This window comes from Burkholderia stagnalis, assembly GCF_902830275.1.
Taxonomy (GTDB): domain Bacteria; phylum Pseudomonadota; class Gammaproteobacteria; order Burkholderiales; family Burkholderiaceae; genus Burkholderia; species Burkholderia stagnalis.
In genome coordinates, this window is sequence record NZ_CADESW010000011.1 from 110,067 (window position 1) to 224,690 (window position 114,624).

Genomic DNA, 114,624 nt, shown 5'->3' on the forward strand with positions numbered 1-114,624 from the left:
ACGGCATTCCCGTGTGCGAACGGGTGGCGCTGGCGGTGCCGGTGCGCGAGGAAAACGAGCGCTATATCCGCACCAAGCAGACGAAGTTCGGGCATTACTTCGAGGAAAACGAGTGACGCGTGTCGATGCGCGTGCATCGAAGCCCGTCCGCCGGCCTCAGCCATGGCGCATCGGCAGGATGATTGCGCGCGCAGCGTTCTGTTGCCGGCGGTGCGGCGGACGACCCGACCCGGCTGACGGATGAGTGCTGCAATGAAGATCGTGACGGAGCGCCTGACGCTGCGCCGCTGGCGGCTGGACGATGCCGCGTCGTTCGCGGCGCTGCATGCCGATGCAGGGATGACGGCGTGGCTCGCGCGCGGCCCGATGACGGCGGCCGAGGCCCGCAGCGATATCGAGCGGTTCGACGCGCATTTCGACGAGCACGGTTTTGGCCCGTGGGCGGTCGAGCGCCGCGTCGACCGCGCATTGATCGGCCTCTGCGGGCTGCGTCAGGTGAGCGGCGTCGAGCATCCGATGGCGCCTTGCGTGGAAATCGCGTGGCGGCAAGCGCATGCCGCGTGGGGGCAGGGGTATATGGCCGAAGCGGCGTCGGCGGCGCTTGCCGACGGGTTCCAGCGGATCGGGCTGGCCGAGGTCTTCGCGTGGACCGCCGACAGCAATCTCCGCTCGCAGCGTGTGATGCAGCGTATCGGCATGCAGCCGCAACCCGTGCGGGACTTCGATCATCCGGCGCTTGCGGCGGGGCATCCGTTGCGCCGGCATGTGGTGTACGTCGCCCGGCGGCGTACGACGTCAGGCTGAGCGGCCGGCGAGCCGCTCACCGAGGCCACGCGGCAGCGCCGCGCACCGCTCACGCCACCGCTTGATCGGCGATCGCGTTCGCCGTGCCGGGATCGCGCACAGGCGGCGCGGACTGCGCGCCGGCGAGACGCCGATAGCGCGCCAGCGCCCACAGCGGGAAATACGCGGTGTAGCCGTGATACTTCAGGTAGAAGATGCGCGGAAAACCCGGGGCGTTGTGCGAGCGATGCCACCAGAAGCCGTCGTCCTGCTGGACCGACAGCAGGTACGCGATGCCTCGGCGCACGGAATCGGATTGCCAGTCGCCGAACGCCATTTGCGCAAGCAGCGCCCACGCGGTGTAGTTCGACGTGCTCTCGCCGTAGTTGGTCCCGCCGAGGCGCGGATCGGCGTAGCTGTCGTTCGTCTCGCCCCAGCCGCCGTCCGCGTGCTGCTGCGCACGAAGCCAGTCGAGCGCACGCACGATGTACGGCTGCGACTTGTCCTCGCCCGACAGCGCGAGGCCGGCGAGCACGCTCCACGTGCCGTACAGATAGTTCGTGCCCCAGCGGCCCCACCAGCTTCCGTCCGGTTGCTGCGTACGCTTCACGTACTCGATGCAGCGGGCGCGCGCCGCCTTGTCTTCCTCGCGCCGCGTGACGCCGAAACATAGCAGCACGCGGCCCGACACATCCTCGGTCGGCGGGTCGAGCAGCGCGCCATGGTCGGCGAACGGGATCGCATTGAGATACATGCGATCGCAATCCGCATCGAACGCGCCGAAGCCGCCGTTGCGCGACTGCAGCCCGCGCATCCAGTCGAGCGCGCGCGAGACGCGTTCCGCGTACGGATCCTTGCCCGATACACGCGCTTGCGCGCGACCTCGGCGATCGAGCATCGCCGTGACGACCGCGGTGTCGTCGATATCCGGATAGTGCGGATTCGCGTACTGAAACGCCCAGCCGCCCGGTGGCGTGCCGCGTCGTGCGTTCTCGCGCCAGTCGCCCTCCAGGTCGTTCACCTGGCGCGTTGCCAGCCAGTCGTATGCACGCGCGATGCGCGCATCGAGTTCGCGATCGGGAACCTGGGCATCCTGCGTCGCGCCGCGCGCCTGCTCGAGCGCCATCGTGCTCCAGGCTGTGTCCCATACCGGGGAGAGGCAGGGCTGGCAATACATGCTGCCGTCCGCGCGCGTGACCAGCAGCTTCTCCAGCGCGTTTTCGCAATCACGCCGCAGCGGATGGTCTTCCGGGTAGCCGAGGACTTCCATCATCTGATAGCTGTACACGATCGGCGGAAAGATCCCGCCCAGCCCGTCTTCGCCGTTCATGCGCTCCGCGCACCATGCTTCGGCGTGCCGGATCGCGCGTTGCCGCAGGCGCTTCGGCAGCAGGGGCTCGACGTGCCGGACGACGCGGTCCATCGCCAGAAAGAGCTTGCGCATCCCGGTGGCGGGCGGGAAGTAGCGACGCTCCTCGTCGGGCGGCGTGACGAACAGTTCGCGGATCGACACGTTGCGCGGATTGCGCGCGCGCGCCTTGAGCGAGCACAGCACCAGCAGTGGCACCATCGTCGTGCGCGCCCAGTAGGCGACCTTGTACATCGAGATCGGCACCCACTTCGGAAACAGTACGAACTCGATCGGCATGAACGGCGCTGCGCGCCACGGCACCTGGCCGAACGTCGCGAGCAGGATGCGGGTGAACACGTTCGAGCGGGCCGCGCCACCGAGCTTCAGGATGGTTTCCCGCGCCCGCACCATGTGCGGCGCATGCTCGGAATCGCCCGCCGCCTTCAGCGCGAAGTACGCCTTCACGCTGCACGAGATGTCCGGCGCCCCATCCACGTACAGATCCCACGCGCCATGCGAGTCGAGCCGCTGGATCGCGCGCAGGTAGCGCGCCATCTGCGCCTGCCGGACCTCGTCGATCTTGTCCATGAAATGCATCATCAGGATGTATTCCGCGGTGATCGTCGCGTCGGATTCGAGTTCGAAACACCAGCTGCCGTCGGGCTGCTGAAGATGGGCGAGGGCGTCGCGCCCGCGGACGATCGCCGCGTCGAGCGCGGCGGAGGAGAAAACGGGGATCGGATTCATGCGCGAAATAATACCATCCAGATGGAATGTTTGAGTGGAAGCTGGAGGCGGTGATAAGATCCGCGCATGAACAGACATGTCGACATGGCGCCGTACGGCGCGCCCGCGCAGACCGATTCTGCCGGGGCCGCCGGCGCGCCCGCAGCAGAGCAGGCCGCAGCCCCCACACCCGCCGCGACGGTAGCGCTCGCCGGCGTGCGGCGCAAGAAGGCGCCCGAGCAGGTGCGGGCGCGGCTTCTCGTCGCCGCATCGGAGATCGTGACGGAGCATGGCGTGCAGGCGCTGACGCTGGAGGCCGTGGCCAAGCGCGCCAACGTGACGAAAGGGGCGCTGCAATATCATTTCGAGAACAAGCAGGGTTTGCTCGATGCCCTTTTCGAGCAGACGACGACGCGGTTCGGCGCGCAGATGGACGCGCGGATCGCTGCCGATCCGCAGCCTGCCGGCGCCGCCGCACGCGCATACGTGCACACGACGCTCGACGAGACGAACCCCGCGGCCAGCATCGATCTGCTGCGCGCCCTCGTGGCATCGATGGTGAGCGAGCCGCGCACGCGTGCACGCTGGGCCGTGCCGCTGCGCGAATGGACGCGCCCCGATCCGGTGCCGCTCGAGCAGGCGGCGACGCTGATGATCTGCCGGCTTGCGGCCGACGGGCTGTGGTTTGCGAATATTCTCGGTTTCCAGGACGACATGCCGGACGACCTGCGCGCGGAAATCGTTCGTCAGCTCGAGCGCCTGACACGCGTGGGTGCTGCGTGAACGGCCGAGCGTTGGGCGTGAAAGTTTGAACGATCGTCAGCCGGATCTTCGGCGACCCGTCACTGGGCCATACCGTCAGTCGCGATGGGCGGCCGCGCTGGAATACGTGTTCGGGCTCGTTGCCAAGGGGACGATGGTGCTGGCCGTGCTGATCATGGTGGCCATATCGATCATCACGGGCGACGCGGGTGGAACAGGCTCAATGCCGTGGCCGAGGACGAGAAAAGGTCGGTGGCGTTTGCTGCTTGTGCCGGCGCTATCGGTCGCGATCGTCGCCGCCACGCTCTACTTCATGAAGCGAGGCGGTGGGCATCTCGCTGGCAGCTAGCCGGATCGACTGCGTATCGGGGCCGACGCAGGCAATAAAAAAGCCCGCTGCTTGAGCGGGCCGAATCCATGTTGGAGACATGGAGGAGACAGATGCAAATTTAAGGGAAAACCCTAGCAATGGCAAGAGCCCGTTGTATTTCTGCAACTTGCTGGGCCTGTCACCATCGCTTCACGGTGCCGGGCGTTCAAGCGCCCCTGCGCGCCCGATGTTCGCCGAACCGCTCCTGGGCGATCGGCAGCGCGAACTTGTCGCGCATTTCCGTTTCGATCCAGGCGCACGCTTCACGCGCGCAGTCGTTCAGCTCATGCCGGGAGGCATGCCCGTCGATGTCGTAGACGAAGCGCACGCCGACTTCGTCGTCGGCGAGTTGCCGCTCGAGCTGGTTGAGGTGCAATTGCGGCGTATGCCGTTGTGCGAGCGCGCGCAGTTCGTCGAAGTGATATTCGAGCCAGTCGGCCAGGAACAGCGCGTCGCTGCGGCAAGGCAGGCGGAACGCCGCTCGGCGCGACAGGCGCGCGCCGTCGGTCGACGCCATGGCGGGGTTGCGCGACGTGCCGGCCGGCGCGGCTGCCGGATCGGAAACGGGCGCGAGCGGGTGCTGGATATGCCGGTACGGCTCCCGGTCGCGCAGCGCATGCCACAACAGTTCGTCGCTGGCCGCGCCCGACGGCTGCATCGTCAGGTCGTGGTGGCCGTCGCCGGCCGCGGCGACTTCGCGGATCACGAGGCGCAGCGAGCAGAGAGGCTCGTCCCCGGCCAGCAGCGTGGCCGCGCGCGGCAGCCCGCAGACGAGCGGAGCAGGGCCCGCGGCACGGAACACCAGCCCGCGGCGGTCGAGCCGGACCAGCGGCAGCGGCTCGGGGAACGACGGATACGCGACGGCGATGCGCGCGCCGTCGGCACTCGTCAATGCCGGCATCATCGAGCGAAAGACCGTTGAATGGTCCACGTTGACTCTCCTTCGAATACTGTGCCGCCCGAGCGAAGGGATGCGCTCAGGCGGCGATGGCTTGCCCGGTGCCGGACCCCGGGGTGATTCCAAGCGCTGCAAACGTTTGTGGATCGATATCGATCCAGCAGGCGACGACCATCCGACCGTCGATCATCTTCGGCGGGCCGGCGCGGTGCGCATGCACGCCGATGCGGCGGAACAGGCGCTCCATGCTGGCGAACGTCACGCCGATCAGCCGCTGCGCGCCGAGCTGCGCCGCGCACTCGACCACCGCCGCCAGCATCGGCCGCACCGCCCAGGCCGCGTTTTCCGCGGTGCCTTCGTCGCCGGTTGCCGCGAAGCGCGACAGCTCCCACACCGCGGCCGATTGCGGCAGCGGCATGTCCTCGGCGATCAGGTCCGCGAACAACGACTTCAGCAGGTACGGGCGCGTGGTCGGCAGCAGACGCGCGCATCCGCACATCTCGCCGTGGCCGTTCCGCGCGAATACGTATACGGTATCGTCGCGATCGAACTGGTCGCGCTCGAAGCACTCGTTCGCCGACGGGAGCGACCACCCGAGCTGTTCGACGAACACTCGATGCCGGTAACGCCCGATATCCGCCGCGAGTTCGTGTGGTAACCGCCCTTCTTCGTGAACGAAGGTCCGCATGGTGTCCTCGGATGTTTGCTTGGTATGCACGCATTACAGCGCGCGTCCCGAGGGGGCGGTAACTGGTAACTCTTACAGGGTGGCCGGTGAAAATAACCGGCGTGGGCGTGGTAACGGTTTCTTGATCGCCGGGATTGAAAACTGGCGCGGATTTGCTTATAAAGAGCGCCAACGCTGCTGAATCATCGGATGAATGCGCGGCTGGCCGGTTGTCACTGGAGCGTCGGCCCGGCATGATAGGCGTCGCGATGCGCGAACACGGCGAACGCGACGGCCGTCGGCCAGTCGAGGCGGGCGAGGCGGGCCACGAGCGCGGCGGCGGTGCGGAACATGCCGATGTCGGCGCCGCTGGCGTCGGTGGCCATGACATTGCTGCGGACGTCGCCGCCGGCGATCACGAACGTGCCTGACGCACGTTCGAGATACCAGTCCCAGCCGAGCGTGACGTAGGCGATGCCGGGGCGGGCGGGCCGTTGCCACTCGGTGTAGCCGGCCAGGCGGGCGTCGATCGCGCTGCTGCGCAGCTCGACCAGCAGCGACGCATCGATGCCGCTGGAAACATGGTCGAGCGCAAGCTCGGCCAGTGCGCTTTCGGACAGGCGCACGTAGCCGTCCGGAGACGGGCCGTGGAAGGGGTACAGCAAAGGTGAGGTCATGCGCGGAATGTATCAGCCCCACCTGGGGCTGAAACCTGATAAGTATGACAGCGTGACGTGTCGGAGAACGAATGGAACTGCGCTGGCAGGATGCCTACCAACAATTCAGCGCCGCTGAAGACGAGCACCAGCTCTTTCAGCGGATTGCCGCGTATTCGAAGCGCCTGGGCTTCGAGTACTGCTGTTATGGGATCCGGGTGCCGCTGCCGGTGTCGAAGCCGACCGTCGCGATCTTCGACACCTACCCGGACGGCTGGATGGCCCATTACCAGGCGAACAACTACATCGAGATCGACTCGACGGTCCGCGACGGCGCGCTCAGCACCAACATGATCGTATGGCCGGACGTCGACAAGATCGGGCCGTCGCCGTTGTGGCAGGACGCGCGCGACTACGGCCTGTCGGTCGGCGTCGCGCAGTCGAGCTGGGCGGCGCGCGGAGCGTTCGGCCTGCTGAGCATCGCGCGCCACGCCGATCCGCTCACGCCCGCCGAAATCAACATGCTGACGCTGCAGACCAACTGGCTCGCGAACCTGTCGCATTCGCTGATGAGCCGCTTCATGGTGGCGAAGCTGTCGCCCGAAGCGAGCGTCGCGCTGACCGCGCGCGAGCGCGAAGTGCTGTGCTGGACCGCCGAGGGCAAGACGGCGTGCGAGATCGGCCAGATCCTCAGCATCTCCGAGCGAACGGTCAACTTCCACGTGAACAACGTCCTCGAGAAGCTCGGCGCGACCAACAAGGTGCAGGCGGTCGTCAAGGCGATCTCGGCCGGGCTCATCGATACGCCGTAACGCGCGGCGCGCCCGGCCCGCGCGCCGCTCACTCCATCAGCGGTTCCGCTTCCTTCGCGGTCCAGCTCACGCTGGAAATGCTTTTCTCCATGCTGATCCGGCTCGCGATCTGCTCGAGCTTCGGCTGGTCCTTCGGATGCAGCTTCAGCGTCGCGGTGACCTTCAGCCGGTTGGGCTGATCGGGCACGTCCTCGCTCGTCAGGCTCTGGAACGACAACGGTTTCGCATACATCGAATTCGACAGCAGCGTGCGGATGTGCACCTCGTCCGCCTCGAGGCAGATCACCGTGATCTGGTACTCGCGCACGAGGTCGGCATTCGACACGGGCGTCGCGTTGATTGCCTGGCTGACGCCGCGCAGCACCGTGTTGGTGAGCAGCACGACGCCCGTACCGGCCAGCGCGGGCACGTAATGGCCGGAGCCCGACAGCACGCCGACGGCGGCCGAACACCACAGCGTCGCGGCCGTGTTGATGCCCTGGATCGAGCCCTTGTCGCGCATGATCACGCCGCCGCCGAGGAAGCCGACGCCGGACACGACATACGCGGCGATCTGCGTGACGCCCGCGACGCCGTTGCCGGTCAGCACGCCGAGCGTCACGAACAGGCAGGCGCCGCTCGCGACCAGCGTGATCGTGCGTAGCCCCGCGGTGCGCTGGCGCATCTGGCGTTCAAGGCCGATCGCGACGCCGCAGGCGAACGCGGTAAAAAGTCGAAGTGCGAAATCGAAAGTCATGAGTTGTCCTGCCGTACGGGGCGCGCATGCGGGCTCGCATCGTGCCGGCGTCGAAACGGGCGGCAATGCGGCAGCCGTCATCGCCCGGTACTCTACCCGGCGAATGCGTCATGCAATGTGAAACGGAGCGAAGCGGCGTGCTGACTCGCGGGAACGCGAGCCGGGGCAGGAGAACTGCGGCGGGCAGGCGTTCAGGCGGCGAGAAGCGCACGCAATGTGCTGCAACTGTCCACGTTGATTCCTGAAAGTTGAATGGGCGGCATTCTAGTGGGCGGCGCACGGGTGCGTCAACTCATGGGGTTCATTCGCACCGTTCGTTCGTGCCGCGGGTGGCGGGCCGCCGCCCGCACCCGCGTCACTGCGCCGCGCCGATCGTGCCGGTCGCGAGCGCCAGCGCGGCGGCGGCCGATAGCGCGCCGCAGTAGCTGTCGACATCCGCGTTGCGGGCCGCGAGCAGCTGGCTCTGCGCGAGCGTCGCGTCGGTCACCGAGCCGACGCCATTGCGGTACGCGGTCAGCGCCGCGTCGTAGCTCGTCTGCGCGGCATCGACGAGGGCCTTGGCGGCCTCGTTCGACGCGAGGCTCGTCTGCAGCGCGTTCTGCGCGGCGACGACTTGCCGCACCGCTTCCTCCTTCGTGCGCGTGAGCCGCGCCGAGGCGCTCTCGGCATCGTTGCGCGCCTGCATCAGCACCGCCGAGCGCAGGCCGCCGTCGTACAGCGGGATCGTCACGCCGACGAACACGCCGCCGCCGTAGCGGCTGCCGTTCAGGTTGACGGTCGGCGCCTGCTGGCCGATCGCCGGCAGCGCGGTGATCGCCGTGCGGCCGCTGCTGTATGACGTCGACGCGGACATGAACACCTTCGGCATGAACTCCGCCTCGGCCGCCTTCACCTTCGCGCGATCGGTCTTTTCGAGCGCATACGCGCTTTGCAGATCGGGGCGCCGCGCGATCGCATCCGCGACGATCGCGTCGACCGACGTGCGCAGCGCCGGCGGCAGCGGCCGCGCGGGCAGCGCCGCGATCGTCGGCTTCGACAGCGGCGAAATGCCGAGCGCCGACACCAGGCCGAGGTAACCGTCGCTCTCCGCGCCGCGCGCCTCGACGAGCGCGAGGTTGGCCTGCGCGCGGTTCTGTGTCGCCTGCGCGGTCTCGACGACCGTGCCGACGCCCTGCTTGAGCCGGGCGCGCGCAGCCGCGACGATCGCGTCGGCGTTGGCGAGGCTCTGCTCGGCGCTGCGTGCGCGCGAGCGCGATGCTTCGTACCGGTAGTACGCCACCGTCACGTCGTGGATCACCTGCTGGTGGACGGCCGTGAACGCGACGTTCGACACGATCGACGCCTGCTCGGCCGCTTCGACGCGCGCCGCCCGGCCGCCGAAATCGAACAGCAGCCACTGCAGCGACAGCGCCGAGATCGTGCCGCGCACGCTCGTGTCGGTGGACGCGCTGCCGAGCTGCGTCGACGTCGAACCGTGGCCGGCCTGGTAGCCGCCCATCGCCGTCGCGGACAAATGCGGCAGGTAGGCGGTCTTCGCGATGCCGACCGCGAGCGCCGCGTTGCGCGCGTCGTTCCATGCGATACGCGTCAGCGGGTTCGTCGATTCGGCGAGGTCGATCAGTTCCGGCAGCGTGTACGCATGCGCGGGATCGAGTGCGGCCGGCGGCGGCACCGCGGCGAGCGCGGGGTTGGCGGGCAGCGTGTAGTCGTGGCCGGCGGCATTTGCCGATACCTTCGCTGCGCCCGGCACGATCTCGCCGGAGGGCGCGGTTTGCGGCTGCCACGGATGGTCCGACGCCTGCGGCGCCAATTCGAGCGACGAGGTCGCGCAGCCGGCCAGCGCGGCGGCGGCCGCGACGGCGACGATGAGCGGGGCGGCCGGCGATTCAGGTCGGCGCATGACGGGCGGGCTCCTTCGGTGAGGCTTGACGGGCGGCGTCGGCGATGTGCGCGAGCCTCGTGTCGATCAGGTTGAGCAAAGCGTCGCGCGCGGGGTCGGCAACGGTCGGCGAGGGCGCGGGCGGCAGGGTGTCGGCGCCCGCGCCGCTGTCGCCCGACCCGGCGTCATGCGACACGCGCGCGAGCCGCTCGCCGATCGCGGCGTCGCCCGGCGTGCGCTCGGCGAGCAGGAACAGCGGCGCTTCGAGCGCATCGAGTTCCGCGAGCGTGCGCCGCCGCGTGGCGACCCACGCCGGCGCGGGCCGCACCCAAGACGGTTCGTAATGGATCAGGCCGAGATCCTGCGCGATCGCGCGATGGCGCGCGAACGCGTCGGCTGCCTTCGCGCGCCGCTCGGCCGGCTGCGCGACCTGCGCGAGCCGCCGCCACTGGTCGAGCAGCGCGGCCAGCGCCGCGTCGACCTGCTTGCCGATGCTGACCGGCCACACGCGCGTGAACACGAGATACACGACGACGTTGCCGAGCAGGATGCCGATCGTGCGATCGCGCGCGAGCGTCAGGTCGAAGCCGGGGCTCGGGCCCTGCAGCACGCACAGGAAGAACGCGAACGCGATCTGGAAGCCGGCGTACGCGATGCGCGGCGACCCGAACGCGACCCACGCGGCGATCGACGCGCCGGCGAACGTGAGCGCCATCAGCTGGCCGATCGACGACAGCGACGGCACGACGAACACGATCGCGGCGGTGCCGATCAGTGCACCGGCGATGCACCCGGCGATCCGCAGCGTGAGTTTCTCGACCGTCTCGGCCGTCGTGCCGAGCGACACCATGTAGCACGTGATGAAACACGTATGGATGCCTGACCAGTCGAGCTGCAGGTACAGCAGATAGCAGAACATCGCGGCGGCGGTGGTCTTCAGCGCGTAGCGGATGTGATCGGGGTTGGTGCGCGCGTCCGGCAGGAAGAAGCCGCCGCGCGGCGCGGCGGGGGGCGGCGAGGCGGGTGGCGCGGCGGATGTGGCCGGTGCGGCACGGGCCGGGTCGGCGGGTTCCGCGAAATGCATGATCGCGTCGCGCAGGTCGGCCGCGGCGACGCGCGCGAGCGGCGGCAGCGCATCGTCCGGCGGCAGCGCGAGCGCGATGTCGACCGGATAGCCGCCTTGCTCGAGCATGCCGGCCATCTCGTCGAGCGTGGCCGCGACGGGCATGGCAAACGCGTCCGGCAGCCGCGCGCCGGGTTCGCGCGTCGCGAGCGCGGCCGCGACGAGAATCGCGGTGCTCGATGCGATCGCCTGCCGCAGCGCGACGACGTCGGCCGCCGACGACGAGCCTTCGAGCTTCGACAGCTTGAGCCAGGTCAGGAGCTGCTGGTCGCCTTCGCGCAGGCTCGCGTCGAACGCGGCGCGCGTGGCCTCGTCGTCGCCGCCGCGCAGGCGCTGCGCGGCGAGCCGCAGCCGCTGCGCGAGCCGCGCGCACGCGAGCCGGCGCGGCGACGGCGCGATCAAGATATTGACGACGATCGCGACGCCGACCGGGATCGCGACCATCAGCCACGCATACATCAGCCCGCGCGTCGCGGCCTCGCCGAACGGCACGAGGCCGAGCTGGTCGAGCCCGAAGCCGACGATCATCGCGAGAATCGCGCCGACCGGGCGCAGCTTGCTGGCCGACGTCAGGTAGAGCAGCCCGATCGACAGCACGACCATGCACGCGACGCGCAGGATCGAATAGTCGACGCTGAACATCGCGACGCCGAGCACGAGCCCGATCACGATCGTCACGAGCAGCAGCATCGCGACGGCCAGCACGACGCTCGTCACGCGGTCCGGCCGGATCAGGAAGAACACGACGTACGCGGAAATCGCGGCTTCGGGCGTGCCGTACGCGCTCGTGACGAGCACGGTCAGCGTGCAGATCAGCGCGACGCGCGCGACCATCGCGGCGCGGCCCGGAAACGGCGCGAGCAGGCGCAGGATCTCGCGCGGGCCCGGCGCGACGACGTCAGCGGCAGGCCGAACCATGCCGCACCTCGACGATCGCACTCGCGCCGACGCGCACGAGCCTGGCGTCGGGCTCGTCGAGTTTCACGCGCACCGGGAAGCGTTGCGCGACGCGCACCCAATTCACCGAGCGCTGGACGAGCGGCAGCGAGCGCGGCAGGTTCACGCGGTCGGTATCCGCGATGCCGGCGCCGATCCCGACCACCTTGCCGGCCAGCGGCCGGCCGCGGTCGATCATCGAATAGACGGTCGCGCAGTCGCCGACGGCGATCTGCTTGAGCGACGTCTCGCGGAAGTTGCCGACCGCGAACCATTCGCTCGCGTCGATCAGCGTGAAGATCGACTGGTTCGGCGCGACCGTCTCGCCCGCGAGGATCGACAGGCCCGTCACGAGCCCGTCGTGCGGCGCGCGCACGACGGTGTCGTCGAGCGCATGCTGCGCGCGGGCGAGCGCGGCTTCGCGCGCATGCAGCGTGGCGATCGCGTCGGCGTCGTCGCCGATCGTCTGTGCGGACGATCGCTGCTGCTCCTGCGCCTGGGCCAGCGACACGGCCGCGTCGCGCTGAGCGACCTGCGCCTGGTCGAATGCCTGCGCGCTCACGTAGCCTTGCGCGGCGAGCGGCGCGAGCCGCTTCACGTTGCGCGTCGCGAGATCGTAGTTGTGCGACGCGCGCTTCACCTGTTCGGCGGCGACCGACGCGCCCGACCGTTCGCCGATCAGCGTCCTGCGCCGCGTGTCGAGCGACGCGCGGGCGAGCTCGAGATCGGCCTGCGCCTGCGCGACGGTCAGCCGGTACGGCACCGGATCGATCTCGTACAGCAGCGCGCCTTTCGCGACGCGCTGGTTCTCGTGCACCGCGAGCCGCACGATCCGCCCCCCGACGGGCGACGCGACGTGCACGACGTCCGCGTCGATTGTCGCGTCGTCGGTCGACGGATAGGCGCTCGTGCGGAGATACGCATAGGCAAGGGCGGCGACGCCGAGCGCGACGATCGCGAGCGCGATCGCGCGGCCCTTGACGGAGGGGCGGGAGAGGCCGGCGAGCTTCATGCGAAGGGCCCCGTGCCGGTGAGCCAGACGAGCACGGCGATCACGAGCCCGATCGCGGTGCAGACGGCAAGTTGATAAGGCACCGTGGCCGCCCAGCCGGTCGCGACGAACACGCGGTGCGCGACGATCGCGCCGATCACGCCGATCACGGCGCTCGCGAGCCACAGCGGGAAATAGGCGCCGAACAGCACGTAGGAAGGCGCGCCGCGCGATGCGCAGCCCGCGAGCGGCAGGGCGGGCGCCACGGCGGCGGCGACGCGCACGGGCGCGCGCGACGTTGTTTTTCTCATGGTGTGACGGGCTCGACGGATGAGGGTGGGGCCGGGCGCGGCGCGATGCGGCCGCCGCGCTTGCGTGACGGTGCCGATGATAAATCACGGCGACGCCGGCGGCCAGCCGTCGCACGGCCGGCGCGCCCGGTCATGCGTAGGGTCGCTAAGGATCGAAAGGAACCGTCGACGAAAGAATCGGCGCGCGACGCGCGCATTGCGTGGCGAACGGGCGCGAATCGGTACGAACGCGGTCAGTCCTGCCGGCCGAGCCCGTCCTCGACGAGCAGGTCGACGAGCTTGCGCGCGAACAGCGGCAGCGCGTCGAGATCCGCGACGCAGATCTGCAGCCGGCGTTCGGCCCAGTCGTCGTCGAGCCGGATGATGCGCAGCGCCATCGTCTTCGCGTGCCGGCGCGCGGTGCCTTCGGGCAGCACGCCGACGCCGACGTTCGCCTCGATCATCCGGCACGCGGTCTCGAAGTTGCTGACCTGGATGCGCCAGCGCAGCGTGCGCTGCACGTCCGCGGCCGCGCGCTTCAGGAAGTTCTGGATCGCGCTCGCTTCCGGCAGCCCGATGAAGTCGTAGCCGAGCGTGTCGACGAACGGCGTGGACTTCAGGCTCGCGAGCGGATGGCCGGGCGCGACCGCGAGCACGAGCCGGTCGCGCCGGTACGGCATCGCCTGCAGCCCTTCGGTGCGCACGTTGCCGGCGACGATGCCGATGTCGACGACGCCTTCCTGCACCGCGCGCACGATGTCCGGGCTCAGCCGCTCCTGCATGTCGACGGTCACGTCCGGATGGTCGACGAGGTAGCTGCGCAGCACCGCGGGCAGGAACTCGCTCATCGCGGTGGTGTTCGCGAACACGCGCACGTGCCCCTTCACGCCGGACGAATATTCCTGCAGGTCGCCGCTCAGCTGCTCGAGCTGCCGCAGCACGCGGCGCGCATGCGCGAGCAGCGTCTCGCCGGGCGGCGTGACCTTCACGCCCTGGCTCGTGCGGCTCAGCAGCTTCACGCCGACCTGTTCCTCGAGATTCTTGATGCGCATGCTGGCCGCGGGCACCGACAGGTGCGCGCGTTCCGCGCCGCGCGTCAGGTTGCTCGCCTCGGCGATGTGCGTGAAGAGATTGAGGTCGACCAGATCGAAGCGCATGGCGGTGTGGGCGGATGAATGTGCCGATTATCGCGCGAAGCCGCGAAACGGCGCGCGGACGCCACTACGGGTTATGCCGGATGGAAGCGCGTGGCATGGCGCGACGGCAGGTGCGTCCGGGCCCGCCGCCGTCGCGTTCGGCGCGATATGTGTACCATCGTGCGTACGGTGCGGGGCACGCGGCACGGGGCGCAACGTCCCGCTTCGACGCGCGCCTCGCTGGCTTGTATCGCAACGTGGTGGGTGAGCGCTCCATGCGAAGTTTCTTTGTCCGGTTCATTGCGATCGGCGTGTCGTTTCATCTGTACGTCGGGATGCGGATCATTCCCGACGCATTCGCGTCGACCGGCGCGCGCGTCGTCGCGGCGCTGGTGCTGGCCAGCTTCTGCGTGCTGATTCCGCTCGGAATGTTCTCGCGGCGCTTCGACGAGGGCTGGGCGGCGACCGCGTTCGGCTGGGCGGGCGCGATCGCGATGGGGTTCTTTTCGTCGCTGCTTGCGCTGACGTTCCTGCGCGAGTTCGTGCTGCTCGGCGTGGCCGCATGGCGGGCGCTGGTGCAGGCCGGCGCGTGGAGCGGGGCGGCGGCGGACAGCGCGCTGGCCGTGCTGGCCGGCGCGCTGCTGGTCACCGCGATCGGCTTCGCGGGCGCGCGGCGCACCGCGGCCGTGAAGCGCGTGTCGATTCCGGTGGCAGGCCTGCCCGCCGCGCTCGACGGGCTGACGATCGTGCAGCTGTCCGACATCCACGTCGGGCCCACGATCAAGCGCCCGTACGTCGAGCGCATCGTCGGCGCGGTCAACGCGCTCGATGCGGACATCGTGGCCGTGACGGGCGACGTGGTCGACGGGTCCGTCGAACGGCTGCGCGAGCATACGGCGCCGCTCGGCCGCATGAAATCCCGCTATGGCAGCTTCCTCGTCACGGGCAACCACGAGTACTACGCGGGCGCACATGCATGGATCGCGGAATTCCGCCGCATCGGGCTGACGGTGCTGCTGAACGAGCACGTCGTCGTGGAGCACGGCGGCGCGCGCGCGGTGGTTGCGGGCGTCACCGACTTCACGGCCGGCGCGTTCGACCCGGCGCACCGGAGCGACCCGGCGCGCGCGCTCGCGGGCGCGCCGCGCGACGTCGGCACGCGGATCCTGCTCGCGCACCAGCCGAGGAGCGCGGAGCAGGCCAGCAAGGCCGGGTTCTCGGTGCAGATCTCGGGCCATACGCACGGCGGGCAGTTCCTGCCGTGGCCGCCGTTCGTGCGCTTGCAGCAGCCGTTCATCGCGGGGCTGCGGAAATTCGGCGATCTGTGGGTCTACACGAGCCGCGGCACCGGGTACTGGGGGCCGCCGAACCGCTTCGGCGTGCCGTCCGAGATCACGCTGATCCGGCTGACGCGCGGCGCGTAGGCGGCAGCGGAAGGGGGCGGCGCGGCCGCCCGTGCGGGCGTGCGCAACGTGCCCCGCGTGACTGTTACGCGATGCGCGCGATGTCGTCGAAGTCGAAGCGCGGGCCGCGCGGGTGCAGGCCGGCCGGGTCGCCGTAGCCGAGATTGACGAGGAAGTTGCTCTTCACCGTGGTGCCGGCGAAGAACGCGGCGTCGACCGCCGCATTGTCGAAGCCGGACATCGGGCCGGCGTCGAGGCCGAGCGCGCGGGCCGCCATGATCAGGTATGCGCCTTGCAGCGACGAATTGCGGAACGCGGTGGCCTGGATCAGCGCGTCGTTGCCGGCGAACCAGCTGCGCGCGTCCGCGTGCGGGAACAGCCGCGGCAGGTGGTCGTAGAACGCCATGTCCATGCCGACGATCACCGTGACGGGCGCGGCCAGCGTCTTCGCGAGATTGCCTTCGGACAGCGCCGGCTTCAGGCGCGCCTTCGCTTCCGGCGACTTCACGAACACGAAGCGCGCGGGGCTCGAATTCGCCGACGTCGGGCCGAATTTCGCCAGGTCGATCAGGCGGTGGAGCAGCGCGTCGTCGACCGGTTTGTCCTGCCAGGCGTTGTGCGTGCGCGCGGTGAGGAACAGCTGGTCGAGGGCGGAATCGGAAAGCGTCATGATGAGTACGGTAAAGAAGCGCGGCCGGGTCGCGCCGGCCGCAGGGTGACGAAAAAGCCGCGCCGCGGCGGCCGGCATGGCCGGAACGCGGGGGGCAGCATGCCGCGATGATAGCGTGACACGCCCGCGCCCGGCCGGCGCGACGGGCGACGCCGCACGAATGAGCGAGCATGGCGGCCGCGCGCGCCGTTCGCTAACATGCAATCATGCATCGCCCGTCGATGTTTGCTGCCTGAATTTCCATCCCTTCGACATGTCCTCCACGCCCGATCTCTTCGATGACACCCCCGCGCTCGACGTCGACTGGTATCCGGACTGGCTCGCGCCGCCGGACGCCGATCGCCTGCTGGCCGCGCTGATCGACGAGGTCGCGTGGCGCCAGGACGCGATCCGCACGCCGCGCGGGCGCATTCCGCTGCCGCGCCTGACCGCATGGCAGGGCGAGCCCGAAGCCGTCTACGTGTATTCCGGCATCCGCAACGTACCCGCGCCATGGACGCCGGCCGTGCTCGCGCTGAAGCGCGCGGTCGAGGCGACCTGCCGCGCGCGCTTCAACAGCGTGCTGCTGAACCGCTACCGCAACGGGCTCGACAGCATGGGCTGGCACGCGGACAACGAGCCCGAGCTCGGCGCCGCGCCGGTGATCGCGTCGGTGAGCCTCGGCGCGATGCGCGTGTTCGACCTGCGGCACCGCGCGAGCGGCGTCACGCACGCGTACCGCCTGACGCACGGCAGCCTGCTCGTGATGCGCGGCCGGACCCAGGCCGAATGGCAGCATCGCGTGCCGAAAGCGCCGGCCGTGCAGGGCGAGCGCGTGAACCTGACGTTCCGGCTGGTTGACGCGTCGTGACTCGAAATTGAATCAATGAATCGATTTATGTCGCTCGATAGCTGAGTAGAACCGCTAATGGTGCGTTGCAACAATCCTCGACTACACTGCGTGATGGACCGGCGTGCGTCGACTACTGAGAGAGCATCGACAGCCGCCGGAATGATTGCATCGCATGCCCGGACCTCGGCAGGCGCCGAACGGCGGGCAGCGGGAGAACAGCGCGTGACCGGACTGCATGAATCCCTCGAACCCTTGCTGCACGTCTTCGAACAGGACGGCGAATGGCAATGGGCGTTGACGGTGAAGCGGGCGGCTGGCGTCGGCGTGAAGGTGGTCGCGTTCAGCCGTGACGGCTTTTATCGGGAAGCGGACGCCCAGGCGGCCGGCGAGCGTGCGCTCGCATCGTTCGACGGCCCCGTGATGGCGTGAAAGCGCCGGCCGGCGTCGACGCCCGTGACGGGCGGACGGTGCGCGCTGCCGGCGTGTGATCGCAGTGCGGTTTCGTCGCAATCGCCATTCGAATTGCTTGCGGTTCATACCGGCGGGGGATGACGCCCGTTGCCGGTTTCCCATCCCGCCAGTCGTATCTCCCTTCCTCGCACGGCCGAAATGGTCCGTATCTTTCGACACGCCCCTGCCACAGGTTTCGCTTAACGTTGGCCGCGCATCCGGCCGGCGAGCCGGACAACCGACCGACGTGGGCCATGCGCGACGACCAGACTGAACACGACAACCGCCCCGTGCGCGGCGCGCCGCTTGCGGCACGGGGGCAGCAAGCGGGCTTCACGCTGATCGAGGTGCTGATCGCGCTCGCGATCGTCGCGGTTGCGCTGGGCGCGGTGATGCGCGCGATCGGCGCGCTCGCGTCGGACACCGACACGGCCCGCATGCGCCTGCTCGCGCTGTGGAGCGCGGACAACGCGCTCGGCGCGATCCGCATCGCCGCCGCCTGGCCGCCGGTCGGCACCAGCACGTTCGCGTGCCCGCAGGGGCCGTACCGGTTCGTGTGCCGCCAGCGCGTGACGGCGCTGCCGAGCCCGCTCGTGCGCCAGGTGACGGTGAGCGTGCACCCGTCGGCGTCGAGCCGGAACGTGCTCGCCGAAGTCGTCACCGTCGTCCAGAATGAAGCGCGCCGCTGACCGTCGCGCGCGGCGGCGCGCCCGCGGCTTCACACTGATCGAGATGCTGGTTGCGATCGCGCTGCTGGCCGTGATCGCGCTGCTGTCGTGGCGCGGCCTCGACGCGACGATTCGCGGGCGCGACGGTATCGCGTCGAACCTGACGCAAACGCGGCTGCTCGGCCGCTATTTCTCGCAACTCCAGTTCGACCTGCTGAACCTCGTGACGGCCGACGAGGTGTTCGGGCCGCCGCTGCGGATCCGCCCGAACGAACTGGTGCTCGTGCGGCACGTCGGCGTCGGCGCCGGGCCGACGCACGTGCAGGTCGTGCGCTATCAGCTGAAAGGGCGCGAACTTGCGCGCAGCGCGTCGCAGCCGCTGGCGTCGCTCGCCGAACTCGAAGGCGCGCTGCAGCAGATGGACAGCTTCGCGCGCGTGGTCGTGAGCCGCGACGCGCGTGCATTGCAGTTGTCGGTATGGATCGCGCCGGACGGGTGGACGGCCAGCCAGCCGCTCGTCGAACAGACCTACGCGCAGTTCCTCGCGCAGCACGGCATCAGCAGCACCACGTCGCTCGGGATGCCGCTGCCGCGCGGCATCCGCTTCGCGGTCGCGCTCGGCACGCCGCCGGTCGAATACGTGCGCACGATCCCGATCGGCCAGTGAGCGGCACGCCCGCCGCGCATGCGCGGCGGCGCATCCCGCGCGCCCGGCAAAATGGTCCGTAACATTCGTCATACGCGTGTTACCGCCCGTCCCTAGTCTCGCGTCGAGAGCGATTGCCGCGACCCGCCGCTTCCGGCGGGCGATCGGCGACGGATTCCGCAAGACGGCAAGGGGGCCAACGTGGCGGGCGAGTACTCACATGGTGCACCGGTGCGCGCATCCGCGCATCACGCATCCGGAACACACGCGTCGGCGGCGATCCTGACCCGCGCGAGGAACCGGCACAGCGCGGGGCAGTTCGACGACGCCGCGCGCGACTATCTCGCCGTGCTCGCGAACGAGCCGGACCATCCGCAGGCGCTGCACCTGTACGGCGTGCTGCAATACCAGCGCGGCGCGGCCGCCGACGCGGAGGCGCTGCTGCGGCAGTCGATCGCGATCGAGGCGGGTGCGCGGGCGCTGTCGGATCTCGGCGCGATCCTCGGGGAAAGCGGCCGGATCGACGAAGCGCTCGCGCAGTTCGACGCGGCGCTGCGCGTCGAGCCGAACGACGTGCAGACGCTGGTGCGGCTCGGCAATACGCTGATCGGGCTGCACCGCCACGAACAGGCGCTGGCCGCGTTCGACCGGGCGCTCGCCGTGTCGCCGCTCGTGCTCGATGCGCTGTGCAATCGCGGCAGCGCGCTGCGCGCGCTCGGGCGTCATCAGGATGCGCTCGACACCTATGACCGCGCGCTGATGGTCGACCCGCGCTCGTTCGAATCGTGGTTCAACCGCGGGCTCGCGCTGCGCGCGCTGCAGCGTCCGGCCGACGCGCTGCAGTGTTTCGACCGCGCGATCGGGCTCCGGCCGGGCATCGCGGCGATGCTGTCGGCGCGCGGCGAGACGCTCGTCGCGCTCGGGCGCCTGAACGAAGCGCTGGGCGCGTTCAACGAGGCCATCGCCGCCGATCCCGCGCTGATCGACGCGCTCTACAACAGCGCGGTCGCGCTCGAACGGCTGAACCGCGCCGACGAGGCGCTCGCGCGCTGCGAACGCATGCTCGCGCTCGCGCCGCACGATGCGCGCGCGTTCGCGTGCCGCGGCAACGCGCTGCTGCAGCTCGCGCGCTACGACGACGCGCTCGACAGCTACGCCCGCGCGCTCGACCTCGCGCCCGGCGCGCCCGACATCGAATGCAATCGCGGCACCGCGCTGCGTTTCCTGAAGCGCTTCGACGAGGCGCTGCGCTGCTACGACACGGCGCTGGCAAGCGACGACCGCTTCGCCGAGGCCTGGGCCAACCGCAGCAGCGTGCTGCAGGACCTGCACCGCTACGACGAAGCGATGCACTCGCTCGATCGCGCGCTGGCGCTGCGGCCGGACCATGCGACGAGCTGGCTCGACCGCGGCAACCTTCACTCCGCGACCGGGCGCGCGGACGATGCGCTGGCTGCCTACGATCGCGCAATCGCACTGGATGCCGACGACGTGGAAGCGCGCGTCGCGCGCGCGTCGCTCCACCTCGTCGAAGGCGATTTCGCGCGCGGCTGGGCGGAGTACGAATGGCGCTTGCGCGATCCGGCGATCGCGCGGCACGCGCGCCCGTTCACGCAGCCGCCGTGGCGCGGTGACGGCGCGCTCGACGGCAGGACGATCCTGGTGCATGCCGAGCAGGGTTTCGGCGATACGTTGCAGTTCTGCCGCTATGTGCCGCAGCTCGCCGCCCAGGGCGCGCGCGTCGTGCTCGAAGTGCCGCCGCCGCTGCGCGCGCTCGTCGCCTCGCTGGAAGGGCCGGCACAGGTGATCGCGCGCGGCGAGCCGCTGCCGCCGTTCGACTGCCACTGCCCGTTGCCGAGCCTGCCGTTCGCGCTGCGCGCGCTGCTGCCCGGGATACCGCAACCCGTGCCTTATCTCCATGCGGATCCGCAACGGGTTCGCCAGTGGGCCGCGCTGCTCGGCAACCGGCGCCGCCCGCGCGTCGGGCTCGCGTGGGCCGGCAATCCGGAACACCGGAACGACCACCGCCGCTCGATCGATTTCGCGCGGCTCGCGCCGCTGTTCGACCTCGACGTCGACTGGATCAGCCTGCAGAAGAACGTGACGACACGCGAGCGCGCGTTGCTGGAGAACGCGCCGGTGCTGCGCGTGGACGACGAGCTCGGCGATTTCGCGGAGACGGCCGCGCTGATCGCATCGCTGGACCTCGTGATTTCCGTCGATTCGGCGGTCGCGCACCTGGCCGGCGCGCTCGGCCATCCGGTGTGGGTGCTGCTGCCGGACCCGCCGGAATGGCGCTGGATGCGCGAGCGGCTCGACAGCCCGTGGTATCCGGGCGCGCGCCTGTTCCGCCAGTCCGTTCCGGGCGAATGGGCGGGCGTGATCGACGCGGTGCGGGCCGCGCTCGGCCGGCTGACACATTAGACGACACATGCGACAACCCGGGGGCCACACAATGACATCGAACGGTGCAGGCACGCCGCTCGCGACATCGACGATCGCGCAGCCGTCGCCCGAGATCCGTCCATCCGACGCCGCGCAGCTCGACCGGCTGCTGGAGCGGGCACGCAACGCGCATCGCGAGGGCGCGCTGCAGCATGCCGAGCAGGCGTATGCGCAACTGCTGACGCTCGCGCCCGATCATCCGGAGGCGCTGCATCTGCTCGGCGCGGTGCGATTCCAGCAAGGGCAGCTGCCCGAAGCCGACACGCTGATGCGGCGCTCGATCGAGCGGCAGCCGGCGCCGCTCGCGCTCGCGAACCACGCGGCGGTGCTCGCGGGCCTCGGGCGCGAGCCGGAAGCGCTGGCGCGTCTCGACGAAGCGCTGGCGATCAATCCCGCGCACCCGCGCGCGCTGTTCCAGCGCGCGGGCCTGCTCGCGCAGCTCGCGCGCCACGGCGACGCGTGCGCGGCCTACGACCGCCTGCTCGAACTCGCGCCGGGCTTCGCCGACGGCTTCGTGAAGCGCGGCGAGACGCTGCTGGCGCTCGGCCGCTTCGACGCGGCGCTGGCCGATTGCGAGCGCGCGATCGCGCTCGCCGGGCGCACGTTCGACGCGCTGCGCGCGCGCGGGCTGGCGCTGCGCGGGCTCGGCCGGTTCCGCGACGCGGCGCAAAGCTACGATCATGCGCTGGCGCTCGTGCCGGGCAGCGCCGAAGTGCTGTTCCTGCGCGGCGTCGCGTACCTGGACCTCGGCGAACCGGAACGCGCGCTCGCCGACTTCAACACCGCGATGGCCGCGAGCCCCGGTTTCGTCGATGCGATCTTCAACAGCTCGGTCGCGCTCGAACAGCTCGGGCGGCACGACGAGGCGCTGGTCCGCTGCGACCGGGTGCTCGCGATCGATCCGCGTCATGCGCGGGCGCTCGCCAACCGCGGTAATGCGGCGAGCCACCTCGCGCGCTATCGCGACGCGATCGACAGCTATGCGCGCGCGCTCGACGCCGAACCCGACAACCCGGGCGTGCTGTGCAACTACGCGAGCGCGCTGATCGCCGTCGACCGCCACGACGACGCGCACGACGCGTGCGACCGCGCGCTGGCGGCCGATCCGGGCTACGCGCACGCGTGGTTCACGCGCGGCCGGGTGCGGCTGGAGACCCATCGTTACGACGATGCGCTGGCCGACTTCACGCGCGTGATCGCGGCGTCGCCGCGCGACAAGCTCGCGCATTTCCACCGCGGCAATGCGCTGCGCGCGCTGCGCCGCCACGACGAGGCGCGGCAGGCGTACGCGGACGCGATCGACATCGATCCCGATTACGTGCAGGCGCACTGCATGCGTGCGTTCCTGTGCCTGTCGATCGGCGATTTCGAAGCAGGCTGGGCCGAATACGAATGGCGCTGGCGCGACCGCCAGCTCGACGCGAGCCGGCGCGCGTTCGCGCAGCCGCGCTGGACGCGGGATCTGCCGCTCGACGGGCAGACGATCCTGCTGTACGCGGAGCAGGGGCTCGGCGACACGCTGCAATTCTGCCGCTACGTGCCGCTCGTGAAGGCGCTGGGCGCGCGGGTGGTGCTCGAATCGCCGGTCGAGCTGACGGCGCTGTTCGCGACGCTCGACGGCGTCGACGCGCTGGTGCCGCGCGGCGCGCCGCTGCCGCCGTTCGACCTGCATTGCCCGCTGCTGAGCCTGCCGCACGAATTCCGCACCGACCTCGCGTCGATTCCGGCCGGCGTGCCGTATCTGCGGGCGGACCCGGCGCGCATCGCGCGCTGGCGCGAACGGCTCGGCGAACCCGCGCGGCCGCGCATCGGGCTCGTGTGGTCCGGCAACCCGCTGCACGTGAACGACCGCAACCGCTCGATGGCGCTGGCCGACCTGCTGCCGCTGCTCGATGATCGCTACGAATGCGTGTGCCTGCAGAAGGTGCTGCGCGACGAGGATCGCCCGCTGCTCGATGCTGCGCCGGTCCGCTTCGTCGGCGACGCGCTCGAGGATTTCGCGGATACGGCCGCGCTCACCGCGCTGATGGATGGCGTGGTCAGCGTCGACACGTCGGTCGCACACCTGGCCGGCGCGCTCGGGCGGCCGCTCGCGCTGATGATCCCGTACACGCCCGATTTCCGCTGGCTGCTCGATCGCGACGACAGTCCGTGGTATCCGGGCGCGCGGCTGTTCCGCCAGCCGGAAGGCGGACAGTGGGCGCCGGTCGTCGAGCGGATCCGCGCTGCGTTGCCGGCGATGGTGGACGGAGGCGCGCGATGAGCACGCGCGACGCGGCGCAGGCGCTCGCGCCCGGCGCGGGCATCGGCACGCTGCGCGCGGCGCTCGACGACGCGCTGCGCAACGCGCGCACGCGGCTCGAACAGCGCGACTTCGGCGGCGCCGCACGGCTGTACGAGGGCGTGCTGACGATGGCGCCCGATCACGTCGAGGCGCTGCACCTGCTCGGCGTCGCGTACCTGCGGCTCGGCGACCCGGCGCGCGCGGAGCCGCTGATCGCCCGCTCGATGCGGGGCGGCTTGAGTCAACCGTGGAATCTCGCGAACCATGCGGCGGCGCTGGCCGGCGTCGGCCGCCATCAGGATGCGCTCGCCGCGAGCGATCGCGCGCTGGCGCAGGACTCCGGCCACGCGGCGTCGCACTTCGCGCGCGGCGACGCGCTGCGCGCGCTCGGGCGCTACGACGACGCGCTCGCCGCATACGATCGCGTGCTCGGCCGCGAACCGGGCTACGCGAGCGCATGGTGCCGGCGCGGCGAGACGCTGCGGCTGCTCGGCCGGCCCGCCGATGCGCTGATCAGCGTCGAACACGCGCTGCGGATCGATCCGAACGACCCGGCCGCGCACGTCGAGCACGGCCATGCATTGCGCGCGCTGGGCCGGCGCGACGAAGCGCTGCACGCCTACCAGCTCGCGATGGTCGTGCGCGGCAAGACGCCTGAACTCGTGCATGCGTGCGGCGTCGTGCTGACCGAACTCGGCCGTCCGGCCGAAGCGCTCGCCTGCCTCGACGAAGGGCTCGCGGGCGCGCCGGACGATGCGCAGCTGCTGTTCGCGAGCTGCGTCGCGCTCGACCTGCTGCACGCGCGCGACGAGCTGCTGAAGCGCTGCGACCGGCTGATCGCGCTGGATCGCGGCAACCCGGCCGCGTGGATCGGCCGCGGCAATGCGCTGCTCGGCCTCGACCGGCATGCGGACGCGGCACACGCGTATGGCGAAGCGCTGGCGCGCACGCCGGACGACGTCGATGCGCTGCGCAACCGCGCGGCCGCGCTGCGTGCGCTCGGCGCGTTCGACGACGCGCTCGCGCACTACGACCGCGCGCTCGCGACGACGGGGCCGCATGCGGAACTGCTGTATCACCGCGCGCTGGCACTGCAGCAGCTCGGCCGCTATGACGACGCGTACGCGAGCCATGCGGCGGCGGCCCGCGCGCCCGCGATGCGCGCGCAGCACCTGTTCACGCGCGCGGTCGCGCGCCAGCAGCTCGGCGAACACGACGCGGCGCTGGCCGATTTCCAGCTGGCGTGCGAACGCGATCCGCACCACGGCGCGGCGCGCCGCTCCGAGGCGTTCTGCCACCTGCTGATGGGGGATTTCGACACGGGCTGGAAGCGGCATGAAGCGCGCTGGAGCGCCGCCGACACGATGCTGCACCGGCGCCATGCGGACCGGCCGATGTGGGACGGCGCCGCACCCGTCGCCGGGCGGACCGTGCTGCTGCATGCGGAGCAGGGCTATGGCGACACGCTGCAGTTCTGCCGCTACGCGAGCCTCGTCCACGACCGCGGCGCGACCGTGATCGTCGAAGCGCCGGCCGCGCTCGGCGCGCTGCTCGGCACGCTGCGCGGCGTGAGCCGCGTCGTCACCGAAGGGGCGCCGCTACCGGCGTTCGACCTGCATTGCCCGCTGATGAGCCTGCCTTACGCGTTTCGCACGACGCTCGACACGGTGCCGGCCGACGCGCGCTACCTGCACGCCGACCCGCCGCGCCGCGATGCGTGGGCGGCGCGGCTCGCCGGGATCGCGCCGCCGCACCGCCTGAAGGTCGGCATCGCGTGGTCCGGCAACCCGCGTCACGCGAACGACGAGAACCGCTCGATGCCGTTCGCCGCGCTTGCGCCGCTGCTGACGCTCGACGCGACCTTCGTGAGCCTGCAACCGCAAGTGCGGCCGCGCGATGCCGAAGCGTTCGCGGCGAGCGGCGTCGCGTCGTTCGAGGATGCCTTGACGGATTTCGCGGAGACGGCCGCGCTCGTCGACGCGCTGGATCTGGTGATCAGCGTCGACACGTCGGTTGCGCACCTGGCCGGCGCGCTCGGGCGGCCGGTGTGGGTGCTGCTGCCGCGCGTGCCGGACTGGCGCTGGCTCCTCGAGCGCGACGACAGCCCGTGGTACCCGGGCGCGACGCTGTTCCGGCAGGCGCGGCCCGGCGACTGGCCGGCCGTCGTCGCGCGCGTCGGCGCGGCGCTGGCCGCGCGCGCGAGCGCGCGCCCATGACAAAAGTTACGGACCTTTCGACGGCGGCCGGAATGGTCCGTAGCACCCGCCACGTCGCTGCCACGCGGGCTTCGTATGGTCTTCGGATTCCGGCAGCCTGCTCAAGGCGCAACGACATGCGCGGCAGCGGATCGGCGTCGACGTCGGCGCGACCGTGGCCGCGCGCAATCTTCTAGGGTTCGGGGTGGAGAATGGCAGCACGCGCACGCACAGCACGACAACATGACCCGATTCGTTCGCGGTCGATCCTGAGATCGGACCTGCGTCCGCTATGCCGGGCCGTCGCCCTCGTGCTGGCGGCCGGCGTCACCGCGCATGCGCAGGCGGCGGGCATCGTGAACCTCGGGCAGGCGGCGGCGCGCGCGCCGGGCGGCGGTGCGGGCGGCGGGGCCGGCGGCATGCCGGGCGTGCCGAATCTCGGCGTGTCGCCGCAGCAGGCGCTGCAGGCGAGCCAGCCGTCGATCCGCAACCTCGGCTACGCGGCGCATGCGATCGCCGCGCAGATCGCGGCGCAGCAGAATGCGGCCGCGGCCGCCGCGAAGCTGCCGTCGACCGTGCCGAACGGGCTCGCGCCGGGCGGCCTGCAGGTCGCGGCGGGCGCGAGCAGCGATTCGAACAACCCCGTGCTCTGGTTCAATGCGAACGCGCCGCGGCAGAGCGTCGACGCGAACGGGCACGTGAACGTCGACGTCAAGCAGACCGGGCAGAACGCGGTGCTGACGTGGGAGACGATGAACGTCGGCCGGCAGACCACGCTCAACTTCGACCAGTCGGCCGGCACGCAGACCAACGGCGCGAACAACTGGGCGGTGCTGAACCGCGTGAACGACCCGAGCGGGCGGCCGAGCCAGATCCTCGGCAACATCACCGCGCAGGGCGCCGTGTACGTGATCAACCGCAACGGCGTGCTGTTCGGGGCCGGGTCGCAGGTCAACGTGCATTCGCTGGTGGCGTCGTCGCTGCACCTGCTGGACACGAAGAACCAGCTGATGCCGACGCCGGACGGCATCGTCGCGAGCAACAGGCAGTTCCTCAGCCTGCCGGCCGGCACGACCGGCGGCCTCGCGTATCCGCAGTCGGGCAGCTCGACCGGCGTGGTCGGGTCGAACCGGCCGAACGAAGTGCTGGGCCTCGGCACCCAGGCGGCGCTCGCCGGCGCGTACCAGGCGCCGGGCGACATCACGATCGAGCCGGGCGCGTCGATCACGACGCACGCCAACGGCACGGTGAGCGACGGCGGGTTCGTGCTGGTGGCCGCGCCGAACGTGACGAACGGCGGCAGCATCACCGCGACGGCCGGGCAGGTCGTGCTCGCGGCCGGCGTGGGCGTGAGCCTGCGCCCCAACGGGCTGGCCGGGAAGAACAATCCGCAGGTGCTGCTGCCGGAGCTGAGCGGGCAGATCGTCACGAGCGACCCGCAGACCGGCGCGACGATCGACGTGACGCCCGCGGGCACGCTGACCAACACGGGCATCATCCAGGCCGCGCGCGGCAACGTGAACCTGCTGGGCAGCCGCGTCGCGCAGAACGGCGTGGTGGGCGTGACGACGAGCGTGAACACGCCCGGCACGATCACGATCTCGACCGCCGACGAATACGCGTCGAACGATCCGCTGGGCCGGGCGTACCCGGGCCAGGCCGGCGCGGTCGTGGGCGGGCCCGGCGGCGGCGCCGACGACGTGCACCGCGCGGGCCTGCTGAGCTTCGGCCCCGGATCGGTGACGGCGGTGCTGCCGGACAGCAACGGGCAGACCGCGACGTCCACGCCGGGCACGACCTTCACGCCGGGCGGCATCGCGATGACGGCCGGATCGGTATGGTTCCAGGGCGGCTCGCTGATCGAGGCGCCGGGCTCGAACGTGTCGGTGACGGCGTACGTGCCGCAGGTGGCCGGCGCGGCGCCGCCGCCGGGGCAGACCGCGGTGCCCGGCCGGATCTACGTGGACAGCGGCGCGACGATCGACGTGTCGGGCCTCGCGAACGTCGGCGCGCCGATCGCGCAGACGCTGCTCACGATCGACCGGATCGGGCAGAACGAGCTGGCCGATTCGCCGCTGCTGCGCAACAGCTTCCTGTACGGGCTGAAGGGCATGGTGGTCGACAGCACGCTGACGGGCACGCGCAGCGACGGCGTGCAGTGGGTCGGCAGCCCGATCCTGAACCTGTCGGGCTATGCGAACCTGATTCCGCGCACCGTCGACCAGCTGCTGACCAACGGCGGCACGATCACGCTTTCGGGCGGGGACGTGATGACGGCCGCCGGGTCGTCGATGAACCTGAACGGCGGCTATGTGCATTACGCCGGCGGGATGGTGAACACGACGCGCCTCGTCGATGCGAACGGCGCGATCGTGCCGATCGGGCAGGCGAGCCCGTACGAGCGATACGTGGGGATCGCCGGGCAGTACGTCGAGAGCCACCCGCGCTGGGGCGTGACGAAGTCCTGGTTCAACCCGCTGCAGACGGCGGGCGCGTACCAGGCCGACACCATCGTCGGCGGCAACGCGGGCACGGTCGACCTCTATGCGTCGCGCGCGCTGGTGCTCGACGGCGACATCAGCGCGCAGGCGTTCGGCGGCGCGAAGCAGATGCAGGGCAACAGCCTGCCGTCGGGCGGCACGTTCAATCTCGGCGCCGATCCGAAGCTCGGCGGCGGCGCGCTGGCCGCGCTCGCGTGGAACAACAGCACCGCCGCGCCGTCGGGCATCACGGGGTTCACGATCCTGCAGGATCGGGCACCGCAGCTGAACGACCTGGCGCCGGCTTTTTCGATCGATACGCCGCTCGACAAGCATGCGTTGCAAACGCTGCCCGACACCGATCCGCGCAATGTCCTGACGACGATGGTGGTGCCGGCCGCGACCCTGAACCAGGGCGGCTTCGCGAACCTGAACGTGACCCAGGACAAGGCGGGCGGCAAGGGCATCGCGGTCGAGCAGCATGCGCAACTGAACCTGCAGCCGGGCGGCTCCGTCACGCTCAACAGTTCGACGGGCGGCATGGACGTCAACGTCGAGGGCCGCTTGTCCGCGCCGGGCGGCTCGATCTCGATCACGAGCGGCGGCAATGTCGTCGTGGGCCCGCAGGCGGTGCTCAGTACCGCGGGTCAATGGGTGAACAACAATGTGCGGGCAGCGCCGGGCACGACGCCCGGCAACAGCCAGTTCATCAACGGCGGCAGCATTTCGCTGTCGGCCACCGAGAGTGTGATCGCGAATAACGGCGTCACCGCCGATACGACCGGCTCGATCCTGCTTCGGCCCGGCAGCGTGCTCGACGTCTCGAGCGGCGGGCAGATGCTGGCGAACGGTCAACTGCTGATGCAGGACGGCATCCCGGCCGGGCGGGCCGGCAATGTGTCGCTGCGCACGTATGTGGCGCCTCTCGCCCAGCAGTTCGGGCATACCGGCGACGGGGGGGCCAACCTTCCCGACAGGCAGCCGACGGCCGGCACGCTCGCGCTGGGCGGCACGATCCTCAGCGAGGGTTTCTCCGGCGGCGGCACGCTGTCGCTGCAGGCGCTCGGCTTCCGGATCGGCGGCGATCCGGCGGCGGCCGCGCCGTGGGACGTGTATCTGCCCGAGAGCTTCTTTGCGCAGCAGGGCTTCGGCAAGTACGTGCTGAACGCGTACTACGACTCGGTCGTCGCACCCGGCGCGACGATCGCGCTGACGCAGCGGAACCTCGTGCCGGACCTGCCGGCGCTGCGGCAGGCGGGCACGGGCGCGAACCTGTCGGCCGGCGGCCTGACGACGATCGGCCGGCTCGACGCCTATCACCGGCAGGCAACGAATCTCGTGCTGACCGGCGGCAACTACGTGTCGTGGCTCACGCCGTCGGTCGCGACGCCGTCGTATCCGGGCGTGACCGGCGCGGTTACGGTGTCGGCCGGCGCGTCGATCCTTGCGGATGCCGGCGCGAGCATCGGCTTCGGCTCGCCGACGCAAGTCACCGTGCTCGGTTCGGTGCGTGCGCCGGGCGGCGCGATCACGCTGAGCGCGGACACGGGCGGCGCGTTCGCGCAGCCGGGGCAGTTCGGCGTCTACGTTCCGAGCGACAGCCGGTCGGTCTGGCTCGGCGCCGATGCGACGCTCGACGTGGCGGGCGTCGCGCTGGCCAATCCGCTCGCGACGCCGGTCAAGGTCGGCGGACAAGCCGTCGTGCCGAACGTCGGCAAGGTCCTGCCGGGCGGTTCGGTCACGCTGTCGAGCGACACCGGCTACGTGGTCGCGCAGGCCGGCTCGAAGATCGACGCGTCGGGCGCGTCGGCGAACTTCGACCAGTTGCAGGCGAACGGCGCGTATGCATCGCAGCCGGTGTGGAGCGACGCGGGGTCGATCACGCTGTCCGCCGCGTATGGCCTCTTTGCCGATGCGACGCTGGCAGCCCGCGCGGGCGCCGAGCCGGCGCGGGGCGGCACGCTGTCGATCCTGCCGCATCAGAACCCGAGCAGCGCCGGGGCGACCGCGCTGGTCGTGCGGCAGAGCGGGACGCTCGTGCCGGCCGGGCTGGCGCCGGGGCAAGCCTTCTCGACGGCGATCGACCCGACCACCGGGCTGCCGGTCGGGCAACCGACCGGCGTGATCCAGTTCGTCGCCGACAGCCTGAACGGCTCGGGCATCGCGAATCTCGTGCTGGGCGACAGTGCGTCGTCGCACCTCAGGTCGCCGGTGCCGCCGATCGCATTCGCCGGCAACGTCAATCTGACGTTGCCGGAGTCGGTGACGCTGAATACCGGCCGGATCGCGGCGCTTGGGCTGGATCAGCTGACGACGCTGCTGTCGAAGCCCGCGAGCCAGCCGGACATCAATTCGACTCCGCCGACGGTGCTCTCGACGTTGCTCGCGCAGCCGCAGCCGCCGCTCGGCACGCGTGTGTCGATCGATGCGCCGTATGTTGCGGTGGCCGGCCCGGTGAACACGACGCAGTCGCCCGGGTTGGCGCCGGTCGCCGCGCTGTCGGATGCGACGCTGAACGTCAACGCGTCGTTCATCGATCTGCGCAATCAGTTCCAGCTGAACAATTTCGGCCAGGCGAACTTCAACAGCCGCGGCGACATCCGGCTCAGTTCGACGAACGTGACGACGGCGGGCACGGTCGCGCCGCTGGCCGGCGTGCTGTACACGCCCGGCAACCTGACGTTCAGCGCGGCGAGCCTGTATCCGGCCACCGGCAGCACGTTCATCGTCGATGCGGTCGGCCCGGCCGATCCGGTCACGGGCAAGCCTGCGCCGACGACGGTCACGTTCGCGTCGAACGGCGCGTCGGGCGCGCCGCTGTCGGCCGGCGGCACGCTGCTGGTGGACGCGACGAACATCGTGCAGGGCGGCGCGGTGCGCGCGCCGTCGGGCACCCTCGTGTTCGGCGTCGGCGACCCGGCGAACGCGGCGGCGCAGGCGCAGTTCAACAACCTGCCGCTGGTCGCGACCGATTCGGTGACGTTCGCGAAAGGCAGCGTGACCTCGGTGTCGAACGGCGACGCGATCATTCCGTACGGCACGACCGTCGACGGCGTGCAGTGGCAGTACAACCCGTTCGCGGGGACGACGGCGGCCGACCTGGGCGCGCCGCCGGCGAAGTTCATCGGCGTGAACGGCAGCCGCGTGGCGCTCGACAAGGGCGCGACGATCGACCTGTCGGGCGGCGGCGACCTGCAGGCCGCCGAATGGGTGCCGGGCACGGGCGGCACGCGCGACGTGCTGTCGCAATACAACGTGAGCTACGCGAACGGCAAGGGCGCGACGGCCGTGCCGGTCAACGCCGGCGGCGGGAACGTGTATGCGATCCTGCCGGGCGCGCAGTCGCCCGTTGCCGCATACGACCCGGTGTTCGCGCAAACCGTGCAGCCGCAGCTCAACGACAACGGCACGGCGTCCACCACGACCGCCACGCTCGGCGTCGGCCGGGCCGGGATGAACGACGCGATCGGCAAGGCGGTGTACCTGTCCGGCGTGCCGGGGCTGGCCGCCGGCTACTACACGCTGCTGCCGGGCAAGTACGCGACGGTGCCGGGCGCGTATCGCGTGACGGTGTCGGGCACGCCGGGCAACGTCGCGCCGGGCGCGAGCAAGGTGCTGCCGGACGGCACGGTGGTCACGGCCGGCTACTTCGCCGACGCGGTGACGGGCGGCCGCAGCGCGACGCCGACGCTGTTCAGCGTGCAGTCGGGGCCGGTGTGGCAGCAGTATTCGCAATACACGCTGAAGGGCGCTAACACGTTCTTCACCGAGCAAGCGGCAAAGAAGGGCAACGTCACGCCGCCGCTGCCGGTGGACGGCGGGCAACTGGTGCTGGCGGCGACCCGCGCGCTCGCGCTCGGCGCGACGCTGAACACCGCCGCCGGCGCGGGCGGCGCGCCGGCCGAGGTCGATATCGCGTCGCGCGACATCCAGGTGACCGGCAACGGCAGCGCGGCGCTGGCGGGCTATCTGCAGATCGGCGCGAACGAGCTCGGCTCGCTGAACGCGGGCAGCCTGCTGATCGGCGGCACGCGCACGGCGACGACGAAAGGCGTGACGATCGCGCCGATCGCGAACAGCGTGGTCGTGTCGAACGACGCGAACTCCGCGCTGAAGGGGCCCGAGATCCTGCTCGTGACGAAGGCCGATGCGAGCGGCACGGATTCGAACGCGGCCAACGGCTTGCGCGTCGATGCGGGCGCGTCGATCGCGGCGGCGGGCGACTATCCGGCCGCGAAGGACCAGCCGATCGCGATCGCCGGCGACGGCGCGCTGCTGCGCGTGTCGAACGGCGCGATGGCGCCGCTCGCGCGCACGGGCGGCACGGGCACCGGCCTGCTGACGGTCGGCGCGGGCGCGGCGCTGGCCGGCGGGCAGGCGCTGCTGCTCGACTCGTCCGGCAACCTGAAGGTCGACCCGAGCGCGGTGCTGTCGGCGAAGGCGATCACGGCGGACGGCTCGGCCATCACGTTCACGAACGCGAAGGGCGCGGCGGCGGCGAACCTGCCGGGGTTCGTGATCGATCCGGCGGGGCTCGCGCAGTTCGCGAACGCGCAACTGGTGACGCTGCGCAGTTACGGGGCGATCGGCTTCGTCGGCGACGTCAACGCGACGTTCGGCAACAGCGTCGACCTGAGCGCGGGCACTTTCACGAGCGACGGCGGCCGCGTGACGCTGAATGCGCCGCAGCTCGCGTTCACGAACGAGATGGGCGCGCCGGTCGGCACGGCGGCGCCGGGCGGCGGTACGCTGACGGTCAACGCGAAGGAGATCGATTTCGGCACGGGCGCGAAGACCGTGAGCGGATTCGGCGCGGCCACCCTGAACGCGACCGGCGGCATCGTCGGGCAAGGCACGGGCACGTTCGACTTCGGCGCGCTGCCGGTGACGCTCAATGCACCGGTGTACCTCGCCGATACGCGTTCGGCGTCGACGGTGAAGACGACTGGTGCGCTGACATTGAACGCGGCGCCCGGCACGGCGTTGACGAAAACGCCGGTGGGCGGCGCGTGGAGCTTCATCGGCGGAACGATCCTCGACAACGGCGCGACGATCGCCGCGCCGGCGGGCAACGTGAACCTGCAGGCGACGAGCGGGAACCTGACGATCGGCAGCGGCGCGACGGTGAGTGCGGCGGGCGTGTCGAAGCAGTTCTTCGACGTGACGCAGTACGCGCCGGCCGGGTCGATCCAGCTGACCGCCGATGCGGGCACGGTCGACGTGCAGCCCGGCGCGACCCTCGACTTCTCGGGCGCGAAGGGCGGCGGCGCGGCGGGCAGCCTGACGCTGGCGGCGCCGAAGCAAGGGGTGAACCTGAACGGCGCAATCAAGGGCGGCGCGGCGAACGGCTACGCGGGCGGCTCGCTGTCGCTCGACACCGCGGGCGCGGCGGATCTCGACGCGCTCGCGAAGACGCTCGCGTCGAGCGGCGTGAACCAGTCGATCACGGTGCACACGAAGACGGGCAACCTGACGCTGTCGCCGGGCAATGCGCTGACCGCGCATGCGGTGTCGCTGACGGCCGATGGTGGGGCGGGGAATGCGTCGGATACGGCGAACGGCAATGTGAACGTGCTGGGGACGATCGATGCGTCCGGGCAAGCAGGCGGGAAGATCGCGTTGTTCGGCCGCAGCGGGGTGGATGTCGAAGGCACGCTGCTCGCGCGCAGCACCGATCCGGCCCAGCGCGGCGGCACGGTGAACATCGGCACCAGCGCGGTGTTCGATCCGGGCGTCGCGAATCCGTACAACGGGACGTATGGCTATGAGAATTTCGATCCGTCGCGCGCGGGGTTGATCCGGGTCGGCGAAAACGCGCTGATCGACGTGTCGGGCGGTACGGCAGGCGGGCTGTCGGGCGGCACGGTGACGTTCCGCGCGCCGCTGCTCGCCGACGGCAGTGTCAACGTGCAGTTGCCGGCAGCGTTCAAGAACGCCAAGGGCGTCACCGGCTCGCGTGCGACGTCGCTCGAGGCGTATGGCGTGTGGAGTACGACCGACGCGTCGACGGGCGCGCAGCACTTCGACGGCATCGTCGATCCGGCCGGCTGGTTCGACAGCAAGGGGCACCTGCTGGCCGGCACGTTTACCGCGCAGGGCGCGGGCGGCGCAACGTTTACGTTCGCGCCCGATCCGAACGGCAGCGGCCTCGGCACGGTGACGAACACCGCGACGGGCGCGCAATTCACGCTGACCGATCCGGCGCAGCTTTACGCGGGGGTGAAGTCGGACGCGTTCGCCGGCTTCAACGGGCTGAACGGCATGTATTTCTCGCCGACGAGCGCGAATACCGATCACCAGAACTATTACGGCGGGCAGATCGTGAAGGCCGCCGACGGAACGCTGACGATGCAGCCCGGCACGCTGATGGCCTTCATTCAGCGCGGCCTCGGTGCGAGCGGGCCCGCGCTCGTCGGGCAGACGTCGAATATCGCGAACTTCCGCGTGGTGCCGGGCATCGAGCTGGACAATCCGGGCGCGACGATCAACAACGGCAACATCTCGATCCTGTCGAACTGGAATCTCGGCGCCGGGCTGCCGAACGACAACGGCTCGATCACGCCGGCGTACCGCTACCACGACACGATCGCGCCGATGCTGACGTTCCGCGCGGCAGGCAATGTCGACGCGCAGGCCAGCATCACCGACGGGTTCTTCCAGAGTCAGGTGGCGACGATCCTCGGGGCGGCGGGGGATGCGTCGGCCACCGGCACGTATGCGGATGCGTTGAAGCTGTACAACGGGCTGATGGCCGTGAACGATCCGGCGTCGATTACGGTGCAGTTCTTCGGCGGGGCGAGCCAGTCGCTCGCTTCGTTCGCCAGCGATTCGCAAAACCCGCTGTACGACCCCAATGTTTCGTTGCGCGCACCGCTCACGAGCCAGGCGTCCGAGTACTATTCCGACTACCTTCAATACGCGAATGCGTGGGGAACGTACTATGGCGACTGGGCAAGCGGCCGGTACACGTCGCACATCCTGCCCTACAGTCCGCTGAATACGCCGGCGCCGGTTCCGTCGAGTTTCCCGACCTATCAGGATTACGCGCTCGCGTATTACGACGTGAATGGACAGAGCTGGCTGAAAGGCTATACCAATTTCACCATTGTCGGCTTCGTGCGGAATGGCACGACGGTCATTCCGAAATTCGGCACACCGACGCCACCGGTTTCTTCGTCGAATCCGAAGGATTACGGACAGTACATTTCCGTCTATAACGGCTATCTGAACCAAGTCACGAGCATTACGACGGCCACTCCGCCCGTGCTGCAGCCGAAGGGCGTATACAGCTTCTTCTTCGCGCCGACCGCGCCGTTGTCGATCCCGTTCACGGGCGTGAACATCGGCGCGTTGCCGGGAAATGCGCCGGCCAACGTCGCGACCGCCAACAACCCGTTGCCGATCAGTTTCGCGGCGCTCCTCGGTGGGCAGAGTGCGTCGTACCGGATCGTCGCGGGCGCGGATACCGCCAGCGCCAATCCGCTTGCGCTGCAGGCCGTTGCGGCATTCGGCTCCGGCGGCGCGTCGACGGGCAACGTGACGCTGAACCAGCATACCGCGTATGTCGATTCGAACGGGCGGACGCTGCTGCAGCCGACGACGATTCGTACCGGCACCGGGTCGATCGACATCGCCGCGGGCAATGACTTCGCGCTGTCCGATACGACTGCGCCGGGCGTGGTGTACACGGCCGGTGCACCCGCGCAGGGTGCGCCCGCGCTGGGTCTGGCCAGCGCACTGATGAGCGGCGCACCGGGGAGCCCCGACATTCTGGTCACGCCGGCCGTGAACCCGGATTCGGCCGGCGATATCACGATTCATGCGCAGCGCAACGTCGATGGCGTGCAGAACGTCACCGATACGACAGGCGAGGTGACGGGGCAGGCCGGCAACAGCATCAGCCAGTACTGGTGGCAGTGGATGCAGATCTCGCCGGACAAGACGGTCACGAAGAAGACCGACGGTACGATGGTCTATACGCCGCTGGCCCGCAGTTCGATCGACTTCGGCGCGTTTGGCCAGGGGGTGATGAGCGTCGGCGGCAATGTGTCGATCAGCGCGGGCGGCAATATTTCCGACCTTGCCGTATCGCTGCCGACGACCTGGTACAAGGATGCCAGCGACACCCCGGTGACCGTCGGCGGCGGCAACCTGACCGTGAGGGCGGGTGGCGATATCCTGAGCGGCAGCTACTTCGTCGCGAAGGGAACGGGAGCGATCGCGGCCGGTGGAAGCATCGGCGCGGATATCGCCCTGCCGTGGCGAATGCTCGGCGCTGAGCCGATTGCCGTATCGACGGTGCTTGCCGCGCAGGATGGCGTGTTGAACGTGACCGCGCGGCAGGGCGTCGATATAGGCGCGATGCTCAATCCGTCTTATTCAAGCACGTTCCAGCAAGCCAACAACAGCGAACAGCCAAACATTAGTCTCTCGGATTATTCGCAGTATGCCGACAGCCAAGGCTATTCCTCGTATTCCGCGGTGAACGTGTTGTCCACGACGGGCGATGTTCGGTTCGGTACGCTCGGCGCAACGCTGACCGGCACGAACGGTGTATTGCCAGCCAGCCTGAATCTGACCGCGTTCAACGGCGGCATCGGCATCGATTCGGGCGGCACGTTGTATCCGTCCGCCACCGGGCAGATGAATTTGATTGCCACCCAGTCCGTGAGTCTCTCCAACGTCGCGACGAAATACACCGCGGCCTACCTGCCCGGCGTACTGGGCATGTCGGATGCGGATCAGGCGCAGATGCCGTCACCGACGAACCCGCTGGCGAAGGTCCCGCTTCCGACCGATGTGACGCTTGCTGCACATGCACTCAATGCGCTGCACGGCGGCGATTCGACGCCTGCGCGCATCTACAGCCTGAACGGGAGCATCGTCAACGGCGTGGCCAGTACGCCAGATATTCCAGGCGCAGGTGACGGCCTCTACGGGAGTCTCGTCACGCTTTCGATCGACAAGCCGGCGCTCATCCAGGCGGGGCAGGATATCGTCAACCTCGCGTTCCTGGGCCAGAACCTGCGCAGCTCGGACATGACCCGCATCGTAGCGGGCCGCGACATCTACGATACGCCGATACCTAATGGCGGCGGCGGTGCAGTGCCTGTGCTGGCGGTCGGCGGTCCAGGCTGGCTCGACGTGCAAGCCGGGCGCAATATCGGTCCGCTGACGAGCCGGGCCGAACTGTTCAACGCGCATGCCGACACCGCGTCGGTTACGCAGGTTTTCACGGGCATCAACGCGGTCGGCAACGCGAACAACCCGAACCTTCCGCATGAAAGCGCGAACGTCAACGTGCGGTTCGGCGTCGGGCCGGGTGTCGATCTGCAGGGGTTCATCTCGGCCTACATCGCGCCGGGCAGCGCCGTGGCAGGCATACCGAGCGCGACGCCGGCCCTGATCGCGTTCATGGAGCAGTACGACGCGGGGCTTGGCGTCGACACGGGATTGCTGGTCGACAAGCAGGCGGCACAGGCCAGGGTGGGCCGCCTGACGGCCGACGAAGCGTGGAAGCAGTTCCAGGCATTGCCGTCGCATGTGCAGCAGCTTTTTGCCGAGAAGGTGCTGTTTGGCGTACTGACGCGCGTCGGCGAGGATTTCAACGATGCGTCGAGTCCGTACCACGATCAGTATGCGAGAGGCTATCAGGCGATCAATACGCTGTTCCCGGCTTCGTACGGCTATACCGCCAACAATCTGGGCGGCGGCTCCAACGGCGCGAACAAAACCGCCAATACGGGCAATCTCGACATCCGCAGCACGACGATCCAGACCCAGCAGGGTGGCGACATCACGATCCTCGGGCCGGGCGGGCAGGCGCTCGTCGGCAGCGCCTCGGCGCCGCCGCAGGTCGTCGATGGCACGGGGACGGTCGTCGCCGGTCCCGGCACGATGGGGATCCTCGCGCTCGAAAAAGGTGACGTCAACATCTTCACCGACCAGAGCGTGCTGCTTGCGCAGAGCCGGATCTTCACCGAGCAGGGCGGCGACATGACGATCTGGAGTTCAAATGGCGACATCAACGCGGGCAAGGGCTCCAAGTCGTCGGCCGACACGCCGGCGCCGCAGTATGTGTGCGACGCGAACCACTACTGCACGGTCGACGCGCGCGGCCAGGTGACGGGGGCAGGCATCGCGACGCTGCAGAGCGTGCCGGGCGCGCCGAACGGCACGATCAACCTGATCGCGCCGCGCGGAACGGTCGATGCGGGCGATGCGGGCATTCGCGCGGGCAACCTGAACGTCGCGGCGCTGCATGTCGTGAATGCGGACAACATTCAGGTGACGGGCAAGTCGACCGGCATTCCGCTCGTGCAGGCCGTGAATACGGGCGCATTGACTGCCGCGAGTGCGGCGGCGTCGGCGGCGAGCCAGGTCGCGCAGGACCTCGCGAAGAACAACGCGGCGGGCGGCAGCCAGCGTCGCTGGACGATCACCGTGCAGGTCGAGGGCTTCGGCGATAGCGGCGCGGATGGCGGCGCGAAGCGGCGCAAGTCGGAACAGGTCGGCTACGATCCGTCGAACGCCGTTTCGCTGCTGGGATTCGGCTCCGCCGGGCCGACGCAGCGGACGTTGCTCAGCAAGGACGAGCTCGGGAAGTTGAACAGGTTCTGAGTGCAGTGCGGGAGAGAGTCCGGGGAGCAAGTCGCGATCGGTCGAAGATGCCGAGCGGTGGCGACTTGCAAGCTGAAAGCGTCGGTATGTCTTGTCGATGCAAATCCTGGGTGGGTTGTTCGGCGAAGGGTTCGCATGTCGACGTGAACGAAATCACGCGATGACGGAATTGCAGGGAAACCCCCCGCATGGAATGCCCGACGCGGGGGCAGTCAGAGGAATCAGACCTGTTTTCGGTTATCGACCAGGATAGAGGCCACATATCGACGTATTGCCGATATCGAGCCCGTTACCGGTGGTATTGCTCAGGAAATTCGAAAATATCGCCGACCTGAAGTTTGACGGCACGATATCGAAGCCGTTTGCATGCGCAATTGATGCGAAGGCTGCATTTGTGTAGTGGAGGTTCAGGAAATCGTGCACGGCCGTCGCCACTGCGGGGTTGGCATAACACTGGCTCAAGATGATCTGGCTCGTGCCCGAAACCGGATAGCCGGCGGACGGGTTGCCGACGTACGGCACCCACTGCGTCGGATCAAATGCGCTGGCGCCCGACGGCGGCGTGACCGTGCCGAGAGCCGTCGTCGCGTTCGCGTACGTCGGCGCGTAGTAGGCGCCATTCTTCGCGTTCACGAGGCTGGCCACCGGCAGTTGCAGCGCGCCCGCAGTCGTCACGACCGAGCTTGACGGCGCAAGGAACGTGTTCGTGTAGGCCGGGCTCAGATAGGCCACCGCTGCGGTCATCGACGACGACAGCGCGCTGCGCACACCACCGCTGCCGTTCGCACCGACGAAGTTTGAAGGCACGCCGTTCGGGAAAGCCCACGTACTGGCGAACGTCAGTGAGTCGTAGAACGTGACGCCGCTCTTCGTGTTGGCTGTCGTACAAACGGCAGCCAGATGACGGGTAAGGAGTTCGGTCGCACCGCTGGCGTTCGCTTGGTAGATCACCTTGATCGGAGCGTTTAGCGGGTAGGTCCAGAGGGTTTCAGGATTGGTCACCTGATTCCAGTTTGTGAGCTTGCCCGAGAAGATGCCGCACAGGTCGTTGTCATTCAGCGCGATGCTGTGTGCCTGACCCGGCATCGTTTGCGGGGTTGTCGTGCTCGTCACGGCCGGGGCGTTGACGACCGGGATCGTGATTGGCGTGACGACGTATGGAATCTGGATCAGCGAGCCGTCGGTTTGGCCGCGGCCTGTGTAGTTGTACGACGTGACTTGGTTCGTCGTGAGTGTCGCGTCGCTGATGGCAAAATGAACCGTGCCCGTCACGCCCGGGCCAAGGAATGTAGGCTGATTGTTGAAAAATGCATACTGACCTGCTCCGGCGTCAACCGGGTAGTACGTGAACGTGCCGTTGGCCGTACCGAACAGCCCGATTTCCGTGACTGGGTTGCCGGCGCTACCAATCATCGGTGCGACGAGCGACGATCCACCACCTTGAATCATGGGGCGGCGGCCATCGCGAGCGATGTACCCATGCCCGAAACGACGAGAGCGAGGACCTGGCAGATCTTGCGCTTGCTGGTTTTCATGAGGGTTTCCTTGAGGAACCATCGAGTGCGACGTATCCGTGCGATACGACGTGACGTGAGACGGCTCTGCCGGATGCGTCGTCACGTGTGGCCGTGACGCGTAAAAAAAACCGGCCTTGAATATTCAAGGCCGGGGTGCGGTCATACCCGATATGACGGGATCAGCTTTCGATTAGCGACCCGTGTACAGCGAGCAGGTCGATGCGTCGCCGATGTCGAGGCCGTTCCCGCTCGTGTTGCTCAGGAAGTTCGCCGAGATCGCCGACCGGAAGTTCGACGGCACCGTATCGAAGCCGTTGCCATGCACGATCGATGCGAAGCTGGCGTTCGTGTAGTGGCTGTTCAGGAAGTTTTGCACGGCGCTCGTGACCGTCGCGTTCGCATAGCACTGGCTCAGGATGATCTGGCTCGTGCCCGAAACCGGATAGCCGGTGGACGGGTTACCCGCGTTCGGCACCCATTGCGTCGGATCTGCTGCGGCAGCACCCGACGGCGCCGCAACCGTACCGAGTGCCGCCGTCGCGTTTGCGTACGTCGGCGCGTAGTACGTGTTCCCGTTCCGGAGGCTGGCCACCTGCAGTTGCAGCGCGCCGGCTGCCGTCACGACCGAGCTCGACGGCGCGAGGAACGTGTTTGTGTAGTCCGGGCTCAGGTAGGCGACTGCGGCGGTCGTCGACGATGACAGCGCATTGCGCACACCGCCGCTGCCGGACACGCCGACAAACGACGCGGTGGTCGGGAAGCCGCTCGGGAACGACGCAGTGAACGTCAGCGAGTCGACGAACTTCACACCTGTGGCCGTGTTGGCAGTCGTACAAACGGCGGCCAGGTGGCGGGTCAGCAGTTCCGTCGTGCCGCTGCCATCCGAGCGATAGATCACCTTGATCGGAGCGTTCGTCGTGTAGGTCGCGTTGGTTTCGGGATTGGTGACCTGATTCCAGTTCGTGAGCTTGCCCGAGAAGATGCCGCACAGATCGTTGTCGTTCAGCGCGATGCTGTGTGCCTGACCCGGCGTCGTTTGCGGGGTCGTCGTGCTCGTCACGGCCGGGCCGTTGACGACCGGGATCGTGATCGGCGTCACGATGTACGGGATCTGGATCAGCGGGCCGTCGGTCGTGCCGCGGCCGGTGTTGTTGTAGTTCGTGACCTGCGCGTTGCTCAGCGCGGCATCGCTGTTCGCGAAGTGAGCCGTGCCCGTCACGCCCGCGCCGAAGAACGTCGGCTGGTTGTTCAGGAATGCATTCTGGCCGGCGCCCGAGCCGACCGAGAAGTACGTGAACGTGGCTTGCGAGGTACCGAACAGGCCGATTTCCGTGGCCGGGTTGCTGACCGAACCGATGGTCGGCGCGACGAGCGACGAGCCGCCACCTTGAATCACGGGGCCGGCGGCCATCGCGACGGAGGCGCCCATGCCCGAAACGACGAGAGCGAGGACCTGACAGATCTTGCGCTTGCTGGATTTCATGAGAATGTCCTTGGACGAAGATAAACGGGAAGCCTGCTGCTGCGGCCGGAATGCCGTGTCGACCGCCGGATGAACTGTAGGAGGAAACGCGCCGTGCGCGTGTGAACTTTTCATAAAGAATGCTACGGAACATTTTTAACGGAATGACTGAATGCCTTATTCGATCGGGTCGCGCATCGGAATAAACAGGATTCGGGGCGATTCGCGATTCCCGGGCTGCATGCCGACCCGTGCTAGCGCGGCGCCGAGTCAATTTCGTGGCAGATGCTACGGAACATTCGTGCCGCCCACGCTTTCGAATTCGAGTAATCGAGAAGAGAGCGGATTCGAAACGGATACTCATTTAATCCATTTAGGGTGAGTCGAAAGTTTCAAAAAGACGATAAGTCGATAACCGGAACGATTAATCACCGCCGCCCCGAAAGGTAGCCCAACATCCGTCACAAATTTGCGCCGGTTCATTCATTAGTCTTTGCGCTGCACACGATAAGTGCGGGCACTCGGGCTATACGGGCCGGTGCGGAAATTCCCGCGGCGGGCGCGACGTCGCTCGACGAAGTGTTGCGCGTCACCGGAGGCCACTGACATGTCCGCATTCCGCTATGAAGCGATCGATGGAGCCGGCAAGGCCCGCAAGGGCGTGCTCGAAGCCGACAGCGCACGCGCCGGGCGCAGCCAGTTGCGCACGCAAGGATTGACGCCGCTCGTCGTCGAGCTTGCCGCGTCGCGGCTGCACGGCGAACGCAGCCAGCGTCTCGCACTCGGCCGCAAGCTGTCGCAGCGCGAACAGGCGATCCTCACGCGCCAGCTCGCGAGCCTGCTGATCGCCGGGCTGCCGCTCGACGAATCGCTGTCGGTGCTGAGCGAGCAGGCCGAACGCGAATACGTGCGCGAGCTGATGGCGTCGATCCGCGCGGAAGTGGTCGGCGGCCATACGTTCGCGAACGCGCTCACGCAGCATCCGCGCGATTTCCCGGAGATCTATCGTGCGCTCGTCGCGGCCGGCGAGCACACGGGCAAGCTCGGCGTCGTGCTGTCGCGTCTCGCCGACTACATCGAGCAAAGCAACGCGCTGAAGCAGAAGATCCTGCTCGCGTTCACGTACCCGGGCATCGTCACGCTGATCGCGTTCGGCATCGTCACGTTCCTGCTGAGCTACGTGGTGCCGCAGGTCGCGAACGTGTTCACGAGCACCAAGCAGCAGTTGCCGTTCCTGACGGTTGCAATGATGGCGCTGTCGGATTTCGTGCGGCACTGGTGGTGGGCGTCGCTCGTCGCGTTCGCGGCGGCCGTGCTCGCGATTCGCAAGGTGCTGTCGCAAGCGCGCCCGCGGCTCGCGTTCGACCGGTGGACGCTCACCGCGCCACTCGCCGGCAAGCTCGTGCGCGGCTACAACACGGTGCGCTTCGCGAGCACGCTGGGGATTCTCACCGCGGCCGGCGTACCGATCCTGCGCGCGCTGCAGGCCGCTGGCGAGACGCTTTCCAACCGCGCGATGCGCGCGAACATCGACGATGCGATCGTGCGGGTGCGCGAAGGCTCCGCGCTGTCGCGCGCGCTGAACCATGTGAAGACGTTCCCGCCGGTGCTCGTGCACCTGATCCGCTCGGGCGAGGCCACCGGCGACGTGACGACGATGCTCGACCGCGCGGCCGAAGGCGAGGCGCGCGAGCTCGAACGGCGCACGATGTTCCTGACGAGCCTGCTCGAACCGTTGCTGATTCTCGCGATGGGCGGCGTGGTGCTCGTGATCGTGCTGGCGGTGATGATGCCGATCATCGAACTGAACAACATGGTGCAGTGATGCGCCGCTCAGCGCACGAACGCATGCGGGTTCCGCACGGCGGGCAGCGCGATTTGACGCGAGAGTGAATGCATGATGATGCGAGACGAGCATCCAGCACCCAAGCGCGGCCGTGCGCAACGGGGTTTCACCCTGATCGAGATCATGGTGGTGGTCGCGATCCTCGGCATCCTCGCCGCGTTGATCGTGCCGAAGATCATGAGCCGGCCCGACGAGGCGCGGCGCATCGCCGCGAAGCAGGACATCGGCACGATCATGCAGTCGCTGAATCTCTATCGGCTCGACAACGGCCGCTATCCGGCGCAGGAGCAGGGGCTGCATGCACTGGTCCAGAAACCGACCGTCGACCCGATGCCGAGCAACTGGAAGGACGGCGGCTACCTGGAGCGCCTGCCGAACGATCCATGGGGCAATGCATACCAGTACCTGAGCCCCGGCACGCACGGTGCGATCGACGTGTTCAGCTACGGTGCGGACGGCAAGGCGGGCGGAGAGGGGAACGATGCGGACATCGGCTCGTGGCAATAAGCGCATGGCCGAGCGGCGCGCGGCGGGCTTCACGCTGCTCGAGATGCTCGTCGTGCTGATGATCGTCGGGCTGCTCGTCGCGGTTGTGACGCTCGCGCCGTCGCGCAACCGGCGCACCGATCTCGCCGAGGAGGCGCAGCGGCTCGCGAGCCTGCTCGAATCGGCGGGCGACGAGGCGCAGGTGCGCTCGACGCCGATCGCATGGCAGCCGATCGGCGGCGGCTACCGGTTCGTGCAACGCACCGAGGGCGGCGCGTGGTCGCCGATGACGGACGACCTGTTTCGCGCGCGCCGCTGGGGCACGGCGGTGACCGCCGTGACGGTGCGCTACACGGGCGGCGGCGAGCCGATCGCGCGCGTCGTGCTCGGCGACGAAAGCATCGACGTGCCGGTGACGATCACGCTGACGTCGGGCGACGTGCGGTTGCTCGTCGTCGGCACCGGGATCGGCAATTTCGTCGTGCAGCGGCCTTGAGCGGCGGCGCGATCACCATGAAGGCCATCACGCGGCCCGCGCGAGGTGCGCGATGTCCAGCCTGATCGTGCCGCTGCCTTCGCCCGGCGCGTTCGACGCCGCGCAATGACAGGACGTGCCGACGCCGTACGCGCCGTTCGCCCGGCGCGGGCAATGGGTAAACACGGGCGATGCGCCCCGCAATGCGTGGCCGAACGCGGCGCAGACCGTGCTCGATCGATGCACGGTGCAGGATGCACACGGCCGCCTTACGCGCGGCTTGCCGTCGCGCCGGCCCGCTGCACAATTCACCTGACTGTCATGGACGGCGCGCACAATCTGTCATTCGCTTGCCACGGGGCGCTCACGGGGGTGCGGGGAATCCGGTGGCAGCATGCAACCTCAATTCCATCCAGGCATTCATGACGCGTTCACGGGCGCCGGCCGGTGTCCTGGCGATCGTCGCGTGGTTCACCTTTGCCGCGTTGTTCATGCGTGTCGTGCAGGCGCAGGAGACCGGAACCGCAGGACGTCAGCCGGGCGCCACGGCGCACTTCGATTTGCCCGCGCAGCCGCTCGCGAAGGCCTTGCAGGATTTCGCGCGGATCACCGAGCTGATCGTGCTGGCGCCCGCGCCGCTGCTCGACGGGCGGACGAGCGCGCCGGTCAGCGGCGAATTCCTGCCGCGCGACGCACTGGAGAGGGTGCTGGCGGGAACGGGGTTGCGCGCGGAATTCGCGCGGCCGGACGAGGCGATCATCGTCGCGCGGCCCGCCGGCGATGCGGCGTCCGCCGCGCTCGACACGCCGGCGGATGCCGCGCTGCCGATCGACGGCGTCGGCGATTCGCCGGAGCGGCGCGCGTTCGCGGGCCTGCTGCAGGCGCATCTGATCGATGCGCTGTGCGCGCAGCCGGCGGCGGTGCCGGGCGGCTATCGGCTCGTCGCGCAGCTGCGCATCGATAACAAGGGGGCGGTGGTGGCGGTCAACATGGTGGCATCGAGTGGTCTGGCCTCGCGCGACGCGGCGATCGTGCGCGCGCTGCGCGCGCTGAAGCTCGACGCGGCGCCGCCCGCGGCGCTGCCGCAGCCGGTCACGATCCTGTTGCGGCGGGTCGGCAACGGCGTGCATTTCCGCTGTCCGCAGACAGCCGAACGGAACTAGGCGGCCATGTCCGACACCACTCGCGCCGGGCTCCGGAAGCTGCTGGCGTCGCGCTACGCGTATCTGGTCAGGCGGCTCGAACGCGTGACCGGCTCGAAGGACGGCGCCGCCGACGCGCTGCACGAAACCTGGCTGCGCCTCGAGAACGCGAACGTGTCCACGCAGGTGACCAACGCCGACGCCTATATCCTCGGGATGGCGAACAACGTCGCGATCGACCAGCATCGCCGCGAGCGGCGTCACCTGCACGACGACGACGTCGAGACGCTGCTCGAACTGCCCGACGAAGTGGCCGATCCCGAGCGCATCGTCGCCGCGCGGCGCAAGGTCGAGACGCTGAAGGAAGTGCTGCGCGGCCTGCCGCCGCGGCGCCGGGCGATCCTGCTGGCGGCCCGGGTGGACGGGCTGCTGAATCGCGAGATCGCCGAGCGTTTCGGCATTTCGCTGCGGCTCGTCGAAAGCGAGCTGAGCGCGGCGATGAAGCACTGCCTGCAGCGCATGCAGGAAGAGGGTGAGTCGTACACGGGTTCGCGCGGCGGGCCCCGCAAATTTTGAGCATCCCGACGATGACGAAAGCCCAGGCCGATACCGCACACGATCCGCTCGACGAAGCGAGCGCGTGGCTGCTGCGTCTGCGCTCCGGGGAAGCGGCCCCGGACGATGCCGACGCGTTCGCGCGCTGGTGCGCGGATCGTCCGCAGGCCGCGCACCTGCTGCGCGACACGTGGGGTTCGCTGCGCACCGCCGCGGCGGAACTCGCGCAGGAGGAGCGCACGGCCGCCGCGTGGGCAAACGTTGCAAAGCGCGAGCGCACGATCCGCACGGGCCGGCGCGCGTTCGTCGGCTTCGCGGTCGCGGCGGGCGCGTCGTGGCTCACGCTGCGCCCGCCGATGGCGCTCTGGCCGTCGCTGGCCGATCTCGCGGCCGACTACCGCACAGGCACCGGCGAACAGCGGCAGGTCGCGCTGGCCGCGAACGTGACGGTCGAGCTGAACACGCAGACGCGGGTGGACGTGCTGCCCGCGAGCGTCGCGGCACGCGGCGTCGAGGTGGTGGCCGGCGAAGCGGAGATCGACGCGGCGGCGCCGCCTGGGGGCGCTGCGGCGCTGCGGCCCGTCGTGGTGGTCGCGGGCGGAGGGCGCATGCAGGCGGCGGTCGCCCGCTTCAACGTGCGGCGCACCGGCGCGCAGGTGTGCGTGACCTGCCTGTCGGGCACGGTCGCGCTCGCGCATCCGCGCGGCGCGCGCACGCTGCGCGCCGACGACCAGGTGATTTACGACGATCGCGGCATGCGGCTCGTGTCGCGCGTCGATCCGGGCGCGGTCAGCGCATGGCGGCGCGGCATGCTCGTGTTCAACGGCGTGCCGCTCGCGGACGTCGTCGACGAGATCAACCGCTACCGGCGCGGCAAGGTCGTGCTGCGCAGCGCCGCGCTCGGCGCGAACCGCATCCAGGCGCAATTCCCGATCGCGCGGCTCGACGACGTGATCGACATGGTCGGCCGCCTGTACGGCGCGCACGTCACGCGCCTGCCCGGCAACATCGTGCTGCTGAGCTGAGCAACATCATCGCCGCCCGCGTTCTGCGGGTTGCGCGTCTTCGATTCGACCTTATCCATGAGGGCCGGCAAACGCCGGGCTGCCGTCAGCGGCAGCCCGGTGGGGCGTCGTCGGACCCGAGGCGTGTGCGGCAAGGCGCCCCGTGCAGCGTATCGACGCGTTGCGTGGGGAAGATGCGTTCAATGAGCTTCGGGCGGTGGCGTGATCATGACCATATCGCGACGGGATGACCATTCCGGCGACGCGCATGCGCTCGCCGACGGGATTTGCGAGGGCGCCGTGCGCTGGCTGCTCTGGCTGCGCGCGGGCGATGCGACCGAGCGCGAGCTCGACGCGTTCCGGCGCTGGCAAATGCAAAGCGCCGCGCACGCGGGGGCCGCGCAAGAGCTGATCTGGCTGTGGGTCGTGCTCGGCATGCTTGGCGATCCGGAACCGGATGGCCCGGCGCGGACGCACTGAGGCGGCCGCCGGCACGCCTAGAGATCCGACGGCAGCAGCGTGACGCGCTGGCCGCCGAGCGGGATGGCGCGCAGCGCGACCGCGCGCAGGATCCGCTGCCGGTTCAGTTCGAAGGCCAGCATGCATTGCCGATGGCTCGTATCCGACGCGCCGAGATGCTCGCGCAGCGTTTCGAACGGCAGCGCGAATGCTGCGTAGCCCCATCCGAACCCGTATGCCGAGAACCAAATTTCCGAATCAGTCGATGCCATCGGTGCAGTCAGGTAAATGCTGAGCAGGGGCATGTCGCAGTCCGTTGAAGTGTCGTGGTCGTGACGGCGGTGTGACACGGCAACCCTACCGGAACGCGGCGGATGTGGCGAACGATTTGAACGATGCGCGGCGTTCATCGCAAGAAAGTCTGCGGGTTAGGCGCGCCCGTTGCGACCTAGTAAACGAGAGCACGAGGGCCAAGAAGCGTGATCGTGAGACGGCACCGGGGGCTGACGAGGACGGCCCCCGGATCGCCGCCACGGAGAGAGCAAGCGAGCAAGAACAATCAGGAACCGCGGCGCCGGCGTCAGTGCGACGCCGGATCGTCCCGCGCGCCGGCGCGTGCACCGGCCCAGGCCGCGTCGAGCGGGTCGTCGGCGTCGCGATGCGGTTCGAGCAGAAATGGAAAGCGTTCGACGAACGGTGCGGATTCTTGCAAGGCCACGATATGGTTGATCATCCATTGCAGCAGATCGCCGCCGTGCCGGACCTGGTCCGCTCGCCAGTCCGGCATCGCGGCGAACAGCCCGGCGAAGCCGCGCCAGCGCGACGGCCGGTCGTTGTCGCCGGGCCGGAAGTAGGTGTTCATGCAGACGTCGTCGCCGCCGGTCAGTGCGCCGACGAACAGCCCGTGCGGAGTCGGCACGCCCACCTGCCGCCATTGCTCGGCCCGCGCCAGCGCGCGCATCACGCGTGCGATCACGAACGCGATGCGCGTTTCATGTTCGATTTCCGCCAGCGACATCACGCCGTTGCGCTGCATGCAGCGCGCGACCGCGTGCGGGCGGATCACGCTCGACGCGAAGCTGCGCAGCACGAGGTCGGGCACGGTGAGTTGCAGCTGGAATTCGCGCAGGCCATGCTCGGCGCTCATCGTCGAGAAATTGACGAACAGGCCTTCATGCCGGCCGAGCGCGCCGACGTAGGGTTCGAGCCCGAGCCGCGCGAGTTTCGGCGCGATCTGCCGTTCGAGCAGCCGCATCAGGTTGCGGCGGTTGCGCACGCCCGCGAACTGGTCGATGCAGCGCGTGACCACGTCGCTGATCTCCCAGCGCCGTTCCTCGGCGAACAGGCGGGGCGAGCGGCTCAGGTCGAAGCGGGCGCGGCCGTGCGCCACGCGGGGGTCTACGTACATGCGGGGCCTCGTGCAACCGTTGCGGGCGGATGGCCGCGGCGTGTCGGCCGCGCGCATCCGGTCGTCCACGATGCTGCTGCGCCTGAAATGGCGCGTCAAGTGTGCGCATGCGCGCTCAACCAGACAGGAATGGGGTGATCAGGTGATACGCACGGTCGTGGAACGCTTTGTCGAGCACAGCCCGATGGCGATCATGGCGCGCCTCGTCATGCAGTGTGCGCTGCATGACGAGTGGGTCGACGTCGCCGCGGAAATGGAGGGCGAGCCCGACGGCGAGCAGCTGCGTGAGGCGCTGTTTTCGCTGGCGGTCGATGCGATCGCAACGATCGCGGCGCGATCGCGGCCGTCGGATGCGCAGGTCGCCGGGTTGCCGGCCGGGTTCGGCGCGGCGGTCACCGCGCTGCACGACCGGATGAGCCGGCTGCGCGCCGGCTGGGGGCGCGCGCTCGTGCAGGACAGCGTCGAGCTGCTGCTGCCCGCGACCGCGCCGGTGCCGCGCGAGCGCGAATGGACACGGGCGGCGGGCGGCTTGCGGCTGCGCGTGCTGGACGGCGGCGCAACGCGTGCAGCGCCCGCGTGCGATGCCGACGACGCGGCGCACGCGCCGGCCGACGGCCCGCGCATGCTGCCCGTCTACGATCCGGATCTCGGGATGATCGTCGACCTGCTGCCGGCCGAGCGCGGCCGGATTCACGCGCGCGCATTCGTTGCCGCGGTGCTGGAGTCGGTCAAGCCGGGCGAGCTGTGGATCGTCGACGCGCCGCTCGATGTCGGCGCGCTGCAGTCGGGCTGGCCGCGTCGCGGCAGCGCGTTCGTGGTCCGCGACGGCGACGACGGCTCGGGCGGGTTCGCCACACCCGGCGACTGGCAGGATGCCGGCACGCTCGATGGCGGGCGGGTGGTCGAGCAGGCGGTTCGCGTCGACGGCGAGCCGGGCCTCGCGCTGCGGCGCATCGAATGGCGTCGTGGCGGTGCCGACGCGCCGCTGCGCGTGCTGACCAACGCGCCGGCGTCGCAGCTCGACGCGGTGCAGGTCGCGCAACTCGCGAGCCGGCGCTGGCGCGAGGCGCTGCCGCTGCCGCTCGATGCGGTGCTCGGCGATGCAGCCGGCGGCAACGTGCCGGCGCGCGCGGCGCTGCTGGCGCGCGGCATCGTCGCGCTCGCATACAACGTGTTCGGCGTGATGGCGAACGTCGTCACGCACGCGCTGGAGCTGGACGCGCGCGATGCCGAGCGGCTGCCGGCCCACATCGCGGCCGGCGTGGCGGCGGCCTACGCGGGGATGATGATCGCGCTGCCGCCGGACTGGTGGCGGCGCTACGACCAGATGCCGGCAACGGCGCTCGCGCAGATCGTGCGGCTGCTCGCGATCCACGTCGATCCGCGCAGCGAGCGCAGGAAGCGCCGCGAGAACAAGCTGTCGGCGAAATCGCAGGCATTGCTGCGCGCGGCGACGCTCGAGCGGCTGCTGCACGACGACGGCGACGACGCGGCGTCGAACGTGTTCAGCCTGCGCACGATCGCGATGGCGACCCGCGATTTCAGCAGCAACCCGTCGAAGGCGCTGCGGCATGCGAGCGAGGCGCTCGTGATGGTGACGAAATACAACCGGCCGATCGCGCTGCTGGTGTCGATCGACGACTGGAACCGGCTGCTCGGCGAGGTGCGCGAGACCAGCGTGAGCCGGCTGTCGTTCGGCCATGCGGGCGCGACGCAGGTCGTGCGGCCGGTCGCGCTGGGCGAGCCGTCGCTGAATTAGGGTCTGTTTACATATGGAACGCGCATGCGTTGCCATGAGAACGGCCGCTCGCGAGGCGCGCGATGGACGTATTCGCATGCGCGTAAACAGACCCTAACTCGCGAGCCGCCGCACCCAGATCACCGACGTCCAGCTGAAGTTGCCGCTGCCGTAGCGGGCGATCAGCGTATCGATGCGCGCGTTGACGCGCGCCGAATGGATGCGGCAATGCACGATGAAGTAGCCGCTGTTGACGCCGACGGCCGCGCCGTCCGGCAGGGTTGCGTTGCCCTGCACGGGCGCCAGGTATTCGGCGATGTCGCCGGTGCCGACGAAGTACGCGGTGCGGCGCCGCTCGACGAGGCGGCGCGCCTGGCTGCGCGACAGCGACGGGATCGCGGCCACCAGCACCGGCTCGGCCGCGGTGTTGACGTTGACCGGCGTGAGGTCCGGGAGGATCGTCACGTGCGGCGCGAGCGCGTCGAGCGTGCGCGCGTCGTAGCCGGGCACCCGCGCGAGATCGTCGACCGACACGAGCTGCAGCGGCCAGCCGCCCGGGCCGTTCGCGTCGCGCAGCGAGCGCAGCATGTAGTCGGCCGTCTGTTGCGCGAGTTCGGGGTTCAGCGACAGCTCGCCGAGCAGGCGCCGGTATGCGAGCACGCCTTCGCCGTTGGCTTGCCACGGCTTGCCCGGCGCGACCCGCGACACGAGGTTCATCAGGTTGTAGCGGGCCTGCGCATCCTCGACATGCCCGGAAATCCACGCGCGCGACAGTTCCGCGTTGACCGCGGCCGCGTCCGGCGGCAGGAAGTCGGCGAGCTGCACGTCGGCGATCGGCGACGACCACGGCTGCCCGGCGACGGTCACGTTCGACGTCGCGCTTTGCGCGCGCAGCACCGCGCGCGCCCACTCGACCGCCGCGCGCTCGACCCACATCGTCTGCACGCCGAGCCGCTGGTTCTCGACGTCGCGCGTCGCGACCTGCTGGCGCCACAGCACGCTGGCGGCGAGCGTCGCCGCCAGCGCGACGACGAGCAGCACCGTCACGATCGCGATGCCGCGCTCGCGCCGCGCGCCCCGGGTCCGGCCATCACCGCAACGATGCATGTGCGCTCCTCGTGCGAACAGGAAACAGGGGCGTGGCCGTCATGCGTCGAACGCGAGCCACGCGTGCGCGATGCTCGCATGCGCAGATGACGCGATGCCGAACAGCGCGGCCACCCCGGCGATCCACGGCGCGAGCGTGGCCGGCCGCGTGCCGGCCGTTGCGGCCGCAAGCGGGCCGATCAGCGCATCGATCGCGTGGGTCAGCCACAGCACGAGCACGAACAGCGCGGCGGCGATCGTCGCGCCCGCGACGAAGCCGTACCACGCCACCGCGCGCCGGCTCGTGAACGGCGCGCGGTGATGGCGCTGGTTCGCGGCGACGATCGCCGCGCCGTTCGCCACGGGCACGATCGCCATCGCCGCGGCCCAGAACAGCGGCTGGTCGCTCGACGGATCGATCAGCAGCAGCGCGCCGATCGCGCAGAACGGCGGGGCCAGCAGCGTGAGCGCGACCCACGAAAGCAGCTGCCACGCAAGCCACGGCGCACGCCAGCGCAGCGGGCGGCCGCCGCGCGGATGCGGATGCGTCGGATGCGGCATTGCAGCGACGCCCGCCAGTCTATCGGCGAGCCACCGCAGCAGCAGTGTGGCGAGCGACATGGTGACTCCCGTCGTTGACGATCTTCTCAACGGTTAGGACGTTTCGGCGCGGCGAATGCCGCAGAATTTTTCGTCGCGCGCCGTCTGGTGCGAATCTTCCGGCGAATGTCACAAAAACTTCCCTGTTGAAACCTGACGATTGTCGGGCTGCATGCATGACGGGGCGTGGCGAACGCGTCGCGCGCGCATGACGGCGGGACGTTTGCCGACAGTGCCGCACTCGGACGAACGGCACGCATACGAAACGAGGGCCATTCAACGCCAACTGCCACGCGCCGCGCGTTTCACGCGCGGGCGGCCTGTCGCGCATCGTCGTCGCGCGGCGCGTTCGCCCTTCGCCGGCCCGCGCCGGTCCTTTCGTCGTGTTCCGCCGTCTTGCCCGCGTCGCGCCCGTGTCCTGCGCGCAAAAAAATCTGCGGCAATTCGCGTGTCGTTCCGTCTAGGTAGGTGAATGCCGCGATGCGATGCGTCGTGATGCGTACTGCGGGTTTCGCGCATGGGCTTCGTCCTTGTCGGTGAGCGCGCGAGATCGGCGGCCGGGCCGGCGATGGCGGTATCGGACAGGACGATGCCGCGCAGCGCGATGAGGATGGCTAAGCATTCGTCATCAATCTGAAACAACGCTTTGATAGCGGGGCGCACCGGAGGCCCCCGTCAGCGCGAGGATGATCCGAAACAAAAGGGGAATGGCGCATGCCGCCAAGAGCAGACCGTAAATCACGCGAACCGGGGCGGCTGCGACGCCGGTGCCTGGCCGGCGTGGCGCTGGTCGGGGGACTGAGCCTCGCATCGGGGGCCCGCGCGCAGGACGCGGGCGCGGCGCCGCCGGCCCCGCCGGCCGCGACGCCCGCGAGCGGCGTGCCGCAGACGTTCGACGTGAATGCATTCATCGTGCGCGGCAACACGACGCTGCCGCGCATCGAGATCGAGAAGGCCGTGTATCCGTTCGAGGGGCCGGGCCGGAGCCTCGCCGACGTGAACGCGGCGCGCGACGCGCTGCAGAAGGTGTACCAGGACAGCGGCTATCAGTCCGTCGTCGTCGAGCTGCCGCAGCAGCAGGTGAAGAATGGCGTGATCGTGCTGCAGGTGGTCGAGGCGAAGGTCGGGCGGCTGCGTGTCGACGGCGCGAAATACACGTCGCTGCAGAACGTCCGCGACGCGGTGCCGGCCCTCGCGGAAGGCGTCGTGCCCGATTTCAACCAGGCGCAGCAGCAGCTCGCCGACCTGAACCGCTCGGCGGACCGCCAGGTGATTCCGGTGCTGAAGCCCGGCACGATGCCGCAGACGGTCGACGTCGACCTGAAGGTCGACGACCGCAGCCCGCTGCACGGCTCGATCGACCTGAACAACGACAGCAGCCCCGGCACCTCCGCGCTGCGGACCACCGCGACGCTCAGCTATTCGAACCTGTGGCAGCTCGGCCACGTGATTTCCGGCACCTACGTGCTGGCGCCGCAGCATCCGAACGATGCGCGCGTCTATGCGTTCTCGTATCTCGCGCCGCTCAAGGATTCGCGCTGGAGCTTCCTCGCGACCGTCATCCACTCGGACAGCAACGTCGCGTCGGTCGGCGGCACCAACGTGCTCGGCAAGGGCACGACCTTCGGCTTCACCGCGATCTACGCGCTGCCGGCGTCGGATACCTATGCGCACTCGGTGAGCATCGAAATCGACCGCAAGCATTACGACGAGAACGTGAGCGTGGCGGGCCAGACGTCGACGGTGCCGCTCACCTACGTGCCGGTGACGTTCTCGTACAACGGCCAGCTCAGCCTGAAGCAATCGCAGACGTCGTTCTCCGCCGCGCTCGTGACCAACATCCGCGGCATCGGCAGCGACTGGGGCGCGTGGGACAGCAAGCGCTACAAGGCGACGCCGGACTTCGTCTACGGCAAGTTCGACGTGAACCATACGCAGCGCTTCGACAACGACCTGCAGGCCAACGCGCACGTCAGCGCGCAGATCTCGAATTCGCCGCTGGTGTCGAGCGAGCAGTTTGCCGCGGGCGGGACGAACAGCGTGCGCGGCTACATGCAGGCCGAGGACACGGCCGACAGCGGCGTGATCGGTTCGCTCGAACTGCGCACCCCGTCGCTCGCGAAGTTCCTCGGCGGCGCGATCGGCAGCCGCATCAACGAATGGCGCTTCCATGCGTTCGTCGATGCCGCGCACCTGTGGCTGCTGAGCCCGCTGCCCGAGCAGACGTCGAGCTTCAACCTGCTCAGCGTCGGCGTCGGCACGCGGCTGCAACTGGCCAAGTACTTGAGCGCCGACTTCGAGGCGGGCTGGCCGCTGAAGGCCGGCGTCCATACGAAGCAATACAGCCCCCGGTTCGATTTCTACGTGCGGCTGGGGTTCTGACGGATTTTTTTTGATCGTGCCGCGCACCCGCGCATCGGGGCGGCACATTCGGGGAGTGGATCGTGAAGCGAGTCTTGGGTTTCCTGTTGGCGGCGATGCTGGGCGTGCTGCCCGGCATCGCGAGTGCGTGGTGGCAGAACGACTGGTCGTACCGCAAGGCGATCACGATCGACGCCAGCGGCAAGGGCGCGAACCTGGCGGAATCGGCCGGCCGCGTGCCGCTGCTGATCCGGCTGCACTCGGGCAATTTCCAGTTCGACGGGCTCGCCGACAACGGCGCGGACATCCGCTTCGTCGCGGCCGACGACAAGACGCCGCTGAACTACCACGTCGAGCAGTACGACCCGATGCTCGGCGTCGCGCTGGTCTGGATCGACGTGCCGAAGATGCCGGCGGGCGCCGCGCAGTCGATCTGGATGTACTACGGCAACAAGAAGGCGCCGGACGGCGGCAAGCCGGCTGATACCTTCGACGCCGACTACACGCTCGTCTATCACTTCAACGGCGCGGCGGGCGCACCGCCGAAGGACGCGACCGCGTACGGCAACCACGCGCAGAACGCGCCGCTGCGCACCGTCGAGGACGGCATCGTCGGCAAGGCCGCGCAATTCGACGGCAGTGCCGCGCTGACCCTGCCGGCCAGCCCGTCGCTGAACGTCGCCGCGGGCGGCGGCTTCACGTTCAGCGCGTGGGTCAAACCGTCCGCGCTGGCGCCGAACGCGCTGCTGTACAGCCGCCGCGACGGCGCGAACGCCCTGCTGATCGGCCTCGACAACGGCGTGCCGTTCGCGCAGGTCGACGGCGCTGCCAACGGTTCGGCGCCGGTCCGCACGCCGGCCGCGCAGCCGGTCGCGGCGAACCAGTGGACGCACGTGGCCGTGACGGCCGACGGCAAGCACCTGACCGTCTACGTGAACGGCAAGCAGGCGGCGCAGGCCGCGGCGGCCTTGCCGGCACTCGCCGGCGCGGCGGCGGTGGGCGCGGGTGCGGCCGGCGCGCCGGCCGGCTTCGCGGGCTACGTGGGCGCGATCGACGAACTGCGCCTGTCGAAGATCGCGCGCACGCCGGACGCGCTCGCGCTCGACGTGCTGTCGCAAGGCTCGGAATCGAAGCTCGTCGCCTACGGCAACGACGAGAAGCAGTCGGGCTTCGGCTTCGGCTACTTCGGCGTGATCGTGCAGTCGGTGACGGTCGACGCGTGGGTCGTGATCACGATCCTGCTCGGCATGGCGATCGTGTCGTGGATCGTGATGTGGACCAAGGCGCGCTACGTCGGCACCGTCGACAAGGCAAACCTCTACTTCGTGCAGCGCTTTCGCGAAGTGGCGGGCAAGCACCTCGTCGGGCTCGCGCACGTCGACGAGCGCAGCGACGACGGCCGGCGCCTGCACCAGTCGTCGCTGTACCGGCTGTATCGCTCGGGCGTTCATGAAATCCACAGCCGCGTGGACGGCAACGGCCGCACGGTGATCACGACCGAATCGATCGAGGCGATCCGCGCGTCGATGGACGCGACGCTCGTGCGCGAGAACCAGAAGCTGTCGAAGTCGATGGTGCTGCTGACGATCGCGATCTCGGGCGGCCCGTTCCTCGGCCTGCTCGGCACGGTGGTGGGCGTGATGATCACGTTCGCGGCGATCGCCGCGGCCGGCGACGTGAACGTGAACGCGATCGCGCCGGGTATCGCGGCCGCGCTGCTCGCGACCGTGACGGGCCTGTTCGTCGCGATTCCCGCGCTGTTCGGCTACAACTACCTGCTGATCCGCAACAAGAACGTGACCGCGAACATGCAGGTGTTCGTCGACGAATTCGTCACGCGCCTGGCCGAAGCGCATCGCGCGCCGGATCACGCGGTGCTGGCCGACTGAACGGACGCGGGGAGACCACCATGCAGGTTCAGGACGACGACAAGCCGTACGACGACATCAACATCACGCCGATGCTCGACCTCGCGTACGTGCTGCTGATCATCTTCATCATCATGACCACCGCGTCGGTGCAGGGCATCAAGGTGGACCTGCCGAAGGCGAGCTCGTCAGCCAGTCTCGCGAAGCCGAAGACGAAGGCGATCACGGTCGCGGATTCGGGGCAGATCTTCCTCGACGCGTACCCCGTGACGATGGACGAACTCGAGAGCCGGCTGCGCACCGAGAAGGCGACCCACCCGGAATTCCCGATCGTGCTGAAGGGCGACGCGGCCGTGCAGTACCAGCGCGTGATGGACGTGCTCGACCTGCTGCGTCGCCTCGACCTGTCGCAGGTCGGCCTGGTGACGGGCAAGGCGAAGCAGGGCGGCTAGCGCGATGGAAATGACCTACAACGGCGGCCCGCCGCAGAAAGGCCCCGGCCGTTTCGTGAAGCCGGTTGCGATCGCGCTCGTGCTCGCGGGGCTGGCCGCGCTGGTCTGGCGCTTCGCGAGCGATACCGCGGGCGTGAAGCGCGCGGCCGCGCCGCAGGTGACGACCGTAATCCCGCTGCCGCCGCCTCCGCCGCCGCCGAAGCAGAAGCCGCCGCCGGAGAAGGTGAAGGAAGAGGTCAAGACGCCGGTCGACAAGCCGACCGTCGCGCCGAAGCCGTCCGAGACGCCGAAGCCGTCGGACAACCAGCCGAAGCAGATGACGATGAATGCCGATGCGCAGGCCGGCAGCGACAACTTCGGCATCGGCGCGGGCGACGGCTCGGGGATGGTCGGCAGCGGCGGCGGTGGCCGGTTCGGCAACGCGAGCTATGCGCAGTACATGGTCTACGTGCTGCAGCGCGCGATCGAGCAGGACAAGGGCGTGCAGGAGGCGGGCGGCGCGCGCTTCGCGGGCAGCCTGCACCTGTGGCTGGAGCCGTCGGGCCGCATCGCGAAGGTGACGGTCGTGCAGTCGACCGGCGACGCGAAGCTCGACGCGGCGGTGGTCGCGGCGGTCGAGGCGCTCGGCAAGGTGGACGAGGCGCCGCCGCCCGCGACCACCTATCCGGTGCTCGTCAGGCTGCAGGGGCGCAAGCCGGCATGACGCGACGCGCACGACACGCGAGTGAATCACGGGGCAGCGCCGTCGCTCGGATGCTGCCGGAAAAGAAACGGAAATTGTTCGGAGTCCATTAATGATTCGGAAGATGAACGGACAAGGCGCGCTGCCCGCGCGACTGTCGCGCATCGGCGGCGCGGTGCTGATGCTCGGGCTGACCTGCGCGTCCGCCGCACACGGGCAATCGCTCGACGCGCAGGCGGCAGCGGGCAAGGCCGCGCCGACGGAGAGCGTGGTGATCAACCTGATCAACCTGCTCGTCAAGCGCGGCGTGCTGACGCAGCAGAACGCGCACGAGCTGATCGCCGAAGCGCGCACGGAAGCCGCGCAGGCGAAGGCGGCCCGCGCGCCGGCCGTCGCGGGCGCGGGCATCGTCAACCCGCCGACGCAGCCGGGCGACGTCGCGGTGCCGTACGTGCCGCAGGTGGTGCGCGAGCAGATCCGCGACCAGGTCAAGCAGGAAGTGATCGCGCAGGCGAAGGCCGAGAACTGGGCGCAGCCGAACACGTTTCCCGACTGGGTGTCGCGCATCACGCTCGACGGCGACCTGCGCGTGCGCGACGAGTATCACTTCTACGGCAGCCGCAACGCGAACAACGTGACGAACTTCGCCGCGATCAACCAGGGCGGCGGCTTCGACATCAACTCGAACACCAACACGACGCAGCTGCCGACGCAGAACACGACGCAGAACCGCAACAACCTGCTGCGCTACCGCGCGCGGCTCGGCGTGACGGCGGCGCTCTCCGACGAGCTGACGGCCGGCGTGCAGCTCGCGAGCGGCAACGACAACGGGCCGGTGTCGACCACGGCCACGGCGGGCGGCGGCTTCGCGAAGAAGAACATCTGGCTGAACAAGGCGTACTTCTCGTACCGCCCGACGGCGTGGCTGAACCTGAAGGCCGGCCGTTTCGACAACCCGTTCTTCAAGTCGGACCTGGTGTTCTCCGACGACCTGATGATGGACGGCCTCGCCGCGAACCTGCGCCATGCGCTGCCGTGGAACCCGGACGTCACGCTGTTCGGCACGCTCGGCGTGTTCCCGATCCAGTACACGAGCGAGAACTTCCCGTCGAACAGCACCGACAAGGCCGGCAGCGACACGAAGTGGATGTTCGGCGCGCAGTTCGGCGCGGACTGGAAGATCGACGCGAAGAACCGGCTGAAGGGCGCGGTCGCGTACTACGACTTCCAGAACATGCGCGGCACGCTGTCGTCGCCGTGCGCGCTGTATCTCGGCGCGACGAACTGCAGCACCGACAACCAGGCGCCGGCGTTCATGCAGGGCGGCAACACGCTGGTCGCGCTGCGCAACATCGTGCAGAACCCGAACCTCGCGCCGGGCATGACGCCGCAGCCGCAGCTGTTCGGGCTCGCGTACAACTACCGGCTGCTCGACCTGAAGGCGCAGTGGGATACGGTGGTCGCCGACCGCTTCAAGCTGCGGCTCGACGGCGAATACGTGCGCAACCTCGCGTACAACGAGAACAAGGCGTTCGGCGCGGCGTCGCTGCCGGTCAACAACTACGAATCGACGACGGTGAACGCGTCGCGCAGCGACTACCGCAGCGGCCCGAACGGCTTCCTCGCGAAGGCGACGATCGGCGAGCCCGAACCGCGCGCCAAGGGGCAGTGGAACTTCTCGATCGCGTACAAGTATTTGCAGCCGGATGCGGTGCTCGACGCGTTCAACGATTCGGACTTCCACCTCGGCGGCACCAACGCGCGCGGCTACGTGATCGGCGCGTCATACGCGGTCGCGCGCGACGCGTGGGTGTCGGCCCGCTACCTGAGCGCGAAGGAGGTGTACGGCCCGCCGGTGTCGATCGACGTGCTGCAGCTCGAGCTCAACGCCCGTTTCTGACCGGAGGCGCGGATGAAAACCACGCAATACGCGCTGCTCGCGACCGGCCTGGCCGGCGCGCTGCTGCTGACCGCCGGCGGCGCCGGCGCGCAGGGCATCGAGGACAAGCTGCGCAGCCAGTTGCGCTCGACCGTGCAGGAGCTGCGCCAACTGCAGAACGGCCAGGCGCAGCTGCAGGCGGACAAGACCGCCGCCGAACAGCAGCGAGACGACGCGCTGGCGCAGCTGAAGGCGGCCCAGGCGCAGCTCGCGGCGGCCAAGGGGCAGTCGGGCGGCGAGGCGGCCGCGAAACGCGCGCTCGCGCAGGAGAAGGCGGCGCGCGAGCAGGACGCGCAGGCGCTCGCGAAATACAAGGCGTCCTACGAGGATCTGCTGACGGTGTCGCGCGCCCGCGATGCGCAGAACGCGCAGCGGCAGGCGGAAATTGGCGCGCGTGACACGCAACTGCAAACCTGCGAAGCCCACAATGCAGCGCTGTACCGCGTGGGCCACGAGATCCTCGAGGCCTACGAACAGGTCGGCATCGGCACCGTGCTTGCGTCGCGGCAGCCGTTCGCGCAAGCGGCGCGCGTGAAGTACGACACGCTCGCGCAGCGCTACGGCGATGCGCTGTATGCGGGCAAGTACGACCGGGCCGCGCGCCCGGCGAACCCGGCCAGCGGGGCCGCCGCGCCGTGACGGCACGGGCCTTCCGTCGCGTGTAATCAAAACGATTCGTTGAAACAAGGATGAGAGCCATGCTGGACAGCAAGCAGCACGCACCGGGCGAGCACCCGGCGCAGGAGGGGTTGATCGACGCGGTGGGCGTCGAGCAGCTCGCGGACGTGTTCCGTGGCGCGGGCTACCGCGTGAGCGCGACCGAACAGAACGGCGCGGTGCAGTTGATGAGCGCGAGCCAGGGCGTCGGCTTCGCGGTGCGCTTCGGCAATGCGTTGCCGTCCGCCGCGCAGGCGGAGCCCGCGACGCTTCGCTATCTCGACTACACGCTCGGCTGCGTGCTGCAGGTGCAGGGCGACCTGCCCGCGCAGCTCGTGGGCGACTGGAACCGCACGAAGCGGTTCGCGCGGCTCGCGAGCCACGGGCCGTTCCTCGCGCTCGAGATGGACGTGATCGTCGCGGGCGGGGTGTCGGTGCGCTACCTGCGCTCGACGATCGAGCTGTGGGACCGGATGGTGCAGGAGTTCCTGCTGCACCTGCGCAACCGGCCGGCGCTGGCCGAGCAGGACGCCGCCGCGCGCACGGCGTCCGACGGCGACGATGCGCAGGCCGGTGACGGTGCGGGTGACGCCGCCGCCGTTCGCGCGGAAGCCGCCGCGTGATGACTGGCCCGGGCTGGATCGGCGCCGCGTTGCGTTCGCTGCTGACGGGCGGCCGGCCGGCGCAGTCGGGCCCGGTCTCGCTCGCCGATGCGCCCGAAGCGTGGGTCGTCTACGCGCAGCGCGTGTCGCGGCGGCTCGAAGCGGCGCTCGACGGCACGGGGGCCGCTGCCGGCCGCTTGCGCGCGTACCTCGAATGTCAAGCCGGAGCCGCGGAGAACGACGGCGCGATGCCGCCCGAGTGGCTGCTTCGGGCGTGGCTGGATCGGCGCGGCGACGTGGAACGCATCGAGAGCATTCCGGCATTCGTGCCCGACGTCGCCGCGGATCTGCGCTCGGTGCTGGTCGGCCAGCCGATCGGCGCGCCGCCGCCGCGCGGGATGGTGCAGCCGGTGGTCGTACGGGTGCATGTCGGGGCGGGGGCGTAGCGGCCGATGGAAACAGACGGCACGCGCTTATCGCACGATGCGCGCGGCCGGTAACGGCAGTGACACAGGAACACAGGAACGGGACATACCGTGAAGACACTCGCAAGAATGATGGCCGGCCTGCTGATAAGCGTGCCGTTGAGCCTGCCGCTCGTCGCGGCCGCACAGGACGACGTGATCGCAAACGTGCCGCAGGCATCGGTCACGCAGGCCGATATCGCCGCGCTGCTGCAATCGGCGGGCGCGGAAGCGCGCACCCGGCTCGCGGCCGATCCGGCCGCGCTGGACCAGCTCGTGCGCGGGACGCTCGCGCAGAAGGCCCTGCTCGCCGAGGCGAAATCGAAGGGCTGGGACAAGCAGGCCGACGTGCAGGCGGCGATCGAGCAGGCGCGGCGCGACATCATCGCGCGCAGCTATCTCGCGTCGGTGAATGCGCCGCCGGCCGACTATCCGTCCGATGCGGAGATCCAGTCGGCGTACGAACGGAATCGCGCGGCGTTTACCGTGCCGCGCGCGCTGCATGTCGCGCAGATCTACCTGGCCGTCGCGCCGGATGCGGACGCGGCAGCCGTCGAGCGCACGCGCAAGGAGGCCGCCGATCTCGCGTCCCGCGCGCGCACCGGCGACTTCGCGGCGCTCGCGAAAGCGCATTCGCAGGACAAGGCGAGCGCCGTCAACGGCGGCGATCTCGGCTTCGTGCCCGACACGGTGATGCTGCCCGCGGTGCGGCAGGCGGCCGATGCGCTGAAGCCGGGGCAGGTGTCCGCGCCGATCCGCACGTCGGCCGGCTTTCACGTAGTGAAGCTGATCGAGACGCGGGCGGCGGCGCCGAGCCCGCTCGCGGACGTGAAGGAGCGCCTGCGCGCGACGCTGCGTGCGCAGCGCACGCAGCAGAACGCGCAGGCGTATCTGGCAAAGCTCGGCGGCAACGCGCCGATCAACGAGGACGCGCTGAAGAAGGCGCTCGCGTCCGCCCGGTAGGGAGCGCCATGACCGTCATCCGAACCGCATCGACACCGGAGGAGGCCGCGCCGCCCGCGCGCGGGCAGCAGCATCCGCCCGCCGGGCAGCCGCCGGCGCGCGTCGCGGCCACCGTGGCGTGGCCCGGCGGGCCCGGCACGCCGCCGTCGCATTGCCCGCTCTGTTTCGGCACGCTCGAGCCGATGCCCGGCATGCCGGGCCGGGTGCGCCATCGCAGCGCGCGGTGCTCGGCCCAATGCGTGCTGACGACCCGCCAGTACCAGCCCGACGAGCTGGCGATTCGCGGCGGGCGCGACGCGCAGGCGTCGGCGCGCCAGCGCGAGCGGTTCGTCGCGCACTGGGAGCGCCACTATGCGCTGGTGCGGCGCGTGTGGCCCGCGTTCACGATCGCGCGCTTCACGGCCGTGCTGGCCTGCGCGGACGTGCAGGCGCTGTGGTCGTATCCGTCGCTGCGCGACGACGATCTCGCGGCCGTGCTGCTCGTGCTGGCCGGCTTCATGCGGGTGCCGGCCCCGCAGGAGCAGGCGGAGCAGGACGGGCGCGACCCGCCGGCGGCCGGCGCGGCGGTGCGCTGGGTGCGCTTCTGGTTCGACGCGAGCGTGCGGGATGCGGCGGACCTGTGGACCGCCGGCGCCGACGCGCCGCGCCTGTTCCGCGTCGATTACCGGGAGCCGCAGGCGACGCCGTTCCCGACCGGCGCGCAGGTGGTCGCGTGGCAGCAGATCGGCGGCGTGCGCGACGCGTGGGCGCAGCAGCAGGACGCGCGCCGGCCCGCCATCGGGCCGGCCGAGCGCGCGGCGTTCGCGCGTTTCGTCGCCCGCTCGGCGCGGCGCGAGCCAACCTGACGCGGGCGCGCGGCGCGCCGGCGAGCATCGAAGGAGGCAGGCATGACCAGAGGAGTGAGGTGGAGCGTGATGGTCGCGGGCATGTGGCTCGCGGGCGTCGCTCATACGCAGGCGGGCCATCCGCCCGCGGCCGGCAGCCAGCCGGGCGCGGCGGCGAAGCCGGTGTGCGTCGACGCCGAAGTGGACGGGCGGCGTGCGCTGTCGTACGACTGCCTGAGCGCGCAGCTCAAGCCGAAGGGCACGCCGCAGGCCGGCGCATCGCAGGCGTCCACGGAGGGGCTCGCGAAGGCGCCGTCGAACCGGCTCGGCACGTTCAACCTGTCGGCGGAGCGCAACCGTTTCGGCACGAACTGGGGCAAGTCGGCGACGCCGCAGCGCCCGGCGCCGCCGGTGGCCGTGCCGCCGAAATGAGCGGGCGGCGCGATGTGCGTCGCCTGTCGTGCGGCCGTGAACCCAAAGGGAAGGGAATCGTGGAATCGGGTATCTGCAGACAGATGGCCGTGCTGCTCGCGATGCTGGGTGCGATGGTGCTGACCGGCGCGGGCGCGGGCGCGGCGCCGGCCGGCGAGCGGCCGGTTCAGACACCGGCGATCACCGCAGCGTCGCTGCCGAACTTCGCCGCGCTGGTCAAGCGGTATGGCGCGGCAGTCGTCAACATCAGCGTCACGCGCGAGGTGGCGCAGATGGGCATCCAGTTGCCGCCCGGCATCGCGCCGGACAATCCGCTCGCGCCGTTTCTCGCGCGCCGCGTGATCGGCAACCGCGAGGAAGTGAGCCTCGGCTCGGGCTTCATCGTCGGCGCGGACGGCATCATCCTGACGAACCGGCACGTGGTCGCCGACGCGGCCGCGGTCGACGTGAAGCTGACCGACAAGCGCGAGTTCCGGGGCCGCGTGATCGGCAGCGACCCGGTGTCCGACGTCGCGGTGATCCGGATCGACGCGCGCAACCTGCCGACGGTCGTGACCGGCGACCCGGCGCGCACCGAGGTCGGCGACTGGGTGATGGCGATCGGCTCGCCGTACGGGTTCGCGAACACCGTTACGCAGGGCATCGTCAGCGCGAAGTCGCGCGCGCTGCCCGGCGAGCGCGCGATCCCGTTCATCCAGACCGACGTGCCGATCAACCCCGGCAACTCGGGCGGCCCGCTGTTCGACCTGAACGGCCGCGTGATCGCGATCAATTCGATGATCTATTCGAAGACCGGCGGCTACCAGGGGCTCGCGTTCGCGATCCCGATCGACATCGCGCTCGACGTGAAGGACCAGTTGCTGCAGACCGGCAAGGTCACGCGCGGGCGGCTGGGCGTCGCGCTGCAGGAAGTGAGCCAGGCGCTCGCGCGCTCGTTCGGCCTGCGCCATTCCGACGGCGCGCTGATCACGATGGTCGAACCCGGCGGCCCCGGCGCGCAGGCCGGCCTGCAGGCCGGTGACGTGGTGCTCGCGATCGACGGCAAGACGGTCGCGGATTCCGCGGACCTGCTCGGCACCGTCGCGGGCATGCGGCCGGGGCGCGTGGCCGATCTGCTGGTGTGGCGCGCGGGGCGCGCGAGCCATCTGCAGGCGACGGTGGGGGCGTTCGACAGCGGCGACGCGCCGGGCAGCGAGGCGCAGGGGCTCGCGCGCTTCGGGCTCGCGCTGCGTCCGGCGAACGAGCAGGAGCGGCGGCAGCTCGGCGTGAGCCAGGGGCTCGTGATCGAGCAGGCGAGCGGCGCGGCCGCGCGGGCGGGGCTCAGGGCGGGCGACGTGGTGCTGTCGGTGAACGGCGCGCCGGTGGCGAACGCCGGCGCGCTGGTCGGCGAGATCGAACGCGCGCGCGGCACGGCCGCGCTGCTCGTGCAGCGCGGCGGCACGCGCCTGTATGTGGCCGTGGAACCGGGGTGAGCGCGGCAGCGCATCGCGCATCGCGGAAACGGACGGAGAGGCGAACATCCTCATGAAACGAAACCCGCGCATACGCGCTTTGGGCTGGGGTGCGACGCTCGTCGTCGCGTGGACGCTCGCGGCGGGCGCGCCCGCGCGCGCGCAGACCGCCGACGTGCCGCAGCCGTGGATTGCCTACGCGCAGCGCGTCGGGCGGCAGTTCCAGGGCTGGCTCGAAGCCGACGGCGACGCCGCCGACCGGTTGCACCGGTCGCTCGAGGCACGCGTGCTGAACGCGCGCGCCGATGCGCCGCCGCCCGCGATCGTCGTGCGCGCGTGGATCGGCGCGAACGGAACCGTCACGCGCGTCGAATTCGACCCGCTCGGCGATGCGGACGCGGATGCCGCGCTGCGGCAGCTGTTGATGGCCGGCCCGCTGGCGGAGCCGCCGCCGCCCGGCATGCGCCAGCCGCTGCGCGTGCGTTTGCGTCTCACGCCGAATCCGGATGCGACGGCTGCTGTGTCGGGCGCGCCGTGAGCGACCGGTGCGCACCGGTCGGGGGCGCGGCGCGGGCGCGACGAATGCGGCCGCCCGTCGCCGCATCCAGAACCGCTGCAGCCGCACGCGGCGCGCGCGGCGACATTCGAAGCGGGGATCCGGTGCGGCGAGTGACCGACATCGGCAAGCGGCGCGCGCGGCGCGGGCCGTCCGGAGCGGCGCGATGATGATCGTGCTGATCCTGGTCGTGCCGGCGATCGCCGCGTTGTTCGGCTTCGCCGCGCATGTGGACGCGCTGACCGGCCGGATCGGCCCGCAGCCTGCGCGGGCGCAGCTCGAACGCTTGCGCCGGGAAGTTGCTCCGGCGCGGGCGGCGCTGCGGCGCGCGTGGCAGGCGGCTTGCCGGGCGATGCGAGGCGTCGCTCGAAGCGCATGCGCGGATCACAGAAACAGTGCGCCGCGAAAGACCAACCGTATCGGCGCCGAAGTTCGATGAAGTCATCGACGGGTTCGGCGGCCGGATTCGCGGCGAGTATGGGGTCGAGATTCTCGCCGCGATCGAAGCGAGCCGGCCGTCAATCAGTGGCGCATTTACGGCGCGTTCCTGCGGGCCAACCCGATCTTTCTGAAACGCGCGCCGTTCTGTTCAGGCCGCGATATGTTTTTGCATGAACACACTCAGCGGGTCGTTCGCATAATCGCCAAACGGGCTCCTGCGCTGATGGCCGGCCTGGAATGCAATACATGCTCTCGCCTGAACGACGAGCGCGACGGAGCCTGCGCAGATCGTGAGCGTTTCGATCGGCCCGGGGATCCGTGCGCATGTGTCAGCAGCTCTAAATAAACATATGCACGCCATTATTCATTATTGCGTTTCAGTGGAGTCCTTTATTTCCGTTTATCTTCTCAACTATATTTTTCGAATTTTTAATCTCGACGCAAATAATATTTAATGTTAAAAGTATCGGCAGAATTTCCCGGTCTCTCGGCGAATGAAACATAGTTCGCAGAGCGAATAGGTGGAATGTCTATTTGCATCCCTTTAATCACGTCAACACGCCCTAATGTCGAGATCATCGATGCACACAGCCTTTTCCTGTACGCCCCCCGAGAAGCGCGATCTGCCTGATCAATCCATCCACGCGCAAGCGATGGAGATTCTGGGGCTCGTGATGAAGCATCGCCGCGTCGCGGCCCAGAGTCCTTGCGAGAGCCCGCTGTGCGCGACCTGTCTTGGTCCGCATCTCGGCCGGGTCATCAAGGCGATCGAGCGCGACGAGCCTGTCGTGTTCGTCCTGCCCGCTTTTCCCGCCAAATCGCCCAACCCGGACAAGGTGCTCGGCCCGACGCCGGACATGGCCGAGCGGCAGTCGCTCGCGTTTCTCAACGAACTCTGCAACCGCATCGGCGCCGTGTACGCGCCAGGGGCGCGGATCATTCTGTGCTCGGACGGCCGCGTGTTCAGCGATGCGGTCGGGATGGACGAAAGCGACGTCACCGCCTATCAACAGGGGATCTCTGCGTTGATCGAGGAGCTCGGCGCGAGCGCGCTCAGCACCTTCAACCTGGACGATGTCTTTCCCGGCAGCGGTTTCGACGAAATGCGCGCGCGCCTCATGACGCGCCATGGCCAGCCGCTCGACGAACTGCGGGCCGCCGTCCGGGCCGGCGGCGAGGCCCGGCGCATGTACTGCGGAATCACGCGCTTTCTCGTCGAGGATGCCACCCGGCCCGACATGGACATCAGCAAGACGGCGCTGCAGAAGGAATGCCGCGAGCGCGCATACCAGGTCGTGCAGCGCAGCAAGGCATGGGACGGGCTGCTCGCGACGATCTTTCCCGATGCGGTCCGCCTGTCGATCCACCCGCAGAGCTGCGGCAGCAGGAAGATCGGCATCCACATGATGGCGACAGCGGACGGATGGCTCACGCCCTGGCACGGCGTCGCGGCCCTGGTGAACGGCAGCTTCAGGTTGCTCAAGCGGCGCGAGGCCGAAGCGGCGGGCGCGGCGCTCGTCTTTCAAAACGGACGTCCGAGCCATTACGTTCTCGATGGCTCGGCGTTGCCCAATCGCAGACTCGGCGCGGCCGGGATGGAGGAATGAAGGTGAACTACGAGACCACACAGGTGACACCGTTCGGCGTGATGGTGCGGCCGGCGTCCGGCCGCGCGGACGTGCGCGAACTGCCGACCGAACGCATGCGCGAACTGGTGCGGCAACACCACTTGCTGGTGCTTCGCGGTTTCGAGACGTTCGATGGCGCCGAGGCTTTCGAGGCATATTGCGGCGGCTGGGGCGAGATCAGCGTATGGCCGTTCGGCAAGACCCTCGAGCTGATCGAACACGAAAAGCCCGACGACCACATCTTCGACAACAACTACGTGCCCCTTCACTGGGACGGCATGTACCGGCAGCAGGTGCCGGAGTTTCAGCTATTCCACTGTGTCAGTGCGCCCGAGGCCGAGCAGGGCGGGCGCACCACGTTCTCGAACACGAAGGCCTTGCTGGAGCGGGCCGCGCCCCAGGCCCGCGCGCTCTGGAGCAAGGTAACCGGCGTCTACCATCGCAAGATGGCGTTCTACGACAGCAAGACGATTGCGCCGATCGTCACGACGCACCCGGTGAGCGGCTTTCCGGTCGTCCGCTACAACGAGCCGTCCGTCGAAGGCGACGAGAGCTTCGTCAATCGGCCGGCCCTGGCGTTCACGGGTATTGCCGAAGCCGACATCGGCGACTTTCATCGCAGCCTGCGCGCCGCGCTGTACGCGCCCGAGAACTTCTATGCGCATGCATGGCAGACCGGCGACGTGGTGATTTCGGATAACTACACGCTGCTCCATGGTCGCGAAGGGTTCACGAGCGGCGCGCCGCGACATCTTCGCCGCGTGCATGTGCTCGGCAACCCGCCGCTCGACAATCCTCACCTGGTGGCATACGCATGAGCGCGCGGGAGGTGGACGTCGTCATCGTCGGCGCGGGCCCCGTGGGGCTGCTCTGCGCGTACCTGGGGCAGTTGTGCAATCTGCGCACGCTGGTCGTCGACAAATCGGCGGCGCCGCTGCAGGTGGGGCGGGCCGATGCGCTCAATGCGCGCACCTTGCAGCTGCTCGAGATCGTCGATCTGTTCGACGATCTCTATCCGCAGGGGAAGCCTTGCAACACCAGCTCGGTGTGGGCCGGGGGCAAGTTCGTTTCGCGTCAGTCGACGTGGTGGGAAGCGCTGGAAGGCTGCTTTCACAAGCATTTCCTGATGCTGGGGCAGTCGTTCGTCGAGCAGTTGCTGGACGAGAAGCTCGAGGCGCTGGATGCCGCGGTACGGCGCAACACGTCCGTCACCGATATCCAGGTTACCGGCGATGGATGCACGACGACGCTGTCGACCGGCGAGACCGTCACGTCCAGGTTCGTGATCGGCGCGGACGGCTCACGTTCGTTCGTGCGCGACCTGTTCAACGTTCCGTTCGAGGTGACGCGGCCGCAATTGATCTGGGCGGTGCTGGATGGCGTGATCGAGACCGACTTCGAGAAGGTGCCGGAAATCATCGTCTTTCAGGCGGAGACGTCCGACGTGGCGTGGATTCCACGCGAGGGGAATCTCGACCGCTTTTACGTTCGCATGGATACGAAGGATTTCACGGTCGAACAGGCGGTCGCGAAGATCAATCGCGCGATGCAGCCGCACGCGCTGCGCTTCAAGGAGCTCGTCTGGTTCTCGCAGTTCTCGGTGAAGGAATCGGTGGCCGAGCATTATGCGATTGCCGACAAGGTCTTTCTGGCTGGCGATGCGTGCCACATTCACTCGGTGAATGGCGGTCAGGGCTTGAACACCGGCCTGGCGGATGCCTTCAACCTCATGTGGAAGATGAGCATGGTGCTGGGCATGGGCGCACCGACGGCGCTGCTGCGCACCTACGAGCAGGAGCGCAAGCCGGTGGCCATGGGCGTGGTCGAGACGTCCAGCGCGCTCGTGCGCTCCACCAAGTACTCCGAGGCGGGAACGCACGCGGATGACTACGTCAGGATCGTCGAGAAAAGAGCTGGCTACATCACGGGAATGGGCATTCGCTACGGCGAGCACGCGCTGCACGGCACGCGCTTGCCCGACTTCATGGTTCGCAACGAGGGGGCGCAGGCGGATACGCGCATCTATTCGCTGCTGGACTACCGGTTTTTTACGCTTCTTGTCTTCGGCGACTGCAAGTTGCCCCTGGATCTGCCGGCATTCGTCAAAGTGATCCGGATTCGAGAAGAGAAGAGCCCGTATGCGGATCGAATGATCCTCGTTCGCCCCGATTCGTACATCGCCGCGTCTTCTGCTCTTGACGATGTCTCTCCGATCACTTCCTATTTCGAATCGCAAGGGATCCGACCATGGAACTCACTCAATTAGGCTCGCATGTCGCCCAACTGGGTTTTGCCGAAAGGCAGAAGCACGCGCAGGCATTGCTGTATGGCATGGCCAACATCGCCGAATACGTTCCCAGGGGCGTCTGCTACGATGCCGCCGCCTTCGTGAGATACCTGTTGCAAGGTCACGGTTTGATCACGCCGGGCATGCTGCTCGACACGACGGGCCAGCACTGGCGGCCGCGGTTCAACTTCGAGGCCGGCAGTCAATGGGACGGGCGGGGCAGCATTGCGGCGGGAACCGCGGTCGGCTTCTCGCGGGGCGGCAATGTCTTTCATGCCGCGATCGCCGTCGGCGGCACCCGGATCCGGGCCGTAAACGGCGGGCGTCTGGGGAGCGGATGGTTGTTGCCGGTAGACCTCGCGCGCGTGCTTGCTCCCGGCGACGACGGCACCTTCTTGTACGACAGGACGAACATTCGGGTACACCTGTCGCGCCTGTAAATGACGGGGTGAACCGGCGTCGAACCGGCGACGGGCCGAGCCGCGCCCACCCGTCGTCCGGCGATATCCGTATGGCGTCGCGCCGTCTATCGCTGATATCCTCTCGATCGTGTCTGACTATTCAATGGATCGTGGATGCGCATGCCGCGCCCCGGCGGTGCCCGTGGGTGCAAACTGGCGGCGCGCGCTGAGGTAGCATGACCGAATCTCCACGCTGATCCATGACCTGTTTCGTGATCGATTTCCTTCCGTCCATGTCCACATGGCCAAGACTACGATGAGTGGCGCGACCAAACCTCCTGCCGCGAAGGCGCGGCCGTCACGCCGGGCCGCGGCCGAGGGCGACGCGCCGGAACCCGTCGCGGCCGGCGACGACGAAGCGGCCGGCGGCGCGTCGTCCTACCTCGTGCCGGGCCTCGAGCGCGGCCTGCGGATTCTCGCCGAGTTCTCCGCGCGCGAGCCGGTGCTCGGCGCGCCCGAGCTGTCGAAGCGCATCGGCATTCCGCGCACGACCACGTTCCGCCTGCTGCAGACGCTCGAAGCGCTCGGTTTCCTCGAACGCGTGAACGGCGACCGGCACTTCCGGCTCGGCGTCGGCGTGCTGCGGCTCGGCTTCGAATACCTGAACTCGCTCGAACTGACCGATCTCGGCACGCCGGTGCTCGAACGGCTGCGCGACACGACCGGCCTGTCGACGCACCTGCTGATCCGCGACCAGCGCGACGTCGTGTTCGTCGCGAAGGCGCAGAGCAACGCGTCGATGTTCGGCTCGGTGAAGGTGCACGTCGGCACGCGGCTGCCCGCGCACGCGACCGTGCACGGCCACGTGCTGATGGGCGACCTGACGCGCGACGCGCTGCGCCAGCTCTACCCGGAAAAGCGCCTCGAGCAGTTCACCGAGCGCACGCCGGGCACGGTCGACGAGCTGTACGAACGCGTGCGCCACTATGCGCGGCTCGGCTATGCGGTGAGCGAGGCCGCGTTCGAAGCCGGCATCTCGGCCGTGACCGCGCCGGTGCGCGACCATTCGGGCTCGATCGTCGCGGCGATCACCGCGACGGTGCCGCGCTCGGAGATCGGCGAGGCAGGCGAGAAGGAGCGCCTCGTCGAGGCCGTCTGCGGCGCGGCAGTCGACCTGTCGCAACGGCTCAACTATCGTCCGCTCGAAAGCGATCCGACGTTCGCGCACGCGCGCCACAAGGTCGCGATGTTCTGACGCGCGGCCGGCGTGGCGCTCCGTGGAAATGTCCTGATACGCGGGCGACTCGGCGAAGCGGCGCGACGCCGCCTCGTCGGGGAGCGACATCGGCAGCACCTTGTGCCGGCCCCCATTCTCCCGACAGATAGATGAACAAGACCAAACCCGTCCGACGTTTCTCGATGATCCGGGAATTCCACCTGGCCGACTGGTTCACGCTCGGCAACGCCGTCTGCGGCACCAGCGCCATTTTCTCGATCATCTCGTACATCGCCACCGAAGACGTGCGGCACGTGTACTACGCGGCCGGGCTGATCGTCGCCGCGCTGATCTTCGACATCCTCGACGGCAGGATCGCGCGCTGGCGGCAGAAGTCGTCGGTGCTCGGCCGCGAGCTCGACTCGCTCGCCGACGTCATTTCGTTCGGCGTCGCGCCGGCCGTCATCGGCTACGGGTGCGGGATGCGGGGCATGGTCGACCGCGTCCTGCTGGTCTACTTCGTCGCATGCGGCGTGTCGCGGCTCGCGCGCTACAACGTGACGGCGGAGGCGCTGTCGCAGGAGGCCGGCAAGGTGACGTACTTCGAGGGCACGCCGATTCCGACTTCGATCGTCATCGTGCTGATGCTGGCCGTCGCCACCTATTGCGGCGGGATCGGCCCGACCATGTGGCTCGGCGAGATCGCGACGCGCGTCGGCGTGTTTCATCCGCTGGCGCTGGTGTTCGGCCTGTCGGGTTCGCTGATGATCAGCCGGATTCGCATTCCGAAACTCTGAGCGCCGGTCGCACGGGCGCGCGCCCGTGCGACGCACCGCCACCGCGTCAGAACGAGTGGTGGATCCCCGCCAGCACGACGACCTGGTTCGCCGTGCTCGACACGCCGGCCGTGAAGAACGCCGCCTTCGCGCCGCCCGTGCCGTGTTCGACCAGCACGTTCGCATAGAGCTGCGTGCGCTTCGACAGCGCATAGATGTCGCCGAGCTCGAGCTGCGTCCAGCGCCGGCCCGCCAGCGTCGAGGTGGCCGCGCCGCCCGCGATCGTGTTGAACGCGCTGGTGCGGTAGTTCACGCCGGCGTCGTAGCTCTGGAACGTATCCGAGAAGCCGTTCGACTGCAGCTTCACGCGCGTGTAGAGCCCGTGCACGAGGAAGTCGCCGAACTGGTACGACGCGCCCGCGCCGATGTTCTCGACCTTGCTCGCGAGATAGCCGTTCGCGGTGTTCTGCCCCTGGAAGCGCGCGATCCCCGTCTGGCCGATCAGCACCGCGCGGTCGTGCTCGCTCGAATAGACGGCCGACGCCTTGAACGGCCCGTTCGCATAGTTCAGCGCGACGCCCACCGATTTGCCGGTCGAGAAGTTCGTCGTGTTGCCGAGCGCCAGCACGGCGGCGGCGCTGAAGCCCGCGAAACTCGGTGAGCGGTACTTGATCGCGTTGTTGTACGGCACGTTGCCGGTCGCGGCGAGCCCGTCGATGTTGCCCGGGTGGAACGCGAACCAGCTCGCCGCGAGGTAGGCGGTGCTGAGCGGGTCGAGATAGTCGAAGGTCAGCGGCGTCTGGCGGCCGAGCGTCAGCGTGCCGTAGCGCGCGGAATCGATGCCGACCCACGCGGCGCGGTTCCAGATCGTGTTCGCGGTCGCGAACTGGCCATTGTTCGTATAGAAGCCGTTCTCGAGCTGGAAGATCGCCGACAGGCCGCCGCCCAGGTCTTCCTTGCCCTTCAGGCCCCAGCGGTCGGGCTGGGTATTGCCCTGGATCATCGCCCACTTCGCGTGGCCGCCGACGTTGTTCACGTAGGCGACGCCCGCATCCGTACTCCCGTACAGCGTCACGCTGCTCTGCGCCCACGCGCCCGACACGGCGCCGATTCCGACCACCGCGGCTGCTACCGCATGCTTGACCATTGGATCTCCTTCCTGAGTCTCACTCGAATGAAAAACGGGCCGTGGCGGCGCGCGAACGGGACGACCTGCCGGCTCCGCGCATTCCACTGCTGGCTGGGCATTTGTATGTTCCATACAAGGAACAATGTGCCTCTGGTGGAATGAAGTATAGGACCGGGCCAAGCATGAAAAAAAATAAATTTTTCGGGTCGGAGCGGCATGCCTGCCGGGCCGCAGGCATCGCGCGGGATCCATCGAAAACGGAATAACTCCCCGGTATATAAGAAGAAATCCGCATCGGCGAGATTGGGTCGGACGATTTCGGACCCGGCGGTCGGTGTTTTCCCTAGGACATGCAGCTTTTTATTCTTCTCCCGGAAAGTCGCTCCTATAATCACCATCCATAAACTGCTGTTCCGGGTATGGAACAAACCAAGCGTCGATCAGAAGGAAGGGTGTGAGATGTCTGAACAATGGATTTGCGCCGGACACGCCGGCGCGCTGTCGGAGGACACGCCGATCGAGTTCAAGCGGACCGACGGCGTCGAAATCGGGATCTACCGCGTCGGCGACGAGGTGTATGCGCTCGAGAACGTGTGCCCCCATGCATACGCGCTGCTGACGCAGGGCTTCGTCGACGACGGCACGGTCGAATGCCCGCTGCACGAAGCCGTGTTCGATATCCGGACGGGCCAGTGCCTGAAGGGGCCGGGCGGCCGCGCGCTGAAGCAGTACGCGGTGCGCCTCGCCGGCGAGGAAATCCAGATCAAGGTGGAGTGACTGATGAAAGAAGCGACCGTGAACTTCAATCCCTTCCTGAAGCCGTGGGTGGCGCCGCAGCCGAACAACGTCGCGGGCAAGGGGCAGATCGAGATCCCGGGCCAGGTCGAGAACCGCGTGTGGCAGAACCGCAAGGCCGAGCCGACGCAGTACGAGAACGATCTCGGCGACGCGCTCGAACGCGTGTTCGAGGCCGGCGCGACCGAGCTGGACGACGTCGTCGCGGGCCTGAACCGCATCGGCTTCCGCACGCCGGACGGCGCGCCGTGGACGGCCGAGCGCTTCCGCGCCGAGCTGGCCGCGCTGGCGGAATGAGCGCGCCGCGCGCGTGACCCGCCGACCCGACGACAACCGAATCCGGAGCCCACTGATGACGTCCCCCGCACAACCCGCATCCCAACACGACCCGGTCCGCGCCTATCTCGACCGCGGCATCAAGAACTACTGGTATCCCGTCGCGCCGAGCTGGCAGGTGTCGAACGCGCCCGTCGGCCTCACGCGCCTGTCCGAGCAGATCGTGCTGTGGCGCGACCACCAGGGGCAGGTGCATGCGCTCGAGGATCGCTGCCCGCACCGCGGCGCGCGCCTGTCGCTCGGCTGGAACCTCGGCGGCAACCTCGCGTGCTGGTATCACGGCGTCGAAGTCGACGGCAGCGGCACGGTCAACCGCGTGCCGGCCGTGTCGAACTGTCCGCTCGAAGGCACGAAGTGCGTGAAGTCGTATCCGGTGCAGGAAAAGGCCGGCGCGATCTTCCTGTGGTTCGGCGACGATGCGCATGCCGAGCCGGCGCCGCTGAACCTGCCCGAGGAACTCGTCGCCGACGAATACGCGCATTTCCTGTGCGTGTCGAACTGGACCTGCAATTACCAGTACGCGATCGACAACGTGATGGACCCGATGCACGGCGCGTACCTGCACGCGACGTCGCACTCGATGGCCGAAGGCGACAAGCAGGCCGAGATGCGCGTGCGCAAGACGGAAACGGGCCTGATGTTCGAGAAGATCGGCCAGCGCGACGTGAACTTCGACTGGGTCGAACTCGGCGAGACGGGCTGCCTGTGGATGCGCCTCGCGATTCCGTACAAGCAGAAATTCGGCCCGGGCGGCAACTTCGGGATCATCGGCTTCGCGACGCCGGTCGACGACGACCACTGCCAGGTGTACTTCTGGCGCACCCGCAAGGTCAGCGGCTGGCAGCGCGACGTGTGGCGCTTCATGTACCGCAACCGTCTCGAGGGCCTGCACTGGGACGTGCTCGAGCAGGACCGCTACGTGCTCGAAAGCCTCGCGCCGAACGCGCGCGACCACGAATACCTGTACCAGCACGACGTCGGCATCACGCGCGTGCGGCGGATGCTGCGCCAGCGCGCGCAGGAACACCTGTCCGCGCTCGACGCGTATCGCGCCGCGCAACAGCCGGCCGCTACGGAGCAGGCTCATGGCTGAGCGCGCATCCGTCGTGTCGCTCGCCGGCCGGCGCGTGCTCGTCACGGGCGGCGCGCGCGGTCTCGGCGCGGCGTTCGTGAAGGCGCTCGTCGCCGCCGGCGCGCAGGTCGCGTTCGGCGACGTGCTGGCCGACGACGGCCGCGCGCTCGCCGCGCAGCTCGCGCAGCAGGGCCATGCCGCGCATTTCTTCGCGCTCGACCTCGCCGATCCGGCCAGCGTCCATGCGTTCGTCGCGCAGGGCGCGGCGGCGCTCGGCGGCGTCGACGGCCTGATCAACAACGCGGCGATCACGAACTCGGGCGGCCGGCTGTCGACGGAACTCGACGTCGCGACCTGGGACGCGGTGATGAACGTGAACGTGCGCGGCCTGTGGCTCGCGAGCAATGCGGCGCTGCCGTACCTCGCGCAGTCGGGGCGCGGCGCGATCGTGAACCTCGCGTCGGACACCGCGCTGTGGGGCGCGCCGAAGCTGCTCGCGTACGTCGCGAGCAAGGGCGCGGTGATCGCGATGACGCATGCGCAGGCGCGCGAATTCGGCGCGCACGGCGTGACGGTCAATGCGATCGCGCCGGGCCTCACCGAAGTCGAGGCCACCGCCTACGTGCCGGCCGAACGCCACGCGTATTACCAGCAGGGCCGCGCGCTGACGCGCGCGCAGGTGCCCGACGACGTGACGGGCCCGGTGCTGTTCCTGCTGTCCGATGCCGCGCGCTTCGTGACGGGGCAACTGCTGCCGGTGAACGGCGGCTTCGTAATGAACTGATTTTCACTCTGAATCCGAATGAAGGAGATGACGATGGCGGACGCCGATCTCGATCGCAAATCGTGGGACCAGCCGGAAGGCGCAAGCTTTGGCGACTGGATGGAAGGGCGCGTCGCGCGCTACGCGACGCGGCGCTACGACTGGGATGCGCTGAAGTTCCAGGCCGACTACGACCCGAAGTACCGCCGCGCGCAGATGCGCTACGTCGGCACGGGCGGCACGGGCGTCGCGAAGGACGTCAACACGGTGCCGGCCGGCAACTTCACGTTCTCCACGATGGTGATCCCGGCCGGCAACATCGGCCCGAGCCACATCCACATCGACGTCGAGGAAATCTTCTTCGTGCTGCGCGGCAAGATGAAGGTGATCTGCGAGCGCGACGGCGAGACCTGGGAAGCGATCCTCGGCGAGCGCGACCTGATCTCGGTGCCGCCGGGCGTGTACCGCACGGAAATCAACATCGGCGAGGAAGACGCGCTGATGTGCGTGATGCTCGGTTCGTCGAAGCCGATCACGCCGACGTATCCGCCGGATTCGCCGCTCGCGAAGATCAAGCGTTGAGCGCAGACAGGTGAAGCGATGAGTGTCATCGACAAACGTGAACGCGAGCGCGTCGCCGCCTTCGCGACGCTGCTCGAGCGGTTCCCCGAGCAGCGCTCGCCGGCCGGCGCGGCGGGCACGATCGGCTACCGCGAGGCCGGCGCGCAGCATGCCGGCCACACCTTGGCCGGCCGCGCGCACCCCGTCGTGCTGCTGCACGGGATCGGCTCGGGCGCCGCGTCGTGGGTGCGCCAGCTCGATGCGCTCGGCGCTTCGCGGCGCGTGCTCGCGTGGGACGCGCCGGGCTACGGCGCATCGACGCCCGTGCGCGGCGCGTCGCCGGTGGCCGCCGACTATGCGGCGGCGCTCGGCGCGTGGCTCGATGCGCTCGGCATCGAACGCTGCGTGCTGGTTGGCCATTCGCTCGGCGCGATCGTCGCGGGCGGCTTCGCCCGCGCGCTGCCGGCGCGCGTCGCCGGGCTGCTGCTGATCTCGCCCGCGGGCGGCTACGGCAGCGCGCCCGCCGAGACGCGCGACGCGCGCCGCGACGCGCGGCTCGCGATGCTGGCCGAACTCGGCCCGGCCGGGCTCGCGGCGCAGCGCAGCGCCAACATGCTGTCCGGCAACGCGAGCGAGGACGCGCGCGCATGGGTGCGCTGGAACATGGCGCGCATCGTGCCGGCCGGCTATGCGCAGGCGACGCACCTGCTCGCGAACGCCGATCTCGCTTCGGATCTCGCCGGCTTTCGCGGCCGCACGGCGGTGGCCGTCGGCGCGAGCGACGCGATTACGCCGCCCGCGGCATGCGAGCGGATCGCGGCGGCCGCGCACGTCGGGCTGCAGGTGATTCCGCAGGCCGGGCATGCCGGTTACGTGGAAGCGCCGGCCGCTTATACGGCATTGATCGACACGTTCTGCCGTCAATGCGACCAGCAGCGGGGGATGAGATGAACGACCCCCACATCCACTTGCTTTGCATGGGACCGGAATACGCGCTAAAGCGCCACGCCGGATCGACACGTTCACTGCCCCCCGAGGGGGCGGCTGCCGCCCTTGTGGCGGCCCGGCGGGAGACAGCATGAGCGAACCGCTGATCAACGAAACCGATGGCGCGAAGGGCGACGAGAAAAGCGAAGCGACCTACGTGGTGCCGGGCCTCGAACGGGGCTTGCGGATTCTCGCGGAGTTCTCGCCGCGCGAGCCGGTGCTCGGCGCGCCGGAGCTGTCGAAGCGCCTCGGCATTCCGCGCACGACGGTGTTCCGCCTGCTGCAGACGCTCGAATCGCTCGGCTTCCTCGAGCGCGCCGACAAGGATCGCAACTACAAGCTCGGCATCGCGGTGCTGCGGCTCGGCTTCGAATACCTGAGCTCGCTGGAGCTGACCGATCTCGGCCTGCCGGTGATCGAAAGCCTGCGCGACGCCACCGGCTTCACGACGCACATCGTGATCCGCGACGGCCGCGACGTGGTGTTCGTCGCGAAGGCGCAGAGCCAGGCGCCGGTGTTCAGCTCGATCCGGGTGAACGTCGGCACGCGGCTGCCGGCGCACGCCACCACGCACGGGCACGTGCTGATGGGCGACCTGTCGCTGGGCGAGCTGCGTGCGCTGTATCCGGAAGGCACGCTGCAGCGGATGACGCAGGCGACGCCGGACACGGTCGACGCGCTGTACGGCGTGATCCGCGAGGACGCGCTGCGCGGCTACGGCGTCAGCAACTCGTCATTCGAGCGCGGCATTTCCGTGGTCACCGCGCCGGTGCGCAACGAGACGCAGAAGATCGTCGCGTGCATCACGGTGACGGTGCCGCGCCCGGAGATCGACGCGACGCTGATCGCCGACGGCCTGATCGACAAGGTGCAGCGCGCGGCGGCCGAGCTGTCGCGGCGGCTCAACTACCGCTCGGACGACGAGCATTCGTTTTTGAAGGCATTGGGGCTCTGATGATCCAGATCGATTTGACCGGGCAAGTGGCGGTGGTGACGGGCGGTTCGTCCGGCATCGGCCTCGCGACGGCCGAGCGGTTCCTGCAGGCGGGCGCGTCGGTCGCGATATGCGGCCGCGACGGCGAGCGCCTTGCGCGCGCCGAGGCGATGCTCGGCGCGCAATACCCGGGCGCGCAGCTGCTCGCCGCGCGTTGCAACGTGCTCGACGAGGGCGACGTCGCGAGCTTCGCGCAAGCCGTGTCCGCGCGCTTCGGCCGCGCGGACATGCTGATCAACAACGCCGGGCAGGGGCGCGTGTCGACGTTCGCCGACACGAGCGACGACGCATGGCGCGACGAACTCGAGCTGAAGTACTTCAGCATCATCCGGCCGACCCGCGCGTTCCTGCCGATGCTGCGCGATGCGGCCGCGCCGAGCATCACCTGCGTGAACTCGCTGCTCGCGCTGCAGCCGGAGCCGCACATGGTCGCGACGTCGTCGGCGCGCGCGGGGGTGCTGAGCCTCGTGAAGTCGCTCGCGACCGAGCTTGCGCCGCAGCGCATCCGCGTCAACTCGATCCTGATCGGCATCGTCGAATCGGGCCAGTGGCGCCGCCGCTACGAAGCGCAGGCGCAGCCCGGCCAGAGCTGGGAAGACTGGACGGGCGAACTCGCCCGCAACAAGAACATTCCGCTGAACCGCTTCGGCCGGCCTGACGAGGCCGCCTGGGCGCTCTTTTATCTCGCAACGCATCTGTCGTCCTACACGACGGGCAGCCATATCGACGTTTCTGGAGGCTTTGCACGCCATGTCTAACAAAACCACGGTTGGCGAGCTGATTGCCGCCTTTCTCGAGCAGTGCGGCGTGAAGACCGCCTTCGGGGTCATCTCGATCCACAACATGCCGATCCTCGACGCGATCAACTCGCGCGGCAACATCCGCTATGTCGGCGCGCGCGGCGAAGCGGGCGCGCTCAACATGGCCGACGGCCTGGCCCGCGTGTCGGGCGGCCTCGGCGTCGCGTTCACGAGCACCGGCACGGCGGCGGGCAACGCGGCCGGCGCGATGGTCGAGGCGCTGACCGCCGGCACCGCGCTGCTGCACATCACCGGCCAGATCGAGACGCCGTACCTCGACCAGGATCTCGCGTACATCCACGAAGCGCCGGACCAGCTGACGATGCTCGACGCGATCTCGAAGGCCGCGTTCCGCGTGCGCACGGTCGAGACGGTGCTGCCGACGATCCGCGAGGCCGTGCGCGTTGCGCAGACCGCGCCGACGGGCCCCGTGTCGGTCGAGATTCCGATCGACATCCAGGCGGCCGAGATCGAATGGCCGGAAGACCTCGCGCCTGCACACGTTGCAGTCCGCGAACACGACAGCGCACGCATCGCGAAGCTCGCCGACGCGCTCGCGAGCAAGCGCCGCCCGCTGCTGTGGCTCGGCGGCGGCGCGCGCCACGCGCGGGCGGAAGTCGAGCGCCTCGTGAAGCTCGGCTTCGGCGTCGTGACGAGCGTGCAGGGCCGCGGCGTGCTGCCCGAGGATCATCCGGCGACGCTCGGCGCGTTCAACGTGCATGCGGCGGTGGAAGCGTTCTACAAGACCTGCGACGCGCTCGTCGTGGTGGGCTCGCGCCTGCGCGGCAACGAGACGCTGAAGTACAAGCTCGCGCTGCCGCAGCCGCTGTTCCGCGTCGATGCCGATGCGCTCGCCGACAACCGCGGCTATCGCAACGACCTGTTCATCCACGGCGATTCGAAGCGCGTGCTGGCCGAACTGGCCGACCGTCTCGAAGGCCGCCTGAACGTCGATCCGCAATTCGCGGCGGATCTGGCGGCGGCGCGCGAGCAGGCGGTTGCAGACGTTGCAAAGGGCCTTGGGCCCTACAAGCAGCTCGTCGACACGCTGCAGGCCGCGGTCGGCCGCGACTACAACTGGGTGCGCGACGTGACGATCTCGAACAGCACGTGGGGCAACCGCCTGCTGCAGATCTTCGAGCCGCGCGCGGGCGTGCATGCGCTCGGCGGCGGCATCGGCCAGGGGATCCAGATGGGCATCGGCGCGGCGCTCGCGGGCGCGGCGGCGAAGACGGTCTGCCTGGTCGGCGACGGCGGCCTGATGGTCAACGTCGGCGAACTCGTGACCGCCGTGCAGGAAAACGCGAACGTGATGATCGTGCTGATGAACGACCAGTGCTACGGCGTGATCCGCAACATCCAGGACGCGCACTACGGCGGCCGCCGCTGCTTCGTCCAGCTTCACCAGCCCGATTTCGCGCAGTTCTGCGCGAGCTTCGGCCTCACGCACTACCGGATCACGTCGCTCGACCAGGCCGAGGGCATCGTGCGCGAAGGGCTGGCCAAAGAGGGCCCGGTGCTCGTCGAAGTGGACATGCTGTCGGTCGGCTCGTTCGCATCGCAGTTCGCCGGCCCGCCGGTGAAGAAGGAAGCGCCGTCGGAGCGCCAGTATGCGTAACGATCACGCACACGGGCATGCGCCCGTCGACGTCGCGATGATCGGTTTCGGCGCGATCGGCGCGGCCGTGTATCGCGCGGTCGAGCACGACGCGTCGCTGCGGGTCGCGCACGTGATCGTGCCCGAGCATCAGCGCGCGGCCGTGCAGGGCGCGCTCGGCGGCGCGGTCGACGTGGTGTCGTCGGTCGGCGCGCTCGCGCATCGCCCCGAGTTCGCGCTCGAATGCGCGGGCCACAGCGCGCTGGTCGATCACGTCGTGCCGCTGCTGAAGGCCGGCACGGATTGCGCGGTGGCGTCGATCGGCGCGCTGTCCGATCTCGCGCTGCTCGACGCGCTGTCGCAGGCCGCCGACGAGGGCGACGCGACGCTCACGCTGCTGTCCGGCGCGATCGGCGGCATCGACGCGCTCGCCGCCGCGAAGCAGGGCGGCCTCGACGAGGTGCTGTACGTCGGCCGCAAGCCGCCGCTCGGCTGGCTCGGCACGCCGGCGGAAGAACTGTGCGACCTGCGTGCGATGACCGAGGAGCGCGTGATTTTCGAAGGCACCGCGCGCGACGCGGCGCGGCTGTACCCGAAGAACGCGAACGTCGCGGCGACCGTCGCGCTCGCGGGCCTCGGGCTCGACCAGACGCGCGTGCGGCTGATCGCCGATCCGGCGGTCGCGCGCAACGTGCACCGGATCACCGCGCGCGGCGCGTTCGGCGAGATGTCGCTCGAGATGAGCGGCAAGCCGCTGCCCGACAACCCGAAGACGTCCGCGCTGACGGCGTTCAGCGCGATCCGCGCGCTGCGCAACCGCGCGGCCCGCTGCGTGATCTGAGCGGGCGGCCCGGGCGACCGAAAGATCGATCCGCGCCGCTGCAAGGGCGGGGGCGCAGAGACAGACTTGTGGGATTTGTGAAATGACTCCATTCGATACGAGCCTCGTACCCAACGGCGACATCCTGGTCGGCGGCGCGTGGCGGCGCGGCCGTGGCGCGCCTTACGCGAGCCTCTACCCGGCCGACCAGTCGCTGAACATGGAAGTGTCGACCGCGAACGCGGAAGACGCGGCCGAAGCCGTCGAGGCCGCCGACGCCGCGTGGCGCCGCGCCGACTGGGCCGGGCTCAAGCCGCACCAGCGCGCGCAGGTGCTGTACCGCATCGCGGATCTGATCATGCAGCGCCACGAGGCGCTGGCGAACCTGCAGCGCCGCGACAACGGCAAGCCGATCGGCGAGACCCGCGTGCTGGTGGCGAGCGCGGCGAACACGTTCCGCTATTTCGCGGCCTGCCTCGAAACGCTCGACGAGGAACTGACGCCGTCGCGCGGCGACTACCTGACGATGAGCGTGTACGAGCCGATCGGCGTGATCGCGGCGATCACGCCGTGGAACTCGCCGATCGCATCCGACGCGCAGAAGCTCGCGCCGGCGCTCGCCGGCGGCAACGCGGTGGTGCTGAAGCCGGCCGAAGTCACGCCGCTCGTGTCGCTCGCGCTCGCGCGCATCTGCGAGGAAGCCGGCGTGCCGAAGGGCGTGTTGAGCGTGCTGCCGGGCAAGGGCTCGGTGATCGGCGACGTGCTGGTGCGCCATCCGCTCGTGAAGAAGGTGTCGTTCACGGGCGGCACCGAAGTCGGGCGCGGCATCGCGCGCATCGCGGCGGAGAAGCTGATGCCCGTATCGCTCGAACTCGGCGGCAAGTCGCCGACCATCGTGTTCGACGACGCGGATCTCGATCACGCGGTCAACGGCGTGCTGTACGGCATCTTCAGCTCGTCGGGCGAGGCCTGCATCGCCGGTTCGCGCCTGTTCGTGCAGCGTTCGGTGTACGACGAATTCATGCAGCGCCTGGTGGCCGGCGCACGCAAGCTGCGCGTGGGCGACCCGACGCGCGCCGATACGCAGATGGGGCCGCTCATCACGGCGAAGCATCGCGAGTCGGTGGAGCGCTACGTGGCGCTCGGCCTCGAGGAAGGCGGGTGCCTGCTGTGCGGCGGCGAGCGGCCGTCGGGCGACGGGCGCGAGGGCGGCTTCTACTATCAGCCGACGATCCTCGAAGGCCTGCCGAACAGCGCGCGCATCTGCCAGGAAGAAATCTTCGGGCCGGTGCTCGTCGCGATGCCGTTCGACGACGAGGCATCGCTGATCAAGCAGGCGAACGACAGCGTGTTCGGCCTTGCCGCCGGCATCTGGACGCGCGACTACAAGCGCGCGTGGCGCACCGCGCGCGCGCTCGAAACGGGCACCGTGTGGATCAACACGTACAAGCTGTTCTCGATTTCCACGCCGTTCTCGGGCTGGAAGGAGAGCGGGATGGGCCGCGAGAAGGGGCGTCTCGGCATCCGCGAGTACATGCAGCAGAAGAGCCTCTACTGGGGCTTGAACGACGCGCCGCTGCCGTGGGCGAACTGAGCGAAGGGGAATGACGCAATGAGCATTTTGGGTATCGAGCAGATCACGTACGGCGTCGACGACCTGGCGACCTGCCGGCGCTTCTTCGCCGACTGGGGGCTCAAGGAAGTCGCGCACGACGACACGCGCGCGCGCTTCGAGACGATGAACGGCTGCACCGTGCTGCTCGTCAAGGCCGACGATCCGGCGCTGCCGCCCGCGTTCGAGGCCGGCCCGACGCTGCGCGAAGTGACCTGGGGCGTCGCAACGCCCGCGGAACTCGACGCGCTGCGCGGCAAGCTCGCCGGCCAGCCCGGCTACTACGCGCACGACGATGCGGTCGGCTGCATCGATCCGAACGGGATGGCGATCCGCATCGAGGTGACGCGCAAGCGCGCGCTCGACGTGAAGGGCTCGCTGTCGAACGTGTGGGGCGAGACGCTGCGCGTCGATACGCCGAGCACGATCTATGCGCGCGCGGAGCCGGTCGAGGTCGGCCACGTGGTGTTCTTCACGAACGCGCTCGACGCGCAGGAGACGTTCTATCACGCGCTGCTCGGCTTCGAGACGTCGGACCGTTACCCGGGCCGCGGCGCGTTCATGCGCTGCGCGCCGCACGGCGGCCATCACGACCTGTTCCTGCTGGCGCTGCCGAACGGCAAGCGCGGCCTGAACCACGTCGCGTTCACCGTGCGCGACATTCACGAGGTGTTCGGCGGCGGCATGCACATCGACCGCTGCGGCTGGGAAACCCAGCTCGGGCCGGGCCGGCATCCGGTGTCGTCCGCGTATTTCTGGTATTTCCAGAACCCGGCCGGCGGCCTGATCGAGTACTACGCGGATGAAGACGTGCTGACGCCCGACTGGCAGCCGCGCGAATTCGAGCCGGGCCCGACCGTGTTCGCCGAATGGGCGGTCGACGGCGGCCTCGACGGCAACACGCGGCGCCAGAAGCACGCGAAGGCGCCGGAAGGCAAGTTCATGACGGAGCGCAAATCATGACCGACGCAACCAACGAAGCGGGCGCGGTGCAGACCGTGGTCGTGATCGGCGGCGGCCAGGCCGCCGGCTGGGTGCTCAAGACGCTGCGCGCGGAAGGCTTCGCGGGCCGGCTCGTGATGATCGCCGACGAGCCGCACCTGCCGTACGAGCGCCCGCCGCTGTCGAAGGCGGTGCTTGCCGGCGACGCGCACATCGAGACGGTGCGCGTCGTGCATCCGGAGGAGTTCGATTCGCTGAACGTCGAGGCGTGGCAGCCGGAACGCGCGGCCTCGATCGACCGTGCGCGCCGCGTCGTGCGCACCGAGAGCGGCCGCGAGGTCGAATACGACCGCCTCGTGATCGCGACCGGCGGCACCTCGCGCCGCTTGCCGGCATCGCTGGTAAGGACTTCCAACCTGCATTACCTGCGCACGCTCGACGAAGCGGCCGCGCTCGGCGAGAAGCTGCGTGCGAGCCGGCGCGTGCTCGTGATCGGCGGCGGCTGGATCGGCCTCGAAGTCGCGGCGACCGCGCGCAAGCTCGGCGTCGAGGCCATCGTGGTCGAAGGCGCGCCGCGCCTGTGCGGGCGCTCGGTGCCGCAGCTCGTGTCGGATTTCCTGCTCGACCTGCATTGCTCGAATGGCGTCGACGTGCGCCTCGGCGCATCGCTCGTGTCGCTGGATGGGCAGCCCGACGACGCGTCGAAGGTGCGCGCGACGCTCGCCGACGGCACGACGATCGACGCCGATTTCGCGGTGGCCGGCATCGGCCTCGCGCTGAACGCGTCGCTCGCGAGCGATGCAGGCCTCGCGGTGGACGACGGCATCGTCGTCGACGAGTTCGGCATGACGAGCGACCCGGCCGTGTTCGCGTGCGGCGACGTCGCGAATCATCACAACGGCTGGCTCAAGCGCCGCGTGCGGCTCGAATCGTGGGCGAACGCGCAGAACCAGGCGATCGCGGCCGCGAAGGCGGTGCTCGGCGTGCGCGCGCCGTACGCGGAAATTCCGTGGTTCTGGTCCGATCAGTACGACGTGAACCTGCAGATCCTCGGCGATCTGCCGGCCGATGCGCAGCTCGTCGTGCGCGGCGAACTCGCCGCGCGGCGCGCAACGCTGTTTTTCGTGGGCGACGGGCATGTGAGAGGTGTCATCGCCGTCAACAACGCGCGCGAGCTGAAGCTCGCGCGCAAGTGGATGAACCAGGGCCGGGCAGTGGATACGGAAGCCCTGGCAGACACGAGCAAGGCACTGGCCTGACCGGGCGACGAGACAAAGGAGACACCCCGCATGAGCACTTTCGACAACGTCGTGGCCGGTCGGCCCACGATGGACGCCGCTGCCGCGACGCCCGGCGCGATCATCGCGCGGCTCGAACGGCTGCCCGCCAACGCGATGCAGATCCGCGCGCGCGTGCTGATCGGCACCGCGACCTTCTTCGACGGCTTCGACGTGATCACGATCGCGGCGACGCTGCCGCTGCTGATTCACAAGTGGGGGCTGTCGCCGACGCAGATCGGCATGCTGATCGCGTCCGGCGCGATCGGCCAGCTGATCGGCGCGTTCCTGTTTCCCGCGCTCGCGGAGAAGCACGGCCGCGTGAAGGCGATCGCGTGGAGTTCGGCCGTGATCGGCGTCACCAGCATCGCGTGCGGGTTCGCGCCGACCTTCGAGGTGTTCGTGCTGCTGCGCATCCTGCAGGGGCTCGGCCTCGGCGGCGAGCTGCCGGTGGCGGCGACCTACATCAACGAGATCACGCGCGCGCACGGCCGCGGCCGCTTCGTGCTGCTGTACGAGATCGTGTTCCCGATCGGCCTGCTCGCGTCGATGGCGCTCGGCGCGTGGCTCGTGCCGCGCCTCGGCTGGGAGGTGATGTACTTCATCGGCGGGATGCCGCTGCTGCTCGCGCTCGTGCTGACGCGCATCGTGCCGGAATCGCCGCGCTGGCTCGCGTCGCGCGGGCGGCTGCCGGAGGCGGGGCAGGCGCTGGGTGTGTTCGAGGCGTCGGTGAAGGGCACGCTGCCGCCGGTCACGCAGGCTGCTGAATTCGACGAGATCGTGCGGCAGCACCCGAAGCGCCGGATGGTGGATTTGTTCAGCGCCGCGTACCGGAAGCGCACGCTTGCAGTGGCGACCCTGTGGGCGACCTGCGGCTTCATCCAGTACGGGCTGTCGACGTGGCTGCCGACGATCTACAAGAACTTCTATCACGCGCCGCTGCAGCTCGCGCTGAACCTTGCGGTGATCGGCTCGGTGATGGGTGTGCTCGGGTCGCTCGTGTCCGCGCTGCTGGTCGACAAGCTCGGCCGCAAGCCGGTGATCGTGTGGTCGTTCGTGCTGTGCGCGGTGTCGCTGGCGTTGGCGGGGGTTTATCACGCGGCGTCGGTGTATGTCGTCGCGACGTTCTGCTCGCTGTCGCTCGGGCTGATGGCGTCGGGCTTTATCACCGCGTATGTGTATACGCCGGAGCAGTATCCGACCAGCATCCGCGCGTCGGGCTGCGGCCTCGGCAGCGCGTGGCTGAAGATCGCGTCGTTCGTTGCGCCGATGGTGGTGCCGCACGCGATCATCGGCGGGGATTTGAGCCCCGCGTTCTACCTGCTCGGCGCGGTGCCGCTGATCGCGGCCGTCACCGTGCATTTCGTCGGAATCGAGACGAAGGGGAAGGTGCTGGAGGCGCTGGAGGCGTAGGTGTCGGTGGTGCGGGATGCCTGAGCGCGATGCGGCCCGGACGATGTCCGGGCCGTTTTTCTTGGGTTCATCGACGATCGCCGGGAAGCGCGGGGCCGACTGCGGTGTTCGGCCAATTTGAGACGGTCGGCTATGTCGCGCGAACGGCCGTTTCCGGTTGACCGCCCCAAGATCCCGGTCTCCTGCGTCTTGACCTGACGATGGTATTCGCCCTCGGTCGGGTTCGTTCCGATCGGCGTTCGCCCCAAATACGCGTAACATGGATCGGTTGATCGCACTTTGTGACCCTGTTTACGCTTTGGAGATGCCTGCATGCTCCTTGCTGACTTTATCGTGCGAGACATGGAGCCGATCCTGGTGCAATGGGAGGCGTTCGCCGCCACCCTGCTGCCGGCGGCAGCAAACATGCAATCGCTGGCATTGCGCGACCACGCGCAGCAGATTCTTCTCGCGGTGGTAAAGGACCTGCGGACTTCGCAGACCAGGGAAGCCCAACGCGAAAAATCCCTGGGGCGCGGCTCCAGTCAGATCGACGCGACCGAAACCGCCGCGCAAACGCATGCGCTGTTGAGAGCAAGGGCCGGTTTCGATATCAACCAGCTCGCCGCCGAATATCGTGCCTTGCGCGCAAGCGTGCTGCGCTTGTGGATGGACGACTGCGCACCCTCGGCGCCTGAGCTGGACGACGTCATTCGTTTTAACGAAGCGATCGATCAGGCAATTGCCGAATCGGTCGGCTTTTTCAGTGCGCAGGTCGAGCAGAGCCGTAACCTCCTGCTTGGCATGCTGGGGCACGACATGCGCGGCCCTCTTCAGGCGATCGTGGCGACCGCTTCGTATCTGGCGGCCCTGAATGACGGGGAACAGGTATCGCGAGCCGCGGCCCGCATGATACGGAGCGGAGCGCGGATGCAGGCGTTGCTCGATGACCTGACCGATTTCAACCGGACCAACCTGGGATTGGGCATCAAGGTCATCCCCACGAGCATCAATCTGGCGGATGTGCTTGCTGATGAGGTGGACGAGCTGCGTGCAATTCATCCTGACAGGCAGATCGAGTTACACGTTGGCGGTGATTCACAGGGGGTCTGGGACGGCCGGCGCGTGCAGCAAATGATCGGAAACATGGTTCTCAACGCCATCAAGTATGGTGCGCAAGATACGCCCGTGCGAGTGACGGTAACAGGCGACGCAACGCATGTCCGGATCGACGTCAGCAATCGCGGACCTGCCATCGACAGCACCCTGCTGGCAGACATCTTCAATCCGCTGACGCGAGGGGCAGACCATCAGGGCAAACACGAGCGGGCGGCGAGTCTCGGGCTGGGGCTGTATATTGCCAGCGAAATCGCCAAGTCCCACCACGGCGTCATCGAAGCGCGGTCCGACGGCACGGAGACCACCTTTTCAGTAACGCTCCCTCGTGCGAATGGAACCAAGGAACCATAACAGCGCTGACATTTCGTCGCAGTGGGAAGCCATACCCGACGGCGTTCGTCGCGGGTACACGCTGGACGGCGCGCTGCCACTGGATCTGGCAGGTCCAAATGGCGCTATCGTATCGTGGTCATGCATCGTGCCCTCGAGGCGCGACAAAGCGGCATGCCGTTCTCGCCAGCGTCACCGTCCCGCCGGCCTTCAACCATCCGTCGAAACCGTCACCGCCTCCCAAGCCCGGATTTCCCCGTCCAGCGCCGACAACTTGTCCCGCACGAGCCTGAGCGCGTCACTCCCCAACAAGAGATGAGCCGGCGGCCGTTCCGCCGCGATCGCCGCGAGCATCGCCCGCGCGGCTTTCACGGGATCGCCCAATTGCTTGCCGCTTTTCTCCTCGCGCGCTTTTCGGATCGGGTCGAAGAGCGCGTCGTAATCCGCGATCGAGCGGGGCGTGCGCGCCATCGACCGGCCGGCCCAATCGGTGCGGAACGAACCCGGCGCGACGGCGGTCACGGCGATACCGAAAGGCCCGAGCTCTTTCCCGAGCGCTTCGGAAATTCCTTCCAGCGCAAACTTGCTCCCACAGTAATACGCGATCCCCGGCATCGTGATGTGGCCGCCCATCGACGTGATGTTCAGGATGTGCCCGCGCCGACGTTTGCGCATGAAGGGCAGCGTAGCCTTGATCATCGCGACCGCGCCAAACACGTTCACGTCGAACTGCCGACGCATTTCCGACAGCGGCGCTTCCTCCATCACGCCTTCATGGCCGTAGCCGGCATTGTTGACCAGCACGTCGATAGGCCCGACGCTCGCCTCGATATCTGATACGACGCCGTCGATCGCGTCGAAGTCGGTCACGTCGAGCACCCGCCCAACCGCGCCATACGCGTGCAGCGCTTCGAATTCACGCCTTGCCTGTTCGCTTCTCACCGTGCCGACCACCGTGTAACCCACCGCCAGCGCCTCTTGCGCGAGCGCACGCCCGAAGCCGCTGCTGACGCCGGTGATGAGCAGGATCTTGCTGGATGCCATCGGAGCCTCTCCCGAATGTCGTTTGGAGCCTGCATGTTAGTCTTGCAAACGACGCCGAAACAGCCGCATTCCGCTGAACTTCTTGCATAAAACTATGAGCACCAAGCGCGCGGCAACGCGACCCCCGGAGCCGCTTTCCCGCAGCCGGAAACGCATGGTCGCGCTGCTGCGCGCCTTGGCCCCCGACGAGGGCTACAACCTGACGGCACTGCCGAGCGTGCGCGTGCTGCGTTCGAACCGCGCGCTGTCGCGCACGCCGGTCCTGTACGATCCCGGCATCGTGATCGTTTGCCAGGGCAGCAAGCGCGGCTACTTCGGCGGCCAGCGCTACCTGTACGACGCGCATCACTACCTGGCCGTGTCCGTGCCCGTGCCGTTCACGATGGAAACCGACGCCACGCCGGCGCATCCGCTGCTCGCGCTGTATCTGCACCTCGATTTCACGATGGCTGCCGAACTCGCGGCACAGATCGACCGCGAGGGCGCAACGGAGCGCATGCAAGCGCCGAAGAGCATGATGTCGACGCCGATGGACGACGCGATGCAGGCATCGGTGCTGCGCTTCGTCGAGGCGCTGCATCGGCCGCTCGAAGCCGCGGTGCTGGGGCCGGCGCTGCTGCGCGAACTGTATTTCCGGGTTCTCACCGGCGCGCAGGGCGACGCGATGCGCGCCGCGCTGGCGATGCGCGGCCAGTTCGGCCGGATCGGCAAATCGCTGCGCCTGATCCATGCCGACTACGCGCAGCCGCTCGACGTCGCGCAGCTGGCCGGAGAGGCGGGCATGAGCGTGCCGAGCTTCCACAGCCACTTCAAGGCGATCACGCAGGTGTCGCCGATGCAGTACGTGAAGTCGACGCGCCTGCATCAGGCGCGCCTGCTGATGGTGCGCCAGGGCCTGAGCGCGGAGGCGGCGGGCCACGCGGTGGGTTACGCGAGCCCGTCGCAGTTCAGCCGGGAATTCAAGCGTCTGTTCGGCTCGACGCCGGCGGCGGAGGCGAAGCGCATGCGCGAGCGCTTCGCGATTCCGGCCGCATTTGCGGACGCTGCGTATGTGTCGTCGCACTGATTCAGGTGTACCGAGTGTCGACTGCGGTGTTACCGTGTCGCCCGGTCGCGACGACAGGCGCGACAAACCCGTATGACCCGAAACGTCAGTTCATCATGAAAGGAAAGGAGAGACCTCATGCCGAGCCTTGAGCGAACGCGATCTGCCAGGTTCATCGACGCTGGCTGGCGCATGGCGCTTCGCATCGGATTCCGGCTCGCTCGCGTCTGGTGGCGCCTTCGACGGCCCAGCCATGAGGGCGCGCTGATCGCCGTCTACGTCGGGCGGTCGCTGTTGCTGCTGAAGTCATCGTACCGGGCCGAATGGAATTTTCCCGGCGGCGGTGTCGGGCCCGGCGAGTCGCCCGAGGCAGCGGCGCAGCGCGAAATGGACGAGGAGATCGGTCTCTCGTCGCACCCGTTGATCCCCGCCGGCAGCGTCAGCGGCATCTGGGACGGGCGAAGAGACCGGGTGCACTTCTTCGAACTGCACCTCGACAGCATGCCCGAGCTGCGGCTCGATCATCGCGAGATCGTCGCCGCGCATCTGGCTTCGCCGGAGGAATTGAGCGGCTTCGCGGTGACGGATGCGGTCGCTGCGTATCTCGGCAGAGATCGCCGCGATTAGCCGGCGCTTTGCGACGAGACAATCAAGCCCGCTGCACAAGAATCACCGCGTATTTGCAGCTTCGCGCGCTTTCATTCCTGAACACGCAGTCGCTCGGCGGCCCGAGTTCGAGGCAGTCGCCGACCGCCAGTTCATGGCGCGTGCCGCCCTCGATGAACACCAGCTCCCCATCCAGCATCCAGATCAATTGCCGCGCGTGCAGGTAGGCCGACGCCGGCATCGGGATTTCCGTCGCCGGCGGCAGGTCGATCTCGACGAGGTTCAGCGGCGACGCGGACTTCGGCGACACGTGACGCCGCACATACCCGCTTTGCGGATCGACCCACAGCGGCTGGTCCGCCGCGCGCAGCAGGCGGCCTTCCTCGAGTTCCGCGAGCGCCAGCAGCGCCGACATGGTCAAGCCGAACGCGCCCGCCAGCTTCGCCAGCAGCGACGCGGTCGGGCTGCTCTCGCCGCGCTCGATCTTGTGAATCATCGCCCGCGACACGCCGGACTTCTCGGCAAGATTGGTCAGCGACCAGCCGCGGTTCTCGCGCTCGGTTCGAATGCGCGCGCCGACACGCTGATCTACGTTGTCTAACATGGTGTACACTTGTTTTACTATAGTGGACTATCGATGAGGCTGATATGGTAATTCGCGATGCGGGTCCGGATGACGTGGAAGGTATCACGGCCATCTACAACGATGCCGTCGCGCATACGACTGCGATCTGGAACGACTTGACGGTCGATGCCGCGAATCGTACGGCATGGCTCGGCGATCGGCAGAAGGCCGGCTACCCGGTGCTCGTCGCGGTCGATGCGGGCGGTGCCGTGCTCGGTTATGCGTCGTTCGGCGACTGGCGGGCCTTCGACGGCTACCGTCATACGGTCGAGCATTCGGTCTACGTCCGCGGCGACCAGCGCGGCAACGGCATCGGCCTGGCCCTGATGCAGGCGCTGATCGGCCGCGCGCGGGCCATCGGCAAGCATGTGATGGTGGCCGGCATCGAGGCGAACAACGCCGGGTCGATCCGGCTGCACGACAAGCTCGGCTTCGAGCACGTCGGGCACCTGAAAGAAGTCGGCATGAAGTTCGGCAAGTGGCTCGATCTCGCGTTCATGCAGCTCAGGCTCGATGCGCGGCCGACGCCCGACGCCGCGCCGGCGCCATGATGCTGCTCCTGTCGTTCGGCCTGCTGGTCGGCGCTGGCGCGGCGATCGTCGCGCAGAATGCGCTGATGGCACGCATCACGGCGTCATCGTCGACGGTGCTGATCGCGCTGGTGATGAATTCGGTGGTCGGTCTCGTGCTGCTGGCGGCGCTGCTGTTCGCACGGTCCGGCGCGGCGGGGTTCGGCGAGATCGCGCGGTCGTTCCGGGCCTGGAGCCTGCTGCCGGGGCTGCTCGGGTCGTTCTTCGTGTTCGCGAGCCTGACCGGCTATCAGCGGTTCGGCGCCGCGACCACCATCGCGGTCGTGGTTGCGAGCCAGCTCGTGTTCGGCTTGCTGGTGGATGCCGCCCGGGCGCAGGCGCAGCAGCCCAGCCTGCAGGCGCTGGCCGGCGCGGGCCTGCTGGTGCTCGGCGCGTTTCTGGTCGCGTCGCGCAACGTTGCAGGCCATTGAGAATCGGTCCGGGCCCGTCTACGAAATTCGGCCGACACGGCGTGCCCCAATGCGCGCACCATGCGTGATGGCGGATGAACGCCGATCAACGGATGGAGGCGGACGATGACGCGAACAGCCGGGTTGGTGGTCCTGATGGCCCTTGCGATGCCGATTGCATCGGCGCAGCAGAAGGTCGATCCGATCGAGGCGCAGGCCAACGCGTGCCTTGCCGCGCCGGCGGGGCAGACGACGTCGGGCATGATCGAGTGCTCGCATCAGGCGTACGTGGCGTACGACAAGCGCATGAACGAGGTCTATCAGCGCGTGATGCGCAGCGCCGATCCGCAGACGCGCGAACTGATCCGCCAGGCGCAGCGCCAGTGGCTCGCCTACCGCGACGCGCAGCGCAAGGCCGATAACGGCCCGTGGCGTGCCGACCGCGGCTCGATCGCGAGCGTCGATATCGAGGCGCTCAACGTGGATGCGATTCGCGCGCGGATCCAGGAACTGGACTACTACGCGCGCTGAGCGCGGCCGCCGCCGCGCGGGTGATGGCCTGGCGCTTACTGCACCGCGGTGACGGGAATCGTCGAAATCCGCACGAGCCGGTCGAGCACGCTGCGCCGGAACAGCGACAGCAGGCTGTGCAGCGGATCGTGCCGCGGCGCGACGACGACGATCTCGTCGCAGCCGGTCTCGGCGGCCGTGGCCGCGATCGTATCCGCCACCGGCCCGACCTTCATCACGACGCTGTACGCGACGCCGGCATCGCGCAGCACCCGTTCGGCCTTCGCGAGTTCGCCTTCCGAGAAATGCCGCTCGATATCGCGCAGGCGCGACAGCGGATGATAGGCCTCGAGCCGGGTTGCCTCGAGCGGCGGCTGGACGTTGATCAGCACGATCTCCGACGCGCACCGTTCCCGGTAGAGAAAGGTCGCATGGCGAACCGCCTGCAGCGAGCGGGACGAGTGGCCGACCGGAACCAGCAGCTTGAGCATGGAGGATGCTCCAGTAACGAGATGCTTTCAGCGTAGCGCGCGTCCGGCCGGAATGATCTAAAGAGATCGGGCGGCCGCGTAAACATGTCGTATACGCGTCCGGCCGCGCGCATGCCGCTAATAAGAAATATAAGAAATTTACGTTTATGCGCATAAACGTTTTCATCGGGCGGGCGGCGGGTTTGCCGCGATTCAGTCGAATCCCCACTGAATCCGCACGGAAAAAATCGGAGGTCGCGGGCGGCGCGTCGCGTAGAGTAGAACGTCAAACGGCGGCGCGGCGCCTGCCGCGACATCCGCCATCCCCGTCCGCATCCCAGGAGACCTCGCATGCCGCACGGCGCCCCGTCGCTTTCCGCTCCCGCCTCCATTCCCGTCGATCCGATCGTGCGCCTGTCCGCGGCGGAGCTCGCGTCGGCGATCCGCCGCAAGGCCGTGTCGTGCGTCGAGACGATGAACGCGTACCTCGACCACATCGAGCGCGTGAACGGCGCGGTCAACGCGATCGTCGCGCTGCGCGAGCGCGACGTGCTCGTGGCCGAGGCCGCGCAGAAGGATGCGGCGCTCGCGCGCGGCGAGCATCACGGCTGGCTGCACGGCATCCCGCAGGCGCCGAAGGATCTGGCGATGACGAAGGGGCTCGTCACCACGTTCGGCTCGCCGATTTTCCGCGCCAACGTGCCGCAGACGGATTCGGTCGGCGTCGCGCGGCTGCGCGCCGCGGGCGCGATCTTCGTCGGCAAGACCAATACGCCGGAATTCGGGCTCGGTTCGCATACGTTCAACGACGTCTACGGCGCGACCCGCAACCCGTACGACCTGACGAAGAGCGCCGGCGGCAGCAGCGGCGGCACCGCGGCCGCGCTCGCGGCGCGGATGCTGCCGGTGGCGGACGGCAGCGATTTCGGCGGCTCGCTGCGCAATCCGGCCGCGTTCTGCAACATCTACGGCATGCGGCCGTCGCAGGGCCGCGTGCCGCGCTGGCCGGGCGTCGACGTGTTCGTGCAGCAGCTCGGCATCGAAGGGCCGATGGGGCGCACCGTCGGCGACGTCGCGAACCTGCTCGCGATCCAGGCCGGCTACGATCCGCACGACCCGCTGTCGCTCGCGGAGGATCCTGCCGTGTTCGCGCAGCCGCTCGACGCGGACCTGCGCGGCAAGCGGGTCGCGTGGGTCGGCGACTGGAACGGCTACCTGGCGACCGAGCCGGGCGTGCTCGCGCAGTGCGAGGCCGGGCTCGCGACGCTGCGCGAGATCGGCTGCGACGTCGACGCCGCGCTACCGGCGTTCGCGCCGGAACGGATCTGGCGGATCTGGCTCGCGCACCGGCACTTCCTGTCGGGCGGGGGGCTGCTCGCGCATTACCGCGATCCGGCGCGGCGCGCGCTGCTGAAGCCCGAGGCGATCTACGAGGTCGAGGGTTTGCTGGCGCTGCCGGGGCAGGCGATCTTCGACGCGAGCGTCGAGCGCACCGCATGGCACCACGCGCTGCTCGGCTTCTTCGAGCGCTACGACTTCATCGCCGCGCCGACCGCGCAGGTGTTTCCGTTCGACGTCGACGCGCGCTGGCCGCAGCAGATCGCGGGCCGCCCGATGGACACCTATCACCGCTGGATGGAAACGGTCGTGCCATGGACGCTCGCCGGTTGCCCGGTGATCAACGTGCCGGTCGGCTTCAACGCGGCCGGGCTGCCGATGGGGATGCAGCTGATCGGCCGGCCGCGCGCGGACCGCGCGGTGCTGCAGCTCGCGCGCGGGTACGAGCAGGCGGCCGACTGGGTCGGCACGCGGCTGCCGGCGTGGATGGCGGTGTAGTGCGGTGTAGCGCGGCGAGCGCCGGATGGCGGCCCGGCTGCTGCGCGCCGCAGGATGAAAGCCCGGCCCGTCATGTCGCGCGTCGCGCGCTGACGGCCCGGCGCACCCTCAGAACGTGACGTTGGTCCGCAGCCCGAGCACGAACGTGTTGCGCAGCGGCGCGCGCGGGTCGCTCGGGTTCTGGCCGGCGCCCGCGTTGAACGTGTACTGCGCGTCGGCCTGGATCTGCCACCACGGCGCGACCTGGTAGTTGTACATCGCCTCGAGCGCCGTCTCGCTGCCGCGCACGCCGTACGGGCCGCCGCCGCCGAACGCGCGCGCGTCCTCGTCGAGCGAGCGCACGTGGCGGCCGACCTTGATGTAGGTGAGCGCGAGGCCCGCGCTGTCGTTGTCGCGGCCCGCGAACGGCGCCTTCAGCACGACGCCGACGTTGGCCGCCGCGCTGACGAGGTTGCGGTCGCCCGGCGCGGCCATCACGCGCGCGAACACGCCGAGGCTGCGCGGGCTGTCGGGGCCCGCGCGCCACACCATCTGGTCCGCCACCGCATAGACGCTGTAGTCGCCGCGATGCGGCCGGCCGGCGCCGCTCGAATCGGGGTTCCCGAGCGACAGGCCGGTGGTGTCGTCGCGCTGGTCCGCGAAACTGCCGCTGTGATACCAGACGCCGAGCTTGTAGGTGCCGGGCAGGCCGCCGGGCGTCTTGGTGCCGCCCGTGCTGCCTTCCTGGTTGATCGCGTACTGCAGCTCGCCGATGAACAGCGCGCCGTCGTGCAGGTTGAAGTTGGTGCCGCTGCGGTTGTTCGGGTTGTTGCCGAGCGGATCGCCGTCGTACACGCCGGCGAGCGCGGTCAGCGACGGCGTGAGCTTCGCCCGCACCCGCACGCCGAGCGCGGACAGCGGATACGCGGGGCCGCCGCTCGGCAGGTCGTAGGACGGCAGCGCGGGCCAGCCGAACATCGTGTTGATGAAGGCCGCCGAGTAGGCGCTCGTCATGAATTCCTGGTCGATCGCCTGCTGGCCGACCCGCACGTCGACGCGCTCGTCGAGCAGCGACTGCTGATACCAAAGCTCCCACAGCCGCGTCGTGCTCTCGGCTTCGATCCCGCTCGCGGTGTTCAGCGTGCCGAGATAGTTCGGGCTGAACTGGCGGCCGTGGATCTGCAGCGCGCTCGCGTTGAAGCTGCCGCCTTTCCAGCCGAACGCCTTGTCGGTATCGACGCCGAGCGTCATCGTCGTCAGCCCGTGATACGCGACGCCGCGGTCGAGGCCGCCGCGCAGGTTCGCGAGCAGTTCGCTCGATTCGGTCAGCCCGAACGTGACGCCGTACTTGCCGAGCCACGGGCGGATGCCGCCGATGTCGCCGAGCAGCGTGTCGCGTGTCCACAGGCTGTCGGCGGCGGGTGCGGCCGGGTCCGCGGCGGGCGCGTCCTGCGCGACGGCGGCGCCGGCGCCGAGCAGCGTCGCGCATGCGACAGCGGCGGCGGACAGGCGGCGCAGCTTGCGCGCGGTCGCGCGGGGCGTGGCGAAATGCGGCGAAGCGAGCGGCATGACGATCCTTGTAGGCGAAGCGACAGGTGGGCCGCGCAACGGCCAAGCGCGGCAGTTGAGGGCAAGGCGGGCGAATCGTAAGAAACGCGGCCGGCCTCGTCAATCGCGGCACGGGGAATTTCAGACGATTGACGCGAAAAAGGAACGAATGATGCGGCGCGCTTGATATCGCGCAGCGGATGCGCATGAATGCGCGGGCCGGCCGGGGATCGCGGCGGAATTGCAAGCGGGCGGGGCGGGCGATTTCGTATCGATGTGTATCAATCGTTGCGGCGGCGCGCGGCGCGCTTCGAAAATGTTCGCCTCATCATTCCGGCACGGAGAACAACACATGAACACGATTCGCGCGACGGGCAAGCGCATCGCCCAGGCGGGCCTCGTTTGCGGTGCGCTGCTGAGCGGCGCCGCGCATGCGCAGCTCGACCTTCAGTCGCTGGGCGCGTCGCTGCTCGGCGGCGGGCAGCAGCAGGCCGCGGCGGCGCCGGCGCAGGGCGCGGTCGCGCAACTGCTGCAGGCGTACGTCGGCGCGAATCAGCAGGTGCTGACCGGGCAGTCGTCGCTCGCGTCGGCGATGGGGCTCACCGGCGCGGCCGGCCAGGCGCAGCAGGCGGCGAGCCTGCTGGGCAGCGGCGGCAACGCGCTGACGCCCGCCGCGCTGTCGCAGATGGGCGGCGCGCAGCAGTCGGTGTCGCAGGCGCTGGGGCAGGCGTTCGCGTCCGGCGGCGGCACGCATGGCCCGGTCGACAAGCAGGCGTTCAGCAACGGCCTCGCGTCGCTCGGCCAGGGGCTCACGCAGTATTCGCAACTGCAGTCGGGGCTCGGCGGCCTCGGCTCGACGAGCCCCGCCGCGCTGCTGCAAGCGGGCCTGAATCCGCAGAACATGCAGGCCGCGTCGTATATCGCGCAAAGCGCGCCGGGCCAGCTCCAGTCGCTCGCGACGACGCTCAGCCAGGCCGTCCAGTTCGCGACGAGCCAGGGCATCTCGGTGCCGTCGGTCGCGTCGTCGGCGCTCAAGCTGCTGCCGTAACGCAGCCGCTTTCGGCGTCCCGCAGGGTGCGGGGTCATCCATTGCGATGACCTTGCACACCCAGGGGATTTCAGCCGGTGCTATCGTGTGGCGTCCTTGCTACCGTGCCGGCTCATGACTCATTCGTTCGACCTCTCCCGTTATTTCGCGCGCATCGGCTACGACGGCCCCGTCGCGCCGACCCTCGACGTGCTGCGCCGCCTTCACCTGCTGCATCCGCAGGCGATTCCGTTCGAAAACCTCACGCCGCTGACCGGCGCGCGCGTCGCGCTGGACCTGCCCGCGCTGGTCGCGAAAGTGCTCGACCGGCGGCGCGGCGGCTACTGCTTCGAGCTGAACAAGCTGTTCTACGCCGCGCTCACGCAGATCGGCTTTCGCGTCACGCCGCTGATCGCGCGGGTGCGCTGGATGCGCGCGCCGGACGAGATCACCGCGCAGACGCACATGCTGCTGCGCGTCGATCTCGACGGCACGGCCTGGTTCGCGGATATCGGCTTCGGCACCGCGACGCTGACCGCGCCGGTGCGTTACGCGCCCGGCGAGCGCCAGCTCACGCCGCACGGCGCGTTTCGCGTGATCGACGCGCCGGCCGACGGCGAGCTCGACATGCAGTGCGAGACGCCGGACGGCTGGCAGACGACCTACCGGTTCTCGCTGAGGCGTGCCGAGTGGATCGATTACGAGGCCGCGAGCTGGTTCACGTCGACGCACCCCGATTCGCTGTTCGTCAACGACCTGATTGCGTGCCGCGTGCTGCCCGATCGCCGCGCGACGATGTTCAACACCGGGTTGACGCTGCGCGATGCGAGCGGGGTGGGGCAGACGGTCACGTTCGACGACGCGGCCGCATGGGGCGCATGCCTGCGCGACACGATCGGCATCGACACGACCGGCTTCGATCTCGACGCGCTGTTCGCGCGGGCGGTGGCGCGCACCATGGCGTCTTGACGGGGGCCGCAAGGCGTGCGGGATCGAATCACGTCCTGCGCACGGCATTTCGGCCGTCGTCGTCCAGCAGATCGGCCATGAAAACGTGGAGATCGCGACGAACGGCCGCCAGGCGATGCACGAATGCGCATCGGGCGGGCATGACCTGATCCCGACCGACGTGAGCATGCCTCACGTCGAAGGCCTGAACAGGCGCATCAGGGGGAAGACGTCGTCGCGGTACTGCACGCATCGCTGTCGATCCGCGAACTACGTCCGACGCTCGACGACGTTCAGGATGGGCTGGGCCGGGCAAGACGCACAAGCTCGAGTCCGGCCTTGCAGCCCTTCAGGATGCGCCGCTCATGAAGCTCTGTAGTTGTCGAGAGCGCGGTCGGTCGGGACGGTGGAGGAACGGGCGCTGGCGCTCTATGCGCAACAAGAGCAACGAGGTCACGGCCGTTCCGGGCCTGCTCGACGGGCTGCTGTTCAAAACAGACACCACGCATGCAATGGCGCTGGAAAACGCACGCCACCGGGGATACGCAAAATCGGACTAGTCCAATTGATGGGCGAAATAATCGCCGGTATTGTTGCGCCTCCATTCCCGTTATCGATGTTCCAAATGATTGACCTTCCAAACTGTCAGCCGAGTCAGGACTTGTCGTCGTTCGTCGGCACGCACTTCATCTATACCTACGCGAATGGCTGGAAATACGAATGGTATGCGCGCAACGAGACGACTTGCGATTACCGCATTCATCACGGGCTCGTGGGCGGCCGCTGGGTCACCGGCCAGCAGGTTGACCTGGTTCAGCTTGCGCCCGACATGTTCAAGGCCGATTGGCACGAGCCGACCGGCACCTGCGTGAGCCTCTACTTCGACACCGCGCGCCGTCTGATTCACGGCACGATCTTTTTCCCGCAATGGATCGCGGGAGAGGGCCAGCACCCCGAAAATACGATCTGCTATCAGAACAATTTCATCGACGACATGCACCGGTTTCGTGACGCGGGCCCTGCGTATCCGTACGTGATCGTCGGCGAATTCGCCGAAATCACGTTGATGGAACAGCGCGGACGCGACAACGACGAAGTGATCGCCTGCGCGCCGGGTCAGCTTCCGGGCGGCTATCTGGACAGAACCGGCTGACAGCGCACGGACAGGCCATCACGGCACCACGCCGGGCCGTTCCTCGCCGGGTTCGCCTCGGCGATCGGCAGGGCCACGCGAAACGTCGCGCCGTGGCCCGCCCGGCCTTCTACTTCTTCCATGACAATGTCGCCGCGGCGCTCGGCCATGCGGCAATCCGAGGTCGGCGGCGCGACATGGCACGCGGTTCGAAACTCGAACGCGGCGCGCATGCGGCAACGACGTCGCAAGTTGTGCCTGTTGCCGCGCGGATTGGCTGGACCCTTCGGCTAGAGGCACTCCCGCCTGCCGTCCCACCTCGGAACGACGGCTCGGCTTCCTCGACGCGGCCGTCCCCGGCCGCGCACCGGTACCTCTCTCCCCTGGCGTACGCGAGGTTGACGGGCGGCGGCGTGCGCCGCCTGCGTCTCGCATCCGTCACGCCCGTTCCAGCACCGCCATCTCCCGCACGATCACGAGCAGCACCGACAGGCTCGCGCCACCGGTCGCACGCAAATCCGCGAGCAGCTGCGCATAGCGTTCGAGCGCGGCTTCGCGCCGCCCGCGCCACGCGTCGACGATCGTCTCCGGCGTGGCCGAGTCGGCCGCTTCGGCAAGCGCGCTCGTCGTCAGCGTGCGCTTCAGGCGCGCGACTTCCGCGAGCGCCGCCGCGCGCGCCATCATGTCCCAGTGCGTGGGTGTCGGCAGTGCGGCCGCGCGTTCGCTGATCCAGCCGTAGTTGAGCTGCGTGCCGAGCGCGAAGTACACGCCCGCGACGTGCTCGAGGCTGCGATTGCAGGTCGCGGCCACCTCGGCGATGTCGAGCAGCGCGGCCGAGATGTCGCCGCTCGCGACCCGCGCCGCGAGCGCGCTGTCGACGCCGGCCTCGGTCAGCGCGCGCTGCCGCTCGGACAGCGCGTCGAGATCGGCGGCCGGCAGCAGCGACGGCAGCTGCGGCGCGAGCCGCTCGGCGGCGTCGCGGCAGCGCGCGAGCAGCTCGCCGACGCCGCCGTCGCCGACCGCGCCCGCCTGCAGGTGCCGCAGGAACCACAGCGCCGCGCGTTCGAGCAGCCGCGCGACATCGACGAACATGCGCGCCTGCACGTCGTCGGCCACTCGGTTGTCGAGCGCGTCGATGTCGCGCCACACCGCATCGAGATCGAACACGTCGCGCGCCATGATGCACGCGCGCACGATGTCGCCGGGCTTCGCGTCGGTCTCCTCCATCAGCCGGTGCACGAACGCGCAGCCGACCCGGTTCACGAGCCCGTTGGTCAGGTGCGTGGCGAGGATCTCGCGGCGCAGCGGATGGCGGCGCATCGGTTCGCTGAAGCGCTGTTGCAGCGGCTTCGGGAAATAGTCGACCAGCATTCCGGCGACCAGCGGGTCTTCCGGCACGTCCGATTCGAGCAGCGCGTCGTACAGCCACATCTTGCTGTACGCGAGCAGCACCGCGCGTTCCGGCGACGTGAGGCCGAGCCTGGCGGCCTGCCGCTCGGCGATCTCGTCGTCGGTCGGCAGGAACTCGATCACGCGGTTCAGGCGCCCCGCGCGCTCGAGCCAGCGCATCAGGCGCGCTTCCGCATCGAGCAGCTCGACCGTATAGCGGCCCGCGATCGACAGCGCCTGGGTCTGGTAGTAGTTGTCGCGCAGCACGAGCAGCCCGACCTCGTCGGTCATCTCCGCGAGCAGCGCGTTGCGCTGCTTCTCGGTCATCTCGCCGTCCGACACCACCAGCCCGAGCAGGATCTTGATGTTGACTTCGTGATCCGAACAATCGACGCCGGCCGAGTTGTCGATCGCGTCGGTGTTGATGCGCCCGCCGTGCTGCGCGAACTCGATGCGCCCGAACTGCGTGAAGCCGAGGTTGCCGCCTTCGCCGATCACCTTGCAGCGCAACTCTGCGCCGTTCACGCGCACCGCGTCGTTCGCGCGGTCGCCCACCTGCGCGTTGGTCTCGCGGGCCGCCTTCACGTAGGTGCCGATGCCGCCGTTGTACAGCAGGTCGACCGGCGCCTGCAGGATCGCGCGGATCAGCTCGTTCGGCGCGAGCGTGGCCGCATCGATGCCGAGCGCGGCCTGCACCGCGGCCGACAGCGGGATCGTCTTCGCGGTGCGCGGATACACGCCGCCGCCCGCCGAGATGACTGCCGAGTCATAGTCGGCCCAGCTCGAGCGCTCGAGTGCGAACAGCCGCGCGCGCTCCGCGAAGCTCGCGGCCGGATCGGGATTCGGATCGAGGAACACGTGCCGGTGGTCGAACGCCGCGACCAGCCGGATGTGCGGCGACAGCAGCATGCCGTTGCCGAACACGTCGCCCGACATGTCGCCGACGCCGACCACCGTGAAGTCCGTCGTCTGCGTATCGACGCCCATCTCGCGGAAGTGGCGCTTCACCGATTCCCACGCGCCGCGCGCGGTGATCGCCATCTTCTTGTGGTCGTAGCCGACCGAGCCGCCGGACGCGAACGCGTCGTCGAGCCAGAAGCCGTATGCGTGCGAGATCGCGTTTGCGTAGTCGGAGAAGGTGGCCGTGCCCTTGTCGGCCGCGACGACCAGGTACGGATCGTCCGGGTCGTGCCGCACGACGTCCGGCGGCGGCACGATCGCGTTGCCGGCGAGGTTGTCGGTCAGGTCGAGCAGCCCGCGCAGGAACGTCTGGTAGCACGCGATGCCTTCGCGCATCCACGCTTCGCGATCGCTCGGCGGCGGCGGGTTCTTCACGACGAAGCCGCCTTTCGAGCCGACCGGCACGATCACGACGTTCTTCACCATCTGCGCCTTCATCAGGCCGAGCACCTCGGTGCGGAAATCCTCGCGGCGGTCGGACCAGCGCAGCCCGCCGCGCGCGACGCGTCCGCCGCGCAGGTGCACGCCCTCGACGCGCGGCGAGTACACCCAGATCTCGAACATCGGCTTCGGCTCGGGCAGCCCGGGCACCTTCGCGGGATTGAACTTGAACGACAGGTACGGCTTCGGTTCGCCGTGCCCGTCGTGCTGATCGTGTTGATCGTGCTGGTAGTAGTTCGTGCGTTCCGTCGCATTGATCACGCCGAGGAACTGCCGCAGGATGCGGTCCTCGTCGAGGTTCGGCACCTGGTCGAGCGCGCTCTCGATCGCCTTCAGCAGCCGCTCGGCCTGCGCGTCGCGCGTGTCGCCGGTGCGCGGGTCGAAGCGTACGACGAACAGGTCGACGAGTTGCCGCGCGATCGCCGGATTGCCGGTCAGCGCGCGCTCGATGTACGCGTCGCTGAACGTCGAGCCGACCTGCCGCAGGTATTTCGCGTATGCGCGCAGGATCGTGACCTCGCGCGCGCTCAGGTGCGCGCGCAGCACGAGCCGGTTGAAATCGTCGTTCTCGATGCGGCCGCCCCAGATCTGGTCGAATGCGTCTTCGAACAGCCCCTTCACGCGTTCGATGTCGAATTCCGTGTCGTCCACGAGCTCGAGCCCGAAATCGTGCACCCACGCGGGCGCGGCGTCCTGCGTCTGGATCCGGTACGGCCGCTCCTCGTCGACGCGCACGCCGAGATGCTCGAGCATCGGCAGGCTGCGCGACAGCGCGATCGGATCGCCGGAACGATAGACCTTGAAGCGGAACGCGCGCGCGTCGGCCTCGATCGGCCGGTACAGGTTCATCGCGAGGCGTTCGGTGCCTTTCACGCGCTCGATCAGCTCGATGTCGCGCACCGCGGTGCGCGCCGGGTAGTCGTCGCGGTAGCCGGCCGGAAACGAATCCGCGTAGCGCTGCAGCAGGCGGTTGCCTTGCTCCTCGCCGAACGCGTCGAGCAGTGCGTCGGACAGGTCGTCCTGCCAGCGGCGCGTGACCTGCACGAGCCGCGTTTCGAGCTCGCGCGTGTCGACGTCGGGCATCGTGCCCGGCTCCGCATGGACGACGAAATGAATCCGCGCGATCGCGGATTCCGACAGCAGCGGCGTGAACTCGACGTTGACGCCCTTGAACGCGTCGACCAGCAGGCGCGCGATGCGCCGCCGCAGGTCGGTGGTGTACTTGTCGCGCGGCACGTAGACGAGGCACGACACGAAGCGGTCGAAGCGGTCGCGCCGCACGAACAGGCGCGTGCGCTGGTGCTCCTGCAGGCGCAGCACGCCGAGCGCGATGTCGTACAGCTGGTCTTCGTCGGCCTGGAACAGCTCGTCGCGCGGGTAGGTTTCGAGCACGGTCACGAGCGACTTGCCGAGATGGCCCTTCGGCAAGAAGCCCGCGCGCCGCACGATGTTCGCGCATTTGCGGCGCACGATCGGGATTTCCGAGCAGGACACGGAGTAGGCGGTCGACGTGTACAGCCCGATGAAGCGCCGCTCGCCGCTGACCTTGCCGTCGGGGCCGACCAGCTTGACGCCGACATAGTCGAGATAGCCGGGCCGGTGCACGGTCGCGCGCGAGTTCGCCTTGGTCAGGAAGATCGGCCAGCTGCCGTGGATGATCTCCGCGGCGGCGGGCGGCAGCGGCGTCAGGTCCGGCGTGCCCGGCGCGCGCAGCGTTTCGCGCAGGAGGCCGAAGCCCGTGCCTTCGACGCCGCGCAGCGCGAAGCCCGAGCCGTGCGACACGAGTGCGTAGTCGCGCTGCCCGAGGAACGTGAAATGGTCGGCCACCATCCATTCGAGGAACGCGCGCGCCTCGATGTCCTCGGCGGTGGTCTCGCGCCCCTTCAGGTCCTTGATCGTGCTGCGCGCGATGTCGACGATCTTCGGCCAGTCCTCGACCGACGCGCGCACGTCGCCGAGCACCCGCGCGATGTCGTTGCGCAATGTGTCGAGCGTCGCGGCGTCGCAGCGATCGACCTCGAAGTGGATGAACGACGTGAGCTGCGAGTGCGTGTCGTCGGTCGCGGCGCCGCCCACGTCGACGCGCTCGATGCCGCCGTGCTTGCCGCGCCAGATGCGGAACACGGGGTGCATGCCGGAATGCAGCGCGAGGCCGAGACGGTTGACGGCCATCGTCACCGAATCGACGAGGAACGGCATGTCGTCGTTGACGATCTCGATCACCGTGTGATCGGAGTGCCAGCCGTGCTGCTCGAGGATCGGGTTGTAGACGCGCAGCCGCTCGCTGCCGGGGACGAATTTCTGTGCGGTCTGCCAGTGCGCCATCGCGGCGCCGTAGAGGTCGGCGATGCCGCGGCTTTGCAGGTCGTCGGCATCGGCGAAATCGTAGTAATGGCGGAGGAAAGGTTCGACGATCTGGAACGCGGCTTCGGGCAATCGCCCGCGCGCGAATTCGACGACATCGGAGAGCAGGTGTGCGACGACTTCTTCGTTCTTCGCTTCCATGGCGCGTTCTCCTCGTCGGGTGGCCATCGACTGCATCGTCAGTGGGCCATTATGCGCCGAATGCGCGGCAAAGCGATGTGCGGGTGCACAACGCCGCGTCCGCGCCGCGTGCTTCCGCTATTGCGGTTTCCTGCAACGGATGCCGTCCACCTGCATGCTGACGCGGGTGCCCGCCCGGCCCGCGGCGATCGCGGCGATGTCGGCGAGCGAGCCGATCGCCGCGTCACGCCCCGTCTGCCGCGCGAATTCGATCGCGGCCTGCACCTTCGGCCCCATCGAGCCGGCCGCGAAGCCGAGCCGTTCGAGCGCGTCCGGATGTGCGGCTTCGATCAGCGCCTGCGTCGGCTGGCGCCAGTCGCGGTACACGCCGTCGACGTCGGTCACGATCAGCAGCAAGTCCGCGTGCAATTCGCGCGCCAGCAGCGACGCGCACAGATCCTTGTCGATCACGGCTTCGACGCCCGCGAGCTTGCCGTTCGCGTCGTAGCGCGTCGGGATGCCGCCGCCGCCCGCGCAGATCACGATCGCGCCTTTTTCGAGCAGCCATTTGATCGGACGAATCTCGAAGACGCGGCGCGGTCGCGGGCTCGGCACGACCCGGCGGAACGCGTCGCCGTCGGGCGCGATGCGCCAGCCCTTTTCCTGCGCGAGCCGTTCGGCCTCGTCGCGCGAATAGACGGGGCCGATCGGCTTGGTCGGCCGCTCGAATGCCGGATCGGCCGGATCCACCTCGACTTGCGTCAGCAGCGTGGCGAACGGCGCGTCGGCGGGCAGCAGGTTGCCGAGCTCCTGCTCGATCAGGTAGCCGATCATCCCTTCCGTTTGCGCGCCGAGCACGTCGAGCGGGTAGGGCTCGACCGGCGCGTAGGCCGCGCCCTGCAGCGCGAGCAGCCCGACCTGCGGCCCGTTGCCGTGCGCGATCACGAGTTCGTTGCCGGGGGCGATCCGGGCGATCTCGGCGACCGCGGTCTTCACGTTCTGCCGCTGCTGGGCCTCGGTCATCGGCTGATTGCGCTGCAAGAGCGCGTTGCCGCCCAATGCGATGACGATACGCATCGTGTTTCTCCTTGAAAGTGCGGACGGCGCTGCGCCGCGCCATCCGGTTGCGCGCGCCGGCGCGTCAGATACCGCCGAGCGTCGATACGAGCACGGCCTTGATCGTATGCATGCGGTTTTCGGCCTGTTCGAACGCGATGCAGCGCGGCGATTCGAATACCTCGTCGGTGACTTCGATGCCGTCCTTCAGATGCGGATAGCGTTCGGCGATCTGCCTGCCGACCTTCGTGTCGCTGTTGTGGAAGGCCGGCAGGCAGTGCATGAAGCGCGTGCGCGGATTGCCCGTCGATTCGATCAGCGTGCGGTTGACCTGATACGGCAGCAGCGCGTCGATCCGCTCGTCCCATGCTTCGACGGGTTCGCCCATCGACACCCACACGTCGGTGTGAATGAAGTCGACGTTGCTGACCGCCGCGTGCGGATCCTCGGTCAACAGGATCCGTGCGCCGCTTTCGGCCGCGAACGCCTCGCATTGCGCGATCAGGTCCGCGGCGGGCCACAGCGACTTCGGCGCGCCGATCCGCACGTCCATCCCGAGCTTCGCGCCGATCAGCAGCAGCGAGTTGCCCATGTTGTTGCGGGCGTCGCCGAGATACGCGTAGCTGATGTCGTGCAGCGGCTTGTCGCTGTGTTCGCGCATCGTCATCACGTCGGCGAGCATCTGCGTCGGATGGTATTCGTCGGTGAGCCCGTTGAAGACGGGCACGCCCGCATGGCGCGCCAGGTCCTCGACGATCTCCTGGCTGAAGCCGCGATACTCGATCGCGTCGTACATCCGGCCCAGCACGCGCGCCGTGTCCTTCATGCTTTCCTTGTGACCGATCTGCGACGACGTCGGATCGATATACGTGACGTTGGCGCCCTGGTCGTACGCGGCGACCTCGAACGCGCAGCGCGTGCGGGTCGAGGTCTTTTCGAAGATGAGCGCGATGTTCTTGCGCATCAGGCGCGGCTGCTCGGTGCCGCTGTACTTCGCGCGCTTCAGGTCGCGGGCGAGATCGAGCAGGTAGCGCAGCTCGCGTGCGTTGTGGTGCATCAGGCTCAGCAGATTGCGGTTGTGCAGGTTGAAGCTCATCGGGCATCTCCGTGAAAAATCGGGGGGTAGCGTCGCGGTGCGTGCGCCGTTTCAGAAATCGACCGGATCGCGCAGGACCGGGCAGGTCATGCAGTGGCCGCCGCCGCGGCCGCGGCCAAGCTCGCTGGAGCCGATCGTGATCACCTCGACCCCCGCCTTGCGCAGCAGCGTGTTCGTATAGGTATTGCGGTCGTACCCGACGACGGTGCCCGGTTCGAGGCAGATCATGTTGTTGCCGTCATCCCATTGCTCGCGCTCGGCCGCGAAATCGTTGCCGCCCGTCTCGACGACGCGCAGCGCCTTCAGCCCCAGCGCCTGCGCGACGACGTCGACGAACGGCTTGTCCTCCCGCTCGATGTCGATGCCGTTGCGGCTGTCGCCGCGCGGGCGCAGCGTGAACGGCACGATCCGGTTCACGACGTCGGGGAACACGGTCACGAGGTCGCGGTCGCAGAAACTGAACACGGTGTCGAGATGCATCGACGCGCGCGCGTTCGGCAGGCCGGCGACGATCACGCGCTCGGCCGCGCCCTTCGCGAACAGCGACTGCGCGAGCTGGCCGATCGCCTGGTGCGTCGTGCGTTCGCCCATCCCGACCAGCACGACGCCGCGGCCGACCGGCATCACGTCGCCGCCTTCGAGCGTGGCCATCCCGTGGCCGCGGTCGGGATCGCCGTACCAGATGTCGAAGGTCTCGTCGGCGAACTGCGGATGGAACTTGTAGATCGCGGCGACGAGCAGCGTTTCCTGCCGGCGGGCAGGCCAGTGCATCGGGTTCAGCGTGACGCCGCCGTAGATCCAGCACGACGTGTCGCGCGTGAACATCATGTTCGGCAGCGGCGGCAGCACGAACGACGACCGCCCGAGGTAGTCGAGAAGCAGCGCGAGCGCCTTCGACTGCCCGCCGCCCGCGAGGTCGCTCGCGGCGACGCCGCCGATCAGGAACTCGGCGAGCGTGCGCGGCGCGAGGCTGTCGAGCCACGCGCGCACGTCGTCGGCGAGACCGATGCCGACGGTGTCGGGCGTGATCTTGCGGTCGAGGATCCACTTGCGCGCGGCCGGGTTGGCGACGGTGTCGGTCAGCAGGTTGTGCATCTCGAGCACGTCGACGCCGCGTTCGCGCATCTTCGACACGAAGTCGAAGTGGTCGCGCTTGGCCTGGTTCACCCACATCACGTCGTCGAACAGCAGTTCGTCGCAATTGCTGGGCGTGAGGCGATGATGGGCGAGCCCGGGCGAGCAGACGATCACCTTGCGCAGCTTGCCGACTTCGGAGTGGACACCGACTTGAGGAATGGCGTGAGTCATGTTCGTTACCTCTTCGATCAAAGGGAGATGAGCCCGCTATGGAGCGCGTAGGCGGCGAGAACGGCGGCGGCCGCGGCCGCCGCGAAAACGAGTTTTTCGGCGGTGGTGAACACCGGCTTGCCGAGTTCGCGCTTCGCTTTCGCGAAGAACAGCGCGCCCGGTACGTAGAGCAGGGCGGACAGCAGCAGGTACTTGACGCCCGCCGCGTACAGCAGCCACACCGCGTAAGTCACCGCGAGCGCGGCGATGCAGCCGTCCTTGCGGCGCGCGCGGGCGTCGTTCCCGTAGGTCTCGCCGCGCACGGCGAGCAGGAGCGCGTAGGCGGCCGACCAGAAGTACGGGATCAGGATCATCGACGTCGCGAGATAGATCAGCGACAGATAGGTGCCCTGCGCGAACAGCGTGATGACCAGGAACACCTGGACCATCGCGTTCGTGAGCCACAGCGCGTTGGCCGGCACATGGTTCGCGTTCTCCTTGCGCAGGAACGCGGGCATCGTGTGGTCCTTCGCGGCCGAGAACAGGATCTCCGCGCACAGCAGCACCCACGACAGCAGCGCGCCGACGAGCGACACCACGAGGCCGACGCTGATGACGACGGCGCCCCAATGGCCGACGACGTGCTCGAGCACGGCGGCCATCGACGGGTTCTGAAGCTTCGCGAGCTGCGGCTGCGTCATGATGCCGAGCGACAGCACGTTGACGAGCACGAGCGCGAGCAGCACGCCGACGAAACCGATCACGGTCGCGCGGCCGACGTCGCTGCGCTTTTCCGCGCGCGCCGAGTAGATGCTGGCACCTTCGATGCCGATGAACACCCAGACGGTCGCGAGCATCATGTTGCGGACCTGGTTCGTCACCGAGCCGAGCGACGGGTTCGCGTGGCCCCAGATGTCGGCCCGGAACACGTCGAGCCGGAACGCGAAGAAGCCGACCAGGATGAACACCACGAGCGGGACGATCTTCGCGACGGTCGTGACGAGATTGACGAACGCCGCCTCCTTGATGCCGCGCAGCACGAGGAAATGCACGGCCCACAGGAGCACCGACGCGGCCACGATTGCGGCGCGCGTGTTGCCTTCGCCGAATACCGGGAAGAAGTAGCCGAGCGTCGAGAAGAGCAGCACGAAGTAGCCGACGTTGCCGACCCACGCGCTGATCCAGTAGCCCCACGCGGACGAGAAGCCCATGTAGTCGCCGAAGCCGGCCTGCGCGTACGCGTAGACGCCGCCGTCGAGCCGGGGTTTGCGGTTCGCGAGCGTCTGGAACACGAACGCGAGCGCGAGCATGCCGACCGCGGTGATCCCCCAGCCGATCAGGATCGCGCCGGCGTCGGCGGCGGCGGCCATGTTCTGCGGCAGCGAGAAGATGCCGCCGCCGATCATCGAGCCGACGACGAGGGCGGTCAGCGCGCCAAGCTGCAGCTTGTGCGTGGCCGGTTGCGCTGCATCGGTTTGAATCAGTTCAGCCATGAGGTTTCCTTGCAGTTGAGGGTGCGCGAAATCGCGGCGCGCACGGGGCCGTCGCGCGTCCGCCGGGGCGGAAAGCGCGGGGGCTGTGGCTTGCTGTTTGCTTGCTGCCGGGGGCCGGCGGTTATCGGCGCAGCGTCGTCGTCGATCGTTCGGGCGGTTGTCCGCTCCGGCCTTCCCGTTGACGCCGGGCGTCGGCGGCGTCGCTGCGGTCCCAGAACGCAAAGAGCCAGATGCCGATCCGGCGCCGCTGCCAGTACATGCCGTTCAGGCGCCGCCGGATTTCCGCGAGCGCACCCCGGTTGGCGCCTTCGACGTCGATCAGTGCGCCGGGCCTCGGGCCCGCTTGCCCGATGAGCCGGATGTGCGTGAAGGTTTCCCCGGTGTACTTGCAGAGAAAGTCCCGAAGCTCGTTCGGCGTGGTTTCCGGATTGATGTTGTCAACGAGAATTCTCATTGCCACTCCCGGATTTCTGCCTGAAGACGAATTGAATCGATTTCGATCATTGAATGGGAGATTGAAGGCCGGAAAGTCGAAATGAAAATCGCGTGTGGACCAATGGCGTGGTGGATGGCGGGCTGTCGGGCCGTTTTTCCTCTTTATCCTTATTCTGAATTGAATGAATAAGCGATATTTCGATGCAATTGTGCGCCGGGCGTCGATATCGATTTTGATCGATGTCAATCGGCAATTTCCGGGGTAAAGGGTGCGGCGTTTGGTAGCAAAGACGCCAGCCGGCGCGTCATGCGTCGGCTGGCTTGCGGATGGGGAGGGGAAGCGAGGGAGAGCAGGCGGGCGGATCAGGGACGCGATGCGTCCCGTCCAGTGGGGCAGGTTCGATCGGGTTGCGTCAGCGGCTCATTCGCGCTCGCTCCACAGCGTCCCGCCGGTCGCCCAGTTTTCCTTCTTCACGTCGGTGAGGATGATGTCCACCGAACCCGGCTCGCAGCCGAGCGTTTCGCACGTGACCCGCGTGATCGCCTCGACGAACCGGCGCTTCTGCTCGACGGTGCGGCCTTCGAACAGCTGGATATTGAAAGTCGGCATGACACATTCTCCGTAGATGGATTCAAGGAAACTCAATCGCGATACGACCGATCGATCCGGTCGAGCCGGCGCAGCAGCGCAGGCCATTCCAGCTCGCCCTCGATCGCGCAGCCATCGCGCAACTGCTCGGCCGTGCGGGCGGCGACGGCCGGCTCGGGCAGCACGAGCGGCCCGCCGCTCGACTGCGCGCGCACCTGGATGTCGCACGCCTTGATCAGCGTATCCATCAGCACATAGGCCTCGGCGACCGTGCGGCCGACCGTCAGCGTGCCGTGGTTGCGCAGCAGCATCGCGGATTTCGTGCCGAGACTCGCGGTCAGCCGCGCGCCTTCGGCCGGCGAGAACGCGAGCGCCTCGTAGTCGTGATACGCGAGATCGCCGTGAAAGCGCAGCGCATGCTGCGACGCGGGCAGCAGCCCGTCGCGCTGGATCGACACCGCGATGCCGGCCGTATTGTGCAGGTGCATCACGCACACCGCGTCGGGCCGCGCCGCATGCACGGCCGCGTGCAGCGCGAAGCCGGTCACGTTGACCGCGTGTTCGCCGTCGCCGATCCGGTGGCCGGCGAGGTCGATCTTCACGAGGTTCGATGCGCACACCTCGTCGAACGTCAGCCCGAACGGATTGATCAGGAAGTGGCCGGGCGCGCCCGGCACGGTCGCGGACAGGTGCGTGTAGATCAGGTCGTCCCAGCCGTTCAGCGCGACGAGCCGGTAGGCGGCGGCGAGATCGACGCGCAGCCGGCGTTCGGCGTCCGAGATCGGGCCGCCCGGTTTCACGGCGTCAGGACGGTGAGCGAATGACGACATCGGCATCTCCCAGGGTGAAGCGGCGCACGGCCCACACCGTGCCCCACGACGCGAGCACGAACGGCAAGGTCAGCACCGTGATGCCCGCGCGCATCGCGAGCGCCTGCAGCAGCGCGGCGAGCACCGCGGCCGCACACGCGGCACGCGCGCCGCGCGGCATCAGCGCGATCGCGGCGAGCGCGCCGTTGAAGCCGAGCAGGCCGTCGGCAAAGGCCGCGGCGCCGGCGCCGAGCGCGAGCAGCAGCGCGGTCGACACGAGCGCGCCGCCGAGCGCATACGCGGCCGCGCGGCGCGAGGCGGCCGCGAGGCCGGCCACCATCAGCGCGCCCGCGCACGCACCTTGCGCGAAGGTGGTTTGCGCGACGCCGGCGAGCAGCGCCGGGCCGAACGCGGGCAGCGACGGCGCCATCGCCGCGGCACCTGCCTCCGCGGCGTGCTGCGCCGCGACAAACGGCAGCCACAGCGCGGTAACGGCCAGGCACGGGCTCGAATACGGGCATTGTCGCGCCTTCTCGAGCGGCCGGCGCAGCGCGCGCTGCACGAGCGCTGCGCCGATCGCGGCGAGCGGCGCGAGCGCGACCGCCGTGAGCGTCGGCGGCGCAAACGTGACGGCGGCCAGCGCGGCGAGCGCGCCGTTGAACCCGAGCAGCCCTTGCTCGACGTCGCGGCGTGCGGCGCCCGTCAACACCGCGCACATGTTGGCCGCCGCCGCGCCGAGCAGCGCCGCGCACGCCAGCCGCGCATCGGTCAGCGCCAGCGCGGCGAGCAGCAGCGCGCCGGTCAGTGCGTTCGCCTGCAGCACGATCTGGCCGATGCTGCGCAGCAGGATGCGCAGGTCGATCGGCGGCGAGGCGGGTTGGGCGATAGGCATGACGGCGGCGAGACAGGACGAGCCGCGAGGATAGGGCAGATCGCGATGCACCGGAATAGTGAATGTTGGATACCCGGAATTTGTGCGACGATGCCCGGCATTCGACAACAACGAAGGAGGCAGGACGATGCGTGAAGTGCGTTGGGCGTCGCTGGAAGGCGACGGCATCGAACATCTGACGTTCGAGCGCGGCGACGGCGGGATCGTCGTGGAGAGCGCCGTGGTCGGCCAGCGGTACGGCAAGGCTTACGGGCTTGCATACCGGGTGGAGTGCGACGCGCAGTGGCGCGCGACCTATGCGGTGCTCAAGGTGATGGGCGGCGGCACGCTCGAACTGCACGGCGACGGCCTCGGTCACTGGCGCGACGGCGCGGGGCAGGCGCTGCCCGATCTGGACGGCTGCGTCGACATCGACATCGCGGCCACCCCGTACACGAATTCGCTGCCGATCGGCCGCCTCGGGCTCGCGCGCGGCGAGCGGCGGCCGATCGACGTCGTCTATGTGTCGACGCCCGACCTGAAGGTGTCGCGGGTCCAGCAGGCATACGTGTGCATCGAACCGGGCCGGCGCTACCGCTACGAAGGCATCTTCCGGGATTTCACCGCCGAGATGGAGATCGACGACGACGGCCTCGTGATCGACTACGAGACGTTGTTCAGGCGCCTGCCGGCGCTCGGCTGAGCGGGCAGCGCCGTGTTCTTCTCGTGCGCGGCCGCGAAGCGGTCGATCCGCGACGCGATCAGGTCGGGGTCGCGCAGCACGATCCAGTGCGCGCCGGCGATTTCCTCGCGCACGTGTTCGCCGAGCCAGCGCTCGAGGCCGACCGTCAT

The 114,624-nt window shown here is 68.8% G+C and carries 99 protein-coding genes and 1 pseudogene (2 of these 100 running past the window's edge); 66 read left to right on the forward strand and 34 right to left on the reverse strand.

Features of this window, described 5'->3' with window-relative positions:
* Both ribA and HWY45_RS19965 read left to right on the forward strand, forming a co-directional pair.
* Positions 1-116 carry the 3' end of a GTP cyclohydrolase II gene (ribA, locus tag HWY45_RS19960; RefSeq protein WP_059562949.1) on the forward strand. Its footprint begins 535 nt before the window's first position, so 116 of the gene's 651 nt are visible here — the last part of the coding sequence; the start codon falls outside the window, past its left edge; the stop codon is at positions 114-116.
* A 136-nt stretch (positions 117-252) separates the two neighbouring features.
* Positions 253-804 (forward strand): GNAT family N-acetyltransferase, encoded by a 552-nt coding sequence (locus tag HWY45_RS19965; RefSeq protein ID WP_081069862.1) that lies wholly within the window; start codon positions 253-255, stop codon positions 802-804.
* 49 nt (positions 805-853) lie between these two features.
* Here the strand turns inward: HWY45_RS19965 and shc are convergent, their stop codons facing one another.
* Positions 854-2,881 (reverse strand): squalene--hopene cyclase, encoded by a 2,028-nt coding sequence (gene shc, locus HWY45_RS19970; RefSeq protein ID WP_059884098.1) that lies wholly within the window; start codon positions 2,879-2,881, stop codon positions 854-856.
* Between the two features lie 66 nt (positions 2,882-2,947).
* Here shc and HWY45_RS19975 point away from each other — a divergent pair, with 66 nt between their 5' ends.
* Positions 2,948-3,643 carry a TetR/AcrR family transcriptional regulator gene (locus tag HWY45_RS19975; RefSeq protein ID WP_059562946.1) on the forward strand — a complete coding sequence of 232 codons (696 nt, stop codon included), beginning with the start codon at positions 2,948-2,950 and terminating at the stop codon, positions 3,641-3,643.
* A gap of 75 nt (positions 3,644-3,718) precedes the next feature.
* On the opposite strand, the gene HWY45_RS19980 is transcribed toward HWY45_RS19975, so the two are convergent.
* The 4 genes from HWY45_RS19980 to HWY45_RS19995 form a co-directional block, all read right to left on the reverse strand.
* Positions 3,719-3,925, reverse strand: a complete 207-nt coding sequence (locus HWY45_RS19980) for a hypothetical protein (RefSeq protein WP_155628678.1) — start codon at positions 3,923-3,925, stop codon at positions 3,719-3,721.
* 233 nt (positions 3,926-4,158) lie between these two features.
* A complete protein-coding gene (locus HWY45_RS19985; protein WP_175038308.1) occupies positions 4,159-4,923 on the reverse strand; it encodes a hypothetical protein in 765 nt (254 codons plus the stop codon).
* Between the two features lie 46 nt (positions 4,924-4,969).
* Complete coding sequence (locus HWY45_RS19990; protein WP_059562944.1) at positions 4,970-5,578, reverse strand: acyl-homoserine-lactone synthase; 609 nt, start codon at positions 5,576-5,578, stop codon at positions 4,970-4,972.
* Between the two features lie 212 nt (positions 5,579-5,790).
* Positions 5,791-6,234 carry a DUF4902 domain-containing protein gene (locus HWY45_RS19995; RefSeq protein WP_059804777.1) on the reverse strand — a complete coding sequence of 148 codons (444 nt, stop codon included), beginning with the start codon at positions 6,232-6,234 and terminating at the stop codon, positions 5,791-5,793.
* A 71-nt stretch (positions 6,235-6,305) separates the two neighbouring features.
* Between HWY45_RS19995 and HWY45_RS20000 the strand changes: the two genes are divergently transcribed.
* The gene (locus HWY45_RS20000; protein ID WP_017328975.1) at positions 6,306-7,025 is read left to right on the forward strand and encodes an autoinducer binding domain-containing protein; all 720 of its coding nucleotides are present in this window, start codon (positions 6,306-6,308) and stop codon (positions 7,023-7,025) included.
* Between the two features lie 28 nt (positions 7,026-7,053).
* Here the strand turns inward: HWY45_RS20000 and HWY45_RS20005 are convergent, their stop codons facing one another.
* From HWY45_RS20005 to HWY45_RS20030, 6 genes are all read right to left on the reverse strand, one after another.
* Positions 7,054-7,761, reverse strand: coding sequence for an MgtC/SapB family protein (locus tag HWY45_RS20005; RefSeq protein ID WP_059562942.1), 708 nt, complete (start codon positions 7,759-7,761; stop codon positions 7,054-7,056).
* A gap of 355 nt (positions 7,762-8,116) precedes the next feature.
* Positions 8,117-9,661: a TolC family protein gene (locus HWY45_RS20010; RefSeq protein ID WP_059884099.1), complete on the reverse strand. Its 1,545-nt coding sequence runs from the start codon at positions 9,659-9,661 to the stop codon at positions 8,117-8,119.
* Entirely contained in the window at positions 9,648-11,681 is a 2,034-nt protein-coding gene (locus tag HWY45_RS20015; RefSeq protein ID WP_059884100.1) for an FUSC family protein, read from the reverse strand. Before HWY45_RS20015 ends, HWY45_RS20010 begins: the two co-directional genes overlap by 14 nt.
* Complete coding sequence (gene mdtN, locus HWY45_RS20020) at positions 11,662-12,711, reverse strand: multidrug transporter subunit MdtN (protein WP_059562939.1); 1,050 nt, start codon at positions 12,709-12,711, stop codon at positions 11,662-11,664. Before mdtN ends, HWY45_RS20015 begins: the two co-directional genes overlap by 20 nt.
* The gene (locus HWY45_RS20025; protein WP_059562938.1) at positions 12,708-13,001 is read right to left on the reverse strand and encodes a hypothetical protein; all 294 of its coding nucleotides are present in this window, start codon (positions 12,999-13,001) and stop codon (positions 12,708-12,710) included. Before HWY45_RS20025 ends, mdtN begins: the two co-directional genes overlap by 4 nt.
* Before the next feature lie 233 nt (positions 13,002-13,234).
* Entirely contained in the window at positions 13,235-14,137 is a 903-nt protein-coding gene (locus HWY45_RS20030) for a LysR family transcriptional regulator (protein ID WP_059884101.1), read from the reverse strand.
* A 254-nt stretch (positions 14,138-14,391) separates the two neighbouring features.
* On the opposite strand from HWY45_RS20030, the gene HWY45_RS20035 reads away from it, so the two are divergent.
* Positions 14,392-15,540 (forward strand): metallophosphoesterase, encoded by a 1,149-nt coding sequence (locus HWY45_RS20035; protein WP_059884102.1) that lies wholly within the window; start codon positions 14,392-14,394, stop codon positions 15,538-15,540.
* Positions 15,541-15,604: 64 nt separating this feature from the next.
* On the opposite strand, the gene HWY45_RS20040 is transcribed toward HWY45_RS20035, so the two are convergent.
* Positions 15,605-16,189 (reverse strand): malonic semialdehyde reductase, encoded by a 585-nt coding sequence (locus HWY45_RS20040; RefSeq protein WP_059563112.1) that lies wholly within the window; start codon positions 16,187-16,189, stop codon positions 15,605-15,607.
* A gap of 253 nt (positions 16,190-16,442) precedes the next feature.
* On the opposite strand from HWY45_RS20040, the gene HWY45_RS20045 reads away from it, so the two are divergent.
* From HWY45_RS20045 to HWY45_RS20080, 8 genes are all read left to right on the forward strand, one after another.
* Positions 16,443-17,039, forward strand: coding sequence for an alpha-ketoglutarate-dependent dioxygenase AlkB family protein (locus HWY45_RS20045; RefSeq protein WP_059884103.1), 597 nt, complete (start codon positions 16,443-16,445; stop codon positions 17,037-17,039).
* A 204-nt stretch (positions 17,040-17,243) separates the two neighbouring features.
* Complete coding sequence (locus HWY45_RS20050) at positions 17,244-17,450, forward strand: hypothetical protein (RefSeq protein WP_059563111.1); 207 nt, start codon at positions 17,244-17,246, stop codon at positions 17,448-17,450.
* Between the two features lie 275 nt (positions 17,451-17,725).
* Positions 17,726-18,160, forward strand: coding sequence for a type II secretion system minor pseudopilin GspI (gene gspI, locus HWY45_RS20055; RefSeq protein ID WP_059884178.1), 435 nt, complete (start codon positions 17,726-17,728; stop codon positions 18,158-18,160).
* Complete coding sequence (locus HWY45_RS20060) at positions 18,144-18,806, forward strand: PulJ/GspJ family protein (RefSeq protein ID WP_059804801.1); 663 nt, start codon at positions 18,144-18,146, stop codon at positions 18,804-18,806. Before gspI ends, HWY45_RS20060 begins: the two co-directional genes overlap by 17 nt.
* Positions 18,807-19,016: 210 nt before the next feature.
* Complete coding sequence (locus HWY45_RS20065) at positions 19,017-21,209, forward strand: tetratricopeptide repeat protein (protein WP_059884104.1); 2,193 nt, start codon at positions 19,017-19,019, stop codon at positions 21,207-21,209.
* 31 nt (positions 21,210-21,240) lie between these two features.
* A complete protein-coding gene (locus HWY45_RS20070) occupies positions 21,241-23,493 on the forward strand; it encodes a tetratricopeptide repeat protein (protein WP_059884105.1) in 2,253 nt (750 codons plus the stop codon).
* The gene (locus HWY45_RS20075) at positions 23,490-25,730 is read left to right on the forward strand and encodes a tetratricopeptide repeat protein (RefSeq protein WP_059884106.1); all 2,241 of its coding nucleotides are present in this window, start codon (positions 23,490-23,492) and stop codon (positions 25,728-25,730) included. Before HWY45_RS20070 ends, HWY45_RS20075 begins: the two co-directional genes overlap by 4 nt.
* Before the next feature lie 191 nt (positions 25,731-25,921).
* Positions 25,922-38,809: a filamentous haemagglutinin family protein gene (locus HWY45_RS20080; protein WP_414143477.1), complete on the forward strand. Its 12,888-nt coding sequence runs from the start codon at positions 25,922-25,924 to the stop codon at positions 38,807-38,809.
* A gap of 237 nt (positions 38,810-39,046) precedes the next feature.
* Here HWY45_RS20080 and HWY45_RS20085 read toward each other — a convergent pair.
* Positions 39,047-40,344 (reverse strand): annotated as a pseudogene (locus HWY45_RS20085) (substrate-binding domain-containing protein).
* A gap of 172 nt (positions 40,345-40,516) precedes the next feature.
* Positions 40,517-41,809, reverse strand: a complete 1,293-nt coding sequence (locus HWY45_RS20090) for a substrate-binding domain-containing protein (protein ID WP_059884108.1) — start codon at positions 41,807-41,809, stop codon at positions 40,517-40,519.
* A gap of 586 nt (positions 41,810-42,395) precedes the next feature.
* Here HWY45_RS20090 and gspF point away from each other — a divergent pair.
* From gspF to HWY45_RS20105, 3 genes are all read left to right on the forward strand, one after another.
* The gene (gene gspF, locus HWY45_RS20095; protein ID WP_059884109.1) at positions 42,396-43,613 is read left to right on the forward strand and encodes a type II secretion system inner membrane protein GspF; all 1,218 of its coding nucleotides are present in this window, start codon (positions 42,396-42,398) and stop codon (positions 43,611-43,613) included.
* A 75-nt stretch (positions 43,614-43,688) separates the two neighbouring features.
* Complete coding sequence (gene gspG / locus HWY45_RS20100; protein WP_150998664.1) at positions 43,689-44,141, forward strand: type II secretion system major pseudopilin GspG; 453 nt, start codon at positions 43,689-43,691, stop codon at positions 44,139-44,141.
* Positions 44,116-44,616 carry a GspH/FimT family pseudopilin gene (locus HWY45_RS20105; RefSeq protein ID WP_059884111.1) on the forward strand — a complete coding sequence of 167 codons (501 nt, stop codon included), beginning with the start codon at positions 44,116-44,118 and terminating at the stop codon, positions 44,614-44,616. The genes gspG and HWY45_RS20105 overlap by 26 nt, the downstream gene beginning before the upstream one ends.
* Before the next feature lie 27 nt (positions 44,617-44,643).
* On the opposite strand, the gene HWY45_RS20110 is transcribed toward HWY45_RS20105, so the two are convergent.
* The gene (locus tag HWY45_RS20110) at positions 44,644-44,841 is read right to left on the reverse strand and encodes a hypothetical protein (RefSeq protein ID WP_059884112.1); all 198 of its coding nucleotides are present in this window, start codon (positions 44,839-44,841) and stop codon (positions 44,644-44,646) included.
* A 176-nt stretch (positions 44,842-45,017) separates the two neighbouring features.
* Between HWY45_RS20110 and HWY45_RS20115 the strand changes: the two genes are divergently transcribed.
* The 4 genes from HWY45_RS20115 (at position 45,018) to HWY45_RS20130 (ending at position 47,776) form a co-directional block, all read left to right on the forward strand.
* On the forward strand, positions 45,018-45,758 hold the full coding sequence (locus HWY45_RS20115; RefSeq protein ID WP_059884113.1) for a secretin and TonB N-terminal domain-containing protein: 741 nt from the start codon (positions 45,018-45,020) through the stop codon (positions 45,756-45,758).
* A gap of 6 nt (positions 45,759-45,764) precedes the next feature.
* Complete coding sequence (locus HWY45_RS20120) at positions 45,765-46,313, forward strand: RNA polymerase sigma factor (RefSeq protein WP_059804835.1); 549 nt, start codon at positions 45,765-45,767, stop codon at positions 46,311-46,313.
* 11 nt (positions 46,314-46,324) lie between these two features.
* Entirely contained in the window at positions 46,325-47,317 is a 993-nt protein-coding gene (locus HWY45_RS20125) for a FecR family protein (RefSeq protein ID WP_059884114.1), read from the forward strand.
* Between the two features lie 207 nt (positions 47,318-47,524).
* On the forward strand, positions 47,525-47,776 hold the full coding sequence (locus HWY45_RS20130) for a FecR/PupR family sigma factor regulator (protein WP_230941921.1): 252 nt from the start codon (positions 47,525-47,527) through the stop codon (positions 47,774-47,776).
* A 17-nt stretch (positions 47,777-47,793) separates the two neighbouring features.
* On the opposite strand, the gene HWY45_RS20135 is transcribed toward HWY45_RS20130, so the two are convergent.
* Together HWY45_RS20135 and HWY45_RS20140 are read right to left on the reverse strand one after the other, a co-directional pair.
* Positions 47,794-48,060, reverse strand: coding sequence for a hypothetical protein (locus HWY45_RS20135; protein ID WP_230944852.1), 267 nt, complete (start codon positions 48,058-48,060; stop codon positions 47,794-47,796).
* A 275-nt stretch (positions 48,061-48,335) separates the two neighbouring features.
* A complete protein-coding gene (locus HWY45_RS20140; protein WP_059884116.1) occupies positions 48,336-49,163 on the reverse strand; it encodes a hypothetical protein in 828 nt (275 codons plus the stop codon).
* 157 nt (positions 49,164-49,320) lie between these two features.
* Here HWY45_RS20140 and HWY45_RS20145 point away from each other — a divergent pair, with 157 nt between their 5' ends.
* Positions 49,321-50,922 carry a type II toxin-antitoxin system Phd/YefM family antitoxin gene (locus HWY45_RS20145; protein WP_230946847.1) on the forward strand — a complete coding sequence of 534 codons (1,602 nt, stop codon included), beginning with the start codon at positions 49,321-49,323 and terminating at the stop codon, positions 50,920-50,922.
* A 93-nt stretch (positions 50,923-51,015) separates the two neighbouring features.
* On the opposite strand, the gene gspK is transcribed toward HWY45_RS20145, so the two are convergent.
* Together gspK and HWY45_RS20155 are read right to left on the reverse strand one after the other, a co-directional pair.
* Entirely contained in the window at positions 51,016-52,008 is a 993-nt protein-coding gene (gene gspK, locus HWY45_RS20150; RefSeq protein WP_059884117.1) for a type II secretion system minor pseudopilin GspK, read from the reverse strand.
* Positions 52,009-52,047: 39 nt separating this feature from the next.
* Positions 52,048-52,608, reverse strand: coding sequence for a hypothetical protein (locus HWY45_RS20155; protein WP_059804849.1), 561 nt, complete (start codon positions 52,606-52,608; stop codon positions 52,048-52,050).
* Positions 52,609-53,301: 693 nt separating this feature from the next.
* Between HWY45_RS20155 and HWY45_RS20160 the strand changes: the two genes are divergently transcribed.
* From HWY45_RS20160 to pssA, 20 genes are all read left to right on the forward strand, one after another.
* Positions 53,302-54,969 (forward strand): ShlB/FhaC/HecB family hemolysin secretion/activation protein, encoded by a 1,668-nt coding sequence (locus tag HWY45_RS20160; RefSeq protein WP_081069864.1) that lies wholly within the window; start codon positions 53,302-53,304, stop codon positions 54,967-54,969.
* Positions 54,970-55,031: 62 nt separating this feature from the next.
* Positions 55,032-56,837 (forward strand): DUF2341 domain-containing protein, encoded by a 1,806-nt coding sequence (locus tag HWY45_RS20165; protein WP_059884118.1) that lies wholly within the window; start codon positions 55,032-55,034, stop codon positions 56,835-56,837.
* 20 nt (positions 56,838-56,857) lie between these two features.
* Positions 56,858-57,268 carry an ExbD/TolR family protein gene (locus HWY45_RS20170; RefSeq protein ID WP_059562915.1) on the forward strand — a complete coding sequence of 137 codons (411 nt, stop codon included), beginning with the start codon at positions 56,858-56,860 and terminating at the stop codon, positions 57,266-57,268.
* A gap of 4 nt (positions 57,269-57,272) precedes the next feature.
* Positions 57,273-57,971 carry a TonB family protein gene (locus HWY45_RS20175; RefSeq protein WP_059884119.1) on the forward strand — a complete coding sequence of 233 codons (699 nt, stop codon included), beginning with the start codon at positions 57,273-57,275 and terminating at the stop codon, positions 57,969-57,971.
* 91 nt (positions 57,972-58,062) lie between these two features.
* Positions 58,063-59,850, forward strand: a complete 1,788-nt coding sequence (locus HWY45_RS20180) for a putative porin (protein WP_059884120.1) — start codon at positions 58,063-58,065, stop codon at positions 59,848-59,850.
* A 12-nt stretch (positions 59,851-59,862) separates the two neighbouring features.
* The gene (locus HWY45_RS20185) at positions 59,863-60,528 is read left to right on the forward strand and encodes a hypothetical protein (protein ID WP_059884121.1); all 666 of its coding nucleotides are present in this window, start codon (positions 59,863-59,865) and stop codon (positions 60,526-60,528) included.
* A gap of 59 nt (positions 60,529-60,587) precedes the next feature.
* Entirely contained in the window at positions 60,588-61,169 is a 582-nt protein-coding gene (locus HWY45_RS20190; RefSeq protein ID WP_059884122.1) for a YbjN domain-containing protein, read from the forward strand.
* Positions 61,166-61,594: a hypothetical protein gene (locus tag HWY45_RS20195; protein ID WP_150998658.1), complete on the forward strand. Its 429-nt coding sequence runs from the start codon at positions 61,166-61,168 to the stop codon at positions 61,592-61,594. The genes HWY45_RS20190 and HWY45_RS20195 overlap by 4 nt, the downstream gene beginning before the upstream one ends.
* Before the next feature lie 90 nt (positions 61,595-61,684).
* Complete coding sequence (locus HWY45_RS20200) at positions 61,685-62,575, forward strand: peptidylprolyl isomerase (protein ID WP_059884124.1); 891 nt, start codon at positions 61,685-61,687, stop codon at positions 62,573-62,575.
* A gap of 8 nt (positions 62,576-62,583) precedes the next feature.
* On the forward strand, positions 62,584-63,420 hold the full coding sequence (locus HWY45_RS20205) for a hypothetical protein (protein WP_059884125.1): 837 nt from the start codon (positions 62,584-62,586) through the stop codon (positions 63,418-63,420).
* 42 nt (positions 63,421-63,462) lie between these two features.
* Positions 63,463-63,831: a hypothetical protein gene (locus HWY45_RS20210; RefSeq protein ID WP_414143476.1), complete on the forward strand. Its 369-nt coding sequence runs from the start codon at positions 63,463-63,465 to the stop codon at positions 63,829-63,831.
* Between the two features lie 83 nt (positions 63,832-63,914).
* Positions 63,915-65,303, forward strand: coding sequence for a Do family serine endopeptidase (locus HWY45_RS20215; protein WP_081069865.1), 1,389 nt, complete (start codon positions 63,915-63,917; stop codon positions 65,301-65,303).
* A 52-nt stretch (positions 65,304-65,355) separates the two neighbouring features.
* The gene (locus HWY45_RS20220; RefSeq protein WP_059884182.1) at positions 65,356-65,820 is read left to right on the forward strand and encodes a hypothetical protein; all 465 of its coding nucleotides are present in this window, start codon (positions 65,356-65,358) and stop codon (positions 65,818-65,820) included.
* 184 nt (positions 65,821-66,004) lie between these two features.
* Positions 66,005-66,277, forward strand: a complete 273-nt coding sequence (locus tag HWY45_RS20225; RefSeq protein ID WP_059884127.1) for a hypothetical protein — start codon at positions 66,005-66,007, stop codon at positions 66,275-66,277.
* Positions 66,278-66,860: 583 nt separating this feature from the next.
* Entirely contained in the window at positions 66,861-67,886 is a 1,026-nt protein-coding gene (locus HWY45_RS20230; protein ID WP_230942522.1) for an L-tyrosine/L-tryptophan isonitrile synthase family protein, read from the forward strand.
* Between the two features lie 41 nt (positions 67,887-67,927).
* Positions 67,928-68,725, forward strand: a complete 798-nt coding sequence (locus HWY45_RS20235; protein ID WP_230946852.1) for a TauD/TfdA dioxygenase family protein — start codon at positions 67,928-67,930, stop codon at positions 68,723-68,725.
* Positions 68,722-70,173, forward strand: a complete 1,452-nt coding sequence (locus tag HWY45_RS20240; protein ID WP_059884129.1) for an FAD-binding protein — start codon at positions 68,722-68,724, stop codon at positions 70,171-70,173. The genes HWY45_RS20235 and HWY45_RS20240 overlap by 4 nt, the downstream gene beginning before the upstream one ends.
* Positions 70,155-70,634 (forward strand): type 6 secretion system effector deamidase TecA, encoded by a 480-nt coding sequence (tecA, locus tag HWY45_RS20245; protein ID WP_059884130.1) that lies wholly within the window; start codon positions 70,155-70,157, stop codon positions 70,632-70,634. The genes HWY45_RS20240 and tecA overlap by 19 nt, the downstream gene beginning before the upstream one ends.
* Positions 70,635-70,896: 262 nt before the next feature.
* Positions 70,897-71,850, forward strand: coding sequence for an IclR family transcriptional regulator (locus tag HWY45_RS20250; protein WP_059562901.1), 954 nt, complete (start codon positions 70,897-70,899; stop codon positions 71,848-71,850).
* A 131-nt stretch (positions 71,851-71,981) separates the two neighbouring features.
* On the forward strand, positions 71,982-72,608 hold the full coding sequence (gene pssA, locus HWY45_RS20255; protein ID WP_059884131.1) for a CDP-diacylglycerol--serine O-phosphatidyltransferase: 627 nt from the start codon (positions 71,982-71,984) through the stop codon (positions 72,606-72,608).
* Between the two features lie 46 nt (positions 72,609-72,654).
* Here pssA and HWY45_RS20260 read toward each other — a convergent pair whose 3' ends face one another.
* A complete protein-coding gene (locus tag HWY45_RS20260) occupies positions 72,655-73,734 on the reverse strand; it encodes a porin (RefSeq protein ID WP_059884132.1) in 1,080 nt (359 codons plus the stop codon).
* 441 nt (positions 73,735-74,175) lie between these two features.
* Between HWY45_RS20260 and HWY45_RS20265 the strand changes: the two genes are divergently transcribed.
* The 15 genes from HWY45_RS20265 to HWY45_RS20335 all read left to right on the forward strand — a co-directional run bounded on the left by HWY45_RS20265 (position 74,176) and on the right by HWY45_RS20335 (position 89,134).
* A complete protein-coding gene (locus tag HWY45_RS20265) occupies positions 74,176-74,493 on the forward strand; it encodes a non-heme iron oxygenase ferredoxin subunit (protein WP_017329029.1) in 318 nt (105 codons plus the stop codon).
* A gap of 3 nt (positions 74,494-74,496) precedes the next feature.
* Positions 74,497-74,808 (forward strand): recombinase-like helix-turn-helix domain-containing protein, encoded by a 312-nt coding sequence (locus HWY45_RS20270; protein ID WP_059804895.1) that lies wholly within the window; start codon positions 74,497-74,499, stop codon positions 74,806-74,808.
* Between the two features lie 55 nt (positions 74,809-74,863).
* Positions 74,864-75,940 (forward strand): aromatic ring-hydroxylating dioxygenase subunit alpha, encoded by a 1,077-nt coding sequence (locus tag HWY45_RS20275; protein ID WP_059562897.1) that lies wholly within the window; start codon positions 74,864-74,866, stop codon positions 75,938-75,940.
* The gene (locus HWY45_RS20280; RefSeq protein WP_059884133.1) at positions 75,933-76,703 is read left to right on the forward strand and encodes an SDR family oxidoreductase; all 771 of its coding nucleotides are present in this window, start codon (positions 75,933-75,935) and stop codon (positions 76,701-76,703) included. The genes HWY45_RS20275 and HWY45_RS20280 overlap by 8 nt, the downstream gene beginning before the upstream one ends.
* A gap of 33 nt (positions 76,704-76,736) precedes the next feature.
* Positions 76,737-77,264 (forward strand): cupin domain-containing protein, encoded by a 528-nt coding sequence (locus HWY45_RS20285; RefSeq protein WP_059563106.1) that lies wholly within the window; start codon positions 76,737-76,739, stop codon positions 77,262-77,264.
* Between the two features lie 18 nt (positions 77,265-77,282).
* Positions 77,283-78,194: an alpha/beta fold hydrolase gene (locus HWY45_RS20290; RefSeq protein WP_059884134.1), complete on the forward strand. Its 912-nt coding sequence runs from the start codon at positions 77,283-77,285 to the stop codon at positions 78,192-78,194.
* Positions 78,195-78,321: 127 nt separating this feature from the next.
* Positions 78,322-79,185 carry an IclR family transcriptional regulator gene (locus HWY45_RS20295; RefSeq protein WP_059884135.1) on the forward strand — a complete coding sequence of 288 codons (864 nt, stop codon included), beginning with the start codon at positions 78,322-78,324 and terminating at the stop codon, positions 79,183-79,185.
* Positions 79,185-79,982, forward strand: coding sequence for an SDR family oxidoreductase (locus tag HWY45_RS20300; RefSeq protein ID WP_059884136.1), 798 nt, complete (start codon positions 79,185-79,187; stop codon positions 79,980-79,982). Before HWY45_RS20295 ends, HWY45_RS20300 begins: the two co-directional genes overlap by 1 nt.
* Entirely contained in the window at positions 79,975-81,642 is a 1,668-nt protein-coding gene (locus HWY45_RS20305) for a thiamine pyrophosphate-binding protein (RefSeq protein WP_059884137.1), read from the forward strand. Before HWY45_RS20300 ends, HWY45_RS20305 begins: the two co-directional genes overlap by 8 nt.
* The gene (locus HWY45_RS20310) at positions 81,635-82,462 is read left to right on the forward strand and encodes an aspartate dehydrogenase (protein ID WP_059884138.1); all 828 of its coding nucleotides are present in this window, start codon (positions 81,635-81,637) and stop codon (positions 82,460-82,462) included. Before HWY45_RS20305 ends, HWY45_RS20310 begins: the two co-directional genes overlap by 8 nt.
* 82 nt (positions 82,463-82,544) lie before the next feature.
* Entirely contained in the window at positions 82,545-84,035 is a 1,491-nt protein-coding gene (locus tag HWY45_RS20315; RefSeq protein WP_059884139.1) for an aldehyde dehydrogenase, read from the forward strand.
* Between the two features lie 18 nt (positions 84,036-84,053).
* Entirely contained in the window at positions 84,054-85,016 is a 963-nt protein-coding gene (locus HWY45_RS20320) for a VOC family protein (protein ID WP_059562889.1), read from the forward strand.
* On the forward strand, positions 85,013-86,254 hold the full coding sequence (locus tag HWY45_RS20325) for an NAD(P)/FAD-dependent oxidoreductase (protein ID WP_059884140.1): 1,242 nt from the start codon (positions 85,013-85,015) through the stop codon (positions 86,252-86,254). The genes HWY45_RS20320 and HWY45_RS20325 overlap by 4 nt, the downstream gene beginning before the upstream one ends.
* A gap of 30 nt (positions 86,255-86,284) precedes the next feature.
* Positions 86,285-87,685: an MFS transporter gene (locus HWY45_RS20330; protein WP_059884141.1), complete on the forward strand. Its 1,401-nt coding sequence runs from the start codon at positions 86,285-86,287 to the stop codon at positions 87,683-87,685.
* Positions 87,686-87,997: 312 nt separating this feature from the next.
* The gene (locus HWY45_RS20335) at positions 87,998-89,134 is read left to right on the forward strand and encodes a sensor histidine kinase (protein WP_059884142.1); all 1,137 of its coding nucleotides are present in this window, start codon (positions 87,998-88,000) and stop codon (positions 89,132-89,134) included.
* A gap of 189 nt (positions 89,135-89,323) precedes the next feature.
* Here the strand turns inward: HWY45_RS20335 and HWY45_RS20340 are convergent, their stop codons facing one another.
* Positions 89,324-90,157 (reverse strand): oxidoreductase, encoded by an 834-nt coding sequence (locus tag HWY45_RS20340; RefSeq protein WP_059884143.1) that lies wholly within the window; start codon positions 90,155-90,157, stop codon positions 89,324-89,326.
* Between the two features lie 94 nt (positions 90,158-90,251).
* Here HWY45_RS20340 and HWY45_RS20345 point away from each other — a divergent pair, with 94 nt between their 5' ends.
* A complete protein-coding gene (locus tag HWY45_RS20345; protein ID WP_059884144.1) occupies positions 90,252-91,223 on the forward strand; it encodes an AraC family transcriptional regulator in 972 nt (323 codons plus the stop codon).
* A gap of 117 nt (positions 91,224-91,340) precedes the next feature.
* On the forward strand, positions 91,341-91,829 hold the full coding sequence (locus tag HWY45_RS20350; RefSeq protein WP_059884145.1) for an NUDIX domain-containing protein: 489 nt from the start codon (positions 91,341-91,343) through the stop codon (positions 91,827-91,829).
* A gap of 22 nt (positions 91,830-91,851) precedes the next feature.
* On the opposite strand, the gene HWY45_RS20355 is transcribed toward HWY45_RS20350, so the two are convergent.
* Positions 91,852-92,421, reverse strand: coding sequence for a helix-turn-helix domain-containing protein (locus HWY45_RS20355; RefSeq protein WP_124517257.1), 570 nt, complete (start codon positions 92,419-92,421; stop codon positions 91,852-91,854).
* Positions 92,422-92,456: 35 nt separating this feature from the next.
* Between HWY45_RS20355 and HWY45_RS20360 the strand changes: the two genes are divergently transcribed.
* The 3 genes from HWY45_RS20360 (at position 92,457) to HWY45_RS20370 (ending at position 93,943) form a co-directional block, all read left to right on the forward strand.
* A complete protein-coding gene (locus HWY45_RS20360) occupies positions 92,457-92,984 on the forward strand; it encodes a GNAT family N-acetyltransferase (protein ID WP_059562881.1) in 528 nt (175 codons plus the stop codon).
* Positions 92,981-93,433: a DMT family transporter gene (locus HWY45_RS20365; protein WP_059562880.1), complete on the forward strand. Its 453-nt coding sequence runs from the start codon at positions 92,981-92,983 to the stop codon at positions 93,431-93,433. Before HWY45_RS20360 ends, HWY45_RS20365 begins: the two co-directional genes overlap by 4 nt.
* A gap of 105 nt (positions 93,434-93,538) precedes the next feature.
* Positions 93,539-93,943, forward strand: coding sequence for a lysozyme inhibitor LprI family protein (locus HWY45_RS20370; protein WP_230946849.1), 405 nt, complete (start codon positions 93,539-93,541; stop codon positions 93,941-93,943).
* Between the two features lie 35 nt (positions 93,944-93,978).
* Here HWY45_RS20370 and HWY45_RS20375 read toward each other — a convergent pair whose 3' ends face one another.
* On the reverse strand, positions 93,979-94,413 hold the full coding sequence (locus tag HWY45_RS20375) for a universal stress protein (RefSeq protein ID WP_017329052.1): 435 nt from the start codon (positions 94,411-94,413) through the stop codon (positions 93,979-93,981).
* Positions 94,414-94,743: 330 nt separating this feature from the next.
* On the opposite strand from HWY45_RS20375, the gene HWY45_RS20380 reads away from it, so the two are divergent.
* Complete coding sequence (locus tag HWY45_RS20380) at positions 94,744-96,228, forward strand: amidase (RefSeq protein ID WP_059884147.1); 1,485 nt, start codon at positions 94,744-94,746, stop codon at positions 96,226-96,228.
* 108 nt (positions 96,229-96,336) lie between these two features.
* Here HWY45_RS20380 and HWY45_RS20385 read toward each other — a convergent pair whose 3' ends face one another.
* Positions 96,337-97,776: a carbohydrate porin gene (locus HWY45_RS20385; RefSeq protein ID WP_059884148.1), complete on the reverse strand. Its 1,440-nt coding sequence runs from the start codon at positions 97,774-97,776 to the stop codon at positions 96,337-96,339.
* 331 nt (positions 97,777-98,107) lie between these two features.
* On the opposite strand from HWY45_RS20385, the gene HWY45_RS20390 reads away from it, so the two are divergent.
* The 3 genes from HWY45_RS20390 (at position 98,108) to HWY45_RS20400 (ending at position 100,883) form a co-directional block, all read left to right on the forward strand.
* Positions 98,108-98,803, forward strand: coding sequence for a hypothetical protein (locus tag HWY45_RS20390; RefSeq protein WP_059884149.1), 696 nt, complete (start codon positions 98,108-98,110; stop codon positions 98,801-98,803).
* A gap of 114 nt (positions 98,804-98,917) precedes the next feature.
* Positions 98,918-99,751, forward strand: coding sequence for an arylamine N-acetyltransferase family protein (locus HWY45_RS20395; RefSeq protein WP_059884150.1), 834 nt, complete (start codon positions 98,918-98,920; stop codon positions 99,749-99,751).
* Between the two features lie 547 nt (positions 99,752-100,298).
* A complete protein-coding gene (locus tag HWY45_RS20400) occupies positions 100,299-100,883 on the forward strand; it encodes a phenolic acid decarboxylase (RefSeq protein ID WP_230942367.1) in 585 nt (194 codons plus the stop codon).
* A gap of 417 nt (positions 100,884-101,300) precedes the next feature.
* Here HWY45_RS20400 and HWY45_RS20405 read toward each other — a convergent pair whose 3' ends face one another.
* The 9 genes from HWY45_RS20405 to HWY45_RS20445 all read right to left on the reverse strand — a co-directional run bounded on the left by HWY45_RS20405 (position 101,301) and on the right by HWY45_RS20445 (position 113,793).
* Positions 101,301-106,157, reverse strand: a complete 4,857-nt coding sequence (locus HWY45_RS20405; protein WP_059884152.1) for an NAD-glutamate dehydrogenase — start codon at positions 106,155-106,157, stop codon at positions 101,301-101,303.
* Between the two features lie 117 nt (positions 106,158-106,274).
* A complete protein-coding gene (gene arcC / locus HWY45_RS20410) occupies positions 106,275-107,213 on the reverse strand; it encodes a carbamate kinase (protein WP_059884153.1) in 939 nt (312 codons plus the stop codon).
* Positions 107,214-107,277: 64 nt separating this feature from the next.
* Entirely contained in the window at positions 107,278-108,288 is a 1,011-nt protein-coding gene (locus HWY45_RS20415) for an ornithine carbamoyltransferase (protein ID WP_059804951.1), read from the reverse strand.
* Positions 108,289-108,339: 51 nt separating this feature from the next.
* On the reverse strand, positions 108,340-109,596 hold the full coding sequence (gene arcA, locus HWY45_RS20420; RefSeq protein WP_059804955.1) for an arginine deiminase: 1,257 nt from the start codon (positions 109,594-109,596) through the stop codon (positions 108,340-108,342).
* 17 nt (positions 109,597-109,613) lie between these two features.
* Positions 109,614-111,068, reverse strand: coding sequence for an arginine-ornithine antiporter (arcD, locus tag HWY45_RS20425; protein WP_059804957.1), 1,455 nt, complete (start codon positions 111,066-111,068; stop codon positions 109,614-109,616).
* A 121-nt stretch (positions 111,069-111,189) separates the two neighbouring features.
* Positions 111,190-111,522 (reverse strand): RNA recognition motif domain-containing protein, encoded by a 333-nt coding sequence (locus tag HWY45_RS37325; RefSeq protein WP_059884154.1) that lies wholly within the window; start codon positions 111,520-111,522, stop codon positions 111,190-111,192.
* Between the two features lie 402 nt (positions 111,523-111,924).
* Entirely contained in the window at positions 111,925-112,113 is a 189-nt protein-coding gene (locus HWY45_RS20435) for a 4-oxalocrotonate tautomerase (protein ID WP_059562869.1), read from the reverse strand.
* A 32-nt stretch (positions 112,114-112,145) separates the two neighbouring features.
* A complete protein-coding gene (locus tag HWY45_RS20440; RefSeq protein ID WP_059884184.1) occupies positions 112,146-112,922 on the reverse strand; it encodes a class II aldolase/adducin family protein in 777 nt (258 codons plus the stop codon).
* Positions 112,897-113,793: an urea transporter gene (locus tag HWY45_RS20445; RefSeq protein WP_059884155.1), complete on the reverse strand. Its 897-nt coding sequence runs from the start codon at positions 113,791-113,793 to the stop codon at positions 112,897-112,899. Before HWY45_RS20445 ends, HWY45_RS20440 begins: the two co-directional genes overlap by 26 nt.
* 127 nt (positions 113,794-113,920) lie before the next feature.
* Here HWY45_RS20445 and HWY45_RS20450 point away from each other — a divergent pair, with 127 nt between their 5' ends.
* Positions 113,921-114,475, forward strand: a complete 555-nt coding sequence (locus HWY45_RS20450) for a putative glycolipid-binding domain-containing protein (RefSeq protein WP_059804966.1) — start codon at positions 113,921-113,923, stop codon at positions 114,473-114,475.
* On the opposite strand, the gene HWY45_RS20455 is transcribed toward HWY45_RS20450, so the two are convergent.
* Positions 114,436-114,624: the 3' portion of an alpha/beta fold hydrolase gene (locus tag HWY45_RS20455; RefSeq protein WP_059884185.1), read on the reverse strand. Its footprint extends 711 nt past the window's final position; only the last 189 of its 900 coding nucleotides appear in the window; the start codon falls outside the window, past its right edge — the gene reads right to left on this strand; its stop codon occupies positions 114,436-114,438. The genes HWY45_RS20450 and HWY45_RS20455 overlap by 40 nt on opposite strands.

Bases quoted from the DNA above. Each gene is read 5' to 3' on its own strand.
- arcC (WP_059884153.1), bottom strand. From the start codon at position 107,213: ATGCGTATCGTCATCGCATTGGGCGGCAACGCGCTCTTGCAGCGCAAT.
- HWY45_RS20320 (WP_059562889.1), top strand. From the start codon at position 84,054: ATGAGCATTTTGGGTATCGAGCAGATCACGTACGGCGTCGACGACCTG.
- gspF (WP_059884109.1), top strand. From the start codon at position 42,396: ATGTCCGCATTCCGCTATGAAGCGATCGATGGAGCCGGCAAGGCCCGC.
- HWY45_RS37325 (WP_059884154.1), bottom strand. From the start codon at position 111,522: ATGAGAATTCTCGTTGACAACATCAATCCGGAAACCACGCCGAACGAG.
- HWY45_RS20310 (WP_059884138.1), top strand. From the start codon at position 81,635: ATGCGTAACGATCACGCACACGGGCATGCGCCCGTCGACGTCGCGATG.
- HWY45_RS20230 (WP_230942522.1), top strand. From the start codon at position 66,861: ATGCACACAGCCTTTTCCTGTACGCCCCCCGAGAAGCGCGATCTGCCT.
- HWY45_RS20300 (WP_059884136.1), top strand. From the start codon at position 79,185: ATGATCCAGATCGATTTGACCGGGCAAGTGGCGGTGGTGACGGGCGGT.
- HWY45_RS20045 (WP_059884103.1), top strand. From the start codon at position 16,443: ATGTCCTCCACGCCCGATCTCTTCGATGACACCCCCGCGCTCGACGTC.
- HWY45_RS20390 (WP_059884149.1), top strand. From the start codon at position 98,108: ATGAACACGATTCGCGCGACGGGCAAGCGCATCGCCCAGGCGGGCCTC.
- HWY45_RS20385 (WP_059884148.1), bottom strand. From the start codon at position 97,776: ATGCCGCTCGCTTCGCCGCATTTCGCCACGCCCCGCGCGACCGCGCGC.
- HWY45_RS20210 (WP_414143476.1), top strand. From the start codon at position 63,463: ATGACCAGAGGAGTGAGGTGGAGCGTGATGGTCGCGGGCATGTGGCTC.
- arcD (WP_059804957.1), bottom strand. From the start codon at position 111,068: ATGGCTGAACTGATTCAAACCGATGCAGCGCAACCGGCCACGCACAAG.
- gspG (WP_150998664.1), top strand. From the start codon at position 43,689: ATGATGCGAGACGAGCATCCAGCACCCAAGCGCGGCCGTGCGCAACGG.
- HWY45_RS20375 (WP_017329052.1), bottom strand. From the start codon at position 94,413: ATGCTCAAGCTGCTGGTTCCGGTCGGCCACTCGTCCCGCTCGCTGCAG.
- HWY45_RS20415 (WP_059804951.1), bottom strand. From the start codon at position 108,288: ATGAGCTTCAACCTGCACAACCGCAATCTGCTGAGCCTGATGCACCAC.
- HWY45_RS20240 (WP_059884129.1), top strand. From the start codon at position 68,722: ATGAGCGCGCGGGAGGTGGACGTCGTCATCGTCGGCGCGGGCCCCGTG.
- arcA (WP_059804955.1), bottom strand. From the start codon at position 109,596: ATGACTCACGCCATTCCTCAAGTCGGTGTCCACTCCGAAGTCGGCAAG.
- HWY45_RS20285 (WP_059563106.1), top strand. From the start codon at position 76,737: ATGGCGGACGCCGATCTCGATCGCAAATCGTGGGACCAGCCGGAAGGC.
- HWY45_RS20025 (WP_059562938.1), bottom strand. From the start codon at position 13,001: ATGAGAAAAACAACGTCGCGCGCGCCCGTGCGCGTCGCCGCCGCCGTG.
- gspI (WP_059884178.1), top strand. From the start codon at position 17,726: ATGCGCGACGACCAGACTGAACACGACAACCGCCCCGTGCGCGGCGCG.
- HWY45_RS20130 (WP_230941921.1), top strand. From the start codon at position 47,525: ATGACCATATCGCGACGGGATGACCATTCCGGCGACGCGCATGCGCTC.
- HWY45_RS20005 (WP_059562942.1), bottom strand. From the start codon at position 7,761: ATGACTTTCGATTTCGCACTTCGACTTTTTACCGCGTTCGCCTGCGGC.
- HWY45_RS20315 (WP_059884139.1), top strand. From the start codon at position 82,545: ATGACTCCATTCGATACGAGCCTCGTACCCAACGGCGACATCCTGGTC.
- HWY45_RS20040 (WP_059563112.1), bottom strand. From the start codon at position 16,189: ATGACGCTTTCCGATTCCGCCCTCGACCAGCTGTTCCTCACCGCGCGC.
- HWY45_RS20035 (WP_059884102.1), top strand. From the start codon at position 14,392: ATGCGAAGTTTCTTTGTCCGGTTCATTGCGATCGGCGTGTCGTTTCAT.
- HWY45_RS20220 (WP_059884182.1), top strand. From the start codon at position 65,356: ATGAAACGAAACCCGCGCATACGCGCTTTGGGCTGGGGTGCGACGCTC.
- HWY45_RS20350 (WP_059884145.1), top strand. From the start codon at position 91,341: ATGCCGAGCCTTGAGCGAACGCGATCTGCCAGGTTCATCGACGCTGGC.
- HWY45_RS20030 (WP_059884101.1), bottom strand. From the start codon at position 14,137: ATGCGCTTCGATCTGGTCGACCTCAATCTCTTCACGCACATCGCCGAG.
- HWY45_RS20090 (WP_059884108.1), bottom strand. From the start codon at position 41,809: ATGAAATCCAGCAAGCGCAAGATCTGTCAGGTCCTCGCTCTCGTCGTT.
- HWY45_RS19995 (WP_059804777.1), bottom strand. From the start codon at position 6,234: ATGACCTCACCTTTGCTGTACCCCTTCCACGGCCCGTCTCCGGACGGC.
- HWY45_RS20295 (WP_059884135.1), top strand. From the start codon at position 78,322: ATGAGCGAACCGCTGATCAACGAAACCGATGGCGCGAAGGGCGACGAG.
- HWY45_RS20325 (WP_059884140.1), top strand. From the start codon at position 85,013: ATGACCGACGCAACCAACGAAGCGGGCGCGGTGCAGACCGTGGTCGTG.
- HWY45_RS20275 (WP_059562897.1), top strand. From the start codon at position 74,864: ATGACGTCCCCCGCACAACCCGCATCCCAACACGACCCGGTCCGCGCC.
- HWY45_RS20120 (WP_059804835.1), top strand. From the start codon at position 45,765: ATGTCCGACACCACTCGCGCCGGGCTCCGGAAGCTGCTGGCGTCGCGC.
- HWY45_RS20155 (WP_059804849.1), bottom strand. From the start codon at position 52,608: ATGTCGCTCGCCACACTGCTGCTGCGGTGGCTCGCCGATAGACTGGCG.
- HWY45_RS20235 (WP_230946852.1), top strand. From the start codon at position 67,928: ATGGTGCGGCCGGCGTCCGGCCGCGCGGACGTGCGCGAACTGCCGACC.
- HWY45_RS20330 (WP_059884141.1), top strand. From the start codon at position 86,285: ATGAGCACTTTCGACAACGTCGTGGCCGGTCGGCCCACGATGGACGCC.
- HWY45_RS20280 (WP_059884133.1), top strand. From the start codon at position 75,933: ATGGCTGAGCGCGCATCCGTCGTGTCGCTCGCCGGCCGGCGCGTGCTC.
- HWY45_RS20270 (WP_059804895.1), top strand. From the start codon at position 74,497: ATGAAAGAAGCGACCGTGAACTTCAATCCCTTCCTGAAGCCGTGGGTG.
- HWY45_RS20365 (WP_059562880.1), top strand. From the start codon at position 92,981: ATGATGCTGCTCCTGTCGTTCGGCCTGCTGGTCGGCGCTGGCGCGGCG.
- shc (WP_059884098.1), bottom strand. From the start codon at position 2,881: ATGAATCCGATCCCCGTTTTCTCCTCCGCCGCGCTCGACGCGGCGATC.
- HWY45_RS20335 (WP_059884142.1), top strand. From the start codon at position 87,998: ATGCTCCTTGCTGACTTTATCGTGCGAGACATGGAGCCGATCCTGGTG.
- HWY45_RS20175 (WP_059884119.1), top strand. From the start codon at position 57,273: ATGGAAATGACCTACAACGGCGGCCCGCCGCAGAAAGGCCCCGGCCGT.
- tecA (WP_059884130.1), top strand. From the start codon at position 70,155: ATGGAACTCACTCAATTAGGCTCGCATGTCGCCCAACTGGGTTTTGCC.
- HWY45_RS20250 (WP_059562901.1), top strand. From the start codon at position 70,897: ATGGCCAAGACTACGATGAGTGGCGCGACCAAACCTCCTGCCGCGAAG.
- HWY45_RS20115 (WP_059884113.1), top strand. From the start codon at position 45,018: ATGACGCGTTCACGGGCGCCGGCCGGTGTCCTGGCGATCGTCGCGTGG.
- HWY45_RS20010 (WP_059884099.1), bottom strand. From the start codon at position 9,661: ATGCGCCGACCTGAATCGCCGGCCGCCCCGCTCATCGTCGCCGTCGCG.
- HWY45_RS20080 (WP_414143477.1), top strand. From the start codon at position 25,922: ATGGCAGCACGCGCACGCACAGCACGACAACATGACCCGATTCGTTCG.
- HWY45_RS19965 (WP_081069862.1), top strand. From the start codon at position 253: ATGAAGATCGTGACGGAGCGCCTGACGCTGCGCCGCTGGCGGCTGGAC.
- HWY45_RS20225 (WP_059884127.1), top strand. From the start codon at position 66,005: ATGATGATCGTGCTGATCCTGGTCGTGCCGGCGATCGCCGCGTTGTTC.
- HWY45_RS20070 (WP_059884105.1), top strand. From the start codon at position 21,241: ATGACATCGAACGGTGCAGGCACGCCGCTCGCGACATCGACGATCGCG.
- HWY45_RS20125 (WP_059884114.1), top strand. From the start codon at position 46,325: ATGACGAAAGCCCAGGCCGATACCGCACACGATCCGCTCGACGAAGCG.
- HWY45_RS20170 (WP_059562915.1), top strand. From the start codon at position 56,858: ATGCAGGTTCAGGACGACGACAAGCCGTACGACGACATCAACATCACG.
- HWY45_RS20015 (WP_059884100.1), bottom strand. From the start codon at position 11,681: ATGGTTCGGCCTGCCGCTGACGTCGTCGCGCCGGGCCCGCGCGAGATC.
- mdtN (WP_059562939.1), bottom strand. From the start codon at position 12,711: ATGAAGCTCGCCGGCCTCTCCCGCCCCTCCGTCAAGGGCCGCGCGATC.
- HWY45_RS20215 (WP_081069865.1), top strand. From the start codon at position 63,915: ATGGCCGTGCTGCTCGCGATGCTGGGTGCGATGGTGCTGACCGGCGCG.
- HWY45_RS20435 (WP_059562869.1), bottom strand. From the start codon at position 112,113: ATGCCGACTTTCAATATCCAGCTGTTCGAAGGCCGCACCGTCGAGCAG.
- HWY45_RS19990 (WP_059562944.1), bottom strand. From the start codon at position 5,578: ATGCGGACCTTCGTTCACGAAGAAGGGCGGTTACCACACGAACTCGCG.
- HWY45_RS20445 (WP_059884155.1), bottom strand. From the start codon at position 113,793: ATGCCTATCGCCCAACCCGCCTCGCCGCCGATCGACCTGCGCATCCTG.
- HWY45_RS20075 (WP_059884106.1), top strand. From the start codon at position 23,490: ATGAGCACGCGCGACGCGGCGCAGGCGCTCGCGCCCGGCGCGGGCATC.
- gspK (WP_059884117.1), bottom strand. From the start codon at position 52,008: ATGCATCGTTGCGGTGATGGCCGGACCCGGGGCGCGCGGCGCGAGCGC.
- HWY45_RS20360 (WP_059562881.1), top strand. From the start codon at position 92,457: ATGGTAATTCGCGATGCGGGTCCGGATGACGTGGAAGGTATCACGGCC.
- HWY45_RS20380 (WP_059884147.1), top strand. From the start codon at position 94,744: ATGCCGCACGGCGCCCCGTCGCTTTCCGCTCCCGCCTCCATTCCCGTC.
- HWY45_RS20190 (WP_059884122.1), top strand. From the start codon at position 60,588: ATGCTGGACAGCAAGCAGCACGCACCGGGCGAGCACCCGGCGCAGGAG.
- HWY45_RS20185 (WP_059884121.1), top strand. From the start codon at position 59,863: ATGAAAACCACGCAATACGCGCTGCTCGCGACCGGCCTGGCCGGCGCG.
- HWY45_RS20450 (WP_059804966.1), top strand. From the start codon at position 113,921: ATGCGTGAAGTGCGTTGGGCGTCGCTGGAAGGCGACGGCATCGAACAT.
- HWY45_RS20345 (WP_059884144.1), top strand. From the start codon at position 90,252: ATGAGCACCAAGCGCGCGGCAACGCGACCCCCGGAGCCGCTTTCCCGC.
- HWY45_RS20265 (WP_017329029.1), top strand. From the start codon at position 74,176: ATGTCTGAACAATGGATTTGCGCCGGACACGCCGGCGCGCTGTCGGAG.
- HWY45_RS20205 (WP_059884125.1), top strand. From the start codon at position 62,584: ATGACCGTCATCCGAACCGCATCGACACCGGAGGAGGCCGCGCCGCCC.
- HWY45_RS20135 (WP_230944852.1), bottom strand. From the start codon at position 48,060: ATGCCCCTGCTCAGCATTTACCTGACTGCACCGATGGCATCGACTGAT.
- HWY45_RS20395 (WP_059884150.1), top strand. From the start codon at position 98,918: ATGACTCATTCGTTCGACCTCTCCCGTTATTTCGCGCGCATCGGCTAC.
- HWY45_RS20370 (WP_230946849.1), top strand. From the start codon at position 93,539: ATGACGCGAACAGCCGGGTTGGTGGTCCTGATGGCCCTTGCGATGCCG.
- HWY45_RS20140 (WP_059884116.1), bottom strand. From the start codon at position 49,163: ATGTACGTAGACCCCCGCGTGGCGCACGGCCGCGCCCGCTTCGACCTG.
- HWY45_RS20340 (WP_059884143.1), bottom strand. From the start codon at position 90,157: ATGGCATCCAGCAAGATCCTGCTCATCACCGGCGTCAGCAGCGGCTTC.
- HWY45_RS20180 (WP_059884120.1), top strand. From the start codon at position 58,063: ATGATTCGGAAGATGAACGGACAAGGCGCGCTGCCCGCGCGACTGTCG.
- HWY45_RS20305 (WP_059884137.1), top strand. From the start codon at position 79,975: ATGTCTAACAAAACCACGGTTGGCGAGCTGATTGCCGCCTTTCTCGAG.
- HWY45_RS20000 (WP_017328975.1), top strand. From the start codon at position 6,306: ATGGAACTGCGCTGGCAGGATGCCTACCAACAATTCAGCGCCGCTGAA.
- HWY45_RS19975 (WP_059562946.1), top strand. From the start codon at position 2,948: ATGAACAGACATGTCGACATGGCGCCGTACGGCGCGCCCGCGCAGACC.
- HWY45_RS20405 (WP_059884152.1), bottom strand. From the start codon at position 106,157: ATGGAAGCGAAGAACGAAGAAGTCGTCGCACACCTGCTCTCCGATGTC.
- HWY45_RS20105 (WP_059884111.1), top strand. From the start codon at position 44,116: ATGCGGACATCGGCTCGTGGCAATAAGCGCATGGCCGAGCGGCGCGCG.
- HWY45_RS20400 (WP_230942367.1), top strand. From the start codon at position 100,299: ATGGGCGAAATAATCGCCGGTATTGTTGCGCCTCCATTCCCGTTATCG.
- HWY45_RS20060 (WP_059804801.1), top strand. From the start codon at position 18,144: ATGAAGCGCGCCGCTGACCGTCGCGCGCGGCGGCGCGCCCGCGGCTTC.
- pssA (WP_059884131.1), top strand. From the start codon at position 71,982: ATGAACAAGACCAAACCCGTCCGACGTTTCTCGATGATCCGGGAATTC.
- HWY45_RS20160 (WP_081069864.1), top strand. From the start codon at position 53,302: ATGCCGCCAAGAGCAGACCGTAAATCACGCGAACCGGGGCGGCTGCGA.
- HWY45_RS20440 (WP_059884184.1), bottom strand. From the start codon at position 112,922: ATGTCGTCATTCGCTCACCGTCCTGACGCCGTGAAACCGGGCGGCCCG.
- HWY45_RS20260 (WP_059884132.1), bottom strand. From the start codon at position 73,734: ATGGTCAAGCATGCGGTAGCAGCCGCGGTGGTCGGAATCGGCGCCGTG.
- HWY45_RS20290 (WP_059884134.1), top strand. From the start codon at position 77,283: ATGAGTGTCATCGACAAACGTGAACGCGAGCGCGTCGCCGCCTTCGCG.